At 64.9% G+C, this 108,620-nt stretch carries 114 protein-coding genes and 5 pseudogenes (2 of these 119 cut by a window edge); 48 read left to right on the top strand and 71 right to left on the bottom strand.

Going from position 1 to position 108,620, the window contains the following annotated elements; translation table 11 throughout:
- Positions 1-648, top strand: the 3' portion of a protein-coding gene (locus FJ443_RS10245) for a class I SAM-dependent methyltransferase (RefSeq protein ID WP_140663778.1). Its footprint begins 180 nt before the window's first position; 648 of the gene's 828 nt are visible here — the last part of the coding sequence; its start codon lies off the left edge, out of view; its stop codon occupies positions 646-648.
- Between the two features lie 508 nt (positions 649-1,156).
- Positions 1,157-2,044, top strand: a complete 888-nt coding sequence (locus FJ443_RS10240) for a hypothetical protein (protein ID WP_181175088.1) — start codon at positions 1,157-1,159, stop codon at positions 2,042-2,044.
- A 176-nt stretch (positions 2,045-2,220) separates the two neighbouring features.
- Here the strand turns inward: FJ443_RS10240 and FJ443_RS10235 are convergent, their stop codons facing one another.
- A complete protein-coding gene (locus tag FJ443_RS10235) occupies positions 2,221-4,629 on the bottom strand; it encodes a hypothetical protein (protein ID WP_140663774.1) in 2,409 nt (802 codons plus the stop codon).
- A gap of 333 nt (positions 4,630-4,962) precedes the next feature.
- Between FJ443_RS10235 and FJ443_RS10230 the strand changes: the two genes are divergently transcribed.
- A complete protein-coding gene (locus FJ443_RS10230) occupies positions 4,963-5,151 on the top strand; it encodes a hypothetical protein (protein WP_140521537.1) in 189 nt (62 codons plus the stop codon).
- Positions 5,152-5,794: 643 nt separating this feature from the next.
- Here FJ443_RS10230 and FJ443_RS10225 read toward each other — a convergent pair.
- The 9 genes from FJ443_RS10225 to FJ443_RS10185 form a co-directional block, all read right to left on the bottom strand.
- Positions 5,795-5,980: a hypothetical protein gene (locus FJ443_RS10225; protein ID WP_140663772.1), complete on the bottom strand. Its 186-nt coding sequence runs from the start codon at positions 5,978-5,980 to the stop codon at positions 5,795-5,797.
- Positions 5,981-6,008: 28 nt separating this feature from the next.
- Positions 6,009-6,482: a hypothetical protein gene (locus FJ443_RS10220; RefSeq protein ID WP_246681213.1), complete on the bottom strand. Its 474-nt coding sequence runs from the start codon at positions 6,480-6,482 to the stop codon at positions 6,009-6,011.
- The gene (locus FJ443_RS31640) at positions 6,479-9,118 is read right to left on the bottom strand and encodes a hypothetical protein (protein WP_246681212.1); all 2,640 of its coding nucleotides are present in this window, start codon (positions 9,116-9,118) and stop codon (positions 6,479-6,481) included. Before FJ443_RS31640 ends, FJ443_RS10220 begins: the two co-directional genes overlap by 4 nt.
- Positions 9,118-9,621, bottom strand: a complete 504-nt coding sequence (locus FJ443_RS10210) for a hypothetical protein (RefSeq protein WP_140663768.1) — start codon at positions 9,619-9,621, stop codon at positions 9,118-9,120. Before FJ443_RS10210 ends, FJ443_RS31640 begins: the two co-directional genes overlap by 1 nt.
- Before the next feature lie 2 nt (positions 9,622-9,623).
- On the bottom strand, positions 9,624-10,277 hold the full coding sequence (locus FJ443_RS10205) for a hypothetical protein (RefSeq protein WP_140663766.1): 654 nt from the start codon (positions 10,275-10,277) through the stop codon (positions 9,624-9,626).
- Between the two features lie 291 nt (positions 10,278-10,568).
- Positions 10,569-13,025 (bottom strand): hypothetical protein, encoded by a 2,457-nt coding sequence (locus FJ443_RS10200; protein WP_140582329.1) that lies wholly within the window; start codon positions 13,023-13,025, stop codon positions 10,569-10,571.
- A complete protein-coding gene (locus FJ443_RS10195) occupies positions 13,025-13,636 on the bottom strand; it encodes a hypothetical protein (protein WP_140499954.1) in 612 nt (203 codons plus the stop codon). The genes FJ443_RS10200 and FJ443_RS10195 overlap by 1 nt, the downstream gene beginning before the upstream one ends.
- Before the next feature lie 177 nt (positions 13,637-13,813).
- Positions 13,814-14,803, bottom strand: a complete 990-nt coding sequence (locus FJ443_RS10190; RefSeq protein WP_140567611.1) for a Coat protein — start codon at positions 14,801-14,803, stop codon at positions 13,814-13,816.
- Positions 14,804-14,848: 45 nt separating this feature from the next.
- A complete protein-coding gene (locus FJ443_RS10185; protein ID WP_140663764.1) occupies positions 14,849-15,760 on the bottom strand; it encodes a hypothetical protein in 912 nt (303 codons plus the stop codon).
- Between the two features lie 131 nt (positions 15,761-15,891).
- On the opposite strand from FJ443_RS10185, the gene FJ443_RS10180 reads away from it, so the two are divergent.
- From FJ443_RS10180 to FJ443_RS10170, 3 genes are all read left to right on the top strand, one after another.
- Positions 15,892-16,059, top strand: coding sequence for a type II toxin-antitoxin system HicA family toxin (locus tag FJ443_RS10180; RefSeq protein ID WP_140500170.1), 168 nt, complete (start codon positions 15,892-15,894; stop codon positions 16,057-16,059).
- 4 nt (positions 16,060-16,063) lie between these two features.
- On the top strand, positions 16,064-16,423 hold the full coding sequence (locus FJ443_RS10175) for a type II toxin-antitoxin system HicB family antitoxin (RefSeq protein ID WP_140663762.1): 360 nt from the start codon (positions 16,064-16,066) through the stop codon (positions 16,421-16,423).
- A 222-nt stretch (positions 16,424-16,645) separates the two neighbouring features.
- Positions 16,646-16,960, top strand: coding sequence for a YMGG-like glycine zipper-containing protein (locus tag FJ443_RS10170; protein ID WP_140663760.1), 315 nt, complete (start codon positions 16,646-16,648; stop codon positions 16,958-16,960).
- A 259-nt stretch (positions 16,961-17,219) separates the two neighbouring features.
- Here FJ443_RS10170 and FJ443_RS10165 read toward each other — a convergent pair whose 3' ends face one another.
- The gene (locus FJ443_RS10165; protein WP_140623028.1) at positions 17,220-17,543 is read right to left on the bottom strand and encodes a hypothetical protein; all 324 of its coding nucleotides are present in this window, start codon (positions 17,541-17,543) and stop codon (positions 17,220-17,222) included.
- Complete coding sequence (locus FJ443_RS10160; protein ID WP_140663757.1) at positions 17,540-19,318, bottom strand: portal protein; 1,779 nt, start codon at positions 19,316-19,318, stop codon at positions 17,540-17,542. The genes FJ443_RS10165 and FJ443_RS10160 overlap by 4 nt, the downstream gene beginning before the upstream one ends.
- A 259-nt stretch (positions 19,319-19,577) precedes the next feature.
- Between FJ443_RS10160 and FJ443_RS10155 the strand changes: the two genes are divergently transcribed.
- Positions 19,578-20,192, top strand: a complete 615-nt coding sequence (locus FJ443_RS10155) for a methyltransferase domain-containing protein (protein WP_224519113.1) — start codon at positions 19,578-19,580, stop codon at positions 20,190-20,192.
- A gap of 143 nt (positions 20,193-20,335) precedes the next feature.
- Here FJ443_RS10155 and FJ443_RS31955 read toward each other — a convergent pair whose 3' ends face one another.
- Complete coding sequence (locus FJ443_RS31955; protein WP_263486360.1) at positions 20,336-20,461, bottom strand: hypothetical protein; 126 nt, start codon at positions 20,459-20,461, stop codon at positions 20,336-20,338.
- A 4-nt stretch (positions 20,462-20,465) separates the two neighbouring features.
- Positions 20,466-20,999 carry a hypothetical protein gene (locus FJ443_RS10150; RefSeq protein WP_140663755.1) on the bottom strand — a complete coding sequence of 178 codons (534 nt, stop codon included), beginning with the start codon at positions 20,997-20,999 and terminating at the stop codon, positions 20,466-20,468.
- A 150-nt stretch (positions 21,000-21,149) separates the two neighbouring features.
- Between FJ443_RS10150 and FJ443_RS10145 the strand changes: the two genes are divergently transcribed.
- Positions 21,150-21,521, top strand: a complete 372-nt coding sequence (locus FJ443_RS10145; protein WP_140521521.1) for a nuclear transport factor 2 family protein — start codon at positions 21,150-21,152, stop codon at positions 21,519-21,521.
- A 104-nt stretch (positions 21,522-21,625) separates the two neighbouring features.
- On the opposite strand, the gene FJ443_RS10140 is transcribed toward FJ443_RS10145, so the two are convergent.
- From FJ443_RS10140 to FJ443_RS31635, 4 genes and pseudogenes are all read right to left on the bottom strand, one after another.
- Positions 21,626-22,381 (bottom strand): terminase family protein, encoded by a 756-nt coding sequence (locus FJ443_RS10140; protein ID WP_140630708.1) that lies wholly within the window; start codon positions 22,379-22,381, stop codon positions 21,626-21,628.
- Between the two features lie 347 nt (positions 22,382-22,728).
- Positions 22,729-23,388: pseudogene (locus FJ443_RS10135) on the bottom strand (terminase family protein); the annotation flags it as partial.
- Entirely contained in the window at positions 23,345-23,740 is a 396-nt protein-coding gene (locus FJ443_RS10130) for a hypothetical protein (RefSeq protein WP_140499976.1), read from the bottom strand. The gene FJ443_RS10130 and the pseudogene FJ443_RS10135, both read right to left, overlap by 44 nt.
- The gene (locus tag FJ443_RS31635) at positions 23,733-24,119 is read right to left on the bottom strand and encodes a hypothetical protein (RefSeq protein ID WP_224647124.1); all 387 of its coding nucleotides are present in this window, start codon (positions 24,117-24,119) and stop codon (positions 23,733-23,735) included. The genes FJ443_RS10130 and FJ443_RS31635 overlap by 8 nt, the downstream gene beginning before the upstream one ends.
- Before the next feature lie 580 nt (positions 24,120-24,699).
- Here FJ443_RS31635 and FJ443_RS10115 point away from each other — a divergent pair.
- On the top strand, positions 24,700-25,602 hold the full coding sequence (locus FJ443_RS10115; RefSeq protein ID WP_140663751.1) for a hypothetical protein: 903 nt from the start codon (positions 24,700-24,702) through the stop codon (positions 25,600-25,602).
- A gap of 113 nt (positions 25,603-25,715) precedes the next feature.
- On the opposite strand, the pseudogene FJ443_RS10110 reads toward FJ443_RS10115, so the two are convergent.
- Positions 25,716-26,346 (bottom strand): annotated as a pseudogene (locus tag FJ443_RS10110) (IS1595 family transposase); the annotation flags it as partial.
- A 351-nt stretch (positions 26,347-26,697) separates the two neighbouring features.
- Positions 26,698-27,345 (bottom strand): glutathione S-transferase family protein, encoded by a 648-nt coding sequence (locus tag FJ443_RS10105; RefSeq protein WP_140663747.1) that lies wholly within the window; start codon positions 27,343-27,345, stop codon positions 26,698-26,700.
- A gap of 253 nt (positions 27,346-27,598) precedes the next feature.
- On the opposite strand from FJ443_RS10105, the gene FJ443_RS10100 reads away from it, so the two are divergent.
- The gene (locus FJ443_RS10100; RefSeq protein WP_140499979.1) at positions 27,599-27,904 is read left to right on the top strand and encodes a hypothetical protein; all 306 of its coding nucleotides are present in this window, start codon (positions 27,599-27,601) and stop codon (positions 27,902-27,904) included.
- Here FJ443_RS10100 and FJ443_RS10095 read toward each other — a convergent pair whose 3' ends face one another.
- Positions 27,905-28,333 carry a DoxX family protein gene (locus FJ443_RS10095; protein WP_140515969.1) on the bottom strand — a complete coding sequence of 143 codons (429 nt, stop codon included), beginning with the start codon at positions 28,331-28,333 and terminating at the stop codon, positions 27,905-27,907.
- A gap of 403 nt (positions 28,334-28,736) precedes the next feature.
- On the opposite strand from FJ443_RS10095, the gene FJ443_RS10090 reads away from it, so the two are divergent.
- The 3 genes from FJ443_RS10090 (at position 28,737) to FJ443_RS10080 (ending at position 29,781) form a co-directional block, all read left to right on the top strand.
- Entirely contained in the window at positions 28,737-28,916 is a 180-nt protein-coding gene (locus FJ443_RS10090; protein ID WP_115144153.1) for a DUF3606 domain-containing protein, read from the top strand.
- 82 nt (positions 28,917-28,998) lie between these two features.
- A complete protein-coding gene (locus FJ443_RS10085; RefSeq protein WP_140582355.1) occupies positions 28,999-29,442 on the top strand; it encodes a GFA family protein in 444 nt (147 codons plus the stop codon).
- 87 nt (positions 29,443-29,529) lie between these two features.
- Positions 29,530-29,781 (top strand): DUF982 domain-containing protein, encoded by a 252-nt coding sequence (locus tag FJ443_RS10080; protein WP_140499984.1) that lies wholly within the window; start codon positions 29,530-29,532, stop codon positions 29,779-29,781.
- 60 nt (positions 29,782-29,841) lie between these two features.
- Here FJ443_RS10080 and FJ443_RS10075 read toward each other — a convergent pair whose 3' ends face one another.
- The gene (locus FJ443_RS10075; RefSeq protein WP_140499986.1) at positions 29,842-30,138 is read right to left on the bottom strand and encodes a hypothetical protein; all 297 of its coding nucleotides are present in this window, start codon (positions 30,136-30,138) and stop codon (positions 29,842-29,844) included.
- Between the two features lie 74 nt (positions 30,139-30,212).
- Complete coding sequence (locus FJ443_RS10070) at positions 30,213-31,190, bottom strand: SDR family oxidoreductase (protein ID WP_140663745.1); 978 nt, start codon at positions 31,188-31,190, stop codon at positions 30,213-30,215.
- A gap of 192 nt (positions 31,191-31,382) precedes the next feature.
- Between FJ443_RS10070 and FJ443_RS10065 the strand changes: the two genes are divergently transcribed.
- Complete coding sequence (locus tag FJ443_RS10065) at positions 31,383-32,312, top strand: alpha/beta hydrolase (protein WP_140663743.1); 930 nt, start codon at positions 31,383-31,385, stop codon at positions 32,310-32,312.
- Between the two features lie 154 nt (positions 32,313-32,466).
- Complete coding sequence (locus FJ443_RS10060) at positions 32,467-32,781, top strand: plasmid stabilization protein (RefSeq protein WP_140515975.1); 315 nt, start codon at positions 32,467-32,469, stop codon at positions 32,779-32,781.
- Between the two features lie 27 nt (positions 32,782-32,808).
- Here FJ443_RS10060 and FJ443_RS31125 read toward each other — a convergent pair whose 3' ends face one another.
- Positions 32,809-32,961 carry a hypothetical protein gene (locus FJ443_RS31125; protein WP_181167215.1) on the bottom strand — a complete coding sequence of 51 codons (153 nt, stop codon included), beginning with the start codon at positions 32,959-32,961 and terminating at the stop codon, positions 32,809-32,811.
- Between the two features lie 227 nt (positions 32,962-33,188).
- Between FJ443_RS31125 and FJ443_RS10055 the strand changes: the two genes are divergently transcribed.
- Positions 33,189-33,479, top strand: a complete 291-nt coding sequence (locus tag FJ443_RS10055; protein ID WP_140521515.1) for a hypothetical protein — start codon at positions 33,189-33,191, stop codon at positions 33,477-33,479.
- Between the two features lie 108 nt (positions 33,480-33,587).
- Positions 33,588-33,794, top strand: a complete 207-nt coding sequence (locus FJ443_RS10050) for a hypothetical protein (RefSeq protein WP_140663741.1) — start codon at positions 33,588-33,590, stop codon at positions 33,792-33,794.
- A gap of 28 nt (positions 33,795-33,822) precedes the next feature.
- On the opposite strand, the gene FJ443_RS10045 is transcribed toward FJ443_RS10050, so the two are convergent.
- Both FJ443_RS10045 and FJ443_RS10040 read right to left on the bottom strand, forming a co-directional pair.
- Positions 33,823-34,887 carry a PAS domain S-box protein gene (locus tag FJ443_RS10045; protein WP_140663739.1) on the bottom strand — a complete coding sequence of 355 codons (1,065 nt, stop codon included), beginning with the start codon at positions 34,885-34,887 and terminating at the stop codon, positions 33,823-33,825.
- A 282-nt stretch (positions 34,888-35,169) separates the two neighbouring features.
- A complete protein-coding gene (locus tag FJ443_RS10040) occupies positions 35,170-35,415 on the bottom strand; it encodes a hypothetical protein (RefSeq protein WP_140499998.1) in 246 nt (81 codons plus the stop codon).
- A 257-nt stretch (positions 35,416-35,672) separates the two neighbouring features.
- On the opposite strand from FJ443_RS10040, the gene FJ443_RS10035 reads away from it, so the two are divergent.
- Positions 35,673-35,963, top strand: coding sequence for a hypothetical protein (locus tag FJ443_RS10035; protein ID WP_224519116.1), 291 nt, complete (start codon positions 35,673-35,675; stop codon positions 35,961-35,963).
- Positions 35,964-36,110: 147 nt separating this feature from the next.
- Positions 36,111-37,118 carry an aldo/keto reductase gene (locus FJ443_RS10030; protein WP_140663737.1) on the top strand — a complete coding sequence of 336 codons (1,008 nt, stop codon included), beginning with the start codon at positions 36,111-36,113 and terminating at the stop codon, positions 37,116-37,118.
- A gap of 26 nt (positions 37,119-37,144) precedes the next feature.
- Here the strand turns inward: FJ443_RS10030 and FJ443_RS10025 are convergent, their stop codons facing one another.
- The 8 genes and pseudogenes from FJ443_RS10025 to FJ443_RS09990 all read right to left on the bottom strand — a co-directional run bounded on the left by FJ443_RS10025 (position 37,145) and on the right by FJ443_RS09990 (position 44,735).
- Positions 37,145-38,296, bottom strand: a complete 1,152-nt coding sequence (locus FJ443_RS10025; RefSeq protein ID WP_140568015.1) for a GNAT family N-acetyltransferase — start codon at positions 38,294-38,296, stop codon at positions 37,145-37,147.
- Positions 38,293-39,297, bottom strand: a complete 1,005-nt coding sequence (locus FJ443_RS10020; RefSeq protein WP_246681210.1) for a sterol desaturase family protein — start codon at positions 39,295-39,297, stop codon at positions 38,293-38,295. The genes FJ443_RS10025 and FJ443_RS10020 overlap by 4 nt, the downstream gene beginning before the upstream one ends.
- 313 nt (positions 39,298-39,610) lie before the next feature.
- Positions 39,611-40,373 (bottom strand): annotated as a pseudogene (locus FJ443_RS10015) (slipin family protein).
- Positions 40,370-41,743, bottom strand: a complete 1,374-nt coding sequence (locus tag FJ443_RS10010) for a nodulation protein NfeD (protein WP_140663732.1) — start codon at positions 41,741-41,743, stop codon at positions 40,370-40,372. The pseudogene FJ443_RS10015 and the gene FJ443_RS10010 overlap by 4 nt, the downstream one beginning before the upstream one ends.
- Positions 41,744-41,933: 190 nt before the next feature.
- Positions 41,934-42,293: an SPW repeat protein gene (locus FJ443_RS10005; protein ID WP_140500009.1), complete on the bottom strand. Its 360-nt coding sequence runs from the start codon at positions 42,291-42,293 to the stop codon at positions 41,934-41,936.
- A 207-nt stretch (positions 42,294-42,500) separates the two neighbouring features.
- Entirely contained in the window at positions 42,501-42,923 is a 423-nt protein-coding gene (locus FJ443_RS10000; RefSeq protein WP_140500011.1) for a VOC family protein, read from the bottom strand.
- A 73-nt stretch (positions 42,924-42,996) separates the two neighbouring features.
- Positions 42,997-44,082: a D-alanine--D-alanine ligase family protein gene (locus tag FJ443_RS09995; protein ID WP_140663730.1), complete on the bottom strand. Its 1,086-nt coding sequence runs from the start codon at positions 44,080-44,082 to the stop codon at positions 42,997-42,999.
- A 35-nt stretch (positions 44,083-44,117) separates the two neighbouring features.
- A complete protein-coding gene (locus FJ443_RS09990) occupies positions 44,118-44,735 on the bottom strand; it encodes a C39 family peptidase (RefSeq protein WP_140663874.1) in 618 nt (205 codons plus the stop codon).
- A gap of 210 nt (positions 44,736-44,945) precedes the next feature.
- On the opposite strand from FJ443_RS09990, the gene FJ443_RS09985 reads away from it, so the two are divergent.
- A complete protein-coding gene (locus FJ443_RS09985) occupies positions 44,946-45,416 on the top strand; it encodes a nucleoside deaminase (protein WP_140515996.1) in 471 nt (156 codons plus the stop codon).
- 133 nt (positions 45,417-45,549) lie between these two features.
- Here the strand turns inward: FJ443_RS09985 and FJ443_RS09980 are convergent, their stop codons facing one another.
- The 6 genes and pseudogenes from FJ443_RS09980 to FJ443_RS09955 all read right to left on the bottom strand — a co-directional run bounded on the left by FJ443_RS09980 (position 45,550) and on the right by FJ443_RS09955 (position 49,612).
- A complete protein-coding gene (locus FJ443_RS09980; RefSeq protein WP_140500017.1) occupies positions 45,550-46,098 on the bottom strand; it encodes a YbhB/YbcL family Raf kinase inhibitor-like protein in 549 nt (182 codons plus the stop codon).
- Between the two features lie 133 nt (positions 46,099-46,231).
- The gene (locus FJ443_RS09975; RefSeq protein WP_140663728.1) at positions 46,232-47,029 is read right to left on the bottom strand and encodes a hypothetical protein; all 798 of its coding nucleotides are present in this window, start codon (positions 47,027-47,029) and stop codon (positions 46,232-46,234) included.
- Between the two features lie 115 nt (positions 47,030-47,144).
- Positions 47,145-47,309 (bottom strand): annotated as a pseudogene (locus tag FJ443_RS09970) (PLP-dependent aminotransferase family protein); the annotation flags it as partial.
- An 11-nt stretch (positions 47,310-47,320) separates the two neighbouring features.
- On the bottom strand, positions 47,321-47,701 hold the full coding sequence (locus FJ443_RS09965) for an ester cyclase (protein WP_140500021.1): 381 nt from the start codon (positions 47,699-47,701) through the stop codon (positions 47,321-47,323).
- 110 nt (positions 47,702-47,811) lie between these two features.
- Entirely contained in the window at positions 47,812-49,011 is a 1,200-nt protein-coding gene (locus FJ443_RS09960) for a PLP-dependent aminotransferase family protein (RefSeq protein ID WP_181175093.1), read from the bottom strand.
- A 148-nt stretch (positions 49,012-49,159) separates the two neighbouring features.
- Positions 49,160-49,612 carry a GNAT family N-acetyltransferase gene (locus FJ443_RS09955; RefSeq protein ID WP_140500024.1) on the bottom strand — a complete coding sequence of 151 codons (453 nt, stop codon included), beginning with the start codon at positions 49,610-49,612 and terminating at the stop codon, positions 49,160-49,162.
- A gap of 236 nt (positions 49,613-49,848) precedes the next feature.
- Between FJ443_RS09955 and FJ443_RS09950 the strand changes: the two genes are divergently transcribed.
- Positions 49,849-50,496 (top strand): DUF922 domain-containing protein, encoded by a 648-nt coding sequence (locus tag FJ443_RS09950; RefSeq protein ID WP_140663723.1) that lies wholly within the window; start codon positions 49,849-49,851, stop codon positions 50,494-50,496.
- Positions 50,497-50,512: 16 nt separating this feature from the next.
- Here the strand turns inward: FJ443_RS09950 and FJ443_RS09945 are convergent, their stop codons facing one another.
- The 3 genes from FJ443_RS09945 to FJ443_RS09935 all read right to left on the bottom strand — a co-directional run bounded on the left by FJ443_RS09945 (position 50,513) and on the right by FJ443_RS09935 (position 52,960).
- The gene (locus tag FJ443_RS09945) at positions 50,513-51,571 is read right to left on the bottom strand and encodes a Gfo/Idh/MocA family oxidoreductase (protein ID WP_140663720.1); all 1,059 of its coding nucleotides are present in this window, start codon (positions 51,569-51,571) and stop codon (positions 50,513-50,515) included.
- 94 nt (positions 51,572-51,665) lie between these two features.
- Positions 51,666-52,370, bottom strand: coding sequence for an SDR family oxidoreductase (locus FJ443_RS09940; protein ID WP_140630682.1), 705 nt, complete (start codon positions 52,368-52,370; stop codon positions 51,666-51,668).
- A gap of 122 nt (positions 52,371-52,492) precedes the next feature.
- Complete coding sequence (locus tag FJ443_RS09935; protein WP_140516010.1) at positions 52,493-52,960, bottom strand: Lrp/AsnC ligand binding domain-containing protein; 468 nt, start codon at positions 52,958-52,960, stop codon at positions 52,493-52,495.
- A gap of 131 nt (positions 52,961-53,091) precedes the next feature.
- Between FJ443_RS09935 and FJ443_RS09930 the strand changes: the two genes are divergently transcribed.
- Entirely contained in the window at positions 53,092-54,087 is a 996-nt protein-coding gene (locus tag FJ443_RS09930) for an ornithine cyclodeaminase family protein (protein WP_140516012.1), read from the top strand.
- A gap of 44 nt (positions 54,088-54,131) precedes the next feature.
- Here the strand turns inward: FJ443_RS09930 and FJ443_RS09925 are convergent, their stop codons facing one another.
- On the bottom strand, positions 54,132-54,749 hold the full coding sequence (locus FJ443_RS09925; RefSeq protein ID WP_140516014.1) for an XRE family transcriptional regulator: 618 nt from the start codon (positions 54,747-54,749) through the stop codon (positions 54,132-54,134).
- A gap of 131 nt (positions 54,750-54,880) precedes the next feature.
- Between FJ443_RS09925 and FJ443_RS09920 the strand changes: the two genes are divergently transcribed.
- The 3 genes from FJ443_RS09920 to FJ443_RS09910 all read left to right on the top strand — a co-directional run bounded on the left by FJ443_RS09920 (position 54,881) and on the right by FJ443_RS09910 (position 58,975).
- Positions 54,881-56,014, top strand: coding sequence for an FAD-binding oxidoreductase (locus tag FJ443_RS09920; protein WP_140663717.1), 1,134 nt, complete (start codon positions 54,881-54,883; stop codon positions 56,012-56,014).
- A gap of 50 nt (positions 56,015-56,064) precedes the next feature.
- Positions 56,065-57,669: an ABC transporter substrate-binding protein gene (locus FJ443_RS09915; protein WP_140663715.1), complete on the top strand. Its 1,605-nt coding sequence runs from the start codon at positions 56,065-56,067 to the stop codon at positions 57,667-57,669.
- Positions 57,670-57,853: 184 nt separating this feature from the next.
- The gene (locus FJ443_RS09910; RefSeq protein ID WP_140516020.1) at positions 57,854-58,975 is read left to right on the top strand and encodes a serine hydrolase domain-containing protein; all 1,122 of its coding nucleotides are present in this window, start codon (positions 57,854-57,856) and stop codon (positions 58,973-58,975) included.
- Here FJ443_RS09910 and FJ443_RS09905 read toward each other — a convergent pair.
- Entirely contained in the window at positions 58,938-59,492 is a 555-nt protein-coding gene (locus tag FJ443_RS09905; RefSeq protein WP_140500038.1) for a cytochrome b, read from the bottom strand. The genes FJ443_RS09910 and FJ443_RS09905 overlap by 38 nt on opposite strands.
- Before the next feature lie 148 nt (positions 59,493-59,640).
- Positions 59,641-60,360 carry a 3-keto-5-aminohexanoate cleavage protein gene (locus tag FJ443_RS09900; protein ID WP_140521498.1) on the bottom strand — a complete coding sequence of 240 codons (720 nt, stop codon included), beginning with the start codon at positions 60,358-60,360 and terminating at the stop codon, positions 59,641-59,643.
- 252 nt (positions 60,361-60,612) lie between these two features.
- Here FJ443_RS09900 and FJ443_RS09895 point away from each other — a divergent pair, with 252 nt between their 5' ends.
- Positions 60,613-60,810, top strand: coding sequence for a hypothetical protein (locus FJ443_RS09895; RefSeq protein ID WP_181165267.1), 198 nt, complete (start codon positions 60,613-60,615; stop codon positions 60,808-60,810).
- A 122-nt stretch (positions 60,811-60,932) separates the two neighbouring features.
- Here the strand turns inward: FJ443_RS09895 and FJ443_RS09890 are convergent, their stop codons facing one another.
- A complete protein-coding gene (locus FJ443_RS09890; protein WP_140521497.1) occupies positions 60,933-63,029 on the bottom strand; it encodes an EAL domain-containing protein in 2,097 nt (698 codons plus the stop codon).
- A 216-nt stretch (positions 63,030-63,245) separates the two neighbouring features.
- On the opposite strand from FJ443_RS09890, the gene FJ443_RS09885 reads away from it, so the two are divergent.
- Both FJ443_RS09885 and FJ443_RS09880 read left to right on the top strand, forming a co-directional pair.
- Positions 63,246-63,695 carry an ester cyclase gene (locus FJ443_RS09885; RefSeq protein ID WP_140500045.1) on the top strand — a complete coding sequence of 150 codons (450 nt, stop codon included), beginning with the start codon at positions 63,246-63,248 and terminating at the stop codon, positions 63,693-63,695.
- Positions 63,696-63,938: 243 nt separating this feature from the next.
- A complete protein-coding gene (locus FJ443_RS09880; protein WP_140500047.1) occupies positions 63,939-65,030 on the top strand; it encodes a phosphatase PAP2 family protein in 1,092 nt (363 codons plus the stop codon).
- A gap of 54 nt (positions 65,031-65,084) precedes the next feature.
- On the opposite strand, the gene FJ443_RS09875 is transcribed toward FJ443_RS09880, so the two are convergent.
- Entirely contained in the window at positions 65,085-65,621 is a 537-nt protein-coding gene (locus FJ443_RS09875; protein WP_181175087.1) for a hypothetical protein, read from the bottom strand.
- A 121-nt stretch (positions 65,622-65,742) separates the two neighbouring features.
- Positions 65,743-66,069 (bottom strand): DUF1330 domain-containing protein, encoded by a 327-nt coding sequence (locus tag FJ443_RS09870; RefSeq protein WP_140500048.1) that lies wholly within the window; start codon positions 66,067-66,069, stop codon positions 65,743-65,745.
- Between the two features lie 176 nt (positions 66,070-66,245).
- On the opposite strand from FJ443_RS09870, the gene FJ443_RS09865 reads away from it, so the two are divergent.
- Positions 66,246-66,938 (top strand): helix-turn-helix domain-containing protein, encoded by a 693-nt coding sequence (locus FJ443_RS09865; protein ID WP_140500050.1) that lies wholly within the window; start codon positions 66,246-66,248, stop codon positions 66,936-66,938.
- Positions 66,939-67,025: 87 nt separating this feature from the next.
- Here FJ443_RS09865 and FJ443_RS09860 read toward each other — a convergent pair whose 3' ends face one another.
- Positions 67,026-67,211, bottom strand: coding sequence for a transcriptional regulator (locus FJ443_RS09860; protein ID WP_140500052.1), 186 nt, complete (start codon positions 67,209-67,211; stop codon positions 67,026-67,028).
- A gap of 123 nt (positions 67,212-67,334) precedes the next feature.
- Here FJ443_RS09860 and ada point away from each other — a divergent pair, with 123 nt between their 5' ends.
- The 4 genes from ada (at position 67,335) to FJ443_RS09835 (ending at position 70,228) form a co-directional block, all read left to right on the top strand.
- On the top strand, positions 67,335-68,414 hold the full coding sequence (ada, locus tag FJ443_RS09855; protein WP_181175086.1) for a bifunctional DNA-binding transcriptional regulator/O6-methylguanine-DNA methyltransferase Ada: 1,080 nt from the start codon (positions 67,335-67,337) through the stop codon (positions 68,412-68,414).
- Positions 68,415-68,426: 12 nt separating this feature from the next.
- Positions 68,427-68,657 (top strand): hypothetical protein, encoded by a 231-nt coding sequence (locus FJ443_RS09850; protein WP_140500055.1) that lies wholly within the window; start codon positions 68,427-68,429, stop codon positions 68,655-68,657.
- A gap of 285 nt (positions 68,658-68,942) precedes the next feature.
- A complete protein-coding gene (locus tag FJ443_RS09840) occupies positions 68,943-69,488 on the top strand; it encodes a methylated-DNA--[protein]-cysteine S-methyltransferase (RefSeq protein ID WP_140663711.1) in 546 nt (181 codons plus the stop codon).
- Positions 69,485-70,228 carry a 2OG-Fe(II) oxygenase gene (locus FJ443_RS09835; protein WP_140663709.1) on the top strand — a complete coding sequence of 248 codons (744 nt, stop codon included), beginning with the start codon at positions 69,485-69,487 and terminating at the stop codon, positions 70,226-70,228. Before FJ443_RS09840 ends, FJ443_RS09835 begins: the two co-directional genes overlap by 4 nt.
- Before the next feature lie 153 nt (positions 70,229-70,381).
- Here the strand turns inward: FJ443_RS09835 and FJ443_RS09830 are convergent, their stop codons facing one another.
- The gene (locus tag FJ443_RS09830) at positions 70,382-70,969 is read right to left on the bottom strand and encodes a dihydrofolate reductase family protein (RefSeq protein WP_140663707.1); all 588 of its coding nucleotides are present in this window, start codon (positions 70,967-70,969) and stop codon (positions 70,382-70,384) included.
- 140 nt (positions 70,970-71,109) lie between these two features.
- Here FJ443_RS09830 and FJ443_RS09825 point away from each other — a divergent pair, with 140 nt between their 5' ends.
- Positions 71,110-71,526: a helix-turn-helix domain-containing protein gene (locus tag FJ443_RS09825; protein ID WP_140500061.1), complete on the top strand. Its 417-nt coding sequence runs from the start codon at positions 71,110-71,112 to the stop codon at positions 71,524-71,526.
- A 144-nt stretch (positions 71,527-71,670) separates the two neighbouring features.
- Here the strand turns inward: FJ443_RS09825 and FJ443_RS09820 are convergent, their stop codons facing one another.
- Positions 71,671-71,907, bottom strand: coding sequence for a hypothetical protein (locus FJ443_RS09820; RefSeq protein WP_140500063.1), 237 nt, complete (start codon positions 71,905-71,907; stop codon positions 71,671-71,673).
- Between the two features lie 141 nt (positions 71,908-72,048).
- Here FJ443_RS09820 and dinB point away from each other — a divergent pair, with 141 nt between their 5' ends.
- Positions 72,049-73,290, top strand: coding sequence for a DNA polymerase IV (gene dinB, locus FJ443_RS09815; RefSeq protein ID WP_140663705.1), 1,242 nt, complete (start codon positions 72,049-72,051; stop codon positions 73,288-73,290).
- Positions 73,291-73,337: 47 nt separating this feature from the next.
- Here dinB and FJ443_RS09810 read toward each other — a convergent pair whose 3' ends face one another.
- Both FJ443_RS09810 and FJ443_RS09805 read right to left on the bottom strand, forming a co-directional pair.
- Positions 73,338-73,871: a sterol desaturase family protein gene (locus tag FJ443_RS09810; RefSeq protein WP_140500066.1), complete on the bottom strand. Its 534-nt coding sequence runs from the start codon at positions 73,869-73,871 to the stop codon at positions 73,338-73,340.
- Between the two features lie 280 nt (positions 73,872-74,151).
- Entirely contained in the window at positions 74,152-75,336 is a 1,185-nt protein-coding gene (locus FJ443_RS09805) for a Gfo/Idh/MocA family oxidoreductase (RefSeq protein ID WP_140657687.1), read from the bottom strand.
- A 331-nt stretch (positions 75,337-75,667) separates the two neighbouring features.
- On the opposite strand from FJ443_RS09805, the gene FJ443_RS09800 reads away from it, so the two are divergent.
- The 8 genes from FJ443_RS09800 to FJ443_RS09760 all read left to right on the top strand — a co-directional run bounded on the left by FJ443_RS09800 (position 75,668) and on the right by FJ443_RS09760 (position 85,039).
- Entirely contained in the window at positions 75,668-76,561 is an 894-nt protein-coding gene (locus tag FJ443_RS09800; protein WP_140500070.1) for a MurR/RpiR family transcriptional regulator, read from the top strand.
- Between the two features lie 70 nt (positions 76,562-76,631).
- Positions 76,632-77,414: an SDR family oxidoreductase gene (locus FJ443_RS09795; RefSeq protein WP_140500072.1), complete on the top strand. Its 783-nt coding sequence runs from the start codon at positions 76,632-76,634 to the stop codon at positions 77,412-77,414.
- Complete coding sequence (locus FJ443_RS09790) at positions 77,411-78,946, top strand: mannitol dehydrogenase family protein (RefSeq protein WP_140663702.1); 1,536 nt, start codon at positions 77,411-77,413, stop codon at positions 78,944-78,946. Before FJ443_RS09795 ends, FJ443_RS09790 begins: the two co-directional genes overlap by 4 nt.
- A gap of 38 nt (positions 78,947-78,984) precedes the next feature.
- The gene (locus FJ443_RS09785) at positions 78,985-79,899 is read left to right on the top strand and encodes a sugar phosphate isomerase/epimerase (RefSeq protein ID WP_140663700.1); all 915 of its coding nucleotides are present in this window, start codon (positions 78,985-78,987) and stop codon (positions 79,897-79,899) included.
- Between the two features lie 101 nt (positions 79,900-80,000).
- Entirely contained in the window at positions 80,001-81,035 is a 1,035-nt protein-coding gene (locus tag FJ443_RS09780) for an ABC transporter substrate-binding protein (protein WP_140582418.1), read from the top strand.
- 275 nt (positions 81,036-81,310) lie between these two features.
- On the top strand, positions 81,311-82,861 hold the full coding sequence (locus tag FJ443_RS09775; protein WP_140663698.1) for a sugar ABC transporter ATP-binding protein: 1,551 nt from the start codon (positions 81,311-81,313) through the stop codon (positions 82,859-82,861).
- Complete coding sequence (locus FJ443_RS09770) at positions 82,858-83,829, top strand: ABC transporter permease (protein WP_140663696.1); 972 nt, start codon at positions 82,858-82,860, stop codon at positions 83,827-83,829. The genes FJ443_RS09775 and FJ443_RS09770 overlap by 4 nt, the downstream gene beginning before the upstream one ends.
- 229 nt (positions 83,830-84,058) lie before the next feature.
- Positions 84,059-85,039 (top strand): ABC transporter permease, encoded by a 981-nt coding sequence (locus tag FJ443_RS09760; protein ID WP_140663694.1) that lies wholly within the window; start codon positions 84,059-84,061, stop codon positions 85,037-85,039.
- A 48-nt stretch (positions 85,040-85,087) separates the two neighbouring features.
- On the opposite strand, the gene FJ443_RS09755 is transcribed toward FJ443_RS09760, so the two are convergent.
- Positions 85,088-85,528, bottom strand: a complete 441-nt coding sequence (locus FJ443_RS09755; RefSeq protein WP_140500175.1) for a hypothetical protein — start codon at positions 85,526-85,528, stop codon at positions 85,088-85,090.
- Positions 85,529-85,824: 296 nt separating this feature from the next.
- Between FJ443_RS09755 and FJ443_RS09750 the strand changes: the two genes are divergently transcribed.
- On the top strand, positions 85,825-87,810 hold the full coding sequence (locus FJ443_RS09750) for an ABC transporter ATP-binding protein/permease (RefSeq protein ID WP_140663692.1): 1,986 nt from the start codon (positions 85,825-85,827) through the stop codon (positions 87,808-87,810).
- An 18-nt stretch (positions 87,811-87,828) separates the two neighbouring features.
- Here FJ443_RS09750 and FJ443_RS09745 read toward each other — a convergent pair whose 3' ends face one another.
- The 12 genes from FJ443_RS09745 to FJ443_RS09690 all read right to left on the bottom strand — a co-directional run bounded on the left by FJ443_RS09745 (position 87,829) and on the right by FJ443_RS09690 (position 102,737).
- Positions 87,829-88,452, bottom strand: a complete 624-nt coding sequence (locus FJ443_RS09745; RefSeq protein WP_224706057.1) for an invasion associated locus B family protein — start codon at positions 88,450-88,452, stop codon at positions 87,829-87,831.
- 58 nt (positions 88,453-88,510) lie between these two features.
- On the bottom strand, positions 88,511-88,978 hold the full coding sequence (locus FJ443_RS09740; RefSeq protein ID WP_140663690.1) for a DUF4189 domain-containing protein: 468 nt from the start codon (positions 88,976-88,978) through the stop codon (positions 88,511-88,513).
- A 50-nt stretch (positions 88,979-89,028) separates the two neighbouring features.
- Complete coding sequence (locus tag FJ443_RS09735; RefSeq protein WP_181174394.1) at positions 89,029-89,715, bottom strand: hypothetical protein; 687 nt, start codon at positions 89,713-89,715, stop codon at positions 89,029-89,031.
- A 13-nt stretch (positions 89,716-89,728) separates the two neighbouring features.
- A complete protein-coding gene (locus FJ443_RS09730; RefSeq protein ID WP_140500091.1) occupies positions 89,729-90,316 on the bottom strand; it encodes an invasion associated locus B family protein in 588 nt (195 codons plus the stop codon).
- 7 nt (positions 90,317-90,323) lie between these two features.
- On the bottom strand, positions 90,324-94,727 hold the full coding sequence (locus FJ443_RS09725; RefSeq protein ID WP_140663688.1) for a YadA-like family protein: 4,404 nt from the start codon (positions 94,725-94,727) through the stop codon (positions 90,324-90,326).
- A 196-nt stretch (positions 94,728-94,923) separates the two neighbouring features.
- Positions 94,924-95,442, bottom strand: coding sequence for an AraC family transcriptional regulator (locus FJ443_RS09720; protein ID WP_140663686.1), 519 nt, complete (start codon positions 95,440-95,442; stop codon positions 94,924-94,926).
- Between the two features lie 174 nt (positions 95,443-95,616).
- Positions 95,617-96,807 carry an AraC family transcriptional regulator gene (locus tag FJ443_RS09715; protein WP_246675675.1) on the bottom strand — a complete coding sequence of 397 codons (1,191 nt, stop codon included), beginning with the start codon at positions 96,805-96,807 and terminating at the stop codon, positions 95,617-95,619.
- Between the two features lie 107 nt (positions 96,808-96,914).
- Positions 96,915-97,115, bottom strand: a complete 201-nt coding sequence (locus FJ443_RS09710; RefSeq protein WP_140500096.1) for a hypothetical protein — start codon at positions 97,113-97,115, stop codon at positions 96,915-96,917.
- Between the two features lie 187 nt (positions 97,116-97,302).
- Positions 97,303-98,394, bottom strand: coding sequence for a BsuBI/PstI family type II restriction endonuclease (locus tag FJ443_RS09705; RefSeq protein ID WP_140500097.1), 1,092 nt, complete (start codon positions 98,392-98,394; stop codon positions 97,303-97,305).
- Positions 98,391-100,163, bottom strand: a complete 1,773-nt coding sequence (locus tag FJ443_RS09700; RefSeq protein ID WP_246675676.1) for an N-6 DNA methylase — start codon at positions 100,161-100,163, stop codon at positions 98,391-98,393. Before FJ443_RS09700 ends, FJ443_RS09705 begins: the two co-directional genes overlap by 4 nt.
- A gap of 131 nt (positions 100,164-100,294) precedes the next feature.
- Entirely contained in the window at positions 100,295-101,839 is a 1,545-nt protein-coding gene (locus FJ443_RS09695; RefSeq protein WP_140500100.1) for an ATP-binding protein, read from the bottom strand.
- A 256-nt stretch (positions 101,840-102,095) separates the two neighbouring features.
- Positions 102,096-102,737, bottom strand: a complete 642-nt coding sequence (locus tag FJ443_RS09690; RefSeq protein ID WP_140663855.1) for a glutathione S-transferase family protein — start codon at positions 102,735-102,737, stop codon at positions 102,096-102,098.
- A 221-nt stretch (positions 102,738-102,958) separates the two neighbouring features.
- Here FJ443_RS09690 and FJ443_RS09685 point away from each other — a divergent pair, with 221 nt between their 5' ends.
- Together FJ443_RS09685 and FJ443_RS09680 are read left to right on the top strand one after the other, a co-directional pair.
- Positions 102,959-103,264 carry a hypothetical protein gene (locus tag FJ443_RS09685; protein WP_140500102.1) on the top strand — a complete coding sequence of 102 codons (306 nt, stop codon included), beginning with the start codon at positions 102,959-102,961 and terminating at the stop codon, positions 103,262-103,264.
- A gap of 247 nt (positions 103,265-103,511) precedes the next feature.
- Positions 103,512-103,883 (top strand): endonuclease domain-containing protein, encoded by a 372-nt coding sequence (locus tag FJ443_RS09680; RefSeq protein WP_140521473.1) that lies wholly within the window; start codon positions 103,512-103,514, stop codon positions 103,881-103,883.
- A 200-nt stretch (positions 103,884-104,083) separates the two neighbouring features.
- Here the strand turns inward: FJ443_RS09680 and FJ443_RS09670 are convergent, their stop codons facing one another.
- The 3 genes from FJ443_RS09670 to FJ443_RS09660 form a co-directional block, all read right to left on the bottom strand.
- Positions 104,084-104,914, bottom strand: coding sequence for an aldo/keto reductase (locus FJ443_RS09670; RefSeq protein ID WP_140657670.1), 831 nt, complete (start codon positions 104,912-104,914; stop codon positions 104,084-104,086).
- Positions 104,915-105,074: 160 nt separating this feature from the next.
- Positions 105,075-105,707 carry a glutamine cyclotransferase gene (locus tag FJ443_RS09665; protein ID WP_140521471.1) on the bottom strand — a complete coding sequence of 211 codons (633 nt, stop codon included), beginning with the start codon at positions 105,705-105,707 and terminating at the stop codon, positions 105,075-105,077.
- A gap of 36 nt (positions 105,708-105,743) precedes the next feature.
- On the bottom strand, positions 105,744-106,964 hold the full coding sequence (locus FJ443_RS09660) for a helix-turn-helix domain-containing protein (protein WP_140663681.1): 1,221 nt from the start codon (positions 106,962-106,964) through the stop codon (positions 105,744-105,746).
- Positions 106,965-107,074: 110 nt separating this feature from the next.
- Here FJ443_RS09660 and FJ443_RS09655 point away from each other — a divergent pair, with 110 nt between their 5' ends.
- Both FJ443_RS09655 and FJ443_RS09650 read left to right on the top strand, forming a co-directional pair.
- Positions 107,075-107,827 carry a DUF899 domain-containing protein gene (locus FJ443_RS09655; protein ID WP_140663679.1) on the top strand — a complete coding sequence of 251 codons (753 nt, stop codon included), beginning with the start codon at positions 107,075-107,077 and terminating at the stop codon, positions 107,825-107,827.
- A 120-nt stretch (positions 107,828-107,947) separates the two neighbouring features.
- Positions 107,948-108,202, top strand: a pseudogene (locus FJ443_RS09650) (hypothetical protein); the annotation flags it as partial.
- A 312-nt stretch (positions 108,203-108,514) separates the two neighbouring features.
- Here the strand turns inward: FJ443_RS09650 and FJ443_RS09645 are convergent.
- Positions 108,515-108,620, bottom strand: the 3' end of a protein-coding gene (locus FJ443_RS09645; RefSeq protein ID WP_140516077.1) for a bestrophin family ion channel. It continues 893 nt past the right edge of the window; the window shows 106 of its 999 coding nt (coding positions 894-999); its start codon lies beyond the right edge, outside the window; its stop codon occupies positions 108,515-108,517.

Here is a 108,620-nt window from a genome sequence, read left to right as displayed (position 1 = left end):
GAAACCGGCTTTGCCGTCGATCGCGACTGGCTCGACGAACTGGCCCTCCACACCCAGATCACCATCAAGACCAGCGCGCTCGCCTACCCGCACGGGCGGGTGCTCTACAGTCTTCTTCGCCGCCAGCTGGCCGACAGCCCAAGGCCGTTCACCACCGTCGTCGAGACCGGCACCGCGCGTGGTTTCTCCGCGATCTGCATGGCCAAGGCACTCGCCGATGCCGGCGCCTGCGGGCATGTCGTCACGCTCGACGTCCTGCCGCACCATCATCGCTTCTACTGGAATTGCATCGACGACCATGACGGCAGGAAGTCGCGCGCCGAACTGCTTCGGCCGTGGCAGCCGCTGGCCGACCGGATCATTTTCCTGCAAGGCGATTCACTCCTTCAATTGCCCAGGGTCGGCGTGAACCGGATCCACTTCGCCTTCATCGACGCGCAGCACACCAGGAAGAACGTGCTGGCCGAGCATCGCTGCGTTTCGGGCGTTCAGCGCGAGGGCGACATGGTCGTATTCGACGACGTCACGCCAGGGTCCTTCGATGGCGTGGTCGAAGCGGTCGCCGAGATCGAGCGGCAGGGCCGGTACGAGGTGCGCCGTCTGAACGCGTCCAAGCAAAGAACCTATGCCTGGGGCATCAGGCGGTGACGAGACGACAGCCCGGATAAACCATCGGAGGCGAGACCTTGCTCAGAAATATCGCCCGCAGGCTTTATCTCGGCATGCGCCGGAACATCGACACCCCGCCCCATGGCGGCCGATGACTACCTGAAGGTGCAGTACTTCCCGATGGCGACGAAGCATTGCTGATCCTGCGCAAGAAACCGACCTAGCGCGCCACCCAGCGATTGAGCCTGACCGCGCGGCCATGGGTTTCAATCGCCGGCTCGGCTTGGTTTAGGTTGGAAAGCTACCGCTCTGTCCACCAGCGATACTTGTCGATGTGTGTCAAACTTAAGATCGCCTTGCGCGCCTGACCGCACATGGTTAGAAAATTGCAACTCAAGACGAACACTTTGAGAGAAGGCTATGCTGGCGCGTCGGGCATGAAATGTGGGTGAACCAATCGTATGCCTCCCAGACTCGTCAGACTATGGGGAAGCTACAAAGACTGACAAAGCCCACGATCGGCGTAGCGGTTGCCCTGTGCATATGGATGGTGAACTGGGTGATGGTCAGAGGAACGCCATTTCCCGATCTGCAGAACTACGTCCAGAATTTCGACAAAAGGGCATACTATGTTTCTCCTGATACCGCTTCACTGATCGATTGGTATGCCCAAGAATACCTTTGGCGGAAGGGTATCTACGCTCTCAAAGAGAGCTTCGAACTAGCCAGCATCTTTTCTACCCTGACCTTAATCTCCTTGGTAGTCATCAGCGTCTACGTGGCAGTCAAAGCCTCGTCCCCGGCCTACATCCTTTTGCTAATCCACCCTCAGTTAATCGATCTCGTATTCTCTCAAGTACGGTCGGCTGTCGCCATGGCCGCAATCTATCTGGCCCTCCTATTGCCATGGCGCCTGGTCAAATATGCATTGGTGGGAATTGCACCCTTTATTCATTCTGCGGTTCTGGTCTTTGCCGGCGCGTTCGCAGTGGGCCAAATTATCACGGGCTCCGATATTTGCGGGCGCCGACATGTGCTAATTTCGACATGCTATATAGCGGCCATAGTTGTCGCCGTGACCATCCTCAAAAGCTACCTTCTGGGCTCGATCGGCGACAGGCGAGCGACGATAGAAATTACTACGAGCGGATTCCTGCTGACGATGATGGTAACGGCGTATGCTGTCCCTTTCCTCTTCTTTGATCACCTGTTCAGCAGGAAGTTTGCCGCGTTTGTTGTAGTTCTCGCTTCATCACTCTGCTTCGGGATGTACCTCTACAATCAGAATGGCATCCGGTTCGTCGCTCTTGCGATTCCAGCGCTTGCGGTTGCAATCTCCAGCATTCCCGATCTTCACTGGCGCCGCCTTACACTAATTGCGGCTCTCGCGTCACAGGTTGTTTTCTTCGGCTATTGGGCCAAAGGTATTCTCTAATGAAAACCTTGCGATGGATGGCCCACCAGTATCTTGCCGAAGGAGATCGTTGGCGGATTGCATGTGTCGAGGTGTTCGGCTTAGTCTGGAGGAACGCGTTTTTCCAAGCCTTCTTCTGGTTGATGGTCGCCGGCAACCTCCTGGCTATGTTCTTTGGTGATTCGTTGATCCGTTGATTAGCCTCCGAACTGCCATTTGCGGACCACAACAGTCATCACGCCGCTGCCAGGGTCCTTCGTTACCCCTGTATCGTTTGCAATGATTATGTCGACAATGTCAGCGGTGACGACCCCGGCGTACTTAATCGTGCAGCCCAGCAGGTCGGCGCTAAATCCAATGCCCGTTACCAAGTCACCACGAACGGCACCTGGTACGGCAACCTGCACAGTCAGACTTGTCCCCGTCGGGATGCCTGGCGTCGGATTGAGGAATACCTGTCCAATGGTGCGGAGTTCGCTTTCAGATATGCCGTTGAAGGGCGTGGTGATCGTGCCCAGGCTAAGGTTCATCGCATTGCCCGCGAGCCAGTTCTTGCCGCCATCGGTGACGTTGGCAAAGCGGATGCCGTTGGTGAACGTCACTCCGTTTGTGGCATCGAAGACGTTGTTACCAATACGACACCCGATAAGCTTGGCATTCTCCACAAGAATGCCGTTGTCGACGGTGAGGCCGGAGCTCGGTGGGAGGAAGCCGCCAAAGACGTTCCCCTCCACAATCAAGCCGCTGAACAGGCGATTGCCTGAAGGTGCCCCGATGCGAATGAAGGACGAGATACCCATGCCTGGAGAGAACGTAAACTGGTTGCCGCGCACCGATCCGCTCACCGGGTCGTTGGCCTGATCGTTGGTGATCTGAATGCCCTGGTTTTTCTGACTAGCCACATAGGTAGACTGAGACATCGCGAACGTATTGTTGTCGCAAGAGAAGCCAGTCGTCCTATGGATGATGATGCCGTTGTGCGGCACATCGTTGAGCATGTAGACTTGGAGCCAGTTTTTATCGACCTTGATGCCAGCCCCGTGGACGACATAAATCTGGCAGTTGCCACCGGCCCCCTTCGTCTTCACCCCTTCGATGATCGTCCCATTGCCAAAGAAGGAGATAATGTTGGCGCAGGGCATCGCCTCTGGAACGGTCAGATTTGTGCCGTCGCCACAGCAGTCCTGCACGTCGCCGTTCTGAATACGAAGTGATGCCGCACGGTAATCGAGAATGCCGAAACGGTCGATCTGGGAGAAGAGCGGGCTGTCGATGAGGCAATTTTGGGTGTAGCCCATGTACATGCCGCCGCCACACCGAAGTATCTCGATGTCACGGAACGTGCAGCCGAGGCCGCCCTTGTTGTTGACACCACAAGCCGCGATGGTGCCCAAGCTGTCGAGCGGCCCCCCCTCTGGCCCAGTGCCACGGAAGCCGTCGATGCAGATGCGCTCCATGACGACGCCCTGCGGCAGTGCAGAGCCGCTTTGAAAACCATCCGTATCCCATAGCGCGAAGGCATGGCCGTTGCCGGCGGCCCCGGTCAATTGATTGCCAAGCGCTTTAAAATCGCGAAATCCGAGCCGCAATGTGTGGCCGACCAGACGGAACAGCGGCGCGCCATTGATCATTGCGCTTGTGATGGTCGAAACGTCGCGGCCGAAGCCTTCAACATCGAATAGTCCGAGAGCGATGTCGATCGTTTGGTTGATCGTGATATTCGTTGGTGGCAGGCGGATTGTGCCGCGATCCTTGCCGTCGACGATCTGGACCGCCGCAATCAGCGCCGCGGTGTCGGCCGCTGCGTTGCCGAACCCACTGCCCAGTTGACGTAAGTCAACGACGCTTTCATTCAACACCCAAAACCCGCCATTGACCGCATCGGTCGTCCCGTCCGGCATGAAGCGGTCGGCGGAGCGGAAATAGGCCAGCGCCGGGTAGCCGCCGGCGGTGATCGCCGCGCGCGACATGCGGGCATAGTTGGCGCCGCCCACCAGGGTTGCCGGGGTCGTGAAGACCGGGGCGTAGAATTGGGTCCTGATGCTCTTGACGCCGGCAGCGATCGTCGAGCCCGATGCTGTCGCCACGGATGCGTAGATCGGCACGTTGACGCCCGAAACCTGCGCGGCGTCGGCGGCATATTGCTGGGCCAGGTCGCGCGCGAGTTCCGCGATGTGGATGACTGCCGCCAGCGCTCCGCCGATATCCCCGAGCGGATCATCCGACAGATAGTAGGAGATTACGATGTCGCTCGTGCCGATCACCGGGTTGAGGGTCTGGAAAGCGTAGACCAAGCCACCCGAAACAACCCCCTCCTGCACGTGAACGGTCGTTCCCTTCTGCATCGTGCGCGCGGTGCGGGCGTCGGCCGCGCGGTACCAGTAGCCCTCGCTCGCCGTATAGATGCCGTTCAGCCGGGCGTCCGACTGGTTCTTGACCAATACCCGGTCGCCGACGGCGGTCAAAACCCCGTCGATCGTCTTCAGGCCGAGGATCCAGGCAACGCCGTCGACGATGACCGTCTCCAGATTTGCCGTCGTCGCCAGGCGCACGGGTTCGCGCTCGCCCGTCAGAAGACGAACGGCGGCAGTTGCGGGTCGGGCCATGAGGCTTGCTCCATAAAAAAGCCCCGCGAAAGCGAGGCTTGGAATTCGGGTTGGTTTGCGGCGTGGCGACGGGTTCGGAGGGGATAAGCGCTGGCCCGTGCGGCCACGGCGCCACGGTCGTTCAGGTTCTTCCTTGAGAAATTTGGTCACGGCCGCTCAGCTAGGCGAGAGACAATTCAGCGGTCGGTTTTCTGTCCTTGGGCACGCACTTCCTGAATAAGCAGCAATGCCGGCTTGCTCCCGGACTGGCTGCCGTGTTAACACCCGCGCACTGCGGTGGCTTGTGCTATGGGAGCGTCAATGTCGCAGCGCTTCCACAAGGTGTGATTTCCGATGAAAAAATCCGCGATTGTCGTCGCTGCAAACGACAACCGCACGGCAGAAGAAAGGCCGTTCGCTTCCCGGTACAAATCCGTTGGAGCGGTGACGGCGCCGGCGGATTCACAGGCAGGAGGCGAAGAGCCGACCGAGGCCCGCGCCCTGACGGCTTTGCAGATGTTCTGTCGCGTAGCGGGCGTCTAGATCGCCTTTGAGGCTTCATCCAGACGGCAAGGACAGGCTCTAAAGTCCCGACCCGCTGTATCTGGTGGCCTCCTTCCACAAGGCGAGCGCAAGGGCGGGTGTCCGCCCCTTCACCGCATATTCGCGGTCCCGGTAGCTTCCCGCCGCGATCCACACCGTTTTCGAGCGTTGATAGATCGTAATGCCCCGCGCGCTCGCCCGCGCGAACAGTTCTGTGTCATTTCGATACATCGGTTCCAACCCCTGTGGCCCCCTCAAGGGGTAAGGTGCAACGAACATGCCAAAGTTTACGCCTAGCAAATATTATACATTGCAGAGCTGCCAGCTGCGCCATCGAAGTGCACTGGCAGCCCTAATGCCAAGGTGTTCCGTGGGTGTTTCCGCTGTATTGCACCTGAACTGCCCCCAGGTAACAGAATAGACCAATCCGGAAACATTTGCTTAAAATTGTATTCTTCGGCCATCGGGCGCCGACTGGCCAGAAATTCACCCCACCAGGAATTTGGATGACGGAACTAGCTCTCCTTCAGTTCCGGAAATTCGTCGGGCATTTTGCTCCGCCTCCATGGTGAGGTCTTTGTATCGCGCCGAGCATGCCAACCCACTGGCAAATCTGCCAATTGTGCAACCGTATTATCAAGCTCTACCACTTCGGCCAAACCCACCAAATTAGGTCGCCTTGATCAACTTCAGCTTCATCTCCGTAGAATTGCCACGACTCATCATCGGCATCATGTGAGGCGTAGGCAACCCAGCCGCCACCACCAAATATTTTTCGGGTCGATATGACGGCCAAATTTTCTGGACCTTCGAACTTCCATTTATCCATATCTTAGGCTCTTCTGCCTGCCGAGACATCATTCTTGAAGCAGCGGCAGAATCTTTTCGTCGAGGAATTTAAGCCGTCCACTCAACATCTCGGCGTTGGCGGGATTCGCCGGGACATTAACGGGAATGAGCTTCGCCACGGACTTCCCTTGCCGCGCAGCTTCAACCCACTCATCCATTGCACCGATATATCCGTCCAGCGCCTCGTACGGGGTCTCCAAATCGTCGCCGGGCATGTATGCTGGGGGTACATCACCGACGAGCACCCATATCCATCGTGGCACATCTGGTTTCCCGGGTGAAATCTCGAAGAGAAAAATGTATATTATCCCTTCGGCACCATACCCGAAATACTCACCTTCTATTCTCCTTACCCAGTCGTGTGATTTGATATATTCACGAGCCTTCAGAAGAGCGTTGTCAAGGTCACCATCTGCATCTGGGTCGTCTGCTGGTAGAGGAAGGCGGCTTACTTTACTCAGATCCGGGGTAATTTTGTTCACAATTTCTCTCCACTACTTATCTTAGCCCGCAGCCATCGTCTCCTAGCCCAACGCTGAAAATCGCCGGCTTCCATGTGGACCCTTATGTGCTCTTCCCTGGTACGAGCCTTAATATTTGATACGTGATCTAGCCCACCGTCGGCCAGAGCTTTCTCATGGGAAACATCCATATTTCGACCTGTCTTGGGATCTTTGGGCCAGGGTTTGCCGTGCAGTAGTTCCCATTCCTTACGAAGAGCTCTGTTCGTGGTCGTGCGCTTGGTCGCAACAAGCTTTAGATCGTCCTCGTCAGAGATTTTTGCAGCCGGATTCCCTGTGGTAGGAAAGCGTTCCAACGGCTCGACTTCCGTCGCCGTCGGAACGCCTTCATTTCGCAGTGCGTCGGTTGCCTCTTCAGCGGGTCTGCTGTCCACAAATTCAGATGCTGTCGAGCCTTCCAGCGAGCCGGTGAGCCTCGCCGTCACCTGCCTACCGATCTCGCTGAGCCCCTCGGCAAGGACATTGCCGCCGGCCCCCCAAAGGGCCCCAGCGGCTGCACCGCGCAGCATGTCCTCATCCAGGCCGTGCGCATATGTGGCGCCATATATTGCACCCTCGCCGCCGGCGAGGGCGGTTCGTGCGGCCAGGCCGGTCAGGCCCTCCAAGGCTGCGGTGCCCAACCTGCCTGTGAGAGTGATGCCCGAACTCGCCAGACCATGTCCGGCGATGACACCACCAAGGAGTTCCGCCGGCAGGGCTGCCGACCCTGCCCGGTCTTCGGCATCTTCCGTCGCGGCTCGTTCGGCAGCGAGCAACTCCTCGTAGCTTTTGTCGGAAAAAAGCGAACTGAGGCTGGCCGCGGCTTTATCCGCGTGGCCGAGAGTCATCCCTTTGGCCATCAGCCGGGCCACGTCATCGGCGGCTTGGACAGGTTGCAGCCAAAACGACTCAGCATTGTATTGTGATCGAGCCGGATGCAATGCGACGGCCAACAGGGCGGCCGCCAAGGCATCTTCTCGTGCCTGGATATCTGCTGGTGTCAGCTTCGGATCGGTTGCCGCGTTCTGTCGCAGCCGAGGCAAGCCGGAGGCAAACAATTGCTCGGCCATCCCGAAGCGCAGGCGTGGATCGCGGACCGCCAGAAAAATCGTGCTCAGATCGGTCATGCGCTGCCGCCACGGCACGCTTGGATCGATGAATTTCGCAGCAAGGCTTTCCGCGGCAGTCCACGGCAACGGCAATATCTTGTCGAAACCCATCTCCCCCTGGGCTGCAACGACCCAGGTGATGGCGGCTTTATAGCCCTCGGGAGTGGTGATCTTGTCCCAGTCGGGAGCCCGGCCCGGGAGCATTTGGCTGACATAGGCGACAGGGTCGGCCCGCCTGGCGCTCAGAACGAATTCCGCGCCGCCAATCCTTGCTTCGTATCGCGCCCACTCTTCCTGCGAGCCATTGGGACCGGGCTCAAAGTCTCGGAGCTGAGCGTGTATCGCCTGGTTCGGCGCGCGGCGCATATCGAAGACCGCAGCGGCAACATTGGATGTCGTGTCGAAGGCCTGGAAGTGCTCGGCGCCCTCCTTGAGGCCATAGATATTGACGAAATCCTGTGCGGTAGGTCTCTCCTCGGGATATTCGCCGGTACTGGCGATGACAGCCGGAGCGTTCTGCTCCGCCAGCTGCACCTTGGCGCGGGCATCGACCAATTGTGCAGCGGTGGCCGTGTTGGCCTGATCCCTTAGTGCTGCAAGATCGCCGGGCTTCAAGTAGGTAATGGCATCCAGGGGGATGGCCGACTTGTCATCCGGGGTCGACGAGATGCTTCGGTCGAACGCCTGCGCACTACTGTTAACCGGCGTCAGCTTGCCAGCACCATCTGCTATAGCTGCATTAGAGATGCCCGAGGCATTAGAGCCATCAACGGCCTCCGCCGTATCATACTTGAGCCGGCTTCCAGCTTGCGCCCCGCCCAACATCTCGGCGGCCCGCTTCGGATCCTGGGCGATCATCGCCTGAACCAGTGCCTTGGCCGTGTTGCTGCGCCAGGCCACTTCCGCCGCTTGCCTGATAACCGGGTTTCCGATCTTGGCGATCAGATCGGACCCGTTCTGCCGGATCGCCTCGAAAGCTCCGATGTCGTTCGGGTCGCCTTTTGCGATGGAGCTGGTGGACATGGTGTCGACCTTCGCCCACTCGGCCAGCTCATACTCATCGCGCTGCGCCTGCTGCCGCTGCGCCATGCGCGGCGAGCCGGCCGCGCGCATCGGCTCCTTCTGCCTGGCGAAATCGGCGCGCTGGCTCTCCGGTATGTCAGGCAGAGCCTCGTCGAACAGCGTGTCGAACAGGCCGGGCTTCACCACCTGCCCGCTGCGCGGGTCGACCTCGCCATACATCGCGTCATGCAGGCCGCTGCCGTCGGCCGGCGCATTCGCCGCCACCTCGTCTTCCGCCTGCGCGATGCGCTCGGCGAACCGGCGGCGCGCCAGCTCCGCGTCGAACGCTTCCTGCCGCTCCTTCATCTGCCGGTAGCGCTCGGCGACGGCCGAGAGCTCGTCGCCAAGATCCTGCATCGCCCTGCCGGCCGGCGACCCCTCGGGATAGGAAACGCCATTGCCGGCCTCGAGCCGGCGCTGGGCAAGCTGGAGAGGAATCGTCGCCATCAGTAGAGGCCCCCCTTGAAGGCGCCGCCCGGCGCCGGTGGGAAGGCGCCCTTGCCGAAGGTCACGGCCCTAGTCGGGTCGTAGAGGCGGGAGAGACCGGACACGAGGCTGCTGCCCGCCCTGAAGATCGACGCCGCCGCGGCCTGCCTGCCGGAGAAGCGCGAGAGCGCCGCCTGGCTGTCGAGAGTGTTCCGGCGCAGCGCCGAGCCGTACTGGATCGCCTTCAGGTCGAGCTGGCCCTGCCTGGCATTGGCCGCCAGCACCTCGGCCGGCGAGCCCGATAGGCCGACGCCGGAGGCGCCCGCCCGGGCCCGCGCCTGCGAAAGCAGCAGATCCTGCCTGTGGCGCTCCTGGCTCTGTTCGAAGGCGGCACTTTGCGCATCGGCCTGCGCCTGCTGCCCGTAGGCCTTGGCCTGGTAACCGGCCGCCTGGTTTTGCTGCCGGCCTTCGATCAATGCGCCACCCACCGAGATGGCCGTGCCGAGAAGGGCTAATGTGCACATGGTCAGCCTCGCTGGGATGCGGCAATGGGGGTTTTCCTGGCCGGGCGCGCACCGAGCGCCGGTCGCGGGTCGAGCGCGCCGCCGGGGTTGGTGAACGACAGAAGCAGCCTGTCGGCCTGGATTGCCGGGCGGCTGAGGCGCGCCGGCGCCGCCGCGCGCGGCCCGGCCATGGCGGCGCGGCGGGCAACGGCCAGGTTCACCTTCAGGTCAGGCATGCCGGCGGCGTCGAAGAGGCCGTTGGCGGTGGCGAGCGCGCGGGCGAGCGCATCGGCCTCGAACAGGTCCTGGCGCAACAGCTCGACCAGGCGGCGCACGGCGCGCCAGCGCTCGGTCAGCACCTCCGCCTTGGCTTTCGCTTGCCCGCCCAGCGCCTCGACGGCGGCGCGCGCCTCTGCCGCGGCGGCCGCGGCACGGCATTTGTCCGCTGCCGCGATGATCTTCTCCAGCAGCGCGACGACGTCGTTGCAGTCGTCCAGCGCGATGCGCGCGGCGGAGAGATCGCCGTCGCCGAAAACGGCGCGGTCCTCGGCCTGTTCGCAGCCGCGCCGGCGGGCGATCGCATCGTTGAGGTCGGCATCGAGCAAGGCGATGACGGCAGCATATTCGGCAGCCGTCCGCGCCCTGCCGAGCTGTTCGGCATGGGGGGATGTGGTCACGGGATGGGTTCCTTGTGGTGGGCTGGAGGCGGTGGAGCGCCGATCTCCCCCCTTGTGGAGGAGATTGGCAGGGCAGAGGGAGGCGCGAAGGATCGCGGCGTTGATTCAGCCTGGGTTCTTCGCCCCACTCAGTGGGGAGAGGTGGCTCGGCGAAGCCGAGACGGAGAGGGACGGCGCCGACCTGTGCCGGACTCTCCGGCAGAAGCGCCTGCGCCTTACGAAGGCCCCCTCTCCGACCGCTTCGCGGCCACCTCTCCCCCGCCTCGCGGGGGCGAGGAACGCCAGCTCGCCCTACGGCTCGGCGTCGAACACTGGCGTAAATGCCCTTATCGTGCAGGGCGTCGGGTTGACGTGGCGGATCCGCACCCGGCCCTGCCCTTCCCAGCTGTCGTCGATGGGCACCTCGACATTGCCGGTGAACAGGCTTGCCTTGCCGTCGGGCGCGACGAGGGAGGGCATGCGCACGCTTTCCCAGCGGCCGCGGATCAGCGACTGCACCTGAAGCCCTGTCGTGTCGGTCTCGAGCAGCGACAGGATGACACCCGCCACCTTCTTGCGCCGCCCGAGGATCGAGCCGTCCCGGCCGGCGACGTCGAGCTCCAGCGTGTCGGCCTGCGACTGGAACGCAAGCCCGGCCTGCCATCTGGCCGCGACGGCGCCGCCGGGCAGCGTCACCTGGCCGGAGGCGACCGGCAGCCCGCGATAGACCTTGCCGCCGGCCAGCACGTCGACCTTTTCGCCGTTGAGATGGGCAAGCCCGGACACGGTGTTGACGGCGGCGCCCGAATAGGTCAGGCCGCAATCGACCTGGAAGGCGTCCTCCAGCGCCCCATATTCGAACGGCGCCGTCATGATCTCGATATAGCGCCTGGTCACGCCGCCGATGGTGCGCCTGACGATCAGCCAGATGTCGTCGACGCCATCCTGGCCGGGCGTCACCACAGCGCTTTCGACGGCCGCCCAGCCGGAACCGGCGACGGTACCGCCGAGGCGGTGGCGGTGCATGCCGCGCACCTCCTGCGAGGGCTGGTGGGTGTAGCCGCCGAGCTCGCCATTATCGAGCGGAAACCAGAGCATCGGGTCGGGGTCGGTCTGGAACGCCAGCTCGACCACGCCACGCTTTGCGATATGCTCGGAGATCTGGCCGATATCGTCGGAGGTGAAGCGGCCGGTCGAAGCTTGCGTCAGCTCGGCGATCGAGCGGCGCGAGCGTGTGACATAGAGGAACGACTGGCCTGCATCGACGGGGCGGATGCGGGCGCAGCCCGATGTGCGCGAGCGCCGGTTCTTGAACGAGGACGGCGTCAATGCCTCGTCGATGCCGGAGCCGGAGAGCGCGCGGATGCCGCCGAGCGTCCCGATCAGCAGCGCGCCGTCCGATTCCGCGATCCACGTGATGTCGTTCGCCTGGCCGCCGCCGGCCTGGAGGAATTCCAGCGCGTCGTCATCCTTCTCGCCCAATGCGAAATTGTTGAAATCCCCCGTCGCCGAGGCGTAGACCGAAAACTTGCGGCTGAAGGCCAGGCGCTCCTCGTAGAGCGATCCGCTTTCGACATATTTCCCCGGCACAAGCGTGCCCAGGCGCCAGCGGGATATCGGGCTGAGGTCCGGCAGGGCAAATCCATGCAGTTGGACCTTCACCGCCGTGGCGCTGGTGCGGCTGGTGATCTTGGCCCAGCGCCAGCGGCCGTCGGACGCAAGCAGGCGAATGGCCCGGCCGACGTCCGAAGCCTGGAAGCCGGCACCGCCATTGATGCCGGCGGTCGATGACGCCGTGAGGTCGAACGGCGTCTGGCTGGCCGCCGCCCGGTTGAGGTTCAGTTCGGAAAACGCGCTGTCCGAGGCGCCGTTGATCGCCTTCCAAGTAAAGCGGTGATATTCGAACGCCAGCTTGTTCAGAAATTCGTAGTAGCGGGTTTCGCCGCCCGACCAGCCGGTCTCGCCGGTGCGGCTGTCGAGCGTCACCCATGTCGCGCCGTCATTCGATCCTTCAAGCACCCAGATAGTCGGCGTGCGGTCGACCGTTCCGCCGGTGCGTGCGGTCAGATAGTAGTTTTCGACGATGGCCTGCGCGCCACCGGCAAGCTGGTAGGTGACCGAGCCGTTGGTGGCACCGGCGATGCCGCTGTCCGTCTCTGTCGCCTTGTCGAAAAGCTGGAAGGCGTCCCCTGCCCCGCCCATGCCTGAGACCGTGCCGGAAGGCGCGGTGTTCGACGTCATCTTCGGCGTCAGCGCCCCATAGTCCGCGGGCGTCAGCGTGGTCGGCGTATCGTTGATGTCGTCATAGGGCCCGTCGTCGATCGCGTAGTCGTCGAGCGCCCATGCCGTATGGGCGGTGCGCGTCAGCACCTTGAGCGGATAGTCCCTGTGGGAAATCCACATCTGGTCCGCGGACTGCACATAGTCGAGATCGAACAGGTCGGCTTCAAGATAGGGCGAGGCCACCTCGACCGTGCCGACACGCGCGCCATAGGCGTAGACGCGGATGTAAAGATTGCCGAACTCCAGCATGTAGGCCTGGTCGGCCGAGAAGATGAACGGGATCGCCCGCGTCGCCTTGGCGGACGTCTTGACTTCGCCGACGAAACAGGTGCCGCCGCGCTTGCGGATGCCGCCATGCGGCAGGGTGACGAAGTTTTCGCATTTCGACAGCGCCGCGCGGTAGAGATCAAGCGAGGCGCGCGCGTGCAGGCGTGGCGAGATCTCGCCGCGGGTGAAGACGTCCTGGACCGGATAGAGCGTCGCCATCAGCGCATGGCCCCCGCATAAAACCGGCTGTCGCCGCGCTGCCGCGCCCAACTCGATGTCGAAAGCCGTCCGCCGCGCTGGATGGCCTGCGCGGTGAAGGCGGCGTCCAGCGCGCGGTCGTAGGCCGAACGGGCAATGTCGATCATGCCGGCCTTGTGCGTCAGCGGATGCGCGATCTTGATGGCGAGTGCCGCCACCAGCACTTCGGTGAACGGCGCGTCCCAGTCGTTGGGGTCGGTGAGGTTCGCGACATAGCGGATGGTGAGCGGTCCCGCCCGGTCGCTGTAGACCAGCCCCGCCTCCTGCCGCCACGAGATCGCGATGCCGTCCGGCTCGCCATTGTGGGTCAGCGGCAGCGGGCGAAGGCAGTCGACGGGGAGTTCATAGACCCAGTTCAGCGTGCAATCGCCGGAACCGGTATCGCTGCCGGCCAGGGATGCCGAAAGGATGGCGAACACCCAGGCGTATTTCGTCAACTCGGCCTCGCGGGTCAGGTCGAAATGCATGTTGAGCAAGCGCGCGGCCTTGATGTCCTCGTCAAGGCTGTCGATCGGCGCCTCGTCGAGGACGGCCAGCGCCATATTGGCGATGTCGGTCGGGGTTATGGCCATGGGTAAGGCCTCCGTGGGTTGTGATTGGGGGAAGTGCGTCTTTCTCCCCGTTCACGGGGAGAAATGCCCGGCAGGGCAATGAGGGGCAGCGCCGGCATCGACGGTTGGCGTCAATGTTCAAGCGCCGGCGCTCGCAGGAAGGAGGTGGGCCTGGCCCACCTCCCGGGAGACGAAACCCTATGCCTCGGTCGTCTTCAGAGCGATGAACGTCATGGTCTTGACGCTCGACGCGGTGCGGTCCCAGTTCGCCGCCAGCGCCAGCTCCGCGTCGGTGGCGAATTCGCCGGCGGTGGAGGCGTCGAGGAAGCGGGTGCCCGGCACATGCGGCACGAAATGCCGGCGGCCGACCATTTCCGTCACCCCGCCGCCATGGCCCTGGCGCGGCTTGCGGTCGAACTCGAGCGGCCCGCCTTCGGTGTTCACGGGCAGCTCGTTCCACAGGATCGCCTTGTCCTTGAACATGAACGCGGTGTAGACGCCCGCCGCCTGCGGGATGTCGTCGTCGACCACGCAGCGCAGCCCCATGTAATAGGGGATGAGCGGCCCGCCCTGCTGCGAGGACGGCACATAGTCGATGAGGTCGGCGAGCTTCAGCGCTTTCATCTGCTTGGAATGAATCCAGAGGGTGCGGAACTTGTCGGCACGGTCGCCCATCAGGTAGGCCGCCTCGATGATGTCGGTGTCGACGATGGAGGTGCCGGTGGCGCGCACCAGGTCGCCGCCGTCATTGGCCAGATTGTCGGCGACGACACCTTTGAGCATGCCGATCAAGGTCAGCTTGTTGGCGCGCTGCCAGTACTCGGTCTGCCGCTTGACGATCAGCTTCTGCGGATCGTCGCCCGCCAGGATGGAGGTCAGGTCGGGAACGCCCCACGCCTGGGCGCGGACATTGCGGGCGGCGACCTCGCGGCGCGAGCCGATCTTCTTCATCTCGATGGAATCGGCCGGGTCGTCATTGACCGGCTCGGACGGATCGTTGCCGAGGTCCTTCCAGCCGGGCATGTCGACGGAACGGCCGCCCATCGACAGTTTCGAGGAGATGGCCGGATCGGAAAACAGGATGCCGGCCTGGTAGATTTCGAGCGACTGGACGTGCTCCTCGAAAGCGTATTGGGCATAAACGGACGGAACGATCGCGTCCGCGATACGGGTATAGGCGTCTGCCATTTTGTCTTTCCTTTGAGAGATTGATCGGCGGCTGATGCGTCGGGATCAGAGCGGGTTGTTCGGCATCCAGAGATCCGGGTTTTCGCCCGCTTCCCTGGCCAGCCGCCGGGCGCGTTGAGGGTCGCTTTTGACAAGGGCTGAAATGGCCGAAACGTTGCGCTCGCCGGCGGCGTTGCGCCGGAAGGGGTTTTGCCCCCGCGGCGCCGCGTCGGCGTCGATCGTGTCTTCGCGGAACATCGCCTCGCCGATCGCCTGGAAGGCCCTGGCGATCTGCGGATCGGTCAGGGCGCCGTCGGGCAGAAGGATGCCCTTCTGCTTGTAGGCATCGACCAGGCCGAGCTTCTTCATCGCCCGGTTGGCCACCTCCAGCTTCTGGCGAAAGCCATCGCTGTCGGCCGGGCCCCAATCCTTGACGAGGTCGTCATGGGTGGCTTCGACCGAGCGGGCGAGCGCTGCCTGCTGGGCCGCCGCCTGCTCGGCCATGTAGCCGACGAACCTGTCATGATAGGCCTGGGCGATCTTCGGCGTGGCGCCGGCTTCGACCGCCCAGGCCTTGGACGCCTGGGCGAGTTCGTCCGAATAGGCGAAGGTTTCCGGCAGGCCGTCGGGCCGCCGGTATTCGACCTTTTCGGGCGATGTCAGCGGACGCATCGCCTCGGGCAGCCGGGCATGGAATTTGTCCCAGTCTTCCTTCGGCGCGTCCCTGGCTGGAACGCGCAGGCTTTCGCCCTGCCGCCGCTCCAGCTCCGCATAGGATGTGAAAACCCGATCGAGGCTTTCAGGCTTGGTCCAGCCCTTGGCTTCAGCAAGCTTGCGGTTGCCTTCGGAAAGACCGTCAAACCAACTTTTGCCGGCAAGCCCGGCGGACCCGTTATCCGCGCCTGCCGGTGGCCGTTCCGGGTTGCCCGCCGGCTGCGACGAGGCAGCCACGGACCCGGCATCTGCCAGATCTGTCATGTGATGTTCCTTTTGAGGGTTAGGTTGGAAGTGAGCTGGTGGCAGGCCGGCGGGCCAGAGGGCAGGCGGGCCAGAGGGCAGGCGGGACAGCGCCCGATCGGCAGCGCGATCTCTATGGACAGGCACTTGAGCTGCGTGTTCCATGCACAACACGAAGAGCGCGACGTCGAAAAGGCAGCCATGCTCAGTTCAAGCACACGACCAAGCCGGGTCGGGTTACGGTTACGCATCCCAAGCGGGACATCCCGATCGGCACGCTGAAGAGCATCGAAAAGCAATCCGGTCTCAAGTTGAGGTAGACAGATGCGCCAGTATATCGGACTGATCCACAAGGAAGCAGGCAGCGATTTCGGCGTCTCCTTCCCCGATTTTCCCGGCGTGGTGACTGCCGGTACGACACTGGACGATGCCCGTGCCATGGCGCAGGAAGCGCTCGCTTTTCATGTCGATGGTCTGGTCGAGGATGGCGAGGCCATTCCCGACCCCTCGTCGCTCGAGCAAGTGATGGCGGACAAGGATAATCTTACCGGTGTGGCCGTTCTGATCCCCCTGAAGATCGAGACAACGAGGGTGGTACGGGTCAATGTCACCATCCCCGAAGATATCCTCGGCGAGATCGACGACTATGCAAAACGACACGGCTATAGCCGTTCGGATTTCTGATCGCCGCCGCCAGGAAGATCATCGAGGCGGCCTAGGCCGGCTGAATCATTTTGACAGGCACCGGCGCTAGCGCCTTGTTCGAAAGAGGTGTTTTCGCGCCGTCGGTTCATCAACGTCCGAGAAACCATGTCTTATATCGTGACAGCCTGTGCCGCCGTTCCGCCGCAATGCGGCCGCACGGGACGATCGATAGGGATTTCGGATATTTAAGGGAGACGTCACATGAACCTTCATAAAGTCATTGCCGCCGTTTTGATGGCCGCCGCGCTGGCGGGCTGCGCGCAGACGGAAGGCCAGCAGCGGGCCGGAACCGGTGCGCTGATCGGCGGCGCCGGCGGCGCCCTCGTCGGCCAGGCCATCGGCGGCAACACCAAGAGCACGGTCATCGGCGCGGCCAGCGGCGCGCTGCTCGGCGCCGTCGTCGGCTCAGCCACCACCCCGCAGCGCCGCGGCGACCAGCTCTGCCGCTACCAGGACCGCTACGGCCGCATCTACACCGCGCCTTGCGACGACCGCTATTACAACGGCGATTATTGAGGCGCCGAACAGCGACACAGCCGATCTCCCCCCTTGTGGGGGAGATGTCCGGCAGGACAGAGGGGGGCGCCGTAGAGCGCCGACCTCGGTCGCCGCCGAACTTTGAACATGGCCATATGTTTGTCGTCTAGGGCCCGGCTTGAGCGACCGCTCGTGATTTGATCGCCGTGCGATGAACACGGCAAGGCCGGCGGGACAGCGCCCCCCTCTGCCCTGCCGGGCATCCCCCCGCAAGGGGGGAGATCGGCGCTTCAGCGCCTCACCTCTCCTCCTCCCGTGCCGCCTTTTCCAGCGCCACGAGCTGCGCCTCGTCCAGCGTCAGGAACCCCATAATGTGCTGCACCACTTCGGCGCGCGCGTTGCTGAGCGCGCTGTGCAGCTCGAAGCCATTGGGGGTTCTGGTCCGCGCCATCCACTCGCCGTATGACGGGCGCCTGAAATAGCCGACCGTCGCCGCGAGATCGGCCAGCACCATTTCGCCGTCCTCGCCGGAAAACACGCGCATATACGCCTTGGCCAGCGCCTCGCGCGCTTTGGCGGGGCCGCCGCTTTGCGACGCGTGGGCGAAGCGTTTGCGGCTCATGCGCGCTGTCCGGCCGGCATCGCGCCCTGGGCGCCGGCATCAGGTGCCGGCCCATCGGCGGTGCCGCCCTGCAGCATGCCTTGCAGGCCTTCGAGCAGGCCGCTGTCGCGCGCCTGCACGGCCGCCGGCACCGCGTCCTTGGCCACCTTGCCGGCGGTGGCGATCGCCGCCATGCCGGCCTGCGCCTGGCTGGCCTTGGCCCTCGCGTCGCGCAGGCCCGCCACCTCATCCTTGCGGCGGAAGATGCGCTGCGGGCTGCGGCCGGCGCTCTGCACGATCTTGAGCGCCTCGTCGCTGTCGATATTGTCCATCACATCAGGGTCGAACTGCGCCATCTGCATGGCCGTGGTCACCAGCTGGATGGTGTCGCGCGCTTCCGCCGAGCGGCGCAAGACATCGAGCGGACCGGTGAAGGTCGGCCGCACCGCCTTGCCCGCCAGGCTCGCCGGCGGCAGGAACCGGCTGTCCTCGTCATAGAGGCCCTTGTCCTCCAATATGCCGAGCTCGCGGTCGAGATTGGTGGCAAAGCCCGCCTGGATGATCGAGCCCGACGGCCCGAGCAGCGCGCCCTTCTCCTCCTGGCGGATCAGCGCCTCGGTGGCGGTCATCTGCGGGTTCTGCACCAGGGTCTGGAACAGGTTGACGAACATCATGTCGCGGATCTCCTCCGCCCGGCTCGCCGCATAGTCGAAGGCGTAGCTCGGGTTCTGCCCGGTGGTGATCGGCGCGATCAGCGGCCTGCCATTGTCGTCGATGAGGCCCGGATAATTCTCGCCCGGATCGAGCACCGGCACATAGTCGAGCCTGGCCTTCGACGCCGTCGGCGGATCGGTGATCTGTTGCAGCGCGCGCAGGCCCGAGCGGCGGACCGCGTTTTCCTCGCGCACGGTCGTCAAGGCTTCGATGGTCGGCGAGATGCCATAGGCGTCGCCCTCGTAGCGGCGCCAGTTGAAGGCCGACACCGGGAAGGTGCGAAAACCGCTCTCGCGCACGATCTCCTCCTCGTCCTCGATGACGTGGTAGGAGGCAAAGGCGGCGTCGAGATAGCGGTAGCTTCCGCCCGAGCGGTACATGCGGCGCTCGTCACGCGGCTGGATGCACTGGATGAGCGCGATCTTCTCCTCGCATTTGGCGGGATCGTCGACCAGCGTCCTGATGCGCGCCGGCAGTTTTTCGTAGCCGAGCAGCTGCGCCGCCTGGCGCGCGGTGCGTTCGTAGCGGCGGTGGAAGATGTCGACCTGGCCCCAGCGGTTGCGCGAGAGATAGCCTTCCACCACCGGGATCGAGGCGTAGCGGATCAGCGTCGAACCGAAACCTTCCTCGGCATAGAGATAGGCCGGACCGTAGCGCACGACATTGCGCAGGCAGGCTTGCGTCGCCGGCACGAAATTGGAATTGGCGGAGTAGCGCAGCGAAAACAGGAAGTCGCGCAGGTTTTCCGCCCATTCCTTTTCCTCGTCGGTCTCCTCGTCGTCCATCTCGGCGGTGGTCAGCCCGTGCCATTTCTCCGACTGCGGGATGATCAGGCTTTCCAGCCCGGCGGCCAGCCGGTTGGCGGCCGAGTTGATGGTGTTGGCGTAGACACGGGCGCCGCGCCGCTCCTGCCGCTCGGCCTGGCTGTCGCCGCGGCGGGCACCGCGCCCGGAGCGGATATCGGGCGCATCGGGATCGCAGAACTCCGCCACCGCCTCCCATACGGGCTCGTAGGCGGCGCGCTCGCTCACGAGCTCGGACTGGCGGGAAAGAATATCGCGGGCGCGGGAATCGCTGGTCATGGGGGCCTCGTTAAAACTGGGGGATCTCCCCCCTTGAGGGGGAGATGGCCGCAAAGCGGCCAGAGGGGGTCGGATCGACCGGGTTCGGCCTTCTGCAACAGAAGGAGGTTAGCGCTTCATGCGAGGCGACCCCCTCTGTCGCCTCCGGCGACATCTCCCCCTCAAGGGGGGAGATCGGCAGCTTCAGCCGACGATGTCATTCTTTTGCGCGGTTCTTGGTCTAGGAACGTCTCGCGGCGGGGTTTTGCAGGAGGTCGATGTGACGACGACAAGCCTTGCCGCCCTGAAGAACCAGAGCAAACGTACCGTTAAACGGCTCATCGGCTATGATTCCCGCAACTGGCTGCGCATCCGCCAGATCGAAGCCTTCACCACTTTCCTGACGGCCGCCAACCGCAAATCGCGCGACGTGATCGAGATCTCGCCCGGCTGGAACCGCTACTGGAAGGCGATGTGCCCCAACTATCGCTCGGTCGACTTCCCCGATTTCGACATCTGCAAGGATCGCACCGACGAGCAATATTCCATCGTCATCGCCGACCAGGTGCTGGAACATGTGCAGCGGCCGCAGGCGGCGGCGCGGAACATCCACGCCATGACCCGCGAGGGCGGCTGGGCGATGGTGGCGACGCCCTTCCTGTTTCGCGTACACGCCAGGCCGCACGACTACAACAGGTGGACGCCGGCCGGCCTGAAGCAGCTGATGGTCGATGGCGGCTTCGCCGAGGACAACGTCCAGGCGTTCGGCTGGGGCAACAAGGCCTGCGCCCGCGCCCACATAGGCGGCCCGGTCCGCGCCTACGGCCTGTGGCGGGACCTCAGCAACGACGAGGAATACCCGATGATGGTCTGGGCGTTCGCGAAGAAGGGATGAGCGGTGGAAGCTGCCAATCTCCCCCCTCGTGGGGGAGATTGGCAGCGTTCACCCGCCACGCCGCTTCACCAACCTTGCATGCCGTCTCCAATACCACCAGTCCAGCACGCGCCGGCGAAAACTGCGCTTCATCGCGGTCATGGTTACACCCCCAAAAGCACGCGGCGCTGGCCGGCGAGGCTGCCGGGCGCCAGATCGGTCTTTATGGTGCTGGCCGTGCCCTGGCGTTGTTCGAGCTCAGCCCGAAGTGCTGCTTCGCGCGCCTGCACGTCCTTATCCCCGGCCGTCGGCACTGCCGGCAGCGGCTTCAGTTCCGGTGGTTTTTGAAACAGACACATGGTTCCAGCCTTCTCTTGTCCAGTCGTAGAGGAAAAAATCTTCGCCGTTCCGGCCATATCCGGGCAGCAGGCAACGTTGCGTGGCGCCCAGCCGCGCAAGCCAGCGCAGCGCCAGTTCATTGCCGGCCAGCGCCCGCGCCTCGACCCGCCAGGCACCGCGGGCGGAAACTTGCGGACCGAGCACCGCGTGAAAGAACTCCGTAATCCCGGGCACGCAGCGCCTCATGCGGCGCGTGCCCCAGCTCCAGGCGATCCAAAGCCCGCTCCGCTGTTCGGCCGCGCCGAAGCCGGCCTCCGGATTGCCGCCGAGCTCGGCCACATAGGCAAACCCTTGCAGCGCGGTGAGCGCCAGCAGCGCCGGCGACCAGTAGTCGAGCTGGCAATCGATCTCGGCGCGATCCTCGGGCCGCAAATTGGCGGCGATATAGGAGAGATCGCGCAGGGTCGCGGGGATGATGCGGAGGGTCATGCGGATGCCAGAGCCCGGGGGATAAGGTTCATCTGTGTGAGTGCCGCGTGAAAAATTCACGCCCTTGACCGGTCTCCTCTCCGGTGACCTACTTCGACCATAGAATGCGGGAGCAAAACATCGGTCATCCAATTGAAGGGAGACGGGCGAATGGACATTCGATCGGCGCTGACGCAGATATCTGAGGCCTTCAACGCGCACGATCTCGATCGGATCATGGCGTTCTTTTCCGACGACTGCATCCTGGAGATGCCGAGGGGAGGCAATCCTTGGGGCTCTCGTTTCGAGGGCAAGGAAAACGTACGGCAAGCACTGGCGACACGCTTTGAAGGCTTGCCCGATGTCCACTACGGCAACGCCGAGCATTTTGTGGATTCGACCGCCAATACCGGCATCTCGAAATGGATCCTCACAGGTACCACCCGCGAGGGGGAGAAAAAGGAGGTCAGGGGTTGCGACTTCTACACGTTTCGCGACGGCAAGGTGATCCGCAAGGATTCATATTGGAAAATCGTGGAGTAGGCCCCGCAGGGACATCGCAGCGCGGGCTATCGGGCCGGCGCCGGAGCGCCCGTTTCCTCCAGCGGGAATTGCGCTGCCGCGACGCTCCGAAGAGCCCTCCGCCCTCACCTGAACGCCCCCAGCGGATCGCTCTGCCCCTTCGCCCGTCTCGCAGTCCTGAACTCCGCCGGATCGACCACCGCTTCCCTGAGCATCATCACGCCATAACGCGTCGCCGCCATCAAATCGTCGCGAAGTTTGACCACCTGGCCGTCCTTGCGATGATAGAGCCGGAACTCCTCGAACCAGGGGACAAGCGTCGAAAACACCTTGAACCGGCCGGACTGCATGCGGTCGAGCATCTCCATCAGCCCGGCCTCGACCGAGACCGAACCGTCGGGGAATTGCGCGTGGCGCGACAGCATGTTCAGCCCGTGCGCGGCATATTGCTTGGCGAGCGCGGTGCCCGCCCCTTCCAGCGTTTCGCGGCGGCCGTCGCGCGGCCACGCCCAGGGCAGCCATTCGCCCCAAGGCTTCAGGGTCAGCGCCTGCATGGCGGGAGTCTGCTGCGAGGCGCGCGCGGCCTTGGCGACATAGACGACGTCGGCCTCCGTATCCCAGGCGAGCTCGACCGCGGCGGAAGGGTGGTCCCAGCCGAAATCGAGCGCCCCGATGCGCGGCCAGTAGCGCGGCAGCCGGAACGGCGCGCAGGCAATCAGCTCCTCCGCCACCGGAAAGATGCGGCCGGACCCCAGCACCGGAATGCCCCGGGCGCGGGCCTCGCGCTCATGCGCGGGATAGGCGGCAACGATCGCCGCGCGCTCCTCGGGCGAATAATGCTCGGCGTCGTCGATGGTCATGAAGGTGACGTGACGGGACATGGGGGATCCTGAATCACTTTCGAGATAATCGATGTAGCGTCTTGTGAAGGCTACGTTTTTCGGACCAACGTCGCGCCGCCCCTCACCTGCCTGCTGGCATCCTCTCCCCGTATAGTGACGGGGAGAGGGGTGCTGTTGTCGACGATTTCGCCAATCGCGAACGTTCAAGAATCGGCGCCGAGATTGCGGCCAGCTCCCTTCTCCCCGTCATTACGGGGAGAAGGTGGCGGCAGCCGGATGAGGGGCAGCGCCGACGAAGGGGAGCAAGCGCCAAGTGCGATGCCGCTCGTCCCCAATCAGTTTCTTCTCCATCACCCCTTCCCCATCCCCTCCACCTTCGCCGCCGACAAAAACAGCAGCACCACATCGGACATGCCGAGCAGCGGCGTGAAGGTGACGACGGTGATGCCGCCGGTGGCGTTGGTGCGGGTGAGGCCCTCGGAATAAATGTCGAGCGGCGGTTCCTCGTCGAACCAGACGCCGTGCAGCGTTTCGCCCTGCCATTTCTCGCGGCCCTTCTCGAAACTCTTGAACGACAGCACGCTCTCGCCGGCCTGCACGTCGCCGCCGCCGCCATGGCGCACCACGATGCTGTCGAGCGCGCCCGGCGCGCCGCGGCCCATCATGGTGTCGACGATGGCATCGGCCGGGATCATGCCGGTGCCCCATTGCGCCTGCTGCTGCGGCGGGCCGACCAGCACGCGCTGCGGATTGTCGCGCGTGCCCTCGCCGGTCACGCCGGCGGCCCACAGCCGCACGGGCGCATCGAAAACCTTGCCTTGCCACCACGCGGGATAGCGGCCGGTCAGGTGCATGGCCCATTCGGCGCCGCCGGCGCGGGTCTTGCCGAGCTGGTTGCCGGCCATGAACAGCCGCTCGCGGTTGGCGGCGCCTGCCGCGTGAAACGCCGCCTGCCTGGCATAGGGCCGGTAGGCGGCAAGCTGGTTGGTACGACGCCTGCGGTCAAGCTCCGCCAGCAGCGCCAGATATTCCGTCCTCGCCGCCACCGGCGATGTCTTCGAGGAACGGTTTGACCGCGGCTTCGAGCGCGCGGATGCGGCTGCGGATCTCTTCATCGCTCAGGGCATCCAGATGGTTGACGGCGACATCGAAATCCTTGGGCAGCACCGAAAGCACGATCTTCAGATACTGGTCAGGCTTGTCGGCCCGCACTTCGGCGATGACGCCGGCGCCATGGGCGCGGAAATCGGCGCGCACGGCGGCGAGAAAGTCGTCGCCCAGCGTTTTCTTCGGGCGTTTGCGGCGGGTCTCCGGCGCGGTTTCCGGGCTTGCGCTCCGGCTGGCGGCCGGCTTGCGCCCCTTGCCGCGCGCCGGCACTGCGGCGGTTTCGTCAGCCATGGCCCGTCACCGTCTCGGCGTCGCCGGCGCGGGCCTTGGCCTTCGACGGCGCGGACTTGACCGACCGGACCCGCTTCTTCTTCGAGCGGGCGGATTTCTTCCTGGCATTCGTGCCGCCCTTCGGCCGCCCGGCAAGCTTTGCGGCGCCCGGCAGGCCCTTCAGGCCCGCCATCACGAGGCCGACGGCGCCGCTATGAATCGCTGGCTGCGGGAAAGCGAAGCCGCCGGCCGCGTCTCGAACCATGCCGATCAGCACGCCGATTGCGACCTGCTCGATCCGGCCGAGCCGCGTCTGCGGCGCCGCACCCTCGAATTCGCCAATGGCGCTGACGACCTCAAGGCCGTCATCCCCGGTGATGATGGTGGCATAGCGTGGCATGGCGGGTTCTCTGGTAAGCAGCGTGGCCGCAAGGAGAGTGCATGTGATGTCGCGTCCCTTCGCGCCCCCCTCTGTCCTGCCGGACATCTCCCCCACGAGGGGGGAGATTTCAGCTTCGGCGCCTCGCTTTTTCTCCAACGTTGGCGATTGGCGAAAGCCGGGACAACAGCCGATCTCCCCACCCGTGGGGGAGATGGCCGGCAGGCCAGAGGGGGGCGCCGTAGAGCGCCATCGTTCGAAGAGGAAAGCAAAACCAGAAACACAAAACCCGCCTCGGCGGCGGGTCATCGGCGCAACTCAGCACCATAGATAAAAACATAGCATAGTTGCCTTCACCCCGTCAACAGCTTTTAGGAAAAAATTCCTAATTATATACGTGACAAAGTCACGGTCAGGAATTTGTCCTATGTCGCGTGACAGGCTGGAAAATCTGATCCTCTTTGGGAATCGTCTTCATCGTGATAGTTCGAGAACGCTGTATGAGCGGAGGCGCGTTCCCGTGACTGTCTGTGTTGCTGCCCTATTTAGCTACAACTACGCACTGCCGGGGAGTCCTCCGCAATGGGGAAGCGCGGCAATCATGGCATCTGACGAAATGATAACTGTTGGCGACATCCAATACGAATCGTCGCAGCAGAAAGTGGCAGTTCTTGCGTCAAAAAGTTTGCTTATGATTGCTGGCGACTACGCAATTCATTCTGAAGCAATACAAGGAACGGTAAGCCAATTGAAAGGCAAAGCTGAACCTCATCCCCAAAAGATCGCGCTAATTTATGGACAAGAGATCCAAAAAGTTAAGAGAAGGCACGCCGAAGACGTTATTTTGGCTCCGCTCGGTATGAATACCGATACGTTTCTTGCTCAAATGAAGGATATGACGGACTCCTTCGCCAACGAAATTAAAGAACAACTCCAACGATTTTCCGGGCATAGTGTAGAGGCTATCATAGTTGGATCGGACGGGGACGCCGTACACATGTACGAGGTCGATTCGCGCGGTTCTGTAAGCTGCATGGATGACGTGCAATTTCATGCAATAGGTGCGGGCGCGTGGCATGCCAAGTCACACCTAATGCAGGCCGGATACGCGAGGACTTTCACCAATTTGGCGACCGCGATGGCACAGACGTACACCGCCAAGCGCCGCGCCGAACTCGCTCCTGGTGTTGGGAAACCCACCGACATGCACTTGGTGTTAAAGGACCAGTGGTATCCTATATCCAGAGCTGACATTGCCAAGCTGGATGAATTATATGCCGAGTACACCAACCAGCAATCCGCGCTGGCGCTTGAAACTGTCGCTAAGTTACAGGAACATCTCAATGCCATCGGACCAAAAAACGCAGCAATCGGAATTGCGGGAGACAGTGAGGCTGATGGGGAAGCTGGCGAACTCGCATCCCCAACCGCACAAGGAAATGAAGCGACAGAAGAAGCGGCCGCCCGCCCCCATATCCTCGGTCAAGAAAAAGGGGCTGCCTGACGTTTAAGGCGCGCTCGCAAAGCCACTAGGCGTTTTGCTAACTGCCTTCGTGTTCTAGTCCTGATTAGGCTACCGGTAGGTGAGGCGCTTGCCTTCGATACCCTCATCAATTAGTCAACGCGCATCTGGTCAGAGAAACCAAGCTTAGCGCGGCGATTATGCCTGAAATCGAACTCGGCAAGGTAGCGGTGCAAGTGCGCTTTGCCGCAATACTGATAGACGCCAACCATGCCGCGCTTGAAGGCCGAGAACTCGTTTTCGATTGTGTTGGTGGACGATGCGGTCGGCTTCGTAGCGAACATATTCGCCGCCAGCGTGTTTCACGGTGGCATGGTCCGCGAACTCTTCGCCGGTGAACATGTAGGAGTTGGACTCGTCGGTCATGAGCGTTGATTTGCGGTCGGCATTGCGGACCAGCACGTCGCGCACGGACCCCTTCGTAGCGCGCTCGACATGGAAGGAACGAACCGAGCCGCCGCGCTCGACCAGCGCCACGATAGAGTGCTTGGACGAGTTAGACGGCTTGCCGCGAATGGTGCGCTTCTTGATCGTGTCCTTGGGTCCAAAATAGGTCTCGTCGGCCTCAATGATCTTGCCTTCGCCGCCAAGCGGGCCTGAAGACTACACGTCTTCCTTCATGGCTTCACGGATGCGATGAGCCATGAACGATGCGGTCTTGTAGGTGACGCCAAGCATGCGGTGCAGCTGGTGCGCGCTCATGCCTTTCTTCGAAGCGCCAAGCAGATGCATTGCAAGCCACCAGGCATCCCCCGCAGCGAATGCACGCCTTCACGGCATGGGCAAACAGGATCAGCCCAACTAATGAACCGGGGCTTCGTCACAATCTCGCTGTGAAGGTCGCTAAGCGCGTTGAATGAAGATCCGCTCGAATATCGCGCCAATACCCAGCACGACCGGCGCTCTTGTTTCGGCGGCGCCAGAATCAAAAACCCGCCTCGGGGGCGGGTCATCGGCGCAACTCAGCACCATAGATAAAAACATAGCATAGTTGCCTTCACCCCGTCAACAGTCTTTAAGAAAAAAATCCTATCTTGCCCGTCCCAGCGTGATCCTCCCCCGGGCCTGCCGGCCTTATCAGTTGGGTGCTGGAGCATTGACCGCGAATTGCGCGGCGAACGCCCTGGCATAGGCGGGCCGGGCTTCGCCGCGGGCCACATAGGCAGCCAGGTTTTGATATTCGTCCAGAATGCCCGACATTCTGAGCCGCAGCAGCACAGATACCATCAACAGATCGCCCGCGCTGAACGCGCCGTCGAGCCAGTCGGCGCCGCCCAGATGGGCCGAGAGCCTGTCCAGCCGGGCGCGAACGCGGTCCTTCACCAATGGCAGGCGCTCCTCGCTCCAGGGCTTGTCGGCCTCGAATATTTTTGCCGTCGTCAGTTCGAGGATCGGCAGCTCGACGGTGTTGAGCGCGGCAAACATCCAGGTGATGGCGCGGGCGCGGGCATCGCGATCCTCCGGCAGCAGCCCCGGATACCGCTCGGCAAGGTGGAAGACGATCGAGCCGGTCTCGAACAGGCAGAGCGAACCGTCCTCGTAGGTGGGGATCTGGCCGAAGGGCTGAATGGCCAGATGGTCGGGCGCCTTCATCTCGGCATGGGAAACAAGACGAACCTCGTAGGGCTGGCCCACTTCCTCGAGCGCCCAGCGAACGCGCGTGTCGCGCGCCAGTCCCTTGCCGCCGTCGGGCGACCGTTCAAATGCCGTAATGGTGATTGTCATCGCATCCGCTTCCTTGCCTGTTTCCTGGGCTTCCTGGCGATGACGAACAAGCCTGCGCGGCAGCCCGACATCGGTCTTGAACTATTTTCCTTGCCGGGCGCGGATCGCGAATGGATGTCCGCGCGTTCTGAACGCCTATGCACGCCGCCTCAAAGTGACCTCGGTTTTGGGCGACATGCGTAGGCCGATACCTGCAAGTGCGTCGCACGGGCCCTGTTCAGCGTGACGCGCCTCACCGATGGGAGCAACCGCCATGAACGTCGCCAACCTGCAACTCGAGGGCCTGCTGATGGCCGTCGCATCGATCAACCACGTCCTGGTCAGGAAGGGCGTGCTGACATCAGAGGAGATCGACATCGCCCTGCGCAAGGCCGAAGCCGGCGAAACCAGCGAGGAGCGGTCCGAGGGCATGTCGGCGTCGAGCCGCGACGCCGTCAATTTCCCGATCCGGCTGCTGGAGCTCGCCAACCAGTGCCAGCCCGAAGCTGACATGCCGTCCTTTTCGAAACTGGCGCGCATGGTCGGCCAGATGAAGGAACCCTACAACGACCAGATGTAGCTACGCCCTGCCCGGCCATCCCGGATTGAGCGAAAGCACGCGGCCCGGCCCGTGCACGGCGGCGAACAGCAGCCCGGCCAGGAAGGAAAAATGGTCGACGAAGAAGCCGAATTCCGCCTGGTTGCCGGCCCAGTGGCTCGGTCCGTGGAAGGCGAAGCCGAGGAACAGCACGTAAACCGCCGCGACCAGTGCGGCCGGCGTGAAGAAGGCGCCGGTGAGGAAAGCGATCACCAGCAGCACCTCCAGTATCGCCGCGCACCAGGCCAGGAACAGCGGAAACGGAAAGCCGGCGGCCGCGATATAGCCGGCGGTGGCGCCCATGCCCATGAACTTGAACGTCACCGCCATCAGGAAGACGGCCGCGAAGATCAGGCGGGCGATGAGCAAGGCGGCGGTCTGCCACGGCGATTGGACGGTTGGCGACGGCATGGTTGTTCTCCCGTTTCGTTTGCTTGTCTTACCCAATTCCGGATGGAAACCGAACCTTCCTGGAATTGCTCCTAGGACGCGCCACGCACCGCGCATCCGACATGTCCGCCGAAGTTTTTTCCGGATGTCGTGATCGGCGCCACATGATCGGGCCGCTGCCGCAAAAACCGGAGTCCGCTTTGCCGGCTCCTTGATCCTTGATAAAGCGGGCCGCATCGGCCCTGATGTATCTCGCCGCCATGCGCCTGGAGCCGGCCTGAGGCGGCGGAGCCGATATCCGGTCCGGGTGATCGCCAAAGCGCGCAAAAGCCGCTATGGAACCAGCGGCGTCAAATGCTGTTATGTATGACCGCAGGGTCGCGCCGCGACGGCGGCGCGCCGGGGGTGGAAAGTGAGGCTCGGCATGGCGGACGACAAATCGAAGATCAAGCAGGATCGCAAGCTGGTTTCGAGCGAGGAAACCTATGAGGTTGCCGCTTTCGCCCGCAAATACGGCATCCCGCAGAGCGAGGCCCAGACCATCATCAAGCGCTACGGGCCCTCGAGGAAGAAGCTCGACAACCACATGGCCGCGCGCGGATAGCTCGGCGCGACCGGCGTTGGAAGCGTTGCCCGGGGCAGGACCCCGGGCGCATTGCGGCACCGAATGGTTGGAGGCCACGACCATGCCCGACACCGCGCGCAGAACCGGCAGCTGCCTTTGCGGCGGCGTGCAGTTCACCGTCAGCGGTCCGCCCCTGCGGGTGGGTCTCTGCCATTGCAAGGATTGCCGCAAGACCAGCGGCTCCGCCTTTGCCGCCTTTGCCATCTGGCCGCGCCAGGCGTTCGAGACATCGGGCATTCTCGGCACCTATGCCGGCCGCGGCTTCTGCCCGACCTGCGGCAGCCGTGTCGCCTCGCTCAGCGACGACGAAGCCGAGGTGATGATCGGCAGCCTGGACGTGGCGCCGACCGATCTCATGCCGGAGTACGAATTGTGGATCGGCCGGCGCGAATCCTGGCTGCATGCCTTGCCCGATACGCGGCAGTTCGAGCACGACCGGCCCGCCGCGCAGGCTCCCGGCCCGCCGCCGCCGAGGCCGCTGTCGGACGCAGCTCCCGGCGGCTGAAAATTAGTCGAAAAGTTTAGCGGCTGCGACGGAACCCCGGAACGGCGGCCGGCGTTATCGGGCGCCTCAGTTTCAATGGAGATCGCCGTGAACGACAAGTTCTTTCCCCGTCCGGTCAGGCTGAAGGTCGGACCGGCCCGCGAGCGCGTGGTGCGCAGCGCCTGGGAAGGCCTGGAATGCCTGCGCGACTGGCCCGGCAAGCACGGCCGGCGCTACCGCGCCGCATGGCGCAGCTGCCGCGATGCCCTCGATGGCTGGACCCCGGCCGAGAAGGCGATGCGGGCCATGATCGATGCCGGGCGCGAGGCGGAATTTCTGCCCGGCAACGGCAAATCCTGAAAGCCTGCCGCCTCAAGGGGCGGTTCGGAACCCGATAGCTGCATCGCGGCAAGCCGCCGGCTACTGTTTCGGCGGCTGCGGCGGCACTTCACCCGGTTTGATCACCGGCGTCTTGCCTTCGTTGGGCGCCGGCGCGGCCATGCCCTGGTCGCCTGTGGGCGGCGGCTTCAGCACGCCGCCGCAATCGTTCAGCGTCTCGGTCAGCGTGTTGTCGGTCGGCTGCTGGTTGCCGTCGGGCTTGGCCCGGCATTTTTCGCTGGGCGCCTGCTTGTCGGGGTTCTGCTGCTCGGCCTGTGCCAGCGCCGCGGCGGGCGCGGCGAGCATCAGGCTGACGGACATGATGGCGAGAAGTCTCATCTCGGCCTCCTTTCCGGGTTGGGCCGCCCTCACCGGCCGCCCAATGGTCGATGGCTTGCCTTCGATGGCTTGCCTCAATAACCGCCGACGATCGGCAGGATTTCGCCGGTGATGTAGCTGGAGCATTGCGGCGAGGCCAGGAACACATAGGCGGGCGCGATTTCCTCCGGCTGGGCGGGCCGCTTCATCGGCGTCTTGGCGCCGAACTGCGATACGTCCTGCGCCTCCTTCTCCGACGGATTGAGCGGCGTCCACACCGGCCCCGGCGCCACAGCGTTGACGCGGATGCCCTTGCCGACGAGGTTGCCCGACAGCGCCCGGGTGAAGGCATGGATGCCGCCCTTGGTCATGGAGTAGTCGACCAGGTCCTTCGATCCCTCGATGCCGGTGACCGAACCGGTATTGATGATGGCCGAACCCGGCTTCATATGCGCCACCGCCTCCTGCGCCATATGGAAGTAGCCGTAGAGGTTGGTCTTCAGCGTGGTATCGAAATGCTCCTCGGTCAGGTCCGCGAAATCGGTGGAATGGATCTGGAAGGCGGCGTTGTTGACCAGCACGTCGAGCCGCCCCAGTTCCTTCACGATCCTTGCCACGGCCTTGGCGCAGAAGGCGCGATTGCCGACATCGCCGCGCAAGGCGAGGCAGCGGCGGCCCTCCGCCTCGACCGCTTGCTTGGTCGCCTCCGCGTCGCGGTCCTCGCTGAGGTAGACGATGGCGATGTCGGCGCCCTCACGCGCGAACAGCACCGCCACCGCCCGGCCGATCCCGGAATCGCCGCCGGTGATCAACGCCGCCTTGCCCTCCAGCTTTCCCGAACCGCGCCAGAACGGCGCGTCATAGAGCGGCGCCGGCTCGATGGCCCATTCCTCGCCGGGCTTGGGATGATGCTGGGCGGGAAAAGGCGGCGCGGGATATTTTCGCGCGCCGGCCTGCATGGCGCCGTCGCCCTTGGGCTTGGCCTTGGCGCGGTCCTTGGCGTCGACCTTGCGCTGGATGCTGCGCTGCTTGCTGGTTGCTTTCGAACTGTCGCTCTGGGTGCTGGTCGGCATGGTCATCTCCTCTGTGTTTGGACCGGAGACATCCCGAACCTCCTCGCGCAACGCGCGGAACTGTTCGCGATGTCTTCGGTCCAAAGCCCTGCTGGCAAGGACAACGCATGTCGGCGGAAAAAGTTGGCGGCTTTCGCAGGCACGCATTGCAACCCTCGCATCCTGCCGCCGTTTCGCCTGCCGGAGGCAATCATGTTCGAAGGTTTTCAGACCCTCGAGGTCGACTGCGGGGATGCCCGCATCTTCGCCCGGCGCGCCGGCGACGGGCCCGCCGTCCTTCTGCTGCACGGCTTTCCGCAGACGCATCTGATGTGGCGCGACGTGGCGCCACGCCTGGCGGACCGGTTCACCGTCATATGCGCCGACCTGCGCGGCTATGGCGCCAGCTCATGCCCGGCGTCGAGCGCCGATCACGCCCCTTACGCCAAGCGCGCCATGGCCCGCGACATGGTGGCGCTGATGGCCGAGCTCGGCTTTTCCAGCTTCATGGTCGCCGGCCATGATCGCGGCGGGCGTGTCGCCTACCGCCTCGCGCTCGACCATCCCGACCGCGTCGAAAGGCTTGCCGTGCTCGACATCGTGCCCACCGCCGACGCCTGGGACCGGGCCGACGCCAGGCTGGCGCTCGGCTATTGGCCGTGGTCGTTGCTGGCGCAGCCGGAGCCGCTGCCGGAAAAGCTCCTGGCGGGCGCGGCCGACGCGATCGTCGATGACGCCCTGGGCGGCTGGGGCTCGGCGCCAGAGACGTTTTCCGCCGGCGTGCGCCAGGCCTATGTCGAGGCGCTGCGCGATCCCGCCCATGCCCATGCGATCTGCGAGGAGTACCGGGCGGCCGCGAGGCTCGACCGCGAGCACGACCATGCCGACCGCGCCGCCGGCCGACGCATCGCCTGCGCGGTGCTGGCGCTGTGGAGCGGGCAAGGCGCGCTCGCCGAATGGTATGCCGGCAAATGCGGACCGCTGGCCTTGTGGCGCGGCTGGGCCGGCGATCTGCGCGGCCATGCGGTCCAGGGCGGGCATTTCTTTCCCGAAGAAGCACCCGCGCAAACGGCCGCCGAATTGAGCGATTTCTTCGCCGGTCCCGAAACTGCCCGTCAGGGCAACGCCAGAAAAAGTGCCTAGCGGTTTCCCACGTACCACTTTCCCTGGGGAATCGCGTCGAAACGTCTGGAGCGGTTCAGCGGGAACCTTCCCAACCGGCCGCGACCAGGGGAATTGGAACCACATCATTGGCTGCGCAGTTGCAGGGGCATCGAATGAACCCGGGAGCAGATCCATGCCACGCGGAGAAAAATCGAAATACACCGACAAGCAGGAGCGCAAGGCAGACCACATCGCCGAAGGCTACGAGCATCGCGGCGTGTCCGAGAAGGAAGCCGAGCGCCGAGCCTGGGCCACCGTCAACAAGGATGATGGCGGCGGCAAGAAGGAGGGCGGCTCCGGCCGCGGCAAGCACACCGGCCATCCCGCCGCGCACAAGGGCGGCGAAAAGGGCGGCAAGGCTTCCGCCTCGCGTTCGGCCGCGAGCCGGTCGGCATCGGCCAGGAAGGCAGCCGCGACCCGCAAGCGCAACGAAGCGCACGCCCATTGATGCGCGGGCGACCGGGCCGCGAAATTCCTATGCGCCTTGCCTGCCCTCGCCCGGGCCGCTCTTGATCAGATCGTCGCCCGGCGGATCATCGAAGTTGGGCTCGGCCGGATTGTCGGACGGCGGCCTTTGCGGACAGTCCTCGTAGCCGTGGTCGCGGCCGCCGCAGAACGAACAGCACATGGCTTCGCGCTCCCTGTTCCCGGGCGGCCATCGCGGGGTTTGGTAAGGCTTCCTGCCGAGCATGCCCAGCAATGCGCGAGGCGCGATTTGGTTGCGCGCCCGCGCCGTCCCTCGCAAGAGAAGACGCCGGCTGTTGCGCAACCGCCGGACAAAGTGCGAATCTCCCCGGCATGCCGCAACCAAGCTTAATCGCCCGGCGTTGCGGATCATGCCTTGGAGAGACCGCCATGTCCGTTCGAATCCTGTTGCCGACCGTGGCTGCCATGCTTGCCGCCACCGGCCTGGCCGAAGCCCGGCCCGACAGCCGCGCCATGAGCTGCGCGCAGATCCGCGCCATGATCCAGAGCCACCGCGCCGTCGTGCTGACCACCGGCCCCAATACCTATGACCGCTATGTCAGGCAGTTCGGCAATGAATGCGATTGGCCCGAAGTGCCGATGTCGGCCTATATCCCGGCGCGCGACGGGCACTGTCCGGTCTACCGCTGCGAGGAGCCGGTCAACAATTTCCCGAATTGACCGGTCGGCCAGGCGCCGCATCGACGTTCGGGGATTGCCGCATCCCTGCCTGAAACCATTCCGAGGGGCCGGCGTTGACGCGTGGGGTGGCCGCCACAGGAGATGCCCATGACCGTCAACTGCCGCGTATCCATCGACAACCGGCCTCAATCGATCGAGGCCGTTTTCCAGGCCGTGCCCCGGATCGGCGAGAGCGTTTCGCTGTCCGTCGACGGTAACGCCCAGGACCTGCGCGTTTCGCGTGTCGTGCATGTGCCCGACGGTTCGCTCGAAGGGGCTGCGATCATCATCGAGGTGACGCCCAACATCCTGTAGTCGCCTGAATCCGCCAAGGCGGCAGCTTTCAGATGCCTAAGCCGATCGTCTGGCCGGCGTCTTCCATAGGGTGCTGCGGCACGATGATCGACGCCAGCGGCGCGTTCAGCACCCATCTGAAATAGCCGGGCGAGCGCTCGATCACGGCGGACCCGCCGAGCGACTGCGGCGCCACCCTTTGCAGGACAACGGTGCCGAACCCCTTGCGCGTGGTGTCGTCGCGCTCGTCTCCGCCGCTATAGGGGGGCGACCGCTCCTCCCAGACAAGTTGGAATTCGCGTTCGGCCAGAGCGTCGTCGCTCATGCTCCAGGTCACCTCGACCCGGCCGGAATCGCTGGCGAGCGCTCCATACTTGGACGAATTGGTGCCGAGCTCGTGGAAAGCCATGCCGAGATTCTGCACCGCATTCGACTGCAAGGTCAGCAGCGGTCCCGAAAGCAGTATCTGCTCCTCGCGGCCGAACGGTTTGAGATGTTCCTGGACCAGGTCGAACAGGCTGGCTCCCGCCCAGTTCGAGGTGACCAGCAGATCGTGCGAGCGTGACAGCGCCATGATGCGGGCGCGGATCATCTCCTCGAACTCGCGCGGGTCCTGCGAGCGCTTGCTGGTTTCCCTGACCATCGACAGGATCACCGCAAACTGGTTCTTGACGCGATGGTTGACCTCGCGCATCAGCATCTTGATCCGGCGCTCGTTCTCCCTGCTGGCGCTGATGTCGCGGGCGATCTTCGAGGCGCCGACGATCTCGCCGCTGGCGTTCCTGATCGGCGACACCGTCAGCGAAACGGCAATGAAGGTGCCGTCCTTGCGCTTTCGCGTCGTCTCGTAGCTCGCGAGGCGTTCGCCGCGGCGGACCTTGGCGATGATCTCGGTTTCCTCGTTCTTGAGGTGGTCGGGGATGAGCATCAGGATCGACTGCCCCAACGCTTCCTCCGCGCTGTAGCCGAACATGCGTTCGGCCGCCTGGTTCCAGCTTTTGATGATGCTGTTCAGGTCCTTGCTGATGATGGCGTCGAAGGAGGAATCGACGATCGCCGCCAGCTGCGCATCGGCCGTTGCGTCCTGTTTTTCACCGCTTGCTATGTCAGCCATTGCCCCGCCAGGTGTCAGCCTATAGCCACTAGATAACGCGTGCGCCGGACAAGGCAATCACCTTGAAGCGGCCTGCTGCTTCAACTTCATCGAAATCGCCTCGCCGGCTGGAGTGATCGAGGGGAAGGTCGTTCCGCAGATCAGGGCGGCCGGCATCGGAGACGCCAGCGACCATACAAAATGGTTTTCGAGCACCAGGACAGAGCGGACATTCAAGTCCATGGGCACCGGAAGCGCGGAACCCGTCCTTGCGGACCGGCATCACCTGAATGTCACCGCGCCTCAGTCAGAATGGCCGTCGCCCACATTGCCGTTGCCGCCCGGGGTGGACAGCAGTCCGAAGTCCTGGGACTTGACGCCCTGCTCCGCCGCCAGGAATCCGTCCGAGGCGAGGCCACGCCGCAAGAGCTCCCTGACCGCGGCCGAGCGGCTCGGCATGCGCTTGTCGAAGCGCCAGTTCTCCAATGCCGCCAGTTCATCGGCGGTCAGCATGACCTGCAAGCGTTCAGGACGTTCCAGTTCAGTCACGGCACTTCCTCGCAAAACCCAATACGCGAATGAGTATCTGTCTCATTCCACTAATAATTAGGATAGCAATCCTAACACGTCAAGGTCGGCAAATACGCGACCTCCCCATCCTGCTCATGATGACTATAAAGCGTCGGGCGCGCCTTTGCGTAACCATGCTAACTAACTGATATATATCGACTATTTTCATATTTTCGCTTGCCAGACGCCGATGCGAGGCGCATGCTACAAAGGCAAAACCAGTCCAGGAGGTTTCGATGCGGTATGACTACTCGACGCGGTTGCGCGATGACGTTCAATCCGCGGTCACGACGGCTTTCAGGACGTACGGCATCGTCAACATCACCGCGGTGGCCGAACGGATCAGGCTCAGGAACCTCGACGAAAACGTTGCTCTCGAGGACGTCGAGCACCTGGTCCTGGCGGCCGCCCAACTGCTTGGAGCCGCCATCGAATTCGAGGGCCTGACCATGATCGACCGCTTGCCGGACGCTCATGTCAACGGCCGCCCCGGCGGACCGGCCCCTGCCCTGAAGCGCCTCGTCTGAACAGATTTGAGGCGACGCGCTAAGTCATTTCGGGCGACCTGCATCAGGGCTCCGGTGGCCGGGCGAGCCCGCTGGACGCCGCCTACCTGTGGAAATTGAGCGCGCGCGCTGTATGGTGTTTGAATTCCCCCCTCTGGAGAACACGCCATGACGCTCGACACACGCAAGCTCGGCAGCCAGGGGCTGCGGGTCTCGGCCATCGGCCTCGGCTGCATGGGCATGAGCCAGTCCTACGGCCCGGCCGACGAAGCCGAATCCATCGCCACGCTGCACCGCGCCATCGAACTCGGCTGCACCTTCCTCGACACCGCCGAGGTGTATGGCCCTTACGCCAATGAGGCGCTGCTCGGCCGCGCCTTGAAGGGCAAGCGCGACCAGGTGACCATCGCCACCAAATTCGGCTTTCGCATCGAAAATGGCCGGCAGGTCGGCACCGAACGCGACAGCAGGCCGCAAACCATCAGGGCGGCGGTTGAAGGGTCGTTGAAGCGGCTCGCCACCGACCATATCGACCTTCTCTACCAGCACCGTGTCGATCCAGCCGTGCCGGCCGAGGATGTCGCCGGCACGGTCGGCGAGCTGGTCAAACAGGGCAAGGTCCGCTTCTTCGGCCTGTCGGAGGCGGGAGCCGCGAACATCCAGCGGGCGCACGCCGTGTTTCCGGTCTCGGCGCTGCAGAGCGAGTACTCGCTGTGGGAGCGCAATCTCGAGCCGGAAATCATTCCCCTGCTGCGGCAAACCGGCATCGGCCTGGTGCCGTTCTCACCGCTCGGCCGCGGCTTCCTGACCGGCGGCGCCAAGCGCGCCGAGGACTATCCGGAAGGCGATTACCGCCGCGGCGACCCGCGCTACCAGGGCGCGAACTACGACGCCAATGTCGAGGCCGCCGCGAAGGTCCGCGACATCGCCGCCGTGAAAGGCGTCAAGCCAGGGCAGATCGCGCTGGCCTGGCTCCTGGAGAAGGGCAATGTCTTCGGTGTCGACATCGTGCCGATCCCCGGCACCAAGCGGACCAAATATCTGGAAGAAAATGTCGCCGCGGCGTCGCTGAAACTGGAGGCCGCCGAGATGGCGGCGCTCGACGACGCGCTGGCCCCGGGGAAGGTCTCCGGCCCGCGCTACGGCGACCGCACCATGGTGATGATCGACCGATAGGTTCGCACGTCGCCGGTGAATCGGGCCTATTCCACCGGTGCCGGCTTTTGCCGAGGATCAGGCCGCAACCGCTGGTGCAGTTCCCTGCCGGCATGCAGGGTCCGGTCCGCCAGCGCGGCGAGTGTTCCGCGCAACGTCCTTGTTCCCAGCACCGAATCCAGCGTCACCGACTGGGTCGCGAAGCGCCGCTTGAAATCCTCGCCGCCGCACAGGAAGTCGACCATCGTCAGTCCCCTGTCGATCGACCACTGGATGTAGTCCATCATCAGCACCATGCCGGGAGACGCCCGTTCGACATCCGGATCGTAGGTCGTGACGAAGGCCATCATCGTGTTGCGCTGGACGAAATTGATCGAGACCGCCACCACCATCCCGGCGCATTCCAGCACGAAGACATGCAGGAGCCCTTCCCTGGCCAGCACCGCGACCAGCGCGGCCAGGGCCGGCGACCCCTCATCGAACAGGTTGGATTCGTGTCCGCGCGCGGCGAGCCATTTGCGCTTGAACTCGGCGAGCCTGTCGAGGACGGGCTGCATCGGCTCGTCCGGCGACATGAGGCGGAATCGCACTTCGCCGCCCTCCTCGAGGAATTTGCGGCCACGGCGATAATTCTGGCGCATCTTCTTCGTTTGTTCCCCGAACCAGTCCGCGCCCGTCCGCCATGGCCCCGCGACCCGGAAGCTGGTTTCGCTGCGGCGGTTCGGGCGGAGCGCCATCTTGGGCGCCGAAGCGGGAGCAAGCAGCGTGCGCATCGCGGCGTCCGGCAGCAGGCGGTTCAGATAGACGAGATCGAAGCCGCCCGCGGCCGAAATTTCCTGCCATAGCGCCGCGACCGCCGCCGGATCGCAGTCCGGCGCGACCAGCACGTCGCCATAGTCGCTGTGGTCCTTGGCAGCCCATTCCAGGACGTTGACGCCCTTGCGCCGCACCGTCGCCAGCGGGATGACGGCGTCGATCCGGTCACCGTTCCAGACGAGGCCGATCCTGAGACCACGCAGCTCCCGGTCCGGGGCCGTCTGCCACCACGCCGTGACCCAGGCGTGGCTTTGAAAGATCAGCCCCTCCGCCCGGCGCCACAGCTCCGCCCAGGCCGGCCCGACCGACGCGAGGCGCTCCTCGGAGGTGACGATCTCCAAAGCGCCGGCCTTCGGGCCCGCGATCGCGGCGTGAGCGTTCATGGCTGCGGGCTCCGTGTCGGCTCGGACGAAGCGCGGCGGCGGAACCGCCGGGCGATGTGCCCCCACATCTTCTTGAGCGGCAGCACGTAAAGCCCCGACAGGGATTGATAGTCGCGCGCGCCGCGTTCCATCAATCCGAACCTGAAATCCTCATCGGGCTTGGGCACGCACAATGTTCCGAACAGCCGGTCCCAGAACGAGAACAGCAAGCCGAAATTCTTGTCGTAGTGCCTTGGATCGACGCTGTGGTGCAGTTGGTGCCAATGCGGGCACAGCACGATGTTGTTGAGCGGCCCGAACGATATCTTGAAATGGGTGTGCCTGACGAAATCCATCATCAGGATATTGCGCATGACGTAGACGTTGACGCCGAAGATCGTCACTTCGACGAGGTTAAGCGACAAAAGGGTCCAGATGCCGAAGCAGATCCCGGGTATGACGCCGTCCCAGGCGCGGTTCATGAGCTCGTCGAGCGGATGAACCCTGTCCTTGGTGATCCCGACCATCACCTCCGCCGAGTGATGCACCTTGTGCAGCTCCCAGAGGAACGGGAAGCGGTGCTGGGCCACATGGTAGAGGTAATAGGATATGTCGTAGGCGATCAGCATCGTCACCGTGAAGATGACGATCGTCACCGCTCCCGGCGGTCCCGGCAGCAGCGGCGGCTCGATCTGGAGGAGTGCCGCCAGCGTCCGATTCGTCGCGTAGCCGACGGCGACGACGAAGGTCACGCCCGCGGGCAGCATTAGGAAGGGCATAATCGCCTTGCGGGTGATCCAGAAAAGCAGGTCCGCCCGCGCCGAGGGGTGCGTGACGATCTCGTTGGGAAAGACGAAATCGAAGAATTCCCTGAAGCTCTTGCGCTCCGCCGTCCGCCAATAGGCGATCAGGGCGCTGCCCAGCGCGGTCAGCAGCAAAAGGCCGGCCGAAAGCAGGCTGGAGCCGGACAACTTGTCCAGGATCCTTTCGATGATGCCGGCAATCGACATGGGCCCACTCATTTATGCAACCGAAGCTTGACTTGTAGAAAGCGATTTACCTGACAGGCAGGGCAAGCCGCCACGCCGTCAGGGCTCTCGATCATTTCGCCGTCACCCTAGTCGAGAATCCATATCGAAAGCTTAAGCTAATTAAAAACAATGAATCCGCTAAAAAGCCCGCTATATATTGCCGAATTCTGAATAAAACTCCTAAAATTGACAGCAAAGGACCGGCAGCGCTTGGCGTGGAGATCGCAACTTCGGGGAATCGCCGGGTGATCATGCCGGTCCCGAGCTCGCCGGCCCGCGGCCGGGCTGCCAAACCCCTCCCAACTTATTTCCCGGCGCCCGGCTGCTTGTTGAAGATCGCTAGCAGGTCCATCGGCAGCGGAAACACCACCGTCGACGAGCGCTCGCCGGCGATGTCGTGCAGCCTCGAAATAGCGCAGTTGCATGGCCTGCGGCTCCTGCGCCAGCATCTTGCCGGCCTCGACCAGCTTTGCCGCCGCCTGCTGCTCGCCATCGGCGTTGATCACCTTCGCGCGCCGCAGCCTTTCAGCCTCGGCCTGCTTGGCGATGGCGCGGACCATGTTCTCGTTGAGGTCGACATGCTTGATCTCGACATTGGACACCTTGATGCCCCATGCGTCGGTCCGCTGGTCCAGGATCTCCTGGATGTCGCTGTTCAACTTGTCGCGCTCGGCCAGCATCTCGTCGAGCTCGTGCTTGCCGAGAACCGAGCGCAACGTGGTCTGCGCGAGCTGGTTTGTCGCGGCCATGAAGTCCTCGACCTGGATAACGGCCCGCTCGGCGTCGACGATGCGGAAATACAGCACCGCGTTCACCTTCACCGAGACATTGTCGCGCGAGATCACGTCCTGCGGCGGCACGTCCTGGACCACCACGCGCAGGTCGACCCGCACCATCTGCTGGACGAAGGGGACGAGGAGGATGAGGCCGGGGCCCTTCACCCCGGTGAAGCGGCCGAGCGTGAAGACCACGCCGCGCTCATATTCCCGCAGGATGCGAATGGCGGCGGACAGGAAGATCAGCACGATGAGGGCGAGCACCAGATAGGCGACGTAACCGATGATCATTGCCTTGCTCCATTGTTCCTGCGCCGGACCGTCAGCACGAGATCCCTGACGTCGGCCACCTCGACGCTGTCGCCGGGGGCGAGCGGTTCATCGGCTTTCGCCCGCCAGCGCTCGCCCTGCGCGAGCACATGGCCCTCGCTGCCCGACCAGTCGAGGATCCTGGCCGGCAGCCCGTGCATGGCCTGCGCGCCGACACGCGGCAGGCTCTTGCGCGCCCTCCACAGATAGCTGCCGGCCAGCAGCGCCAGGCCAAGCGTCAGCGCCGCGGCGGTGCCGATGAGCGCCCACGACATCTCGAAGCCCGGGCCCTCGACCTTGAGCAGCATGGCGGCGCCGAGCAGGAAGGCGGCCACGCCTCCAAGCCCGAGCACCACGGTCGGGTTGAAGGCCTCAATGACGAGGAAGGCGATGCCAAGCAGCATCAGGGCGAGGCCGGTATAGCTGATCGGCAGCAGATTGAGGGCATAGAGCCCGAGCAGCAGGCAGATGGTCCCGATCACGCCGGGCGCCACTGCGCCTGGGCTGGTGAACTCGAAGACGAGGCCGTAGACGCCGGCAAGCATCAGGACGACGGCGATGTTGGGATCGGTGATGACGGCGAGAAGCCGGATCAGCCAGCCGGGATCGAGCGTCTCGACCGCCACGCCCTTGGTCGCCAGCACCTGTTGCTTGCCGGCCACCTCGACCGTGCGGCCGTCGGCAAGCTGGAGCAGCTCGGCCGTGTCGCGGGCGACGAGGTCGACTACATGTGCCTGAAGTGCCGCATTGGCGGAAAGGCTGGCTGCCTCGCGCACCGCCTTTTCGCCCCAGTCGGCATTGCGGCCGCGCAGTTCGGCGAGCGAACGGATCAAGGCGACCGCGTCGTTCGTCACCTTTGTCATCATCGGGTCGCCGGCCGGAGGCCCGGTGGCATTCTTCTGGTCGCCCTTGTCCTTTTGGTCGCCACCGGGAAGTGGCGGCAACCCGCCAAGCTCGACCGGCGTGGCGGCGCCCAGATTGGTGCCGGGCGCCATCGCCGCGACATGGGTGGCATAAAGGATATAGGTTCCGGCACTTGCCGCATGCGCGCCGGCCGGCGCGACATAGCCGATGACGGGAACCGGCGAGGCAAGGATATCGGCGATCATTTCGCGCATCGAGGTGACCAGCCCGCCCGGTGTGTCGATCTCGAGGACAACGGCTTCGGCGTGCCGCTCGGCGGCTTTGGCCAGCGCTTCGTTGAGCTGCCTGGCGCTCGCCGGGCCGATGGCGCCGTCGATCACGACGCGCAACGCGACCTTCTCCGTAGCCTCCGCGGTCACGGAAGAGTGACTGGCGGCCGCGGCGGCCATGAAAGCCACTGCAAAAACCGCCATCCGCGCGAGGGTCACGCTCAAAACTCCCTGGATTACGCGGGATATGATGTGCAGGATATGGCGTTCGGTCCGTCGAAATCCATGGCCTGGCCTCAGATTGCAAGCCGGCGACCCTGCCCTTCGCAGCCGGCGGCAAACGCAATGGGCAGACGTTCAAAGCCGGAAGGGGCCCCGCTCGCGCGCCGGCCCCGTCCTTGGTCAGCGGTCACGCATGTGCGTGCGGGTGACGGACGTCCCAGACGGCCCAACCCGATACGGCAACCACCAGCACGCCGAGAATGACGTGGGTGGCCATCGCATTCGTGTTCGCCATGAATTTGAGCAGCCAGGGCGACACGATCAGCCAGAGCCCGAGAACGACACCTACCCATTCCTCCCACTCGGCGAAGGCGGCAAGCGCCGCCACGGCCACCGCGCCCAGCACGACGCCGACAATCCAGGCGTTCCATGCGGGAGCGGTTTCAGCAGCGAAGCCGATTATCCAGGGTGAGATGAACAGGCAGACGGCAAGGACCAGATTGAGCCAGTCCTGGCCTTTCTTTCCTTCCATGAGTGTATTTGCCATGACAACCTCCATAGATGAAGCTTGGCCAAAGCGTTGTATTCGCGTGCAAACGCACGCTTAATGGTTGATGTAACTATGCCTCACATGGCCTTCAAGGCCTGCCCCACGGACGGGTCGCCTCCGCGTGGATCGAGCTCCCTCCACCCGATCGGGATCAACGAGACCGGCCACATCAAAGCAAAACCACCCGCCTCTTGTCGGCGCATTCTAGAACGTGATCTTCACCGAGGCGGCACTGCGGTTGGCCGCCCCGTGATGCACCGCTTCGATGTTGTTGCCGTCCGGGTCGAGAAGGAAAGCGGCGTAGTAGCCGGGGTGGTACCGGCGTTCACCCGGCCCGCCATTGTCCCTGCCGCCGCCGTCCAGCCCGGCCTTATAGAACGCATCGACCATGGCGCGGTCTTTCGCCTGGAATGCCAGGTGATGGCGACCGGTCAACTCTCCCCGAGCCGCGCGGCTGTCGGCGGTTGAAATGAAAAGCTCGTCGGCCCAGAAATAATCGGCGGCGCTGCCGCCGATCGGAATATCGAGCACTCGAAATACTGCTTCGTAAAAGCGGCGGCTGGCGGCGATGTCCCTGACCACTAGCTGGATATGATCGATGAGCCGGCCGCGATGCAGTTCTTCCATGCAAGCTCTCCTCTCGCCAAGGGCTCGAATCTAACTAGCTTCGCGTGATCCGCCGTCAATGCCGCGCCGAACGTCAGGACTTTCGCGCGGCATGCCGCGCCAGTGCGTGCTCGATCAGCACGTCGATGACCTGGCTGTAGCCGATGCCGATCGCCGCCAGCGCCTTGGCATACATCGAGATGTCGGTGAAGCCGGGCAGCGTGTTGACCTCGTTGACCAGCAGCGAGCCGTCAGCCCGCAGGAAGAAGTCGACGCGGGCCATCGCCTCGCAGCCGAGCGCCTGGAAAGCCCGCGCGGCCATCTCCCTTGCCTTGTCGGCGACGGCGGCCGGGACATCGGCGGGCACGTTCACCACGGCGCCGTCGGAGTCGAGATATTTGGCTTCATAGGTGTAGAAGCCGTGCTTGCCGGCCGGGATGATCTCGCCGGGCAGCGATACGGTCAGCGTTCCGTCGGCCCGCTCCAGCACCGAGCATTCGATCTCGCGGCCGTCGACGAACTCTTCGATCAGGACCTTGCCGTCGTAGCGGAAAGCCGTCTCGACGGCCCGTTCGAAGCCGTCCCGGTCGTTCACCTTGCTGACGCCGAACGACGAGCCCTGGCGCGCCGGCTTGGCGAAGAAAGGCAGGCCGAGCGCGCCGGCGATCTCCTGGAACGGCCCGACATCGTTTCGATGCACGGTGACGGAACGGGCAACCGGCAGCCCGGCCTCGCGCAGCAGCCGCTTGGCGACATCCTTGTCCATGGCGGCGGCCGAGGCGAGAATGCCGCAGCCGACATAGGCGACGTCGGCGACCTCGGCATAGCCCTGCACCGAGCCGTCCTCGCCGAAAGGACCGTGCAGCACGGGAAAGACGACGTCGACTGGCGGCAGGTCGGGCTGTGCTCCGCCGCCTGGTGCGGCCACCAACCTGCCTCTGCCACCGGGCAACAGTGCGACCTCCACGCCGTCCTCAGACATCGGCGCCCCTGCTCCGTCGTCGCCGGCTTCGGATGAAGATTGCAGCAGCCATCGACCATCCCTGGAAATGGCGATCGGGACCACCTCGTAGCGCGTCCGGTCGATGGCCTTCAGCACATTGGCGGCCGAAAGGCGCGACACGTCATGCTCGGCCGAACGTCCGCCATAGAGGACGGCGACCCTAATCTTGTTCTTCATTGAAAAGCCTTGTCCTTCATTGAAATGCCTCGAGATCAAATGCTGACGGCAATGCCGCGATTGGCAAAGAAGCGGTCGAAATCGGCCAGGGCCAACACTGCGTTCGCCTGTGTGGCGCCGGTATGGCCGGACGGATTGTGAAAGCGAAGACCCTCATCCGATGCCGACATGACCAGCACCAGATGGCCGCCCTTGGACGGCGGCTCGCGCTCGGGCCAGCGGATCGAGCTGCTGACCGAGGCGATGAAGAAGCGCGACCGCCCGAGGATCGCCTCAATGTCGGCTGTCGCGACATTGGTCATCACCTCTGCCTCCAGGCCGAATTCCGCCTTCACGAAGCTGACGAACGGGGCGTAGATCAGGCCCTTGATCGATCCCTCGGTGACGACATAGCCGCCATAGCCAGTGCAGCGCCTGGCCAGTTCGATCGTCGGCACGATCTGGCCGCGCGCCGCCAGGATCATCTTGAGGCACGCCATGCCGCAGACATTGGCGGCCCACAGCGCGTATTCGTCGAGTGTGCGCGCGCCCGAGTTCTCCCACAGCGGATCGTGCCGCAGCGCCACCTCGGCGCCATCGGCAAGGACGGCCGAAGTCATATCGGGCGTCTCCCACTGGCTGAAAAACGGCACGGTCCCAGGCGGTGGGCTCATCAATTCCTCAAAACAGATCATTTCAATTTCGTATACAGGGATACGAGAGCGGAGAACAGTGCTTCAAACCTGATCAGGCGATGGTCCGCGCTCGGGTTTTGCCCGCCGGGCGAAGCTTGCCAATGCCCGCCGATCGGCGCACTCTCAGCCCTACGAAGCCGGTCGCCGGGTGTCGGTTCCTCCCCTCGCCCATCGTGTTAGGATTGCGCAATGACCCGCGACCAGATGCTCGCCCACCTCCGCGCCGCCGACGCCGTCGCTCGCGAGGCGGCCGTGCACGGCCATCATCCGTTCGGCTGCGTGCTGGTCGGGCCGGACGATCGCGTGCTTATGCGCCAGGGAAATCTCGACACGGTGCGCCATGCCGAGACGGAGCTCGCCCGGCGCGCCGCGGCTGCCTACGAGCCGGATTTCCTCTGGTCCTGCACGCTGGTCTCGACCGGCGAACCCTGTGCGATGTGCGCCGGAACGCTCTACTGGGCCAATATCGGCCGCCTGGTCTACGGCTTCGAGGAGACGAAGCTCCTGGCGCTCACCGGCGATCACGCCGAGAATCCGACGATGAGCCTGCCCTCGCGCACAGTCCTCGCCTCGGGCCAGAAGAAGATCGAGGTCTTTGGCCCCTTCCCCGAGATCGAGGACGAGCTGATCGCGCCGCATCGCGATTTCTGGACGCGCTGACGCGCCGGCCGAGGCCGCGCGCAAAGCCGCCAGATGGCCACCGGAACGGAATTCAAACGATCTCTTGGAACGTGTTTGCCAACAGCGTCGTCAATGCGCTGGTGGCCCGGGCGACTGCCTGAACCGGTCATGCTTACCGCCCATAGGTGTACGTCACGCTGGTCTCGCCGAGCGCCTGGCTCTTCGCGGCCACTGCCACCATTTCCGGAGAGGGATTCTCCGGCGCGCGCAGCTTCGGCGCGCCGAGCGCATAGAGCGTGAAGACATAGTGATGCGTGCCGCTGCCGGGCGGCGGGCATGGCCCGAAATAGCCTGCGCGGCCGATGCCACCCTTGCCGAGCACCGTACCCTTGGGCAAGCCCTTGCCGCGCTTCGAGCCCGCCCCTTCGGCCAAGCCCTTCGCGCTTGCCGGGATGTTCCAGGCCAGCCAGTGCCAGAAACCCTTGCCGCCGCCGGCGTCGGGGTCGAACATGGTGAGCGCGTAGCTCTTGGTGCCTGCCGGCGGGTCCTTCCATCTCAAGGCGATCGATACGCTTTGCCCGCTGCAGCCGCCGGCCTTGTCGCCGAGATATTTTTCGGCCCATTTGCCGTTGGAAACCGACGGGCTTGAAATCTCGAAAGCCGCCGCCTGATTGGCGAGGCCGAACAGCACCAGCACGGCGAAACCGAGGCGCAAGCTCATGGCTTCCTCCACTTCCAGCCAAGATGCCGACAAGTTTAGCCGAAAAGCGGCCCGAAATTAGGCAATTTGGCGCGAAACTGCTGGTGGGAGCCGCGGGAACCGTCGATCCTCCCGACATGGGCTGCCGACGGCGCTATTCCGCCGCGCTGCATTCTTCGGTCGGCTCAGCCGCAGGCGGACCGATCGCCGAGATCCAGAGCCGGTCGATGTCGGCTAGCTGCGCGCGGTCGATTTCGTCGAGATGGTTCCAGTACATGCCATCCTCGTAGAAATAGCCGAGCTCGCGCTCGATTTGCTCGGCCGCCTCGACCCTATGCTGATGGATGCCCGCACGCGCATCCATCTTCATGCCGGCGAGGCGCTCGGGGGACAGTACCCGCAATTCCTCGAAGGACAGCCTTGGGAAGACCAGGCGGCTTTGCGGCAGGTCCGACAGGTTGATGCAGAGCGTGCCGCGTCGCAGCGCATGAATGAGCAGGCGGGCGGATTTGGCCTCGAGGCTCTGCAGCGTGACATCGTCGCGCAGCGGGTCGGCGCGGCCGATGCCGTAGAAATGGGTGTCGCCGGCCGTGTCGTAGATCATGTCGCAGCCGAGGAAGGCGAGCACGTCCGGCCTCTGGCTGTGGACGGCCCAATAGGCTGCTGTCAGCGACATGGTGGCGCCGGCATAGACGAAGCCGCCGAAAGTATTCTGGGCCGGCACGTAATGCGCGGCGCTGAAGATCTCGGCCTGCCGCAGCGGTTCCAGAGGCGGCATCCGGTTGGACGGGAAATCGCCGGCATGCACCAGCACGTCCCAGTCGGGGCGCACGCGCCAGGCATTGTTGATGGCGACGATGCTGGCGAAGGTCTCCTTCGGCCAGGCGGCGCAGCGCACGACGTCGGGCGCGCTGCCGAGAAGCAGCGTCACTCTGGGCGTTGCGGAGACCATGACATCCTCATTCGACCGGCAAAGGCACGCCCGCATTTACCGCACGCCTTGCCATGCGCACAAGGGCCGCCGACAAGCCGGCCTGACGCCCCGGGGCCAGGAATCCGGTCGGTTGCTAGTTCCTCAGCAGCTTGGCCAATCTGGGAATGCCCTCGGTCACAGCGCGGCGGTCGGCCAAGGTGAAGGACAGCCGCAGCGTGTTGCGCCCGGTGCCATCGGCGAAGAAGGCGCTGCCGGGCACGAAGGCGACACGCGCTTCCTTCACCGAGCACGCCAGGAGAGGTTCGTGGTTCAAAGCTGGGCTTCGATGGCGGCCTTGTCGATGATGGACCACACGAGCCGGATCTTCGCGCCGCGAAATTCATAGAAGACGTTCTCGGCGAAGGACACTTTCCGGCCGTCTACGGCAAGCCCGAGGAAATTTCCCCTGGGCGTGCAGTCGAACATCAGGCGGCTCGCGACATGAGGCGGATCGCAGACCAGCAGCCGGATATCGAAACGAAGATCCGGAATGTCGTCGAAATCCTTCTCCAGCATCGCGCGGTAGCCGGAGAGACCGATCCGCCTGCCATTGTGGGACACGTCGTCGTCGACGAACTGCCCGAGGTTCGGCCAGTCCTGCCGGTTGAGGCAGGCAATGTAGTCGCGGTAGATACCGGAAAGGTCGGTCATGGCGCATGAACCCGCGTTCGTGGACACAAGGCTATTTTGCACCCGCAACAAGTCAGGGCAACCCGGGTTTGTTCGCCGCTGGAGCGATGCGCCGTCGTTTGGCCGGCGCCTTAAGCCTTGAGCAGCGCCGCCAGCCGCGGAATGCCCTCGCTCACCGCGCGCCGGTCAGCGAGCGTGAAGGACAGCCGCAGCGTGTTGCGCCCGGTGCCATCGGCGAAGAAGGCGCTGCCGGGCACGAAGGCGACACGCGCCTCCTTCACCGAGCGCGCCAGGAGCGTGGTGGCGTCAGCGCCTTCCGGCAGCGTCACCCAGACGAACATGCCGCCTTCCGGGCGGCTCCAGGTCACGCCTTCCGGCATGTTGGCCGCGAGCGCGCCGAGCAGGCCGTCGCGGCGTTCGCGATAGGCGCCGATCAGCTTTTCGACCTGGGCCTCGAACACCGCTTCGGCCGCCCGGTGCATCACCATCTGGTTGATCGACGGGCTGTGCAGGTCGGAAGCCTGCTTCATCAGCACCAGCTTTTCCACGACATGGCGCGGCGCGCAGACCCAGCCGACGCGCATGCCCGGCGACAGGATTTTCGAGAACGAGCCGCAATAGAGCGTGCGCGCCTTGTCGATGCCGCCGGAGCGCGCGCAGTCGAGCGCCAGGATCGGCGGCACGCCCTCGCCATCATAGCGCAGCGCCCGGTAGGCGGCGTCCTCGACGATTGCGATGTCGAGCTCGCCGGCAAGGTCGAGCACCGCCTCGCGCTGCTGCCTGTCCAGCGTGTTGCCGGTCGGGTTGGCGAAATCCGGCACCAGATAGGCGAACTTGACCCGGCCGCCATTCGCCGCCGCCGCCGCGCGATAGGCATCCGGCGTCATGTTACCGCCTTCCGGCCGCAGCCGGTCGTAGCGCGGTTCATAGGCGTTGAAGGCTTGCAGCGCGCCGAGATAGGTCGGCCACGTCACCAGTGCGGTGTCGCCGGGCGACAACAGCAGCTTGCCGATATAATCGAGCGCCTGCTGCGAGCCCGAAGTGATGAAGATGTTGGCTTCCTCGCAGGCGACGCCGAGCTTGCCCATCTGCCCGGCGATCCATCGCCGCAGCGGCAGATAGCCCTCGCTCACCTGGTACTGAAGCGCGGCCCCCGCCTCGCCGCCGCCGAGCACGTCGGCATAGGCGTCGCGGATCGCCTCGGCCGGAAACAGCGCCGGATCGGGAATGCCGCCTGCGAAGGAGATGATGTCCGGCTGGTCGAGCAGCTTCAGCAGCTCGCGGATTTCCGAGGCCTTCATGCGCGACGAGCGCGACGCCAACAGGTTCATAAGGGTCAAGCACGCCTCCCCGGACGCATCGAATATAGGTCAACTTAGCTGACCTATATCTGGTCTCGCCGCAAATTGAATAGGGCCTGCTAGCCTTCCCGCATGCGCCAGCCGCCCGCCTTAGCGGAAAGCGACGGCCCCGCCTGCGCTACAAGGTCTTCTTGTAGCCGAGATGGGTGCCGGTGAAGCCGAGGCTTTCATAGAAGCGGTGCGCGTCCGCTCTGGTCTTGTCGGTGGTGAGCTGGACGAGGCCGCAACCGCGCGCCCGGCATTGATCAACAGCCCATTCGATCATCAGCCTGCCTATGCCTTCGGAACGGCGGTGCCCGGCGACCCGCACCGCCTCGATCTGACCGCGCCAGGCGCCCTTCCGCGACAGCCCGGCAAGGAAGCTGATCTGCAAGGTGCCGACCACGTCGGCGCCATCGACCGCCACCGCCAGCAACTGGTTGGGGTCGGCATCGATGGCGTTGAAGGCATCGACATAGCCCTGCGCCAGCGGCAGCGAGGCATCCTCTCTGGCCGCGCCAAGCGGATCGTCCGCCAGCATGGCCACGAGGGCAGGCAGGTCGGAGGCCAGGGCCTTGCGGAAGGTGATCATGAGCACGACTTACGGCGACGCGCCGGCGCCGGCAAGGCCGTTGATTTGGAAGCCTCACCCTATCTTCGTCATCCTAGGGTCTGCGCCGCGTCGCTTCGCTCCTTGCTCCGCCCTAGGATGACGAACCGAGGGAACTTCTTCAACCCCATACCCATCCTGGTCTTGCCGCACGGCGCCAGCGCCTCCCTCCAACACATTTGCAGCACCCGCCGGCAGCATATAGGAAAAGCCACAAGATGGCATTGGCGTCGGCGCCGGTCCTGGTTTCGCGGAGAGCGGTGTTGAGAGCGTGTGTTCGTCTGTGCCTGTCGCTGGTCGCGGTGCTCGCCTTGCCGCTTGCCGCCCATGCACAATGGAAGCCGGTCGAGACGATCGAGCCCTACGCCATTTCAGGCCGGACCGGACAGGAGCTCTACCGGTCGATCGGCGAGAACGGACCGCTGATCCGCGGCGCCAAAACGCGCACCATCGCCTACACCAATTTCAAGCTGACCTGGACCAGGGACTACCAGAACAAGGGCGGCGATTGCGTCCTGGCATCGGCCAGGCCGAAGCTGATCATCACCTATGCCTTGCCGAAGCCGTCAGGCTCCCTGCCGCCGGCCGTGCAGAAGAGCTGGGACAGCTTCATCGCCGGCGTCGCCGCCCATGAGAAAGTGCATGGCGCCGATATCATCGCCATGGTGCGCAAGATCGAGGCGGCGACCGTCGGCCTCAGCGTTGCCGACGATCCCAAATGCGCCAAGATCCGGACCGAGATGACCAGGCGCCTCTCCGAATTGTCGCAGGCGCAGCGGCGGGCAAGCCGCGATTTCGACCGCGTCGAATTCGGCAATGGCGGCAATTTGCAAAAACTGGTTTTTGGCCTCGTGACCGGTCCCTGAGAGGAAGGCGCCACCCTCACCGCGTCTGCGCGCTCGCCGCGAGCTCCGCCCGCTTCTCGTCCGACACCACGGCCAGATCCAGCACCTTCTGCAGTTCGGCGGCGTGGCGGAAGGACGGTTCGGCCTGCACGCCGGTCCGCACCGCGTCGGCGAAACGCCGGTAGTTGGTCGCCACCGTGCCGGCGTCGAGCTCTTCCCATATCCCGTCGTCGACATTTTCGCCGAGGCAAGCCTTGAGCGACGAGCCGTCGAGATTGTGCACCACTTCGAGACCGCCTCGATCGCCATAGATGCGCAGGCGCAATTCGTTGAGATGGCCGGTCGCCCAGCGGCTGGCATGCACCACGCCGAAGGCGCCGTTGGAGAAATCCACCGTCATGGCGAAACTGTCATTGGCGTCGAGCCCGTAGTCGCCGATGCGGTTGCCCGGCGCCTTGTCGAAGGAACGCAGCCGGCAGAACACATGATCGATGCCGAGGGCCGCGCCATAGCTGGCGAAATCGAGGATGTGGATGCCGACATCGCCAAGCACGCCGTTGGAGCCGTGGCCGCGCGACAGCCGCCAGAGCCATTTCGGGTCGCTGCGCCAGTCGCCCCAGAATTTCGACACCAGCCAGCTCTGCAGATAGGACGCCTCGACATGCCGGACCGTGCCGATCTCGCCGGCCTGCACCATCCGGCGGGCTTTCTGCAGCGCAGCGACATTGCGGTAGGTGAGGTTCACCATGTTGACGATGCCGGCTTTCTCGGCGGCCTCGGCCATCTCGATCGCCTTGCCGAAATTCTCGGCCAGCGGCTTCTCGCACAGCACCGGCTTGCCGGCCGCGATCAGCTGCATGGTGGTCGGGTGGTGGATGCGGTCCGGCGTGACATTGGCCACGGCGTCGAAAGCGCCCCATTTGAGCGCCTCGTCCAGCGCGGTGAAGCGGTTGGGGATGTTGAAGCCGTCGGCGAATTCGCCGACGCGCGCCGGATCGAGGTCGACGGCCCCGACAATGTCGACGCCATCGATGGCGCTGAATTGCCGTGCATGTTCCTGCGCCATCCAGCCGGTGCCAAGTATCAGAAGCCGCATTTTTCCTCCTTGGTGCGAGATGTCGTCGCGCCAGGCGGGATGCCGGACCCCCTCCGCGGCGCGCGTCGGACAGGCCTCCCCTCCCGGACCCGCCTCAAATAGCGCGAATGATCCCGCCGTCGACGCGGATGTTCTGGCCGGTGATGTAGCCGGCGCCGTCCGAAGCCAGGAAGGCGATGGTCGCGGCGATCTCTTCCGACGTGCCGTAGCGCTGCATCGGCACGGAGTCGCGGCGTTCTTCCGTCGCCGGCAGGCTGTCGATCCAGCCGGGCAGCACATTGTTCATGCGCACATTGTCCGCTGCATAAGTATTGGCGAAGATCTTGGTGTAGGCGGCAAGGCCGGCGCGGAACACGGCCGAGGTCGGGAACATCGGGCTCGGCTCCACCACCCAGGCGGTCGAGATGTTGATGATGGCGCCGGCCTTCTGCTTGACCATCTGCGGCGCCACGATGCGCACCGGCCGGATGACGTTGAGCAGGTAGACGTCCATGCCGGCGTGCCACTGTTCGTCCGTGATCTCCAGGATCGGCGCGCGCGGCCCGTGGCCGCCGCTGTTGACCAGCACGTCGACGCGGCCATAGCGCTCCAGCGTCAAGTCCGCGAGGCGCTGCAAGTCCTCGTTTGACTGGTTGGAGCCGGTGACGCCGATGCCGCCCAGTTCCTTGGCCAGCGCCTCGCCCTTGCCGGACGAAGACAGGATGGCGACCTTGAACCCGTCCGCCGCCAGCCGCTTGGCCGCTGCCGCCCCCATGCCGCTGCCGCCGGCCACGATGACAGCCACTTTTTCTGAACTCATTGGGTTTTCCTTCTCGGGTTGGCGGGAATTTCGTCTCAGCGGTCATATAGCCGGTTTCGTCGGCCGCTTCGAACCAGAAAGGCTGAACCGACCTGCAGAAAATGCGAACATGTCACTCGACTTCAAGGAGCGACGGGCAGCAAAGCATCCGGCTTCACATTGGCGATCGAGGCGTAGGTGTGCGTTTCCCGAACGCCGGGCAGCGGCAGGATGACACGCTGCAGAAAATCCTGGAACATCGCCATGTCGGCGATCCGTGCCTTGACCAGATAGTCGAAGCCACCAACCACCATGTGGCACTCGATGATCTCGGGCGCCCGCAGCACCGCTTCGGCGAAGCGGTCGAAGACATGCGGCGCCGTGTGGTCGAGCCGCACCTCGATGAAGACGAGCTGTGCCTGCCCGATCCTGGCCGGATCGAGAACGGCTCGCACCGCGCGGATGAAACCTTCGGCGAACAGCCGCTTGACGCGCTGCGCAGCTCCCGTCGGCGACAGGCCGACGCGGCGGGCCAGATCGAGCGTCGTGCGGCGGCCATCCTCCTGCAACAAGCGCAGCAGCGAGCGGTCGATGCGGTCGAGATCGTCCATTTCAGGATTCACACTTTCGAACGGGAGCAAACGCGATAATCACGCCGAAATAGCCAAAACAGCATATTTCATCACGCCCATGGATCGCAATACCGTTGCCGTGCACTCCAGCCACCAACGAAAGCGTATCCATGACGACAGCCCTATCGATCTCCCGCAGCGCCCAGGCCAAGGGCGACACACCGGTGCTCGTCCTGAGCGAGGCCGAGGTGAAGACATGCGTCGATCTTCGCCAGCTTCTCAACGCGCTGGCCAGCGGCTTCAAGGCGCTGTCCGGCGGCAAAGTCGTCAATCCGGCCCGGCCGCAGCTCGACATTCCGCAGGCCGGCTATTCGCTGGCGATGCCCGCCTGGATGGCGGGCATGCACCTGACGGTGAAGATCGTCAACGTGTTCGAGGGCAATATCGCCGACGGCATCCCAAGCCACCTTGCCACCATCCATCTGTTCGACCCTGCGACGGGCATGCCGGTCTGTGTCATGGACGGCACCTACATCACCGCCGTGCGCACTTCCGGCTCAGCCGTGCTTTCGGTGCGCGAACTCGCCCGCCCCGACGCAAGGATCGCGACCGTGGTCGGCGCCGGTGTGCAGGCCGGCCAACATCTCAATCTCCTGCCGCTGGTGCGCGACTTCGCCGAGATCCGCGTGGTCTCGAAGGAATTCGCCGATGCGCAAGCGCTTGCCGCCCGGCATGTCGGCGTCGTCGCCGTCGACGATCTCGAGGCCGCGATACGCTCGTCGGATGTCGTCTGCCTGGCAACGCACTCCTACGAGCCGGTGATCTCGGCCGACTGGGTGCGGCCCGGCACCCATGTCTCGTCGGTCGGCGTCGCTCCGCCCGGCGGCGAACTGCCTGTTTCGCTTATCGGTAGGGGCAGTCTGTTCGTCGAGACGGCCGATGCCTTCGCCCCTACTCCGGTCGGCTCTTGCGAACTTGACGGCCTCGATCCGCAAACCGGAACCGAACTCGGCGAGATGCTGCTGGGGCTCAGGCCAGGGCGGGTCAGCGCCGAACAGATCACCATCTACAAGGCCATGGGTGTGGCCATGGAGGACATGGTGGCAGCCGACCTCGCCTATCGCGAGGCGGTGCGGCAGGGATTGGGGCAAACCGTTTCGTTATAGCGAGGAGTGAGAAGGTCGTGCAGCTTTGCCCCGGCCTTTCCGCCCTATCCTTCCACCGTCTCCAGCACGCTGAGCAGCGTGCCTTCCATGTCGGGCTCGTCGCCGGAGCAGACGCACAGCATTTCGGCGTCGCCGTCGCCCACAGAGAGGTAGGCGTGGCCCATGGTGGAATCGATATAGACGCTCTCGCCCTGTTTCAGCCGCACCGGCGCGTACTGGTCGGTGTGCAGCTCGATCTCGCCCTTGAGCACGATCAAAAATTCCTCGCCGGCATGTTTCGTCAGCGGCCCGAACTCCTCGGGCGTGCGGGCGCGCGCATAGGCGTGGATCGGCACCATGCGCTTGCGCACCAGGTCGGTGGCCAGGTACCGGTAGTCGTAATTGCGGGTCAGTTGGCGCAGTGTGTTGGACGGTGACGTCACGGAGCGGCGGGTGCGCGCCGCCGGCTGCTTGCGGTCGCCGCTGAGCAGTTCCGTTACATGGATGCCGAGCCCTTCGCAGATCTGCAGCAGCTTGTCGTAACTCAGCGACATCTGGTCGTTCTCGACCTTGGACAGCGTCGACACCGCGACCCCGGTGAGCCTGCTCACCTCCTGCAAGGTCCAGCCATGCGTCTTCCTCAAGCCGCGCAGGCAATCACCCAGCTTCGGTTGCTCCGACATATCAGCTCCATGCCGCGGGATCGCGCCGCTCCATCCTAGGTAGTTGAACTTCCCGCCGTCATCAACAACGCCAACAATTTTCTTATACGCTAAATATTGACTGGATAAGAAATTATTTTTAGGACTAATCAATGCAGTCGAATTCCCTCCCAAAAATCGTTGTCATCGGCGGCGGCATTGCCGGCCTCTCGCTTGCCGCCGAGGTGGCGGACTGGGCCGACGTCACCCTGATCGAGCGCGAGAGCCAGCCCGGCTATCATGCCAGCGGCCGCTCGGCTGCCCTGTTCACCGAGACTTATGGCAACCGCGTGGTGCGAGCGCTGACGCTGGCGAGCCGCCGTGCGATCTTCGACGGCGGCTTCGTCGCGCATCAACGTGGCGCGCTGCATGTCGGCCGCGCCGATGACGGCGCGGCCGTCGACCGGCTGGCCGGCGAATTGCAGGCCATGGTGCCGAGCGTACGCCGCCTCTCCGCCGCTGAGCTGCATGCGCTGGTTCCCGTCATCGATCCGCAAACCACATGCGGCGGTGTCCATGAACCGGGTGCGGTGGACGTCGATACCGGCAAGATGCTTGCGGCCTGCGCTTCGGCACTGAAGGCCAGGGGCGGCATCATGCGCACGGGCGAAGAGGTGCGCGAGATCGCGCCCGCCGGCAATGGCTTGCGCGTCGCCACCAGTGCCGGCGCCTATCCCGCCGACATCGTCGTCAACGCCGCCGGCGCCTGGGTCGATGTCGTGGCCGGCCTGACGGGGCTCACCGGCCTCGGCTTCCAGCCCAAGCGGCGCACCGCCTTCCTGTTCGACCCGCCCGCGGGCACCGACATTGCCGGCTGGCCGCTGGTGGTCGATCTGCACGAACAATTCTACTTCAAGCCAGACGCCGGCAGGCTGATCGGCTCGCTGGCCGACGAAACCGATTCCGAGCCTTGCGACGCCTGGCCGGAAGACATCGACGTCGCCATTGCCGTCGACCGCATCGAGCAGGCAACGTCCATGCGCATAGGCCGCCCGTCGACGCCCTGGGCCGGCCTGCGCACCTTCGCGCCCGACCGCACGCCGGTCGCCGGCTTCGACCCGCGCCTCCCCGGCTTCTTCTGGCTCGGCGGCCAGGGCGGCTATGGTTTCCAGGTATCGCTGACATTGGCGCGGCTCGGCTCGGCGCTGATGCGCGGCCAACCCTTGCCCGACGATGTCACCGCGCTTGGCGTCACCGCCGCGGGGCTGGCGCCCGACCGCTTCCTGGCCCCGGCGGCGACGCCATGAATTTCATGCCCTTCCCTCAACCAGAAAAAATGTCATCAGGAGCGTTTGCGATGAAATCCACCGTTCTGCGCACAGTGCTTGGCTCGACCCTTCTGGCCTCGTCCGTCCTTCTCGGCGGGCAGGCTCATGCCAAGACGCTCGTCTATTGCTCGGAGGCCAATCCCGAGACGTTCAACCCGGCGATCGGCATCGCCGACTCCACCATGGACGCCGCCGCCAAGACGATCTTCAACCGGCTGGTCGAGTTCAAGCCGGGCACGACCGAAGTCGGACCGGCGCTGGCCGAGAGCTGGGATGTCTCGCCGGACGGCAAGACCTACACATTCCACCTGCGCCATGGCGTGAAATTCCAGTCGAACGAGCATTTCACGCCGACGCGCGAGTTCAACGCGGACGACGTCCTTTACACGTTCAACCGCCAGCGCGACGCCAACAATCCCTACCACAAGCTCGGCGGCGGCTCTTACGAATACTTCAACGCGCTGGGCATGGGCACGCTGATCGACAAAATAGACAAGGTCGACGATTACACCGTGCGCTTCACGCTGACGGCCCCCAACGTCACCTTCCTGGCCGGGCTGGCGCTCGACTACCTCTCGATCTTGTCGCTGGAGCAGACCGAAAAGATGGTGGCCGCCGGCACGCCGGAACTGATCGACAGCCAGCCGGTCGGGACCGGCCCGTTCATGCTCGATGCCTATGTGCCCGACAGCCAGGTGCGCTACGCCGCCAACAAGGATTACTGGCGCGGCGCGCCGAAGATCGACACGCTGGTCTTTGCCGTCACGCCCGAGCCGACCACCCGCGTCGAGCGCCTCAAGGCCAATGAATGCCAGGTGGCGGCCCCGCCCCCGCCCAGTGCCGTCGCCGAATTGCGCGCCGATCCAGACATCACGGTCCTCGACCTCAAGGGCCAGAATATCGGCATCCTCGGCTTCAACGTCGAGCATCAGCCGCTGGGCGATGTCCGCGTGCGCACCGCGCTTGCCAAGGCCGTCGACCGCAAGGCAATCGTCGATGCCGTCTATGCCGGCGCCGGCACGGTTGCCGGCAGCGTCGTGCCGCCGGCGCAGCTCGGCGCCGTCACCGATGCCGGCATCGACTACGATCCCGACGGCGCGAAGAAACTGCTGAAGGAAGCAGGCCACGAAAGCGGCCTCAAGATCAGCCTATGGGCGATGCCGGTGTCGCGCCCCTACAACCCCAACGCCAAGCGCATGGCTGAGATGATCCAGGCCGACTGGGCGAAGGTCGGCGTGCAGTCCGAGATCGTCAGCTTCGAATGGGGCGAATATCTCAAGCGCACCGCCGCGGGCGAGCAGGACGCTTTCCTGCTCGGCGGCAGCAGTGACAATGGCGATCCCGACAACATGCTGAGCTATCTCCTGTCCTGCGACGGCGTGAAGGGTGGCTCGAACCGGTCGCGCTGGTGCGACAAGGATTTCGAGAAGCTGCTGGATGAAGGCCGCGTCGCCGCCGACCCGAAAGAACGCGCCGCGATCTACGGCAGGGCGCAGGCAATCCTGAAGGCCGAGGTGCCGGTGGCGCCGATCGCCCATTCGCTGGTGGCGATCCCGATCCGCAAGAGCGTGCTCAACTACATCCTCGACCCCTTCGGCCGGCAGAATTTCGCCGCGGTCGATGTGGCTGAGTGAGGGCAGGCGCTCCCTGTCCTTCCCCCCTTGTGGGGGAAGGTGGATCGGCGCGCAGCGCCGAGACGGATGAGGGGTGTTCCAGCGGAATGAGACGTTGGTGTTCCCTGGAGCACCCCTCATCCGACCTCGCTTCGCGAGGCCACCTTCTCCCACAGGGGGAGAAGGAAAAAAGAAAGCGATATCAATGCCGAAAGACCTGACCTCCCTCCTCAACAGCTACCTCGCCGACGGCGCGGTGGGTGCCTCGCTGGCCTATTCGACAGGCGCCGCGCCAATCGCCCTCACCGCGGGCCTAGCCGATCGCGCACATGGCACATCAGTCACACCGGACCAGTTGTTCAAGATCGGCAGCTGCACCAAGACCTTCGTCGCCGCCGCCCTGGTCAAGCTCGCCGAGACCGGCAAGCTCGAGCTCGGCGCGCCGATCTCCTCCTGGTTCCCGGATCTGCCGGGCGCCGGGAATATTTCGGTGCGCCAGCTGATCAACCATCGCAGCGGCCTGCCGGAATTCGAATATTACATACCGATGGATCCGGGCCGGCAATGGACGCCGCAGCAGCTGGTCGACATCGCCTTCGCCTCCGACAAACAGAAGGCACCGGGCGGACCCGCTGTCTACAACAACACCGGCTATGTGTTGGCCGGCATGGTGATCGAGGCCGTCACCGGCCAGTCGCTCGGCGCCTATGTCAGAAGCGCGGTCCTGCGGCCGCTCGCCCTGGAAAACACCTGGTCGCCAGCCACCGAAGCATTCCCGGAAAGGTCGATGGTGCGCGGCTACTACCACCGGCCGCCGCTGGCGCCGGGCGCACCGACAGACATCGCTTCCGGCGGCGAGATGTGGCGCATGGACGGCGTGCTGCCCTACTCCGACGAATTGCAGGATTCTTCCGATTCCTTCCCATTCGGCGCCGCCTATGGCTGCGGCGACATGGTGTCGACGCCGTCCGACATGGTGAGCTTCATGCGCAGCCTGTTCTCCGGCAAGCTCTTGTCGCCGCCTTTCTTCGCCGAGATGTTCGAACGCCGCGTGCCGGCGAGCTTCCCGGGCACCCGCATGCGCGAGACCGGCGCCGGCATGTTCCAGAGCGCCTATGCCGACCGCGCCTTCTACGGCCATCAGGGCAGCATTCCGGGCTATGTCGCGGTCATGCTGCATGATCCGGCGACCGGTCTTACCATCGCCATGACCAGCAATGTCGGCTCCGGCAACCGCCTGTCCTTCCAGGCCAGCGGCCTGCATCCCGTGGTGGATCAGGCGATCCGGATCATTCTGGAGCAGCCAAGCCGGGCAGCATCTGGCTGAGCACGCGATCTCGCAGAAGAACGTGGTGGAAGACGGCCGCCGCGGCGTGCAGGCCGGCCAGCCACATGAGGATGTCGCCAAGCGTGCCGTGGATTTCCGCCAGCGAAGCGCCGACGTCCCATGGGGCGAAAAGCGGACCGATCGGACCGAAGCCGTACACCGTGACCGGATGGCCGCCAAACCATGCGCCGAGCATGGCGGTCACCGGCACAGCGAACATCAATGCGTAGAGCGCCCAATGTACCGCCTTCGACCCGACATACATCCAGGCGGGCATGGACGGAGCATCGGGAATGCGATCGAACAGCCGCCAGGCCAGGCGGATCACCAGCAGCCAGAAAACCGCGAAGCCGAGCGATTCATGAAGCAGCAGCATCGAGGCCCTGGGCGCTGAATAAACGCGCGTAGGAGGGCCGCCTGCCGAGACCAGGAAGGCGATGAGCACGAGCAGTGCCGTCAACCAGTGGAATGCCTGGGCAAGGCTTCCGTAGCGAGTTGTGGTACCGGACAGTGACATGCAGGAACTCCGCGGCAGTTGCACAAGGCTCCCCGCGCCAGGCCGAATTTGCCTTTATTTAGCTGCGCCTCGAGTGAGAACGATTTATGGCGGAGCAGGTCGGGTCGGCTTGTCGCACCGGCTGCACAGCCAAGGCGCTTGAGACCCTTCAGGTTTTCGACCAAAACACCGCCGCCGCCCCCGCGACGATCTCCGCATTGTCCAGCGCCACCTTTCCATCGGGAAGCGTCCTGCCGTCTTCCAGTCCGACCCGCGTCGACCAGCGCCTTCGACGCGCGAGCTCCACGAACGGCCAGACCGTGGCATCGGCGCCGTGCAGCAGGATCGGCCGCCGCACCCCGGCGCGGTCCAGCGCGGCGGCGATGCCGTGCGCCTCGGCGAGTGCGGTGGGCAATTCCTGTATGTCGATCTCGATCAGGATGCGCAGCACCCGGTCGTGATCGGCAAGACTGACGAACCGCTCGGTATCTTCCGTTGTGGCAAGGCCGGCCTCGATGCCGACGCCGCGCTGGCGCAAAAGCTCCATCACGCCGGGCGCGTCGGCCTCCGAAAGATTGACCGAGGCATAGTCGGGCAGTTCGCGCCAGCCGGCGATCGCCGCGCGGGTGCGCTCGACGTCATTCTCGATCCAGGCGCCTGTCGACACGCCGATCAGCGTGCCGGGACAGGCCCGGCGCACCGCCAGCACGGTCGCGTCCACGGCGGCCAGGCTCTCGCGCCCGTCCGCGCCGCGCGGATGGATGTGCAGCTCGGCCGCGCCCGTGGCGACGCAGGCGGCCGCATCGCTCGCCATCGCCTGCGCCGTCAGCGGCAATTTCGGATGAAAATCGCGCGGTCGTGCGCCATTGATGCAGGCCTGGACGATCATGGCTGCCATCCTCGGACAAGGGAGCCAGCACTCTAGCTGCGTGGCAAGGCATGGCAAAGAGTTGGGCGTTGTCTCTCCTGACAGCGGCCGGTGAGACTGCCGATCTCCCCCTTGTGGAGGAGATCGGCAGTTCCACGGCCTCGCTCTTCCTTATCGGAATCCCGGCATTTGAATAAAATCCGCCTGTGGATATTTACCCTGTGTTCCGCCAGACCGGCCAAGATATATTAGGGCGAGGTAATGGAGGGATCATTGACCAGCGATTTTTCAGCCGCCCGGGTGCATCTCGAACGCGCCTATCACTATTTGCGCGGCGATGACGAGACAAGCCGCTCGGCATGCGAAGCCCTCGACCTGCTGATCGAAGCGGTCGCGGAGGCGCAGCACAGGCGATCGGAGGCAGAGGTGTTGGAGTTTCCGCGATCGGCACGGTTCGCCGACCGCCAGTGATCGTTCCGCCACGCCCGGCCGACCGCCCGGAGCCGTTCCAGAGGCCGTGCTTAACAGCTCTTCGGGATTGCCTAATGGAGTGTTGGAGTGGCTCGGCGATTCTGGCGGGCGGCTTGCCCGCTTCAGGCGCGCCGCCTGTCGGGCATTCCGGCCGTCGCGCGCGAAACGATCGCCTCCAGCGGCTCGGGACGATGCAGCAAGAAGCCCTGGCCATAGGCGACGCCCATGTCCTGGAGCATGGCCAGCGTATCGTGCCGTTCGATCTTCTCGCCCACCACGGCGAAGTCGAGGCTCCTCGCAATGCCGGTCATCGCCAGCACGATCTCGCGATCGAAGCGGCTGTCGGTGATATGTTCGATGAACGAGCCGTCGATCTTGATCGCATCGACGGGAAAGCGCCTGAGATACTCGAACGAGCTCATGCCGGCGCCGAAATCGTCGAGGCTGACCCGGCAGCGTCGCTCGCGCGCCTTGCGCACGAAGTCCTCGGCGGCGTCGAAATTGGTGACGGCCGCGGTTTCGGTGATCTCGAATCCGATGCCGGAATGCGGCGCACCGGTTTCCTCGATGGTGTTGTCGACGAAATCCCACAGCCCCGGATCGCTCAATGTCTGAGCCGACAGGTTGAAGCCCAGCGTCAGCGCCCCGGCAAGCAGCGCCGGTCCGTGCCGCAACAGCGCCGTGCGAATGATCCAGCGGTCGAGTTTCGAGGCGATGCCGAAACGCTCGGCCACCGGGATGAATTCGCCCGGCGGCACCAGCCGCCCGTTGCGCGCGGCGAGCCTCGCCAGCACTTCGACGTGCCGGCACTCTTGCCATGGCTTTCCCAGGAGATGGATTTCCTGGCCGAACAGTTTCAGCCGCCCGTCGTCCATGGCATCGACGGTGTCGGCTGCGATGCGCGCCGCATTGAGGCCGGCGGCCCCAGATCGCGCCGCGGCCGAAAACACCGCGAAGCGGTTGCGCCCCGCCGCCTTGGCCGCGTAGCAGGCGTCGTCGGCGCAAGCCAGCGCATCGGCCACGGTGGTCGTGGCGTCATCGATGAAGGCGATGCCGATCGAGGCCGCCAGTCGGCGCGATGACGCGGCCGGGCCGAGATCGGCCTCACGCACCGCCCCAAGCACGGCCCCGGCGATCCGCTCGGCCTGCACCGCGTCGCAATGCGGCACCAGCAGCGCGAACTCGTCACCGCCCAGGCGCGCCGCATGCGCCGACGGCGGCAGGCAGCCGCGTATGCCCCCCGCGACGCTCTTCAGCGCCAGGTCGCCGGCGGCATGCCCGGCGAAGTCGTTGAGCGCCTTGAAGTAATCAAGATCGACATAGAACACCGCCAGCGGCGCTCCCGCCGCGATATGCTCGCCAAGCAGCCTGTCGAAGGCGGCGCGGTTCCACAGGCCGGTCAGCGCGTCGTGGCGGGCGGCATAGGCCAGTTCCTGTTCGCGCAGCTTGTCTTCGGTGATGTCGCGCACCGTGCCGAGGATCTGGCCGGCGGCACCGGCGGCGGCGACGAAACGCACCAGCGATTCGACATGACGGATATCGCCGTCGCGCCTGATGATGCGATATTGCGCGGCAATGACGCCGTCGGTTTCCAGCGGCGCCCTGTGGGCGCGTTCGGCCGCCTGCTTGTCGTCGGGATGCAGGTAGCTGTGCCATAGGTCTGCCGTCACCTCGTCGGTAACGGCGACAAGGCCGAATATTTCCCTGGTGCGGGAATCCCAATAGCTTTTGTTGCTGGCAATGTCGTAGTGCCAGATGCCGGTGCCGCTGGCCGCGAGCGCCAGGCGGAAGCGGATGTTGACCTGTTCCAGCGCGGCCTCTGCCGCCTTCTGTTTCGAAATATCGGTCTGCACGCCCATCAGCCGGATCGGTTGGCCGTCGCGGTCGCGTTCGACGATGCCGCCGCGGTCGAGCACCCAGACCCAGTGGCCTTGCTTGTGCCGGAGCCTGAGCTCGGTCTCGATGGTGTCGGTCAGGCCGGCGATGTGACGGTCGCCGCTGGCCAGCGCCTGCTCGCGATCGTCGGGATGGGTAAGCCGCAGCCAGAGGTCGCTGCTGTTGGCAAGCTCGCTTTCGTCATAGCCCAGCATCCGCGCCCAGGTGGCGGAATAGAAACACTCGCCTGTCCGAAGGTCCCAGTCCCAGACGCCAAGTTGGGCGCGCTCCAGGGCCTTCTCCCAGAACGTTCCATTACGGCTTTTCTTGTCCTGACCCGCCATCTTCCGTTTCGTCCAACCCCGCCGGGGGCAATCTGCGGCAAAACCAGAGAAGAAAGCGTTACCACGCCGGTGGCTCCGCCGCGTTCCTCGCTTGCGGTCCCGACTTTCGATTGGCGGGCAAGAAGCGGAGTTTGCCCGCCCGCCGATCCTCCTAGTGTTTGCGCGGGGTCGCCGCCCGCCCTGGCGATCTCGTGCAAACACAAGAGGACTTTTCCCATGACCAAACAGGAAGACAACAAGGCCGTCGTCGCTAGATGGTTCACTGATTTCTGGGGTGAAACCTGCGATCTTTCCGTCGTCGACGCCATCGCCGCGTCCGACATGCTGCTCAAATATTCGCTGCATGAATCGCGCCGCGGCCGCGAGGACATCAAGGCCTTCATGACCGATTTCCGCGCTGCCTTCCCGGACCTCAACTTCTGGGCCACCGCCGACCTCATCGCCGAAGGCGACTATGTCGTCGGCCAGTGGGAAGGCGGCGGCACCCATGCCGGTCCGGCCTTCAGCGATTTCCTCGTCGGTTCGCTGCCCGCCGCCACCGGCCGCACCATGCGCTTCACCGGCACCACGGTGCTGAAGGTGATCGAGGGCAGGATCGTCGAGGAGATCGGCCTCGACGACGGCGTCGCGGCGTTGACCCAGCTCGGCCTGATCAAGGCGGCTTGAATGAGAGGGACCATCGCCGTCCAGGCAGTGGTCCCTCTCGATTGCACGTGCGTGACGAAAGGCCTCTTGGCAGCAACCCAACACAGGGCCAGCACCGCCATGGTCCTCAGCCCGTATTTGAATACAATACTACACTATTGAGTATTACATTGGAAACCAGACACCATTACGGGTGCAACAAGATATTAATACGTTGCCGCCAGAACATTCATAACAAGTTCGAAAGCTGGCGGGACCTCCCTGATGAGTGGGTACACCGGAACACAGGGCGGCGATCTCCGATCGGTTTCCACTGTTGATCTTGGCGTGGCGACAACCAGAAGCAGCTGGCTGCTGACGGGCCTGTGCCTGGTCTGCGTCGCGACGGCGCTTTGCCTGCGGCCTGAGCGATATCTTCTGCTGTCCATAAAGTACTTCGGGACATTCCTCGGCTTGCTGCCGGTGCTGCTGGTGGTTGGCCTCGGGTTAACGGCATTGGTGTATGGCGGGCCCAGGCCGACAAGATTCATGGTGCACATACTCAAGGAACGCGGGCCGGCGGCCGCGCGGGTCGTCTTGCTATTCTTTCTCGGCATCATCGCTTTCACAACATTCAGGATCACCATACCGGAGATCGTGCCTTACTATGCCGATCCCATGCTGGCCGACCTCGATCGTTGGCTGCACGGCGTCGATCCTTGGGTATGGACGCACGGCATCGTTTCAAAGCCCGCCTCCATGCTGGTTTTCAAGGCCTATATGTCCTGGTGGTTCATGCAATGGCTTGGCGTCGTGCTCTTCGTCGCCTTCTGGAACAGTCCCGCCCGGCGCATCCGCTATCTCTGGGCGTTCGCGCTCACCATGATGTTGTGTGGCACCGTTCTTCCAATCATGCTGTCATCCAGCGGGCCGATATTCTACGACCGGTTCTATGGCGGCAGCCGATTTGCCGGGGTGCTCGCAGCGCTGATGGCAGACCCGTATGCCTTGCCGGTGCGGTTCGCCGCCAGCTATCTGCTCGATGCACACGACAGCGGCCGCTCCGCGCTGGGCAGCGGCATCACGGCGATGCCCAGCATGCATGTCGCCATCGTCACGCTCAATGCCTTCTTCCTCACCGGCTTTGGTCGCCGCTGGGCCGTTGCAGGCTGGTCGTTCGCCGCACTCATCCTGTTCGGCTCGGTCTATACCGGCTGGCACTATGCCGTGGACGGCTACCTGTCGATCCTCGTGGTCTCTCTGCTCTGGTACCTGACCGGACGCTTCGTTCTACCGGCATCCGGGCAGCAGGCTTCCGACGTGGCCCAACAGACTTCCGATACGGGATTGGCGGCCCCTAATCCCGCGCCGCGATAACGGCCGGAGCGGACAGCGTCGAGCCAGGCGGCCTGCACCGCCTGGCTTCATTGCTTACTGGCTGGGTGCCGCCGCGTGTTCGCACGACACTTTCGTGTTCATGTCGGCGAAGGTGCCGGTCGGGTTGCCCTTCCAGGCCCAGACATGCAGCTCGTAGAATTCGCCCAGGCCGTAACGGTTGGGCGCACTGTTGAAGTTGAACAATTGGCCGTCCAGTGACGCCGGCCCCTTGGCGGTGATGTATTCGACCGCCACCAGCTTCAGTGTGCCGTCGGCCATCGGCTCGTACATCACGGCCTCGGGACGGGCGATGTCGATCTTGTCGTCCTTCAGGTATTGCCCGTTGACATAGTGAATGCCCATCGCGCCGCCGGTGATGCCGCTGGCGCAGGGAATGGGCGCATAGCCTTCGTCCGTGGCGACCTTGGCGTCGAGGAACCGGCTGTTCGCCGCCCGCACCTTGCCGGCCAGTGGATTCGCGCCGGATGCAGGCACGGCCTCTTGCTGATGGGCGTGGGCGAAGGTGGCGCAGGCGGCCAGCATGGCCCCCGCCATGAGAAGCCCGTTGCGGAATTTGCGTATCATGTTCATTCCATTCTTCTTGAAAAGGCCCAGCGCGCCGGCCGCCGGAAATACGGAGGCGCGGCAGGCAAGCGCCGTGATTGTCGTTGCTCGGAGAGCCCGAAAGCGATGCGACGGATGGAGGAAAGCTTCATCCCTTCGGCAGATACGGGATCGTCCCCGCCAGGTCGGTGTTGTCGATCATCTGGAAGCGGCTGTCGCTACCGTCCTGACGGGCCGAGACGAAGGGCGCGTAGGCCGGATCGTTGGCGAAGGCGCGCGCCGCCGCTTCCGACGGGAATGCCATCAGCGCGATCAGAGTGGTGTCGAGCGGCTTGCCTTCAAGCGTCTTCACATTGCCGCTGCGCGACAGATACTTGCCGCCATGCTTGTGGACGAGGTCGTGCACCGATGCGGCGTAGGCCGGCATCCACTGCGGGTTCTTCACCTTGATGTCTGCGATTACGTAGGTGGTCATGGTCTTCTCCCTGTACGGCGCACAGGGGAGATCCCCGCGGCCGGTCAAAGGGCTCGCATGGCAGGGCCGGCGCCGGCCAGTCCGCGATCTGTACCGGGCCGGTACAGTTTCCGTACTGGCCGCTTCCTTCATGAAGGCCTAATGTTCAGCCCAGTTTCGAGGGAGGACGTCGGATCATGGCCCAGCACGGATACAAGCAGTTCTGCCCGCTATCGATGGCCGCCGAGGTGCTGTGCACCCGCTGGACGATGGTGCTGATGCGCGAATTGGTGGCGGGTTCGACCCGTTTCAACGACCTGCGCCGCGGCGTTCCCAAAATGTCGCCCAGCCTTCTGTCGCAACGGCTGAAAGAGCTCGAGCTCGCCGGGATCGTCGAGCGCAAGGAGGTGCCGGGCGAGAAGGGCATCTCCGAATACCGGCTGACGGAGGCCGGCCGGGATTTGCGCCCCGTCGTCGAGGCGATGGGCTTTTGGGGACAGAAATGGGTCGAGTCCCGGCTGTCCCTCAAGAACCTCGATCCGTCGCTGCTGATGTGGGACATGCGGCGCAATCTGAACCCCTCGCCGCTGCCCGACGGGCGCACCGTGATACAATTCCTGTACCAGGAGCTGCCGGCGTCCAAACGGTCGTGGTGGCTGATCGTCGAAAAGCATGGCGAGGTCGATCTGTGCTGGTACGATCCGGGCTTCGATATCGACCTCTACGTCTCGACCGACCTGCACACGATGACGGCGATCTGGATGGGATTGATCACCGTCGAGAAGGCCGGCGCGAAGGTCGCCTTGACCGGAGATCAGCACATCGCAAGGAAGATGCAGACCTGGCTCGGCCTCAGCCCGTTCGCGGTCGAGCCCAAACGGGCGGCGTAGAAACGAGGGCTCGGGGAACAGCGATCGGGCACCGGGAGCGGCGGCTTTCGCCTTTCGCGACAGGTTGAATGTGTGAGTGAATAACCTTCAACGGGATGTGGGTGCTTCGATAGGGTAGTGCTTATCCTCATAAGCGTCGATCAAGGTCGCGAGAACATCAAACCGGTAATCGCCAAGAGAGCCGATTTCCGGCTCGTTCTCGAAATATTGGATGATTTCGGCAATCGCCCGATCGTAATCGGCCTCGGTCTTAAGGGGTCGAATGTTTTCCATCACACCTTCTCCGGATCAATCTTGTCATATCCTTTGTGTGTCCCGACGAATACGCTCGCGTCCACCTCTCAATTGGCAGGAAACGGGTGGCGACGCGGGTCGTCTGCGGCTTCAATGCCGGCCATGTTCATCACCCTTGCCAAGGATCTCAAACCCGCGCCGCTGCCGGCCGCCGACGATCCGCGCTGGACGCAAGTCGTGGCGCGCGACAAATCGGCCGATGGCAGCTTCTGGTATTCGGTGGCCACGACCGGCGTCTATTGCCGGCCCTCCTGCCCGTCGCGGCGCGCCAACCCGAAGAACGTGCAGCTCCACGACACGCTGGACGAGGCCAGGGCAACCGGCTTTCGCGCCTGCCGGCGCTGCAATCCCGACGGACCTTCGCTCGAGGCCGGCAACGCCGCGATGGTGGCCGAGGCCTGCCGCAGGATCGAACAGAGCGAGGAAGAACCGTCGCTCGGTGAACTGGCCGCCGCCGCCGGCCGCAGCGCCGGCTATTTCCACCGCACCTTCAAGGCCGTTACCGGCCTGACGCCGAAGGACTACGCGGCCGCCCGGCGCGCCGAAAGGGTGCGCCGGGGCCTGGAAGACGGCGCCAGCGTGACAGCGGCGATCTACGATGCCGGCTTCAATTCGAGCGGACGCTTCTATGAGAAGTCGGCCGGCATGCTCGGCATGACGCCGACGCGCTACCGCGCCGGCGGCGCCAGCGAGGAGATCCGCTTCGCCGTCGGCGAATGCTCGCTCGGCGCCATCCTTGTCGCATCGAGCAGGAAGGGCGTCGCCGCGATCCTGCTCGGCGACGACCCGGACGCGCTGGTGCGCGACCTGCAGGACCGTTTCCCCAAGGCGCGCCTGATCGGCGCCGACCGCGATTATGAGGCGCTCGTCGCCCGCGTCGTCGGTTTCGTCGAGGCTCCAAGGCTTGGTCTCGACCTGCCGCTCGACCTGCGCGGCACCGCGTTCCGGCAGCGCGTCTGGCAGGCCCTGCGGGACATCCCGGCCGGCCGCACCGTCTCCTATGCCGAGATAGCAGGGCGCATCGGCGCGCCGAAGGCGACCCGCGCCGTTGCCGGCGCCTGCGCCGCCAACGCGCTCGCGGTCGCCATTCCCTGCCACCGCGTGATCCGCAAGGACGGCGCCCTGTCCGGCTACGCCTGGGGCGCGGAGCGCAAGCGCGCGCTGCTCGGCCGCGAGACCTGAGGAGGAGCGGCAATGGGCGCGATGGCAAGGTCTTCCACCACCGATGCGGACATTGGGATCCCCCATCGCGGCGCCGTCAGACGCGCCAAAGATGCGCGGTCGCTGGTGATGGCTGCGCTCGGGGAGCTTGTCGAGAGCGGCAAGGCCGAGTGGAGCCGTGGCGCGACCGGCGAGATCGAACTGCGGCTGTTATCAGGCGAGGTTTTTTTGCTTGGCGAGGTTGCTGTCATTCGTATCGCATAAATCAGCGCTCTACGGCGCCCCCCTCTGTCCTGCCGGACATCTCCCCCACTTGGGGGGAGATTGGCTGTCACAACCGCCTTCGCCAATCTACGACGTTGCAGGAATGAGTGGGACGCCGAAATTGCCAATCTCCCCCCTCGTGGGGGAGATGTCCGGCAGGACAGAGGGGGGCGCCGTAGGGTACTTACCTCCGCACCGTTCCGGAAATTGAATTTGAAAGCAAGCATCGGAGTGAGGAACGGAAGGCACGCGGCTAGGGTTCAGGCACACAGAAGGAGTGAAGCAATGAACCTCATGCAAACCCACACGCCGGCGACAGCCTCCGGCGCCGACACCATCACCTACGCCATCGCCCAATCCGCGATCGGCAAAATCCTCGCCGCGCGCGGTTCCCTCGGCGTCTGCGCCATCCTGATCGGCGACGACGCAGAGGCGCTGGCGCAGGACCTCGCCAGCCGCTTTCCCGGCAAGATGCTGGTCGAGAACGAGACCGCCTTGCATGACGATCTCGCAGCGATAGCATGTTTCATCGAAACGCCCGCCGCCGGCCTGGACCTGCCGCTCGACATCAGCCGCGGCACGCCGTTCCAGCAAAAAGTTTGGGGCGAGCTTCGCAGCATCCGCCGCGGAGCAACCATCACCTACGCCGCCCTTGCCCAGCGTCTCGGCCGACCGAACGGCGCCCGCGCCGTGGCGACGGCCTGCGCCGCTAACGCGATCGCGCTCGGCATTCCCTGCCACCGCGTCGTCCGCGCCGACGGCACGCCCTCCGGCTACCGCTGGGGCACTGAGCGCAAGCACGCTTTGCTGGACAAAGAGGTCGCGATATGACCGCCCATGCCAGGGTTGCGGCATCGGTGGTGAAAGCCGCCGAGGAACGGGTTGCCGCTTACGACTGGCCAGCCCTAGGCGCCGAACTCGACGGCTTCGGCTGTGCCGTGATGGAAAAGCTGCTCACGCCGCAGGAGTGCCGGCAACTCGCCGGGCTCTATCCGCATGAAGAACATTTCCGCAGCCATATCCACATGGCCAGGCACGGCTTCGGCAAGGGCGAATACCGCTATTTCCGCTACCCTTTGCCGGACCTGATCGGCGGGCTGCGCACGGCGCTCTATCCCAGGCTGGCCGAGGTCGCCAACCGGTGGAACGAACGCATGGGCATCGCCACGCGCTATCCCGAAACGCATGCCGCCTTTCTCGAACAGTGCCACGCCGCCGGCCAGGTCAGGCCGACGCCACTTCTGCTGCAATATGTGCCCGGCGACTTCAACTGCCTGCACCAGGACCTCTATGGCGACCTCGCTTTTCCGCTGCAGGTGGCGGTTCTGCTTTCAGAACCCGGCGAGGATTTCACCGGCGGCGAGTTCGCCCTGACCGAACAGCGGCCGCGCATGCAGAGCCGGGTGGAAGTGGTGCCCTTGCGCCAGGGCGATGCCGTCTCCTTCGCCGTCCACAATCGGCCGGTGCAGGGCACCAAGGGCAATTACCGCGTCAATCTGCGCCACGGCGTCAGCCGCCTGCGCTCGGGCATGCGGCACACGGTGGGCATCATTTTTCACGATGCGAAGTGAATTGATGAGGTCAAGGTATTGACCAAGAGGTACATTGAGGCGCGTCTTGCCTTCTCCCCCTGGAGGCGAAGGCAGAACCGCGCTTGGTGCTGCATCGCCGACTGCCATGCCCAAGCTCAACGGCAGGCATGATATCAGTGCAATGCCTTTCGATTAGCCGGCCGGCGCGTAGCGGCTCACCACCATGCCGCTCGCATAGGATTTCGAGCCGAGCAGCCGCAGCCTGCCGAACCCGCCTTGGTCGAAGATGCGGCGGCCGGCACCCAGCACGGCCGGGTTGATGAACAGCTGGAACTCGTCGACCAGCCTGGCCGCGATCAGCGCCGAGGCGAAGCCGGCGCCGCCGAACACCGCGATGTCGCCGCCCTCACCCCTCTTCAGCAAGTCGATCTCCCGCGGCAGGTCGCCGCTGACCACTGTCGTGCCCTCCCATCGCGAGGCCTTGAGCCTGTCGCTCGGCACCACCTTCTTCGCCTCGACGATGCGCTGGGCGAAAGCGTAAAACGGGTCGCGCGGATATCTCTTCGCCGCATTGCCCCAATGGGCGAGGTAGCCTTCCTCGGCCATCTTACGGCTCAGGAGGATGGTATCGATGCCGGCGAAGACGGCGTTGAAGTCCCGCTTCAGCTCCTCGTCCCAGGCGCTGTCGTCGCCCCATTCCCAGAGCTGCCAGCGATGATCCGCGTCGGCGCCGACAAAACCGTCGACCGACATCTGCATCTGGAGGATCAGCTTTTTCATTATGGTTCTCCCAGTCAAGGGCCGAGCGGCTCGTTTTACCCGTCCGGCCGGCACGGTTGCCGATGGTTTACATTTGGAACTATTGACCTGAGATGAAAACGATGTCAATAGTAAAGCGATTTAAAAATGGAACCATACACATGTCGACACGGGACCGGTCTGGCTGCCCCATCAACCTGTCGCTCGAACTGCTCGGCGACCGCTGGACGCTGCTCATCATCCGCGACCTGGTCTTCGCCGGAAAAAAGCACTTTCGCGAATTCCTGCAATCCGATGAGGGCATTTCCTCGCGTACGCTGGCCGAGCGCCTCCAGACATTGCAGGACGAAGGCATCCTCACCCGCAGCGGTGATCCCACGCATGGCCTGAAGGCGATCTATCGCCTGACCGAGGCCGGCATCGACCTTGTGCCCGTGCTGGCCACGCTCGGCGCTTGGGGCAGCAAGCACCGCAAGGCCGACGATGATCTGGCAAGGATCGCCGATAAGCTCGCTGCCGACGGCGAGCCGGCGCTGGAGCGCCTCAAGCAGGCGCTGCGGGCGGAGCATCTCGGTTGATGGATGTCGCTAAGGCGGCCTCGGGGACAACGACCCGCACAGGCAACGCGCCTCAGAAAGCGCGTCACGGCCCTCTATTCGGAATAGCGCAAAAACAAGCGATTGGAGCGGTTGCGTGATGCATTGCAGCACGCCGGCGGCGAGCTATGGCGTGCGCAATATGTCGGCGCCCGCCTGCTCATCGAACAGCACGGCGCAGCCGCACTGCAGCGCGACTTCACTCAGCGCATTCGCGACCGTTTCGTCGGCCGAGACGAAATCGCCGGTCAGCACCCGCAATTCCTCCACGGCCTTGGCCATCGAAACCAGCCGCCCCGCGGCGCGGTCGGTCGAGCAGGCGTTGACGACGCAAACCAGATCGATCATTTCAAAGTTGCCCATGCCAGCCTCCGCACGCGGCGCCCTTCGGCCGTCAACGCGATTGTGAGCGACAATGTTCCGGCGGATCGCGACCTCGCTTGACAGCGAGCAATGTTTGTTCTCTTTATGTTCCATACTCTACAACGTCGCGAGGAACCGGGGATGGAGCCCACCATCCTGCATGCCGATCTCGACGCTTTCTACGCCTCGGTCGAGCAGCTTCTCGACCCGTCGCTGCGCGGCAAGCCGATCGCGGTCGGCGGCGGCGTCGTGCTCGCCGCCTCCTACGAAGCCCGCGCCTTCGGCGTGCGCGGCGGCATGCCGGGGCGCAAGGCGCGCGAGCTCTGCCCGCAGTTGATTTTCGTCGGCGGAAATTTCCGCGACTACCAGCGGCTCGGCGACGCCGCGATGAAGGTGCTCGACGATTTCACGCCGCTGGTCGAGCGCATCTCCATCGACGAGGCCTTCGCCGATGTCGCCGGTTGCACGCATCTGTTCGGCCAGCCGCGGGAGATCGCCTCGACCATTCGCAGCCGCGTGCGAAGCGAACTCGGCCTGCCGATCTCGATCGGCGTGGCGCGCACCAAGCACCTGGCCAAGATCGCCTCGCAGGTGGCCAAGCCCGATGGGCTGGTGGTGGTCGAGCCCGGCACGGAGATCGCCTTCCTGCATGACCTGCCGGTCTCCCTGATGTGGGGCGTCGGCCCGGCGACCAGCGCGCGGCTGGCCGAGATCGGCGTCCAGACAATCGGCGAACTGGCCAGGACGCACAGCGGCGCGCTGGCGCGGCTGCTCGGCCCTGCCGCCGGCGAAAAGCTTGCCGCCTTGTCGTGGAACCGCGATCCGCGCAAATTGGAAACACGTCGCCGCGCCCATTCGGCCGGTGCCCAGTCGGCGCTTGGCCGCAAGCCGGCACTGGAATGCGTCTACATCCCCGTCCTGCTGCATCTGGCCGACCGGGTCGCCAGCCGGCTGCGCGCCAAGGCGCGCCCCGGCCGCACGGTGACGGTGCGCGTGCGCTTCGCCGACCTCAGCGCCGTCACCCGCTCGATCACGCTCGACCAGCCGATCTCGGCGACGGTGATGCTGGCCGAGATCGCGACAGACCTGGTGCGGGGCGTGCTTGCCGATCATCCGCATGACAGGACGATTTCGCTGCTGGCGATCTCGGTCTCGCATCTCGAGGAAAGTGCCGAATTGCAGCTCGAACTGCCGCTCGGCCTCGCCGACGAAAAGCGCCGCCCCGGCACCAGGAAGGGCCTCGCACGCTTCGGCGCCGACCGCGCCATCGACAAGATCCGCGAGCGCTTCGGCAAACAGGCCGTCGGCTACGGCACCGTGGCGCTGGAGGCGGCCCGCTCCGTGCCCGACGAGTTCAGGGAATTGGCGCAGAAGGAATTGTAAGCGGGAATGGCTGTCTGCGCTCCTCGAATGGCGCACACCAGTTGGCTTCAGAGCCGCATCGTGCCGAAGACCCGATCCCAGAACAGCGACGTCACGCCGAAATTGACGTTTTCGTCGACATGATGATGCAGCGCGTGGCGGCGCTTCAGCGTGTAGAGATAGCTCGGATGAGTGGGATGCCAGTGATGGATCACATGGTGGATGCTGACGTACCATAGGTAGCCCAGCATCAGCCCGCAGCTCGCCGCGCTGGCGACCGCGAAATCCGAGACCATCCATACGGGAAAGAACGCGACAAGCGCATGCACGCCGAGGCTGAGCCAGGTCGGCGTGCCCACCGGACTGCGCTCCTCGACATGATGGCGGGCGTGCAGATCCCTGATCCAGGGAATGTGGTGAAGGACGAAGCGGTGCATGACGTATTCGATCAGCGTCCACAGACACAGGCACGCCAGCGCCGTCGCCAGCCAGCCTGGCGCGCTCTCTTCGCCGGCCTCGATAAGCCCGGCCACAGCCAGCAGGGCGATCGCCAGGGGGTAAACCACGAAGTCGCTGTAGTATCCAATGAGACCGAGTTCCATCGGAGCAAGCCTTCAACGCCGAAGAAGCGACAGATTGCCGAATGCGCGGGCGGGGAGCAACGCGGATGCGCCTGACATAGCGTCGCAATCACCTCGCGCAAGGTCGGCGGCAACGATTTGGAAGCCAGTCAACCGGCTGTTGCCTTCGAAACCAGCCTCGCAACGGGCTTGAAAAATGGCGGAACACAGCGCGGTCCCGAATGGACGGCCAACTCTTGATCGCCGTCAACCGCGCGGCACCGTCGGGCGTGGCCGCGATGTCACATTGGATGGCACACCCTCACCCGAACCTTGCCGCCGTCCACGCCCCGTCAGCCGCGTTCGACTCCACCGCCGCGGCGACGAACTTCACGCCGCGCGCGCCGTCGACCACATCGGGCACCTGCGCCGCCCGGGCCGCATCGACGGCGGCGCCCGAACGATGCGCGCGGATGATGTCGGCGGCGTCGCGGTAGAAATTGGCGAAGGCCTCGATATAGCCTTCGGGATGAGCGGCCGGCATGCGCGACACGCGCCGGCTTTCCTCGGTCGAGCCATGGCCGCCGCGCACGAGCGTGCGGCTTTCCTCGCCATATCTGGAGAAGCGCAGTTCCTCGGGCCGCGTGCCCGACCATTCAAGCCCCGCCTTGTCGCCATAGATGCGCACGGAGAGATCATTATAGTGGCCGGGCGACGTCTGGCTGGCCAGGATCGTGCCGCGTGCCCCGCCCGCCCAGCGCACCAGCACATGCGCGTTGTCATCGAGCCGCCGTCCCGGCACGGCGGTGAACAGGTCGGCCGACACCGTCTCGGCCTCGCGGCCGCTGATGAAACTCGCCAGGTTGAAGGCATGCACGCCGATATCGGCCAGCACCGCCGACTGGCCCGCGCGCGCCGGGTCGGTGCGCCATTCCGCCTGTTTCTGGCCGTCGGCATCGATCGGCCTGGTCAGCCAGTCCTGGATATAGGCGCCGTGCACGGAGACGATGCGGCCGAGTTCGCCCGCCGCCACCATCTCGCGCGCCTGGCGCACCATGGCGTAGCCGGTGTTGTTGAGGGTGACGACGAAGCGGCGATTTTTCTCCCGCGTCAGCGCCACCAGGGCTTGCGCCTCGCCCAGCGTCGTCGACAGCGGCTTGTCGCCGATCACATCGATGCCGGCTTCCAGAAAGGCTGTCGCGACCGGCGCGTGCAGGTGGTTGGGCGTGACGATGACGACCGCCTCGATGCCGTCCGGGCGCGCCGCCTCCGCCTTTGCCATCATGCGGTAATCGGCATAGCTGCGCTCCGGCGCGATGCCGATCTCGGCGGCCGAGGCGGCGGCGTTCCCGGGGTCGGACGACAGCGCTCCGGCCACCAGCGCGATCTGGTCGTCGAGCCGCATGGCGAGGCGATGCACCGCGCCGATGAAAGCGCCCTGCCCGCCTCCCACCATGCCGACGCGCAAACGCTTGCCCGCCGATCCGTCCGATGTCGCATAGACCATGTTTGTCCCCTCCGATTTAAGGATGTTAAGCTAGCACCCACCGTCGGGTTCTGTAGCGCCCCCCTCTGTCCTGCCGGACATCTCCCCCACAAGGGGGGAGATCGGATGTCACGCCGGCTTTCGCCAAATTGCCAGCGTTGCATGAAAGGCGTCGCGGTCGACGCCGCCAATCTCCCCACCTGTGGGGGAGATGTCCGGCAGGACAGAGGGGGGCGCCATAGGGTGCTATGTTGAATGCATCGAACTTCTTCGCTGCAGAACAGCTACCACCCTCGAACAGGATTTCCAATTTTCATATTGTAAAACGATCGTATCGCGCTAGCCTGAAATCATGAGCGGGGCGCGCAAATCATCCGGACGGTCCAGCGCCGACGAGGCGACGACCCGCAAGCGCGGGCGCTCGCTGGCGGCGCTCGGCTATATCAAGCCGCAGACTTACGAGGAGCTGCGCGCGGTGCTGTCGTCGGGCACGGTCCATTTTCCCAAGCGGCTGCGCCAGGTCGCGATCTTCCTGTGGCAGCATCCGAGCGACGTCGCGCTCGGCACCATCGCACAGGTCGCCGCGCAGGCAGGGGTGCAGCCTTCGACGCTGGTGCGCTTCGCCCAGATCTTCGGCTATGCCGGCTTTTCCGATTTCCAGGGCCTGTTCAAGGACCATGTCAAGGCGTCCTGGCCGGAAGGGCGCGGCCAGGAACGCACGCCGCGCGTATCCAATGCCGACCTGCATTTCCTGCGCGGCATGGTCGGCGCCTCGCAGGCCTCGCTCGGCCGCATCGAAACCGGCTTCGATATCGAGAGCTTCGAGAAAATGGTGGCGTTGCTTTCGGCCGCCGAGCTGATCTACGTCATCGGCTCCAAGCGCGCCTTTCCCGTCACCAGCTATCTCTCGCTGACCTTGTCGCAGCAAGGCGTGCGCAATGTGCTGGTCGACAATGTCGGCTCCACCGCGCTCGACCAGGTCGGCTGCATCGGCAGACGCGACGCGGTGCTGGCGGTCTCCTTCAGTCCCTACAATTCGATCACGCCCGACCTCGTCGCGGTCGCCCACGAGCGGCGCGCGCGGATCGTCACCATCACCGACAGCACTTTTTCTCCGCTGGTCAAGTTCTCGGACACCTGGCTGGAAGTTGTGGAACAGGACTTCGCAGGCTTCCGCTCGCTGGCGGCGTCGCTCGCCGTCGGCATGGCTTTGGTCCATGGTGTCGTGGCCCAACGGGCAGAATGATTGCGCGGTTGACTAACGGGAACTGACATTCCATATCTTCAGAAATAGAAACTTTGTTCCGGGAGGAGGAATGGAGCTTCAGCTCGACGGCAAGATGGTGCTGGTCACCGGCGCGACGCAAGGCATCGGCCGGGCAGTCGCCGAAACCTTGGCGCGTGCCGGCGCCGGCGGCCTGCTGGTCACTGGCCGCGACGGGACGCGCGGCGAGGCCGTTGCTGCGGAGCTCTCGCAAGCGGGCACGCCGGCACACTTCATCGCCGCCGAGCTTTCCGACCCGGCAGCCCCTGCCCTCCTGGCGCAAGCCTGCATCGACCGCTTCGGCCGTATCGACGGTCTCGTCAATGCCGCCGGCCTGACCGACCGGGCCTCCTTCCTCGATGCGACCCCCGACGACTGGGCCTCGCTGTTCGCCGTCAATGCCCGCGCCCCTTTCTTCCTCATGCAGGCGGCGATTGCCGACATGCGGAAGCGGGGCCAGGGCGGCGCGATCGTCAACATCCTGTCGATCAATGCCCATTGCGGTTCGCCCGAGCTCGCCGTCTATTCCGCCACCAAGGGCGCGCTGGCGACGCTGACCAGGAACGCCGCCAACGCCCACCGCTTCGACCGCATCCGCGTCAACGGCATCAATGTCGGCTGGACCGATACGCCCGCCGAGCGCGTCATGCAGGCCGAGACGCTCGGCCACGGCGCCGGCTGGCTCGATGCCGCCAACGCCGCGCAGCCCTTCGGCCGGCTGTTCTCGGCGGAGGACGTGGCCAGGCTCGCCGTCTTCCTTCTCTCCGACGCCGCGGGACCGATGACCGGCTCGCTGATCGACCAGGAACAGTGGGTGATCGGAGCCAACCGGTGAGCAGAGCCGCGCACGAGACGCTCGGTCCGGCCTTGCTCGGCCGCCTGCCGGCGACGGTGCAAAGGCCCGGCTATGACCGTGCCTTGCTCCAGGCAGGCATGGCGCATCTCGGCGTCGGCGCCTTCCACCGCTGCCACCAGGCCGAATACACCGACGACCTCCTGGCGCGGAGCTTCGGCCGCTGGGGCGTGGTCGGCATCAACATCCGTCCGCCGGCGCTCGCCGATACGCTCGGCCCTCAGGACGGGCTCTACACCAGGCTCATCCGCCAGGATTCCCATGTCGAGGCCCGCGTCATCGGCAGCATCGTGCGCATTGTCGATAGCCAGGCGAGCGCTATGCCCGCGCTCGAAGTGCTCTCCTCCCCGGACATCGAATTCGTGACGCTGACCGTTACCGAAAAGGGCTATTGTCATATTCCGGCCAGCGGCGCGCTCGACCTCGACCATCCCGACATCGTCCACGATCTCGCAAACCCGCTGACGCCGCGCAGCGTGCCCGGCATTCTGGCGCGGGCGCTGGAGCAACGCATGGCCACGCACGGCCGGCCGCTGACGCTGCTCTCCTGCGACAACATCCCGGCGAACGGCACCATCCTGGAAAATGTCGTGCGGACTTTTGCCGAACGGCGCGGCAACGGCCTTGCCGGCTGGATCGCCCCCAATGCCGCCTTCCCCAGCGCCATGGTCGACCGCATCGTGCCGGCGAGCACGCAGGCCGATCTCGACGGTGTGGAGCAGCTTTTCGGCTACCGCGATGGAGCCGTCGTTGCCGGCGAGCCGTTCCGGCAATGGGTGATCGAGCAGAAATTCGCCGGCCGCGTGCCGCGCTGGGACCTGGTGGGGGCAACCTTCGTCGACGACGTCACGCCGTTCGAGCATCTCAAGATGCGTGTGCTGAACGGCGCTCAGACGACGCTCAGCTATCTCGGCGTGCTGGCCGGCCTTGAACACACTTTCGATGCGATGGCGGACCCGCTGCTGTCGGCCTTCGTGCGCCGCATGCTCGTCGAGGAGACGCTGCCAACGTTGAAGCCGGTGCCCGGCATGGACCCATCAGCCTATGTCGAGCAGAGCCTTGGCCGTCTGCAGAATACCGCGATCCGCCACCGCAACCACCAGATCGCCACCGACGGCTCGCAAAAGATCGTGCAGCGCCTGCTCAACCCGATCCGCGATCGGCTGGGCGAGGAAAAAAGCATTGCGCTGCTGTCGGTATCCGTCGCCGGCTGGATGGCCTATCTGATCCAGGCTTCGCCCCGGTTCGGCCGGCGCTGGCCGGTGTCGGACCCCTATGCCGGCAAGGTCGCTGGCTTAGCGGAGGCAAGCGGACGCGACATCCCGGCGCTGGCCGCGGGCATCCTGGCGATTGACGCCATCTTCGATCCCGCCCTCGCCGCCAACGACATGTTCCGCAAGGCCGTCACATCGGCGCTCGACGGGCTGTTGTCGGACGATCCGATGGCAACCGTCAGGCATGCATGCGCGCAACCGGCAGATGAGCGGTTGAAGCAACCGGCACGATCTGCATAGTAGGAATCGGTCGTGAATTCACGACCGGGGGAGGCACTATGAGGCTTGGACTGCTCACCGCACCGTTCGCGGAGACGCCGCTCGACGCGGTCGCCGACTGGGCAAGCTCGGCCGGCTTCGAGGCGCTGGAAATCGCCTGCTGGCCGAAAGCCTCGGGCGCCAGCCGCCGCTATGCCGGTACCAGCCATATCGACACCGCCGCGACCTCGCCGGCGCAGGCCAGGGACATCGCGGCAAACCTTGCCGGCAAGGGGCTGACCATTTCCGGTCTCGGCTACTATCCCAACCCGCTGCATCCCGATGCCGCCCACCGCAAGACGGTGATCGACCACCTGAAGCAGGTGATCGTGCTGGCCGCGAATATGGGCGTGCCCCTGGTCAACACCTTCTGCGGCGGCGATGCCTCGAAGACCGTCGACGTCAACTGGCAGCACGCGCTCGAGGTCTGGCCCGACATCGTCGCCCATGCGCGCGACCACGGCGTCAAGCTCGCTTTCGAGAACTGCCCGATGATCTTCAGCTATGACGAATGGCCGGGCGGCCACAACATCGCCTATTCGCCGCTGGTCTGGCGCCGCATCCTCGAAACCTGGGGCGGCGATGTCGGGATGAATTTCGATCCTTCGCACCTGGTCTGGCAGATGATCGACCAGGCCCGCTTCATCAGGGAATTCGGCCCCTACATGCTGCATGTCCATGCCAAGGACCTGATGATTGATCATGATGGTTTGTACGAGCGCGGAATCCTTTCGTCTGGCATAGGCTGGCAGGTGCCGCGCATGCCGGGGCTGGGCGATGTCGGCTGGAACGGCTTCTTCTCCGGCCTCTATCGTGCCGGCTACGACGGCCCGATCATCATCGAGCACGAGGACCGGTGGTTCGAGGGCAGCGACGATAAGGTCAAGCGCGGTTTCCTGCTTGCCCGCGACGTGCTGCGTCCCTTCGTCAAATGAAGGCGCAAAAACAACATCGAGGCGCCGCCTGAATCTCTTTCTGCGCGGCCCGGTGTAACGACTTGGAATCGAAACGAAAATCAAAGTGGAGGAAATCTGAAATGAAGAAATACCTGACCATGGTGCCGCTCCTTGCCGGCGCTGCCTTGCTGGCCTCGATGGGCGCCTCGTCCGCCGAGGGCAAATACACGATCGGCATCTCCAACACCGTGCAGGGCAATGGCTGGCGCGAGGAGATGGTCTGCGCCATGAAGGCGCAGGCGCTGGCCTCCGGCGAAGTGACCAAGCTCAACATCGCCCACCGCAATACCGACGCCGCCGGGCAGCTCGAGGACATCCGCAACCTGATCAGCGCCAAGGTCGACGCCATCGTCGTCAATCCGGCTGATCCCGCCGGCATCAAGGCGGGGCTGGAGGAAGCCACCAAGGCCGGCATCGTTGTCGTCGCCGTCGACCAGGCGGTCACCGAACCCTCGGCCTACATCATCTCCAACAACCAGGAACAATATGCCTATCTCGGCGCCAAATGGCTGTTCCAGCAGATGGGCGGCAAGGGTGAGGTGTTTTACATGCGCGGCGCCGCCGGCGCCTCCGCCGACAGCGACCGCGACAAGGGCTTTAAGAAGGCGCTGGCCGAATTCCCCGACGTGAAGGTCGCACAGGAAGTGTTCACCGGCTGGCAGCAGGACCAGGCCAAGCAGCAGATGCTGTCCTTCCTCGCCACCGGCACGCCGTTCAACGGCGTGTGGACCTCGGGCATCGACAACGTCATCGTCGACGCGCTGGTGGAATCGCAGGCGCCGATGGTGCCGGTCGTCGGCGCCGACAATGCCGGTTTCGTCGGCCAGCTGAATTCGGTCAAGGACCTGGTCGGGGCCGCCGTGACCAATCCCGGCTCGATCGGCGGCGCCGGCGTGACGCTCGCGCTCCAGATCCTCGACGGCAAGAAGCCGGCGCAGCAGACCGTTCTGGTCGAGCCGCAGCTCTGGGAAAACGCCACCGAGGAAGGCAAGGCCAAGCTGAAAGCCGCCGCCGATCCGTCGCTCAGCCCGGAATGGCCGGTCTCGATCTCGATCCCGGACTGGACGACCTACACCAAGGACCAGATCGTCGCGTGCAAGGGGCCGGGGGAGTAAGGGCTATTTTGATTGGCTAGCGAGGATGGCGTTTGCCGTCCTCGCCAACCAAAGGTTTGATAGGTTAGCGCTCTACGGCGCCCCCCTCTGCCCTGCCGGACATCTCCCCCATTTGGGGGGAGATTGGCAGTTTCGGCGCCGGCTCTCGTCTTGCCACGTTGAAAATTGGCGAAAGCCGAAGTTACGGCCAATCCCCCCTTGTGGGGAGATGTCCGGCAGGACAGAGGGGGGCGCCGTAGAGCGCCAGCAATTGAGTTTCTGATACGGACAGCAATTTGACCACCAGTCCCCTCCTCGACGCCTCCGGCGTCGCCAAGAATTACGGTGCGGTTGCCGCGCTGCGCGACGCGTCGCTGTCCGTGCTGCCGGGTGAGGTGCATGCCCTGATGGGCGCCAATGGCGCCGGCAAGTCGACGCTGGTGAAGATCCTGACCGGCGCGGTTCCTGCCTCGGCCGGGCGCGTGCTGATCCGTGGCGAGGCGCGTGACATACGCTCGCCCGCCGCCGCGCGCCGCGCTGGCCTTCTGCCCGTCTACCAGGAACCGTCGCTGATCCCCGATCTCGACATACTGTCCAATCTGCGGCTCACCGGCACGCCCGTCGAGCCGTTCCGTGCCTGGGTGCACGAACTTGGTATTCCCGACCTCGACCTGCGCGACACCGCGCGCGACATTCCGCTGGCGGTGCTGCGCGTGCTCGATCTGGCGCGGGCGCTCGCCGTCGAGCCCGACGTGCTGCTGCTCGACGAGATGACCGCGGCGCTCCCCGCCAACCTCGCTGAAAAAGTGCTGGAAGTCGTGCGTCGCCAGGGCGACAGCGGCCGCGCCGTGATCTTCATCTCGCACCGCTTCGTCGAGATTTCGGCGCTCTGCGACCGCGCCACCGTGCTGCGCGACGGCGCGACCGTCGGCGTTCTCGACATCGAGCCCGGCGTGGAGGAAAAGATCGTCGAGCTGATGCTCGGCGCCCGCATCGAGAAGACCAAGATGGCAGCCCGCGCCGCCGGCCAGGCCGCCACGTCGGCCCCTGTCCGCCCGCGTCTCGCCGTGCGCAATCTGCGTGTCGGCACCAAGCTCAACGACGTCTCCTTCGATCTCGCCGACGGCGAGGTCGCCGGCGTCGTCGCGCTCGAAGGCCAGGGCCAGGATGAATTGTTCGCCGCCCTTGCCGGCTCGATCAAACCGTCCGGCGGCACGATCGAGGTCGACGCCCAGCCGGCGAAATTCACCCATCCGATCGACGCCATCCGCGCCGGCATCGCCTATGTGCCGGGCGACCGCTCCGAGGCCCTCGCCATGCAGCGCTCGGTGCGCGAGAACATCGCGCTGCCCTTCAGCGCCGCCTTGCGCAACTGGGGGCCGATCGCCATGCGCAAGGAGCGCGCCACGGTGGCGAGCGCCATCGCGCGCCTCCAGATCGACACCCGCGCGCAAGGCGAGGTGCAGCGCCTGTCCGGCGGCAACCAGCAGAAGGTGACCATCGCCCGCTGGATAGCGGCGGATGCCCGCACCATCCTGTGCTTCGACCCGACGCGCGGCATCGATGTCGGCACCAAGCAGGAGATCTATAAATTGCTGCGCGAGCTCGCCGGCCACGGCAAGTCGGTGCTGTTCTACACCTCGGAACTCGAAGAGGTGCAGCGCGTCTGCGATCGCGTCATCGTCATCTTCGGCGGCCGCGTCGTCGATATCTTCCCGGTCGAGGAGGCGGACGAGCCGGCACTGATGCGCGCCGCCTACGGCCTGCCGCGCGGCGCCAAGGCCGATGTCGGCATTTTGGCGGACCCCACAGCAAATACCCCGGATGCACCGGAGGCGACGCCATGAGCCATCTCCTGCGCCGCCAGGGCTGGGTCGCCGGCCTGTTCGCCCTCCTCGTCGTGCTGTTCGTCGTCACCAAGCTGATCCAGCCCGGCTATGGCAGCGGCGATTTCGGCTCGCTGGCGCGCGCCGTCTTGCCCTACGCCTTTGCCGTGGCCGCGCAGACCGTCGTCGTCATCGCCGGCGGCATCGACCTGTCGGTCGCCGCCATGATGGCGCTGACCAGCGTCACCGCCGCCTCGATGATGGCCAGCGCCTCGGAAGAATACGCGCTGTTCGTGGTGCCTTTCGTACTGGCCATGGGTTTTGTGCTCGGCGCGCTCAACGGCCTGCTCATTGTCGTCACCCGCGTCCCCGACATCGTGGTGACGCTCGCCATGCTGTTCGTGCTGCAAGGGGCAGCGCTTCTTGTGCTCGGCGCGCCGGGCGGCGCCGCCGCCGAATGGCTGAAGGCGATGATTTCAGGCACGGTCCCGATACCCGGCCTGCCGCAGAACATCGACGCCTGGCTGCCGAAGGCTCTGCTGGTGCTGATCATCTGCCTCTGCATCGTCTGGATACCGCTGAGGCGCTCGCGCCTCGGCCTGTCCATCTACGCCATCGGCTCGAGCGAGCTGGCGGCGTTCCGCAGCGGCGTGCCGGTCAAGCGCACCCGCATCATCGCCTATGCGTTGTCGGGCCTGTTCGCGGCCATGGGCGGCCTGGCGCTGACCATGAGCACCGGCATCGGCGCTCCTATTCCCGGCCCCTATCTGCTCGCCAGCGTCGCGGCCGTGGTGCTGGGCGGCGTGGCGCTGGGCGGCGGCAAGGGCGGCCTGCTCGGCCCCATCGTCGCCGTCTTCGTGCTGCGCCTGGTGCGCACCGATCTCACCCTGCTCGCCATTGATCCCAACGTCACCGCCATCATCGAGGGCCTGATCATGGTCGCCGTGGTGATGTTCGGGGCTTTCATTACGATGCGGGGGCGGCAATGATGAGTGGGCGTGAAATGTGGCGCAGCGCTCTACGAGGCCCCCCTCTGTCCTGCCGGACATCTCCCCCTCAAGGGGGGAGATTGGCAGCTTCGGCGTCTCGCTCGTTCTTGCAACGCCGACAATTTGCGAAAGCCGTCACCCCATCCGATCTCCCCCCTGGAGGGGGAGATGTCCGGCAGGACAGAGGGGGCCGCCGTAGGGCGCTACATTTGCAGACAAGAGCCACCCCATGAGCACGTCAGCGATCACACCCGTCCCCTTCGGCCGCCGCGTCAAACGCTTCATGGCCGACCGGCCGCTGATTCCGCTGGTCATCCTGCTGGTCATCCTGGTTGTGATTTTGCAGATCCTGCGCCCCGGCATCGTCAACGAGCGCTGGATCGCCAACACCATCAAATTCGCCATTCCCTTGGCGATCCTTGCCGGCTGCCAGACCATGACCATGCTGACCGGCGGCATCGATCTCTCTGTCGGCACGGTGGCGACGATGAGCGCCTTCATCATGGCTACGCAAGCCGTCAACCAGGACCCAGCCGTGGCCTTCCTCCTGGCGATGATGCCGGCGGTGCTGATCGGCCTCGTCAACGGCATCGGCGTCGGCGTCTTCCGCGTCCATCCGCTGATCATGACGCTGGGCACCAGCCTGATCGGCACCGGCTTCCTGCAGGTCTATCAACGCACGGTGATCGCCTCGGGCGCCAAGATCCCCGATTTCCTCGCCTGGCTCGGCACCGGCGTGACCGCAGGGTTTCCCAACGCGCTGCTTCTGTTCGTCCCCGTCGCGGTGCTGATCGTCTTCGGCTTGAACCGCACCGGTTTCGGCCGCCTGCTCTACGCCGTCGGCGACAATGAGCGCGCGACCCGCCTTTCCGGCGTGCGCTACTGGCAGGTCATCACCGCGCTCTACGTCCTCTCCAGCCTGCTCGCCGGCATCACCGGCCTGCTCTATATCGGCTTGATCAAGGCCCCTTCCCTGTCCCTCGCCGAACCGCTGGTGCTGCCCTCCGTGGCCGCCGCCGTCATCGGCGGCACCTCCATCTTCGGCGGCCGCGGCGGCTATACCGGCACCATCATCGGCGCCTTGATCCTGACCGTGCTGACGACGCTGCTGACGATTTTGCAGATGCCGGAGGGGGCAAGAAGGATCCTGTTCGGCCTGATCGTGCTGTTCGTGACGGCGGCCTATCTGCGGATCGTGGAGGAGCGGTAGGGAGGGGCCGCCGGCTCATCCCTGGAAACACCGACGCAGTGATCGCCCTCACTTCACCGTGATGCTCATGCCGCTGAGATCGGCGTTGACTTGCAGCCCTACCTGCCTGCCCGTGAGCTCGAGCTGGGCGCCCTTGTCGTTGGTCATGACGATCACCTGGGCGCCTTTGCCGAGCGCGCCGCCGCCGCCCGCCGCGCCGTACACACCCGTCACGTCCCGGGCGCGCTTGATATGGCGCACGGTGCCCCGGAAATAGGTCTTGGAGGCACCGAAGGCGAGGCCGCCCGAAATGCCGCCGACCGAGATCGGATACCGGCGGCCATGGAAGGTCAGCGTGCCCTCGCCTCCGGCGCCGCCGATGAAGAAGGCCGCCTTGTAGATGGAGAAGCGGATCGTTCCGGTGTCGGCGTGCGCGACACTGGCAAAGCCAACGCCCGCGGCAGTGATCACGGCGATGGCGACTGAACGAAATCTGGACGAAATCTTCATGACAAGGGGCTCCTCAAGGTCGCTGCTCACCCGACCGGGCCGGGACGTCGGCGTCGCATCGAAGTTCATGGCTAAACAGTCTCGCCCATCATTGGTTCCAAGCACACGGTCTCGTTCCGGCTGCGAGGAGACCGTCGCTAAACGGGCCCGCCGGCTGGCGAATTGTCCAGCGGCGGCTGGCGGCATCGCGGGTCGAGCAGGGGAGCACGGGGAGACCCATGGCGCCGTCTGGAGCGGGCCTGGTGAAACTTTTTGATTTTTAGGCCGTTGTCGCCGTTACATCCGAGGCTGAACTCATGCCGAAAACGGTCGACGGCGCCAGGCGGCGCAAGGCAGAGAAGTCGCACCAGGAGAAGGCCTCGACAGTCGAAGTTGCGTCCGAGGTCGTGGGCGAGGCTGCGCCACCGCCCGGGGCCATCGAACCCGGTCCGGAGCTGACGCCGCAGGAGGCCGAGCAGGCGCGCAAGCGATACCTGCTGAGGCGCTTCTGGATCAGCGCGCGCGGCTACTGGAGCACGCGCGGCGACAAGCTGGCCTGGCCGTTCACGCTCGGGCTGTTGATGCTGATATGCATCAATGTCGGCTTCCAGTATGGGATCAACATCTGGAACCGCTCGATCTTCGACGCCATCGAGCAGCGCAACGCCCACACCGTCTATGTGCTCAGCGCCGTGTTCCCGCCGCTGGTGGTTGGAAGCGCAAGCCTTGTCGTCGCGCAAGTCTACCTTCGCATGACGATCCAGCGCCGCTGGCGTTCCTGGTCGACCACCGCCATCATCGCGCGCTGGCTCGCAAGCGGCCGCTACTATCAGCTGAACCTCGTGGGCGGCGACCACACGAACCCCGAGGCACGCATCGCGGAGGATTTGCGGATCGCCACGGAATCGCCCGTCGATTTCATCTCCGGCGTGATCAACGCGTTTTTGTCGGCCTCCACTTTCATCGTGGTGCTGTGGACGATCGGCGGGGCGCTGACTTTGCCGATCGGAAGCTGGAGCGTCACCATTCCCGGCTTCCTGGTCGTGACCGCGGTGATCTACGCCGCCATCACCTCCACTTCGATGGTGGTCATCGGCCGCCATTTCGTGCGGCTCTCCGAGCAGAAGAACCAGGCGGAAGCCGATTTCCGCTACACGCTGACGCGCGTGCGCGAAAACGGCGAGAGCATCGCCTTGCTCGGCGGCGAGGAGGAGGAGCGCAGCGGCATCGACAAGACGTTCGGCACGGTGCTCCGGCAATGGGCGCTGCTGACAGGCCAGCACATGCGCACGGCGCTGGTGTCGCAGGGGTCGAGCCTGTTTGCACCGGTCGTGCCGATCTTGCTTTGCGCGCCAAAATTTCTCGAAGGCAGCATGACACTTGGACAGATCATGCAGGCTGCCTCAGCCTTCGCCATCGTGCAGGCCGCGTTCGGATGGCTGGTCGACAACTATCCCCGCCTCGCCGACTGGAACGCCTCGGCACGGCGTATTGCCTCGCTGATGATGTCGCTTGACGGGCTGGAGCGCGCCGAACGCAGCGACGCGCTGGGCCGCATCAGGCACGGCGAAACCGAAGACGGTGCGATGCTCAGCCTGGACAATCTCTCGGTATCGCTCGACGACGGCACCGGCGTGGTCAAGGAAACCGAGGTCGAGATCGAGCCTGGCGAGCGGGTGCTGGTGGCCGGCGAATCCGGTTCGGGCAAGAGCACGCTGGTGCGGGCCGTCGCGGGCCTTTGGCCGTGGGGTGGCGGCAGCGTCGACTTCCACCCCGGCAGGCGGCTGTTCATGCTGCCGCAACGTCCCTACATCCCCTCCGGGACGCTGCGCCGCGCGGTCGCCTATCCGGCCGCCGCCGAGAACTGGACGCTGGAGAAGATCAACGCCGCCCTCGACAAGGTGGGGCTCGATTATCTCAAGGACCGGATCGAGGAAGACGCGCCCTGGGACCAGACCCTGTCGGGTGGCGAAAAGCAGCGGCTCGCCTTCGCGCGCCTCCTGCTGCACCATCCCGATATCGTCGTTCTGGACGAAGCGACCTCGGCGCTCGATGAGAAGAGCCAGGACAAGATGATGGAGACGGTCATCCATGAATTGCCGAAGGTGACCATCATAAGTGTGGCGCATCGCGCCGAGCTGGAAGCCTTCCACAGCCGTAAGATCACATTGGAGCGGCGCGAGGGCGGCGCAAAGCTTGTCAGCGATATTAATCTTGTCCCGCGCAAGGGCGGACGGAACCTGCTCAGGCGCGCCTTGTGGGGCTCCGGCGCTGCGGCCCAAAGGCCGCGCGAGCTGGACTAAAGCCGACTTCGTCCCGCCTCAGCGCCCGCTCAGCGCCGCGACGCGGTCGAGGGCGGCGCCGAGGCCTTTCAGGGAGACGGGGAAGTTGAGCTTGGTCTCGGCGTCGGTGACGACGTTGAGCGTCAATACGCCGCCCGCCTTCAGCTTCTGCGCCAGCGCCCGGTCGATCGGAAACTGCGCCACGCATCCGTTCGGCAGGCAGGTGCGGAACCGCAACTGGCCGAGGGGCGGCTGGTCGTCGACCTGGATCGTCACGCCTGGGTCGAACAGGATGCCGAAAGGCAGAAGCAGGGTTCCGGTCAATCCACCCTTCGGCCCCGCGCGCAACTCCACGGCCAGCAGCCTCTGGCCGTTCTTCTGCGTCTGGTCCTGCGAAACCGAGCAGGCGCGTGCATTGTCCTGGATGGTGCAGGCCAGGCTCCAGTCCTGATAGGTCTCCTGGAGCGACGACGCGCCGTTTGGAAGCGTGGCCGCCTGCTGTTGTTGCGCACAGGCACTCGATGCAGCCAGGGCCACCGCGCAGATTGCGGCCGCCTTCAGAAGAACAAATCTGTCAAACAACGATGGCGACTTTCTCTTTCGGGGTTCACGCGCATGGCCCCGAAAACCGGATGGGATTTTCGGGGCCGCGGGCATGGTCATCTGCCTCACGCAGCGTGCAAAAGCAATTCCAAAGCGCGCCGTGTGAGCGCGGCGCGCTTCAGGTACAGACCCACTCGCGGACCTTGCATTCGGTTCCCGCCGCCTCGCAGGCATGCAGAGCGAGATCTTCCGCGTCTTTGCGGGTCTCGGCGGAGTTCGCGCCCCACGGCGTCAGCCGGTCGCTCTGCTTCTCCTTAGCCACGGCCAGGGCGCCGCAGTGCTTGTAGGGAAAGCCCGTCTCGTCGTCGTCTGTCCAATGGCGATGATTGCGGAACACCGTGACAACAGTGCAGCCCTTGCCGCCGGCGTTCTCGCAATATTTCATCGCGGCGTCCTTCGCCTCCTGGCGCTTGTCGGCGCCCCAGAAGAAGCCGTGCTTGGTATCGATGCTGGAATAGGCGATCGCCCCCCAGATGCCTTTTTCCTCCTTCGGCTCCGGCTCCGGCGGCGCCACAAGGTCGGCCGAGACAACCTGCCCGCTCCACAGCAGGGCCATGCACAAAGCTGCCAGACGTCGCGATTTCATGGTCTGCAATCCTTTCCAGGAGCCCTCGCCCATTCGCCTATCCCGTTGTCTCACTTCGACGCCGACGCGATGGAAATCACCACGCAGCTATTGCCGGTCGGCAGCAGAAGCGCTTCGCCCGAATTGCCGCCCAGCTCGTACACTTCGACCTGGCCGAGATGGTCGGTGATCTTGCTGCCTTGCGGAAGAACGGACGGGATCTCCGAACACGGGCTGGCGAACGGCGCCACCCGCACCATCGCGCCTTCGCAGCCGGAAGCGGTGGGCGATGCGAAAACCACGCCGGCGGCCGGTCCGCTGTATTTTTCCGTCGCATAATCCATGCCGACGAGGGCCTGCACGGCGTGCTTGTCGGCGGCCTGGTCGTTCCACAAGGATTTGACGCTGTATTTAGAACCCGTCGTCAGCACCTGTCCGAGCACAGGAAAGATCGTCGAGCAGGCCTGCACCCCGGCCTGTTTGACATGTTCGAGGAAGGGCGAGTCCGGCAATGCGGGCGGCGCGATCCCGGCCTGTGCGGCCGTCGGGGTGCCGACGAGACCGGCGATCGCGGCATAGTTGGCGGCAGCGAAGCCGATGCCGATCATGGCCAGCCCCAGCAGCGAGAAGCCCAGGACGCGCGGCCACCGCCGCTGCGGCTCGGCGCCCCTCTTGCGATCGGGCTCGACGATCCTCTTGCGGTCCGGCTCCACGCTCGGGCCGCGCGCTGGGGAGATGGACGGGTCTTGCTGGCTCACGGTGCTGCCTCGGTTATTTGATTGGCGCAAGGGCCTCGGACAGCCCCTTGAGCGTTGCGGTCACGGTAATCGTCTGGCCGTCGACGGTCGGGTAGGAGATGGCCGGCGTCGCTTTCTGCACTATCTGCTGGCGCATGACGGGCCCCACCGGCAGCATGCCGACGCAGACCACTTCGTTGCAGCCGTTCAAGTGGACGTCGATCGGGTCGCGCCCGTCGAACTTCAGCGACACCAGGCCGTCGCTTTTGGCGTTCGGCGCGGTGCGCAGGATCATGTAGGGCTTGCCGTCCTGCGTGGCCGCGAGCGACCAGCTGAAGGCCATCCTGCCGGCCCCGTCCTCGATCACCTGCGAGACATTGCAGACCTTCTTGCGCGCCTTGAGGTTCTCGTCGCAGATCAGCGTCCAGTTCTCGAAGGGCCGGATGGTGCGCTGGTATTGGCCCAGCTTCACATCCGGCGGCACCGCCACGTCGGACGGCTTGATCCTGTAGGGCGCGGTCGCTTGCGCGGCGGCTGGCCCGGCGGCCAAGGACAGGCCGCCGGCAAGCGCCAGGCAGGTCAGGAGGAAAAGCCGGGCATGACGGCTGGTTGCCCCGTTCATTCCCGCCTCAGTTCAACGTGAAGCTCAGGCCGGCGCCGACACCGACATTTCCGCCCGCCGCCGTGCCCGAGACATTGCCGCGGATGCGGCCGTCCTCGCTGGTGTAGCCCGCGCCGAAGGCAAAGGCGCTGGCATCCCGCCAGAAGCCGCCGCCCGCCGCGACGCTCAGCTTTCCGGGACGGTCGTCGTAGCGCAGCGAGGCGGCGGCGAGGCCGATTGCCGCCGCTTGCCGGGCTTCGTCGCGGATGCCGCTGATGTCCGAATTCAGCTGGCCGAGTTTCTGGTCGGTATAGTCGTTGGCCTGTTGCAGGGTCGTGGCCGCCACCTTGTCGGTATAGCTGTTGGATGTGCTGATGGCGGTGTCCAGGCCCTTGGTCAGCTGGTTGACATTGACCGCGTCGGTGCCGGCGACGCCGGGTCCGACATTGGAGATGACGACCGGCGCGTTGACGTCGCCGCCTTGCAGCGTGATGGTGTTCGTCTTGGCGCCGCCCTGCGTGTCATAGGTCACCGCATTCTGGTTGAGATTTCCGACGCCCGTTTGCAGGGCCTCGATCGCCTGGTTGGAGGCGAAGAGCTGCGAACCGTTGATCGCGTCGGTGCTGTCGGCGGCGATCCGTCCGGCAGCGACATTGGTGATCGTCCTCTCCGCGCCGGCATCGCCGACGCTGACTGTTCCGGTCGGCGTCGTGCCGGCAAAGGCATAGGTCTTGCCGTTGATGACGGTGCTGGAGGTGCCGACGGCGCTCTGCGTCACCGAGCCGGAGCCGAGCGCCACATCGTTGGCGTTGTTGGCCTGCGCGCCCTGGCCGAGCGCGACGGCGCCCGTCCCGGTAGCGGTAGAGCCATGGCCGGCGGCCAGGCTGTCGTTGCCGCTCGCCACGCTTTCGGGTCCGATCGCCACGGCGTCGGTGCCGCCGGCGATACTGTCGGCCAGCGACGAATTGGCGTGGAAGTACTTGATGCCGCCGCCATTGCTGATGGTGGTCAAGGCATTGTCGACCGCCGTGAGCCCGTCATAGACGGTCGTGTAGGTGTTGCCCTGGACGGTGTAGGTCGGCCCGGTGATCGAGCCGTCGGGGTTGAGCGTGGTGGTGCCGCCGAACAGGTTGGTCACGTTTTGCGACACGCCGCGCAGCTGCGAGACGTTGACGCCGTCGGTGTCGGCCGAGCCCGCCGCGACATTGGTGAGCTTGCGTTCAGCTCCGGCGTCGCCGATCGACACCTCGCCCACCGAGGTCTGCGGGGCGGTCAGGGCAAAGGCCGCGTAGCCGGCCTGCGCGCCGACCGAGGTGATGGACTGCGCGCCCAGCGCCACGCTGTTGATGAAGGTGCTTTGCGCGCCGGCGCCGAGCGCCACCGACTGGATGCCGGAGGCGAGCGAATTGGTGCCGAAGGCCAGGCCGTCCGCCAGCATCACATGGGCGTTCTGGCCGATGGCGGTTCCGCCGGGCGCCGTCTGGTCGACGATGGCGCCGTTACCGATGCCGATGCCGTTATCGCCGTTGACGACCGTGGTCGGACCGACCGCGACCGATTCCGCGCCGACCGCCAGCGAGTCGGCCGCCACCGAATTGGCATGGAAATACTTGGTCGAGGTGGCCGACACGGCGGCGATGGCGCCCGCGAGCTGGCGCACCGTCACCGCGTCCTGGTCCTGCGTGCCGTCGGCGACATTGGTGATCTGCCGGTAGGAGGTGGCGTTGCCGACCGAAACGGCGCCGAGCAGCGCCTTGTCGGTGGTGTTGTACTGGATGAAGTTGGATGGGCCGGCGGGCAGTTGCCCGGTAGCCGGAGCGATCGGACGATCGGAGAGCGAACCCGAGCCGAGCGCCACGCCGCCGTCGATGCTGGCATTGCTGTCGCGGCCGAGCGCCAGCGCGCTGACGCCGGTCGCGGTCGCATTGTAGCCGACCGCCGTGGAACCGACGCCTTGGGCGAAGGAATCGGTCTGCGCCAGCCCGAACTCGTTGGTGCGGGCATAGCGGATGCCTTCGCCATTGGCGTCGGTGAAGACGGTCGACGTGTCGCCGGTGATGTTGTTGATCGTGTTGCCGAGATTGGTCACGCCAGCGCCGATATTGGCAATGTCGGTCGTGTTCTGGGTCACCTGCTGGTTGGTGGCGAAGAGCTGCGAGCCGTTGACGGCATCGGTCGAACCGCCGTTCAACTGTCCGGCCGCGACGTTCTGGATCTGGCGCTCGGCGCCGGCCGAGCCGACCGAGAAGGCGCCCGCCGGCGTGCCGCCGGCGAAGGTATAGTTGACGCCGCCGATCGTCGTGCCGCCGACATTGGTCGTGGCGCCCGACGTCGAATTCAGGCCGATCGCGACATCGCCGGCATTGTTGGCGACCGCATTCGGGCCGACAGCGACGGAATCGGCTCCCAGCGCCTGCGAATCCGCCAGCGTCGAGTTGGCATGGAAATACTTGATGCCGCCGCCGACATTGATGTTGTTGACGACGGCGCCGATGGCATCGACCGCCTGGTTGGTGGCGAAGAGCTGCGAGCCGTTGATGGCGTCGGTCGAGAGCGCGCTGATCCGCCCAGCCGCCAGGTTGGTGATGGTGCGTTCCGCGCCGGCCGCGCCGATGCTGACCGTCGAGGTCGGGTTGGTGCCCTGGAAGGCGTAGGTGGTGCCGTTGACCACCCCGCTGGCCGTGCCGACCGCCGTGGTGGTCACCGAGCCCGAGCCGAGCGCCACGTCGCCGGAGCTTGCCGCCGCCGTCGCGCCATCGCCGAGCGCGACATTTCCGGCGAGGCCGGCCGCGCCCGCCGTCGAGCCGTTGCCCAGTGCGACCGAGCCCTGCCCGATCGCCTTGTTGCTGTTGCCGATCGCGACGGCGCCGTTGGCCATGTTGGCCGCGGTGGCGGTCGCCGTGCCGTCGCTGTTGGCGATGTTGTTGGCGCCGCCGGTGAAGGCGCCGGTGCCGCTGGCATAGCTCGGGTCGCCGATCGAGACCGCGCCGTCGCCAAAGGCGGTGTTGCCGGAGCCGATGGAGACGGCCTTGCCGCCGGTCGCTACCGCATTGGTGCCCATGGCGACCGCTTCGGCGGAATCCGCCTTGGCGCTGGCGCCCAAGGCGATGGTGTTAGCCGCCGTCGCGTTGGTCGAGGGGCCGATGGCGATGGAATTGGCTCCGCTGGCGGTACTGGTGGCGCCTACCACAATGGAGTAGGCGCCGGACGCAGTGGAGCCTGCGCTGCCCACCACGGTGGCGCCGGCGCCAGTGGCGTTGACGGAAACGCCAAGCGCCACGGCCTGCGTGGCTGTCGCGTTGGTAGAGGAGCCCATGGCGATGGCACCGTCCTCCGTGGCATTGGCCAGTGTGCCGAGCGCCATCGCGTTGTTCTTATTCGCAAGCGCGCTGGTGCCGATGGCGATGCTGTTGGGCACGGCCGTGTCGGCCTGCACGCCTGCCTGCGCGCCCACACCGAATGCAATGGACTGGTTGCCCCAGGCGCTGGCGTTCTTACCCATCGCCGTGGCGCCCGTTCCCGTTGCCTTGCTTTGGCGTCCGATTGCGGTGGTGTCGACCTGAGACGCCGTCACGTCCGTACCGATAGCAATGGCGCTCTGGGCCAAGGCTCCCGTCCCGGCAGCGGTGCGCGAGCCGAGATAGACGGCGTTTATCGCGGTTGCGGTCGACTGGAAGCCGACGGCGACGGCATTTTGGCTGTTCGCAACGGTGCTGGTGCCTTGTGCAACAGCATCCAGCCCGGACGCCCCTGCGAACTGCCCAATCGCAGTGCTGCGCAGCCCGCTGGCTACGGATCCGTAGCCAGCGGCGAACGCATAGTTGTTGCTGGCCGTGGCGCTGACACCGACTGCGGTGGAGTTCCCTCCCGAAGCTTGGGCGTTGGTGCCCAGCGCGCTGGCCCCGGCCCCAGTGGCACCCGCGGCGACGCCGATCGCTACCGTGTTGATATTGTTTGAAATCGTACCGGAGCCGATCGCCACTGCGCCGCCGGTGCCCGTGGCCGACGCGGTGCGACCAATGGCGACGCCGTATTGCGCCGTCGATTGGGCCTGGAAGCCGAGCGCTATGGCCCAGTTAAGGCTGGCGTTTGAGCCGTTTCCGACCGCGATGGCCTCGGGAGCGGTCGCCGAACCGCCGCCGGCCTGATATTGCGCCTGAGCCGGCGTCGCGGCCATGCCGATCGCGAAGGCGCCCAGCGTCACGGCTGTCCCGAGCGCCCCGCCGACGCCCAGCGTTCCCAGCCCCAAGCGCTTGCGCCCCATGCCCAGCGCACGATGCGCCATGCGCAGGACCGCCATCAAGCGGCGCCGGGCCGAACGGGACCGAGGATCGCCATTCGCGATCCAGTGACTGGCGAAATGCGCCGCACGGCGCTGAACAAGGAGCGAGCCGCCCGAAATATGGCCGCCCGAAATATGATTGTCGGTCATGGTTCCCTCTCCGCTGGCCGGCACGAAATGTCTGACACTTCCACTCCACAGCAGGAAGACATGATTCCCCTTCGCGGTATTTCACGAAATTGCTGTCTTGTGAGAAAAGATACGAGCATATACGCGGAGGTTAACGGCTCGTTACCTTAGCAACTGCTTTAAAATCAAGTAATCAAATAATGACGAGAGCGCGGCTTCATCTAATCTTTGCGTTAAACTTGCCCGCCCGCGCCTGCATCGGCGTCATCTGCCGGTATTTCTTCATCATGGTGGTGAAGTGGCTCTGGCTCGAAAACCCGCTGAGATGGGCGATGTCGGCGATGGTCATGCGGCTGTCGGCAAGAAGTCTTTCCGCGAAGTCCAGCCTGAGATCGAGAACATATTGATGCGGCGGCATGCCGAACGTCTTGGAGAAGGCGCGCACGAAGTGGTACGATGAAAATCCGCAGACGGCGGCCATTTCGGCAAGCGCCAGCTTGCGCGAGAAGTTCTCGTTCAGGAACTCCTGCACCTTGCGCGCACTGCGGACGGAAAGCCCGCCCTTCACGTTGAGCAGCGGCTGCCGGGCCGAATTGGCTCCGGAAACCGATCCGGGGGGACCATCAGCGCCCGGCATTTTTCGGCCTCCCGATATTTCCAAGATGAACTTCAACCCGAGGCCTCCCTCCCCGTTCCCCCGAAAAACAATTCGTGATTGATCGAAGCGGGCCCGCATCGCCAGCCCCGCTCATGTGATCGATCCGGCCGGATGGCAAGCAATGCGCGAACCGAATGGCATTCCAAATGACTCCAGCAAAGCTTGGGGCACAGGTGGTGACGGACGTATTTTGAAAAACTCCGGAAGCCTTGTAGGAAATTCCGGTCTTGGCTCGCTGGCCGGCAGCTGTTGCTACTTTGCCATGGTCGGGCTTTCAATTCCTGCGGAAAGCGTCACCAGTCTGCCTGGCGTTCTTCCCCTGTATCTCTTCATGGTCGCGGCCAGGTGGCTCTGATCCGAAAATCCGGCAAGGTAGGCGACTTCGGCAATCGGCAACTCTCCGCCGGCCAGCAGCTTTTCCGCGAGGTCGAGACGCAAGTTGATCAGATACCGATGCGGCGGCATGCCGAATGTCCCGGCGAACCTTGCGATGAAATGATTTGGTGACACCCCCGCGACCGACGCGAGCTCGGCGACCATGACTTTCCGCACGAAGTTCTGGTCGAGATACTCTCGCACGCGTCGGGCGCCAACGGCGGAGAGCCCGCCTTTGGGCGACGCGGCCTGCCTCTTGCGACCCGTATAACCGCGCAGCAGATGCACCCCGAACACCGTCAGCAGCGAGTCCAGATAGAGCTCGTTCGGCGGCAGCCTGTCGGTCAGTTCGGCAGTGATCATCTGGGCTATGTTGAGCGCCCTCAGGTCAACCGTGCCGAACGCGGGCGGCTCGAGCTTGACGTCCGGGAGATCGAACTCATGGGCCGCCAGCTCGGACAGCGCTTCGGGAGAGATCGAAACGACGGCGTTCTCCCTGGTCTGCGACCAGGCCAGCGTGCTGTCGACGCCCGCCGGGTTGACGACGAGACAGCCGACCGGCGCATCGTACTGCGTGATCCTGTCACTGCCGAGCGAGGCTCTCAGCTTGCGTGCCGGCCTCAGCACAATCCCCGTGGAATGCTCCCTGGCCAGGAATTTCTGCGATCCCGGACTGCGGACGGAATAGATGACGCTTCCGCGGGCGGTGGCTCTTCTGGGACCAGCACTTTCCGGAATGATATCCAGGACGTATCGAGCTGTCCGCTCTTGATCGACGCCCTGGGAATCGGCGCTTTCCCGAGCCCCGCCCGCATGTTTCATACGTGTTGCCTCAGCCGGCTCACCGCCGCTTGGTATCCCCTTCCCCTGACCCGGAATCAACGTAACGCACACGCCTCGAATTGAAAAGAACTTCCACGCGCAAAGAAAATTCTTTATTCGAGATAAGAAAGAAGAACTGACCGTCGAAGGAAGTTCAGCAGCATTTCTGTCAATAGCGAAGAGCCTTGACGGATCTTCGCTTCCGGATTCGTCGGCCCGGGCGTAAGCCGGCAACGCATCGGTCACGAAGGAGGAGTTCACATGCGAGGCTGTGTCGGCCCCATGGTTCGACAGCGTTGTTCGGCATCAGTGGCACGCAACGGCGCGGCGCGGAGCCAGCCGTTCACGGCCGTCTATTGCGGGTCCCCGCGACCTTTTTCGTAAAGATCCCACGCGAGTTCCACAAAAGCCAGAAGCACATCATCCTTGTCCCAGCCGGCCGCGACAGCCGCCTCGACGATTTCGCCCACGAGAGGCAACAATTGGCGCTGGCAGGCGAGCGGGATGTCAGCCTCGGATTCATCCACTGGAGGTCCATCGAAGTTGAACTTCATCGTTTGGCGCTCCCCTCGCCATCAAACGAAATGCTACTCGTTCCCAACAAACGAAGTGCTATTCGCCAGACCTTATTCCTATACAATAACTCCAACATTAAACATAGCAGGCTAGGCCGCCAACGGAGCGCAACACCGGATAATCCGTGTATCGACCGGCTGTCCTAGTGACGCTGGGGAAGCGTTATTACATCACTGTCCAAGGCAAGCTGCCGAATGGACGCCCGTCGGCCGCGCCGTCATGAAGCACGAGGAGTTGGCCGGGTTCGGAGACGAACCAGGCGAACGAGCCCCAGGCAAGCTGCGCGACGGTCTTCTTGAAGCCGGCGGACTGGCGATCCTGATAGGCGGTCAGGAACGCGATCTGTTTTCGGTCGAAACCGGCCGCGTCCGTGACAGCATGGAGGGCATCGCGCCGGCGATCCGTGATCGCGCCATCGGTCGCCACCACTTCCACGAACAGGATCAACGGCTCCTTGCGGCCGAGATCGGCGAGGATGATGTCGGGCAAGTTCCTGTCGGCCTCGATCTTGAGGCCGATCGCACTGGCGATGGCGTCGTCGCGCAGGACCACCTTGTTGCCGCTCTCGCTCAGCCACAACATGGCAGGGGCGGCGAGAAACCGTTTGGCGAACACCTCGATGACGGCTTGCGCGATGACCGAACTCGGTCCCGGCGCCAAAAGCCTGGTGTCGCCGTTCGGAAACGTGACGCGGATGCCGGCGGTGTTGGCGACGGCGCCGGCGCGCATGATGGTCACGCGGGCCAGCGCGCCCTTGCTGAGATGCGTTTCCTGGAAGTCCGCGATGGCGGTTTCCAGCGCCTCGCCTTCCAGCGCCGGGTCGAACAGGGCTGCAAATGCCGCCCTCAGCGCGTAGCGGGGCTGGCCTGAAGTCGTCGGCAGATCCTCGCGACGCAGCACCGCGCCGATCGCCACCAGCCCGTCCCGCAGCGTCTCGTCGCGGATGGGCTCGCGCGTATTGTCCGCGTACCAGCGTGATCCCGCGACGGCGCCGTTCTTGCGCAGGACGGTTGCGGCGTAGGCATCCCGATCTGCATCGTCCGCCAGCGCCGCCTGCTCGCGGGTCATGCGATAAACATGGACAGGGCCCAGGAATCGCCCCGAACCCTCGACGGCGCCGATGTAGAGAGCGGCGAACACGGTGCTGGCGGCAAGTTCGCGGATGCAATAGATGCGGTTCGGCGTGCCCTCCGGAAAGATCAGCGGCAGGCGCCCGGCGACAAGATCGCGCGTCGCATAGGGCGGCCGTGCCGTCATGCAGGCTCACCGTAGAGGCGGCTGCATTCCGCCTCGATCCTGTCGCGCGGTGCACCGGCCATGACCAGCCTTTCCAATGCCTGGATGCTCCTGGGCGACGGCAGTGGCAGCGCTTCGAGCTCGAAGGCGGAAACGGCGACGCTGCCGCTGATGCAGCGGAAAAGATCGTCGACGACACGGCTGTTCAAAAGCGCCGCCACGACCGCCGCCGGCACCTTCGTGCTGCCGGTCGCGCGGACCATGTTGAGATGGTTTTCGACGACGACGCCGCCATGCGCATCGATGAATTCCTGGCGAAGTTCGGCGGCAATCAGGCGCCGGGCCTGTTCCTTGGCGGTGGTGCGCTGGACGAGGATGCAGGGCGCCTCGACAAGCAGCCAGCCGTCGCCGGCCTCCAGCTTGAAGTAGGGAGCGTGGTTCTTCTTGCGCGCGCGATAGGCGAACTGGCCGTCGGCGGTCACGGCTTCGGCCCAGATCAACGGATGCACCCCCTTGCCGCCGGCGCGATCGCGCAATTGACCCTTGAAGCGGTTCCAGACCAGCGGGCCGGTCGAGACCCCATAGCCCCAGTCGGCAAGGCGATGCGTCATCGTCTCGGCCTGGGCGATGAGCCGGCTGTGCTCCGGCGTGCGCGGCGCAAGCCAGGGCATGGCGCGGTCGGATGGCAAGCCAATCGTGCCGTTGCGGGCAATCCCGGCCTCGGTCTCGGAGGCGACGGTCAGGTAGTGGATCTGCGCGCGCCGCGGCTCGGCGCCGTTGACGTAGACGGCAAGCAGCGTCTCTTGCAACACATCCTCGAAAACGCCGCGGCGCGCATGCACGAAGTCGATCGCGACGGGCGGCGCCTCCTTGGCCAGAAGGCTGCGCAGCGCCGAGTAGTATTGGCCGCCGAGAAAGCTTGTCGGCGTCAGGAAGGCGATAAGGCCGCCAGGCTTGGTCCAGCGCAACGCGGCATCGGTGAAAACGCCGTAGAGATTGGCGTGCCCGTAGAGGCCGCGCGCATAGCGCTCGCGCAATTGCGACGGCAGCGAGACCCGCCCATAGGGCGGATTGCCGACGACGAGATCGAAGACGGGTTCCGGATCGGCTTCAAGCGTGTCGCAGGCCGTCACCATGGCCGGGGCGGCGCGCCCGGCCCTGGTCGCAATATCGGCGAGCGCGATCTCCAGGGCGCCTTGCGCCAGCCGCGCCGCGAGAGGATCGAGCTCGAAACCGGCAAGCCTGGTGCCGACATGGCTGAGCGCGAAGGCGGGCTCGCAATCGCCGAGCGCGGCGATCATGCGGTGCGCGGCATGAAACAGAAACGTCCCACCGCCGGCGGCGGGATCGAGAACCCGCGCGCTGCGCCAGTCCAGGCCCTCTTCCTCGGCCTGGTCGAGCAGGCGGTTGACCAGCGCCGGCGGCGTGTAGAAGGCACCGCGCTCACCGCGCTCCCTGGTCGGCAGCAGGACCGGATAGAGGCTGGTGACGAGATGCAGCGCTTCGAGGATCGGCAGCCGCGCGGCGGTCTCTCCGATGCTGTGCGCAAGCGCGGAGGCCGGCTCGTCCAGCGCTTCCGTTTCGAAGGCGAGCGAGGGGCAGATCGCCGGAGAAATGCCGAGGGCCGCCGACAAGGCCTCCAGCGCGCGCCGGGTCAGCGAAACCGCATAAGTTTCGCGGTCGCATTCGTCGATCGTCTCGCACCATGCGCGTGCCAGAAGGCGAGCCTTCGACAGCTCCGCGCGCGCCGCTCGCAATGCATCAGCCGCCGAGCGCAAGACGGCAGGCAATTTCGACCCACGAATCTGTGAAATTTTTCCCATCGCCCTCGACCGTACCGCGCAAGACTCACCGATGCGATAGAGTATCACATGTTCTCGTTATGTTCCAGTGGACAACCGCAACCGTCCCGCCCACGCCATCACAGCGCCAGGCTGCCCTGCTCCGCCTCCTCGGCATTGGGATCGCCCGGCGCCGCGTTGCGGTCGCCCGGCGCCGCATTGGGGTCGCCCGGCGCCGTCGCCCAGGCGAGTTCCACCAGCGTCACGGTGCGCCGGCCGGTGCCGTCGAGCTGGCACACGATCAGGCCCTGCTCCTCGATGTAGGTGAGCAGGCGCCGGGCGCGGCGCATGGAGTGCGAGCCATAGGCGCGGGCGATCGCGGCGTCGCTCGGGCAGGGCCAGCCTTCCTTTGCCGCGCGGGCGATCATCATGAACACGCCCTGCATGTCCTCGGGCAGCAGCGAGGCGCGCACGGAGACGTCGCGCCACGCATCGTCCTCGGCCATATCGGAACCCACGCCGGCGCGGGCGCGCGTCAGCATGCGGCGGAACTCCTGCAGATCGGGCACGACCGACGCCAGCCCCTCGATGCGGCAGCGCACCACGAACTCCTGGTAGAGCACGCCGATGACGCGGAAGCCCGCGTCGGGCTCCGCCAATATGGCGCGCAGGATGCGGTCCATCCGCTCGCGCCGCTCCGCCAGGTCCTCGGCGCTGGGCGCCGGCTCGGCCGGTTCGGGGCGGATCTCCAGCGCCGCGGACTTCGCCGCCATCAGCTGGTCGAGCAGGTCCGGCGATGTCACCCGCCGCTGCGGCCGCACGGCCTCCGGCGGCGGTGCCGCCAGGATGATCGCGCGGGCGTCCTCCAATGCCGCTTCCGGCAGCGGCATCAGCCGCGGCGTACCGTTGCGCGGGCTCGTATCCGTCGGCCCGATGCGCAGGCCGAGCGGACGGCGCGACAGCGCCGGGCCCAGCGCCATGAAGTGTCCGCGTTCCAGGTCGCGAAAGGCCTCCGCCTGCCGCCGCTCCATGCCAAGCAGATCGGCCGCGCGCGCCATGTCGATGTCGAGGAAGGTGCGGCCCATGAGGAAATTGGAGGCCTCGGCCGCGACGTTCTTGGCGAGCTTGGCCAGCCGCTGCGTGGCGATGATGCCGGCAAGCCCGCGCTTGCGCCCGCGGCACATCAGATTGGTCATGGCGCCGAGCGAAAGCTTTCTCGCTTCGTCGGAAACCTCGCCGGCCACCGCCGGCGCGAAAAGCTGCGCCTCGTCCACCACCACCAGCATGGGATACCAATGGTCGCGCGCCACCTCGAACAGCCCGCCGAGGAAGGCGGCGGCGCGCCGCATCTGGTTCTCGGCATCGAGCCCTTCGAGATTGAGCACCGTGGAGACGCGGTGGATGCGCGCCCGCTCGCCGGCGCTTTGCAACCCGCGCTCGGTATGTTCCTCGGCATCGATCACCAGATGGCCGAAGCGTTCGCCCAGCGACACGAAGTCGCCTTCGGGGTCGATGATGGTCTGCTGCACCCAGGGCGCGCTCTGCTCCAGCAGCCGGCGCAACAAATGGGATTTGCCGGAGCCCGAATTGCCCTGCACCAAAAGCCGCGTCGCCAGCAGTTCCTCAAGATCCAGCGCCGCCGGCGCGCCGGCGGTCGTCTGTCCCATCTCGATCGCAACGGTCATATCAGACTCAGCCGCTCCTTCGCAGAGGGACTTATCAACCCGATTGCAAAGCGTCGAGCGCCGATGGCCGCCAGTTGGGCGTTGCGCACAGTTGTGCGAAATGCTGCCTGCCTGATGCGAACATCCGGCGGGCTGAACGATCGCATGACAAGCGCGCAATCGTTTTCGGATGGACGTGAAAACAAGCAGTTGAAGCGGAATCGCGATTCAAGCCCTGAAGCCTGGTCGACCGCTCCCGCGTCATCTCACGCGGGCATCACCGTCCGGGGACCGGTGCCAATGCGGGCGCGTCCAGCCCCTGGAACGGATCGCGCCAGGCCTCGATCTCTTCGAGCCGGCGATACCAGCGCTCGATTTGGGGATAGTCGCCGAGCGGCAAGCGGGCGGCGTCGTTGAAGGGTAGGAACGTCGCCATGCGGAAATCGGCATAGGAGACCGAAGTCCCGGCCAGCCATGGCCGCCGGCCAAGTGCCGCCTCGAGGATTGGCGCCGTCCTGTGGAACTGTTCCAGTCCCTCCGCGACCTTTTCCGCGTCGATCGGCCCAATGCCATAGCGCTGCTTGGTGCCGCGCTCGAAATGCACGATGTCGCAGGCCCTGACGAACTCTTCCTTGCCCCAGCTCAGCCAACGGATCATCTCGGGTTCGTCGTCGCCCGCGCGCCAGAAATCCGAACCCATGTCGTGCGAAAGCCGGCAGGCTATGGCGTCCGCTTCCCAGAGGCTCCCTCCAGGCCAGGCCAGCAAGGGCAGGGAAAGATTGGGATTGAGCGGACGGAACCGCGCCGCCTGCCCCGGCGCCATGGGCGAAGCGAATTCGAACGCGACCTTCGCCCCGAGGTGACGGGCCACCGCGACTCCCAGGCGCGGATTGGGGTTGCGGCTGAAGAACAGTTTCATCTCCGCGTCCGCCCCGTGCGGTTTCGGCCCGACCTTGTCACTCGCCATCGCCTCGCTCCTTGTTGCGGCATGCACGACAAGGACGGATAGCGCCGATCGAATCCGACAATGAGGTCGCGACCGCAAGGACCGGTTTTGCGAAAAGTCCGGGTTGACCGCTTCCGGACGCGAGGCGACTATCCCTCTCGAAGCATGGCAATGGATCCCGAGGAGGATGAGCGATGGATGAGCCCGACCGCTGGCGCCACATGTCAAGCGCGCCCAAGGACGGCAGCCGGATCCTCGTCACGGTCCGGCCGTCCGAGCAGGGGCCGGCGGAAGTCGACCTCGCCTATTGGTCGGATGGCGACCAGTTCGGCGAAGAAGGCTGGCGCGCGTCGGACTCCTCGCCCGGCCGCATCGTCGAATATGCCGAGCCCGAGCTGAAATGCTGGATGCCGATGCCCTCGGCCAACCTCGCCCGCGCCTCCATGCCCTCGCCCTGGGAAGGCGACGACGCCCAGCAGCTCGACGGCTCGGGGATTTGAGGCACTGAAGCTGCTGATCTCCTGAGACGCCGGCGGGACAGCCCCCCTCTGCCCTGCCGGGCATCTCCCCCACAAGGGGGGAGATCGGCTGTCGCGAATGCTTTCGCCAATCTTCAACGTTGAAGAATGTAGCGCCGGAGCCAAAGCTGCCAATCTCCCCCTTGTGGGGAGATGTCCGGCAGGACAGAGGGGGGCGCCGTAGAGTAAAAACGTTGGTGACCAACTTCAGCATCAAGCCTCTCACACCATGCCACACACACCCTTGCCCCCAAGACACCGCGCTAACGCGAAATCGATGCGCAGGATCATGACCGATGCCGAACTAAAGCTCTGGAACGAGCTGCGTGCGCATAGGCTGATGGGCCTGGGCTTTCGCAGGCAATTCCCCATCGCCGGCTACATCGTAGACTTCGCCTGCCCGGAGAAAAAGCTGATTGCAGAGGTCGACGGTTCACAACATGGCGACCCGGGTCTTGCCAATGCTGACGAGGCCAGAACCAAACGCTTGGAACAGGATGGCTGGATCGTCTTGCGCTTCTGGAATGACGATGTCATCCGCGACATAGACAATGTCTGCCAGCATATCGTTATCGCGGCTGGTTTGGCAGACGCGCCCTGACAGGCTGGCGGGACAGCGCCCCCCTCTGCCCTGCCGGGCATCTCCCCCACAAGGGGGGAGATTGGCAGCTTTGGCTCCAGCGCCACATTTTTCAAAGTTGAAAATTGGCGAAAGCATTCACGACAGCCGATCTCCCCCCTCGTGGGGGAGATGTCCGGCAGGACAGAGGGGGGCGCCGTAGAGTAAAAACGTTGGTGGCCTCAAAACAAGAACGCCGCCGTCGCAGGGTTCGGCCCGACGCGGCCATCGGCTGAATCCATGCCGCGGATGGCCTTCAGGTCCTGCGCGTCCAGTTCGAAATCGAAGACGTCGAAATTGGCCGATATGCGGTCCTGGTGGACCGATTTCGGGATGACGATCAGCCCTTCCTGGAGGTGCCAGCGGATCATCGTCTGCGCCGCGGACTTGCCGTGCTTTGCGGCGATGCCTGCTATGGTCGCGTCGCCGAGCAGCCTGCCGCTGCCGAGCGGGCTCCAGCTTTCGGTGTGGATGTTGTGCCGGGCATGGAACTCCCTGATCTCGCGCTGCTGGAAACGCGGATGCAGCTCGATCTGGTTGACGGCTGGCGTGACGCCGGTTTCGCCGATGATGCGCTCCAGGTGATCCCGGTTGAAATTCGACACGCCGACCGATTTGATCCGGCCGGCTTTCTGCAGCTCGACCAATGTCTGCCAGGCCTCGACATATTTGTCCTGGCTGGGCACCGGCCAGTGGATGAGGAACAGGTCGATCTGTTCGATACCGAGCTTGTCCATCGTATCCTCGAAGGCGCGCAATGCGGCATCGCGCTGGTGCGCGCCGTTGCGCAGCTTCGAGGTGATGAACAGCTCGCCCCTCGGCACGCCCGCGCCCCGGATCGCCTCCCCGACGCCCTTCTCGTTCTGGTAGCCTTCGGCGGTGTCGATCAGCCTGTAGCCGGCCTTGATCCCCCAACCCACCACCTTGGCGGTGATAGCGGGATCGACTTGCCACACGCCAAGGCCGAGCCGGGGAATGGTCGAGCCGTCGTTCAACGAAATCTGTTCAGGCATGGTCTGGTCCTCTGCGAAGATGGTCCAGCCTATCTAGGCCCGGCATCGGGCAACGGCCAGCCGGCGGCGGACAAATTGCCGAATCTGTGATCGACACAGACGATGCTCCTGTCGCTTGTCCGCAGGCGTCGGCACGTGAGCTCACCGCAAAGATCAGCCCTCATTTCGGTCGGCGCACGGTCCTCACCACGCCGCCCGGGCCGCCGCCGCAGAAGAAGCGGTCGCCGCCGTCGGATTCGAGCCCCGACACGCCCTTGCCGGGCGGCATGTCGAGCCGTTCCAGCACGTCTCCGTTCTCCGGGTCGACGCGCCGCACATCGCTCTGATCGCCTTCCCAGGTGCCGTGCCACAGCTCGCCATCGACCCAGGTCACGCCGGTGACGAAGCGGTTGGATTCGATGACGCGCAGGATCGCCCCGGTCTCGGGGTCGATCTGGTGGATCTTGCGCTGGCGGTTCTGCCCCACCCACAACGTGCCCTCGGCCCAGGTGAGGCCGGAATCGCCGCCGCCGCCGGGCGCCGGAATGGTGGACAGCACCGCGCCGGTGCCGGGATCGATCTTCTGGATCCGGTCCTTGGCGAGTTGGTAGAGGTACTGGCCATCATAGGCCGTCCCGGCATGGGCGGCGACATCGATCGAGCGCACCGCCTGCCCGCTCTCCGGGTCGAAGGCGGTGAGCCCCTTGCCCGAGGCAAACCAGACGTTCTGCCCATCGAAGCTCACCCCATGCACGCTGTCCACGCCCGCAAAGGGGCCGTATTCACGCAGGATTTCGGCCGCCGCATGTTTCATGTCTTCATCCTCACCTTTTGATCGTGTGATCCATTCCTAGCCGCTCGGCAACGGCGCCGGGAGTAACAAGGTGGTCGTGAAACCCGCCACCGGCGGCGTCATCCAGCGGCGCGCGCGGCCGTGGCCGAACCATTGCACCTTGCCGGTCTCGGCAAGCTGCTCAAGCGCGCGCTGCACGCTGCGCTGGCTGGATGCGAGCGCCAGCGCCAGTGCCGAGCTCGACCAGGCTTCGCCGTCGGCGAGGAAGGCGAGCACTGCCGCATGCCGCTCCTCGAGAGGCCGCGCCAGCACCACCACTTCGCCGCCCCGTTTCGGCGCCAGCGAAAAACCGCGCTTCGTCGCCTGGATGTCGGCCAGCCCGCGCAGCTCGGCGCGCAGCCGGCCGATCTCGACCCGCAGCCGGGCGCGATGCGATTCATCGGCGTGCCTGCCGCCGAAGGCCCTGGCGATGAGCGCCGCACGCGGCATGTCGCCGGGCCAGGCCTCGGCCAACGCGCGCGCCAGCGCAAACAGCACCGGGCGCGTCGCCAGCGAGGCCAGCGCGTCCTGCCCGCGCACGACATGACGAAGAGCGTCGACCACCAGCGCTTCCGATGCCTGCAAGGCCTCGACCTCCTCGAGCAGCAGCGGACGCTCCTGACCGTTCGCGATCAGCCGCGCCGCCGGCGTTGCCAGCGCCCGGAACGCGCTGTCGACCTCGGCCATCAACCCGGGAATGCCGGACCGCCATGCGGCGTGCCGTGCCCGCTCGAGTGCCGCGCGCGCGGTCTTCGTCCTGAGGCGCCGCATGGCGATGCCGGCGACGACCAGCTCGTGCGCGGACCGCGAAGCCGGCGGAAACGGCGTCGCATCGAGCCCGGCCAGCACCTGCTCGGCCTCGTCGAGACGGCCGATCAGCAACAGGAATCGCACTTCCAGGTGCCGCGCATGCGCGGCGTTCAGCCGGTCGCCTTGCTTTTCCAGCGTCGCCCGCGCCGCATCGAGCGCCTTGGCCGGCCAGCCGAGGTCGCGCGAAACCAGCGCGATCTCGGCTTCGGCGATGACGCATCTGGCGCGCGCCACCGCTTCCCTCGGCCCGAAGGTGCGCCCCGCCCGCCGCAGCAGAGCCCTGGCCCGGTCGCGATCGCCGAGCTGCGCCATGGCGATGCCGCGCAGCGCCAGCGCCGGCGCGTCCTCGCGCAACGCCACGCGGTCGAGCGCGCCGAGCGGGTCACCCGCCGCCAGCAACAGCCCCGCGGCCGTGATCAGCGAATCCATCAAAAAAATCCCGCCACGGCGAATCCCGCCACACTTGTAACTCTCACCATCCCGCTGTCCGGCGCTATGTCAGTCGCGTCACATCAAACCGGAACAGCGAGGCAAAAGCCATGACCAAGCAAATGCACACACCGCCGATCGTTTCCCAGCAAGCATGGGAGGCGGCGCGCCAGCAGTTGCTCGTAAAGGAGAAGGCGACGCTCCGCGCCAAGGATGCGTTGGCCGCCGAGCGCCGCCGCATGCCCTGGATGGCCGTCAAGAAGGATTACACGTTCGAAGGACCCAACGGAAAGGCGAGCCTGCTCGACCTGTTCGAGGGCCGCCGCCAGCTGATCGTCTACCGCGCCTTCTTCGAGCCGGGTGTGTATGGTTGGCCCGATCACGCCTGCCGCGGCTGCTCGCTGGGCGCCGACCAGGTCTCCAACCTCGCTCATCTCAACGCCCGTGACACCACGCTGGCCTACGCCTCGCGTGCGCCGCAGGCCGACATTGCGCGGCTGAAGAAGCGGATGGGCTGGGCAATGCCCTGGTACACCATCACCGACAGCTTCGACAAAGACTTCGGCGTCGACGAATGGCACGGCCACAACGTCTTCATCCGCGACGGGGACCGCATCTTCCGCACTTATCTGATCAACAACCGCGGCGACGAGGCGATGGGCACCGTCTGGAGCTACCTCGACGCCACGCCGCTCGGCCGCCAGGAGGTCTGGGAGGACTCGCCCGAAGGCTATCCGCAGACCCCGACCTACAAATGGTGGAACTGGAGCGACAACTACGACGCCGACACCGCGCCGGACAGGAAATGGGACGAAGTGTCTGCTGCCGGCGAGGCGGCGTTCCGCAACAAGGACGCCCAGTAGAGCCTGGCTAGAGCGCCGGCTCCACGCAAGCGCGGCCGGACGCTCTTCGCAAGGCGGCAGCTTTCCCAGAACCGCTGCAGCTTTCCGGGGTGGCGCCAATGCGCAACCGAGGAGAAAGACATGAGCGACCTCCATACAGGCGCCCGCCCCGGTCCCGATCAGGACGCGGCCCGCCTCGGCATCGCCGACTGGCTGGGCCTCGCCGCCGCGCCGACCTTCGCCCTGATGGCGCTGCTGGCCGGCATCTTCGGCGGCGATGCGGCGATGCTGTGCATGGGCACCTCTTCGCCGCTCACCGGCATGCCGGCCATGTACCTGCTGATGAGCGCCTTCCATCTGGCGCCTTGGCTGCGCGTGATTTCCAACAGGCAGGCGGGCCGGGAGAAAGCAAAGCGCTTGGAGAAAACTCTGCAAAAACAGAGCATTGCGCAAACCAGTTTGAATCGCCGATGCAACCCATCAAGGAGAAGAACCATGACACGGACGAGTGAGACGCACGGTCCCGACACACGGGAGCCGATCGAGGCGGAGCCGACACGGCGCGGCGACGAGCCGTCGCAACCCGCCAAGGGCTGCCCCTGGTGCACGCCCGAAAAGACCTGACGCTTCGACGGCGGAGCGGCGCGCCGCCCAGGCGCAATGAAGCCGGCCGTTCGCCCTGCTCATCGCCGCCAAGCGCGCTGGCGTTTACGTCGCGATGTCGTTGACAGGCAGCAATGGCGCGGGAAGGTCGACCTCGCCGAGCCCGGTCCGCATCTCGATCTCGATGTCGCGGCAGATCTGCGAAATCGGC

The sequence above is a fragment of the Mesorhizobium sp. B2-6-1 genome, from assembly GCF_006440475.1.
GTDB lineage: Bacteria > Pseudomonadota > Alphaproteobacteria > Rhizobiales > Rhizobiaceae > Mesorhizobium.
This window is presented reverse-complemented; position numbering and strand designations above follow the sequence as displayed.

Bases quoted from the DNA above. Each gene is read 5' to 3' on its own strand.
- FJ443_RS10240 (WP_181175088.1), top strand. From the start codon at position 1,157: ATGGTGAACTGGGTGATGGTCAGAGGAACGCCATTTCCCGATCTGCAG.
- FJ443_RS10235 (WP_140663774.1), bottom strand. From the start codon at position 4,629: ATGGCCCGACCCGCAACTGCCGCCGTTCGTCTTCTGACGGGCGAGCGC.
- FJ443_RS10230 (WP_140521537.1), top strand. From the start codon at position 4,963: ATGAAAAAATCCGCGATTGTCGTCGCTGCAAACGACAACCGCACGGCA.
- FJ443_RS10225 (WP_140663772.1), bottom strand. From the start codon at position 5,980: ATGGATAAATGGAAGTTCGAAGGTCCAGAAAATTTGGCCGTCATATCG.
- FJ443_RS31640 (WP_246681212.1), bottom strand. From the start codon at position 9,118: ATGGCGACGATTCCTCTCCAGCTTGCCCAGCGCCGGCTCGAGGCCGGC.
- FJ443_RS10210 (WP_140663768.1), bottom strand. From the start codon at position 9,621: ATGTGCACATTAGCCCTTCTCGGCACGGCCATCTCGGTGGGTGGCGCA.
- FJ443_RS10200 (WP_140582329.1), bottom strand. From the start codon at position 13,025: ATGGCGACGCTCTATCCGGTCCAGGACGTCTTCACCCGCGGCGAGATC.
- FJ443_RS10195 (WP_140499954.1), bottom strand. From the start codon at position 13,636: ATGGCCATAACCCCGACCGACATCGCCAATATGGCGCTGGCCGTCCTC.
- FJ443_RS10190 (WP_140567611.1), bottom strand. From the start codon at position 14,803: ATGGCAGACGCCTATACCCGTATCGCGGACGCGATCGTTCCGTCCGTT.
- FJ443_RS10185 (WP_140663764.1), bottom strand. From the start codon at position 15,760: ATGACAGATCTGGCAGATGCCGGGTCCGTGGCTGCCTCGTCGCAGCCG.
- FJ443_RS10175 (WP_140663762.1), top strand. From the start codon at position 16,064: ATGCGCCAGTATATCGGACTGATCCACAAGGAAGCAGGCAGCGATTTC.
- FJ443_RS10170 (WP_140663760.1), top strand. From the start codon at position 16,646: ATGAACCTTCATAAAGTCATTGCCGCCGTTTTGATGGCCGCCGCGCTG.
- FJ443_RS10165 (WP_140623028.1), bottom strand. From the start codon at position 17,543: ATGAGCCGCAAACGCTTCGCCCACGCGTCGCAAAGCGGCGGCCCCGCC.
- FJ443_RS10160 (WP_140663757.1), bottom strand. From the start codon at position 19,318: ATGACCAGCGATTCCCGCGCCCGCGATATTCTTTCCCGCCAGTCCGAG.
- FJ443_RS10150 (WP_140663755.1), bottom strand. From the start codon at position 20,999: ATGACCCTCCGCATCATCCCCGCGACCCTGCGCGATCTCTCCTATATC.
- FJ443_RS10145 (WP_140521521.1), top strand. From the start codon at position 21,150: ATGGACATTCGATCGGCGCTGACGCAGATATCTGAGGCCTTCAACGCG.
- FJ443_RS10140 (WP_140630708.1), bottom strand. From the start codon at position 22,381: ATGTCCCGTCACGTCACCTTCATGACCATCGACGACGCCGAGCATTAT.
- FJ443_RS10130 (WP_140499976.1), bottom strand. From the start codon at position 23,740: ATGGCTGACGAAACCGCCGCAGTGCCGGCGCGCGGCAAGGGGCGCAAG.
- FJ443_RS31635 (WP_224647124.1), bottom strand. From the start codon at position 24,119: ATGCCACGCTATGCCACCATCATCACCGGGGATGACGGCCTTGAGGTC.
- FJ443_RS10115 (WP_140663751.1), top strand. From the start codon at position 24,700: ATGGCATCTGACGAAATGATAACTGTTGGCGACATCCAATACGAATCG.
- FJ443_RS10105 (WP_140663747.1), bottom strand. From the start codon at position 27,345: ATGACAATCACCATTACGGCATTTGAACGGTCGCCCGACGGCGGCAAG.
- FJ443_RS10100 (WP_140499979.1), top strand. From the start codon at position 27,599: ATGAACGTCGCCAACCTGCAACTCGAGGGCCTGCTGATGGCCGTCGCA.
- FJ443_RS10095 (WP_140515969.1), bottom strand. From the start codon at position 28,333: ATGCCGTCGCCAACCGTCCAATCGCCGTGGCAGACCGCCGCCTTGCTC.
- FJ443_RS10090 (WP_115144153.1), top strand. From the start codon at position 28,737: ATGGCGGACGACAAATCGAAGATCAAGCAGGATCGCAAGCTGGTTTCG.
- FJ443_RS10085 (WP_140582355.1), top strand. From the start codon at position 28,999: ATGCCCGACACCGCGCGCAGAACCGGCAGCTGCCTTTGCGGCGGCGTG.
- FJ443_RS10075 (WP_140499986.1), bottom strand. From the start codon at position 30,138: ATGAGACTTCTCGCCATCATGTCCGTCAGCCTGATGCTCGCCGCGCCC.
- FJ443_RS10070 (WP_140663745.1), bottom strand. From the start codon at position 31,190: ATGCCGACCAGCACCCAGAGCGACAGTTCGAAAGCAACCAGCAAGCAG.
- FJ443_RS10065 (WP_140663743.1), top strand. From the start codon at position 31,383: ATGTTCGAAGGTTTTCAGACCCTCGAGGTCGACTGCGGGGATGCCCGC.
- FJ443_RS10060 (WP_140515975.1), top strand. From the start codon at position 32,467: ATGCCACGCGGAGAAAAATCGAAATACACCGACAAGCAGGAGCGCAAG.
- FJ443_RS31125 (WP_181167215.1), bottom strand. From the start codon at position 32,961: ATGTGCTGTTCGTTCTGCGGCGGCCGCGACCACGGCTACGAGGACTGT.
- FJ443_RS10055 (WP_140521515.1), top strand. From the start codon at position 33,189: ATGTCCGTTCGAATCCTGTTGCCGACCGTGGCTGCCATGCTTGCCGCC.
- FJ443_RS10050 (WP_140663741.1), top strand. From the start codon at position 33,588: ATGACCGTCAACTGCCGCGTATCCATCGACAACCGGCCTCAATCGATC.
- FJ443_RS10045 (WP_140663739.1), bottom strand. From the start codon at position 34,887: ATGGCTGACATAGCAAGCGGTGAAAAACAGGACGCAACGGCCGATGCG.
- FJ443_RS10035 (WP_224519116.1), top strand. From the start codon at position 35,673: ATGCGGTATGACTACTCGACGCGGTTGCGCGATGACGTTCAATCCGCG.
- FJ443_RS10030 (WP_140663737.1), top strand. From the start codon at position 36,111: ATGACGCTCGACACACGCAAGCTCGGCAGCCAGGGGCTGCGGGTCTCG.
- FJ443_RS10025 (WP_140568015.1), bottom strand. From the start codon at position 38,296: ATGAACGCTCACGCCGCGATCGCGGGCCCGAAGGCCGGCGCTTTGGAG.
- FJ443_RS10020 (WP_246681210.1), bottom strand. From the start codon at position 39,297: ATGAGTGGGCCCATGTCGATTGCCGGCATCATCGAAAGGATCCTGGAC.
- FJ443_RS10005 (WP_140500009.1), bottom strand. From the start codon at position 42,293: ATGGCAAATACACTCATGGAAGGAAAGAAAGGCCAGGACTGGCTCAAT.
- FJ443_RS10000 (WP_140500011.1), bottom strand. From the start codon at position 42,923: ATGGAAGAACTGCATCGCGGCCGGCTCATCGATCATATCCAGCTAGTG.
- FJ443_RS09995 (WP_140663730.1), bottom strand. From the start codon at position 44,082: ATGAAGAACAAGATTAGGGTCGCCGTCCTCTATGGCGGACGTTCGGCC.
- FJ443_RS09990 (WP_140663874.1), bottom strand. From the start codon at position 44,735: ATGAGCCCACCGCCTGGGACCGTGCCGTTTTTCAGCCAGTGGGAGACG.
- FJ443_RS09985 (WP_140515996.1), top strand. From the start codon at position 44,946: ATGACCCGCGACCAGATGCTCGCCCACCTCCGCGCCGCCGACGCCGTC.
- FJ443_RS09980 (WP_140500017.1), bottom strand. From the start codon at position 46,098: ATGAGCTTGCGCCTCGGTTTCGCCGTGCTGGTGCTGTTCGGCCTCGCC.
- FJ443_RS09975 (WP_140663728.1), bottom strand. From the start codon at position 47,029: ATGGTCTCCGCAACGCCCAGAGTGACGCTGCTTCTCGGCAGCGCGCCC.
- FJ443_RS09965 (WP_140500021.1), bottom strand. From the start codon at position 47,701: ATGACCGACCTTTCCGGTATCTACCGCGACTACATTGCCTGCCTCAAC.
- FJ443_RS09960 (WP_181175093.1), bottom strand. From the start codon at position 49,011: ATGAACCTGTTGGCGTCGCGCTCGTCGCGCATGAAGGCCTCGGAAATC.
- FJ443_RS09955 (WP_140500024.1), bottom strand. From the start codon at position 49,612: ATGATCACCTTCCGCAAGGCCCTGGCCTCCGACCTGCCTGCCCTCGTG.
- FJ443_RS09950 (WP_140663723.1), top strand. From the start codon at position 49,849: ATGGCATTGGCGTCGGCGCCGGTCCTGGTTTCGCGGAGAGCGGTGTTG.
- FJ443_RS09945 (WP_140663720.1), bottom strand. From the start codon at position 51,571: ATGCGGCTTCTGATACTTGGCACCGGCTGGATGGCGCAGGAACATGCA.
- FJ443_RS09940 (WP_140630682.1), bottom strand. From the start codon at position 52,370: ATGAGTTCAGAAAAAGTGGCTGTCATCGTGGCCGGCGGCAGCGGCATG.
- FJ443_RS09935 (WP_140516010.1), bottom strand. From the start codon at position 52,960: ATGGACGATCTCGACCGCATCGACCGCTCGCTGCTGCGCTTGTTGCAG.
- FJ443_RS09930 (WP_140516012.1), top strand. From the start codon at position 53,092: ATGACGACAGCCCTATCGATCTCCCGCAGCGCCCAGGCCAAGGGCGAC.
- FJ443_RS09925 (WP_140516014.1), bottom strand. From the start codon at position 54,749: ATGTCGGAGCAACCGAAGCTGGGTGATTGCCTGCGCGGCTTGAGGAAG.
- FJ443_RS09920 (WP_140663717.1), top strand. From the start codon at position 54,881: ATGCAGTCGAATTCCCTCCCAAAAATCGTTGTCATCGGCGGCGGCATT.
- FJ443_RS09915 (WP_140663715.1), top strand. From the start codon at position 56,065: ATGAAATCCACCGTTCTGCGCACAGTGCTTGGCTCGACCCTTCTGGCC.
- FJ443_RS09910 (WP_140516020.1), top strand. From the start codon at position 57,854: ATGCCGAAAGACCTGACCTCCCTCCTCAACAGCTACCTCGCCGACGGC.
- FJ443_RS09905 (WP_140500038.1), bottom strand. From the start codon at position 59,492: ATGTCACTGTCCGGTACCACAACTCGCTACGGAAGCCTTGCCCAGGCA.
- FJ443_RS09900 (WP_140521498.1), bottom strand. From the start codon at position 60,360: ATGATCGTCCAGGCCTGCATCAATGGCGCACGACCGCGCGATTTTCAT.
- FJ443_RS09890 (WP_140521497.1), bottom strand. From the start codon at position 63,029: ATGGCGGGTCAGGACAAGAAAAGCCGTAATGGAACGTTCTGGGAGAAG.
- FJ443_RS09885 (WP_140500045.1), top strand. From the start codon at position 63,246: ATGACCAAACAGGAAGACAACAAGGCCGTCGTCGCTAGATGGTTCACT.
- FJ443_RS09880 (WP_140500047.1), top strand. From the start codon at position 63,939: ATGAGTGGGTACACCGGAACACAGGGCGGCGATCTCCGATCGGTTTCC.
- FJ443_RS09875 (WP_181175087.1), bottom strand. From the start codon at position 65,621: ATGAACATGATACGCAAATTCCGCAACGGGCTTCTCATGGCGGGGGCC.
- FJ443_RS09870 (WP_140500048.1), bottom strand. From the start codon at position 66,069: ATGACCACCTACGTAATCGCAGACATCAAGGTGAAGAACCCGCAGTGG.
- FJ443_RS09865 (WP_140500050.1), top strand. From the start codon at position 66,246: ATGGCCCAGCACGGATACAAGCAGTTCTGCCCGCTATCGATGGCCGCC.
- FJ443_RS09860 (WP_140500052.1), bottom strand. From the start codon at position 67,211: ATGGAAAACATTCGACCCCTTAAGACCGAGGCCGATTACGATCGGGCG.
- ada (WP_181175086.1), top strand. From the start codon at position 67,335: ATGTTCATCACCCTTGCCAAGGATCTCAAACCCGCGCCGCTGCCGGCC.
- FJ443_RS09850 (WP_140500055.1), top strand. From the start codon at position 68,427: ATGGGCGCGATGGCAAGGTCTTCCACCACCGATGCGGACATTGGGATC.
- FJ443_RS09840 (WP_140663711.1), top strand. From the start codon at position 68,943: ATGAACCTCATGCAAACCCACACGCCGGCGACAGCCTCCGGCGCCGAC.
- FJ443_RS09835 (WP_140663709.1), top strand. From the start codon at position 69,485: ATGACCGCCCATGCCAGGGTTGCGGCATCGGTGGTGAAAGCCGCCGAG.
- FJ443_RS09830 (WP_140663707.1), bottom strand. From the start codon at position 70,969: ATGAAAAAGCTGATCCTCCAGATGCAGATGTCGGTCGACGGTTTTGTC.
- FJ443_RS09825 (WP_140500061.1), top strand. From the start codon at position 71,110: ATGTCGACACGGGACCGGTCTGGCTGCCCCATCAACCTGTCGCTCGAA.
- FJ443_RS09820 (WP_140500063.1), bottom strand. From the start codon at position 71,907: ATGGGCAACTTTGAAATGATCGATCTGGTTTGCGTCGTCAACGCCTGC.
- dinB (WP_140663705.1), top strand. From the start codon at position 72,049: ATGGAGCCCACCATCCTGCATGCCGATCTCGACGCTTTCTACGCCTCG.
- FJ443_RS09810 (WP_140500066.1), bottom strand. From the start codon at position 73,871: ATGGAACTCGGTCTCATTGGATACTACAGCGACTTCGTGGTTTACCCC.
- FJ443_RS09805 (WP_140657687.1), bottom strand. From the start codon at position 75,336: ATGGTCTATGCGACATCGGACGGATCGGCGGGCAAGCGTTTGCGCGTC.
- FJ443_RS09800 (WP_140500070.1), top strand. From the start codon at position 75,668: ATGAGCGGGGCGCGCAAATCATCCGGACGGTCCAGCGCCGACGAGGCG.
- FJ443_RS09795 (WP_140500072.1), top strand. From the start codon at position 76,632: ATGGAGCTTCAGCTCGACGGCAAGATGGTGCTGGTCACCGGCGCGACG.
- FJ443_RS09785 (WP_140663700.1), top strand. From the start codon at position 78,985: ATGAGGCTTGGACTGCTCACCGCACCGTTCGCGGAGACGCCGCTCGAC.
- FJ443_RS09780 (WP_140582418.1), top strand. From the start codon at position 80,001: ATGAAGAAATACCTGACCATGGTGCCGCTCCTTGCCGGCGCTGCCTTG.
- FJ443_RS09770 (WP_140663696.1), top strand. From the start codon at position 82,858: ATGAGCCATCTCCTGCGCCGCCAGGGCTGGGTCGCCGGCCTGTTCGCC.
- FJ443_RS09760 (WP_140663694.1), top strand. From the start codon at position 84,059: ATGAGCACGTCAGCGATCACACCCGTCCCCTTCGGCCGCCGCGTCAAA.
- FJ443_RS09755 (WP_140500175.1), bottom strand. From the start codon at position 85,528: ATGAAGATTTCGTCCAGATTTCGTTCAGTCGCCATCGCCGTGATCACT.
- FJ443_RS09750 (WP_140663692.1), top strand. From the start codon at position 85,825: ATGCCGAAAACGGTCGACGGCGCCAGGCGGCGCAAGGCAGAGAAGTCG.
- FJ443_RS09745 (WP_224706057.1), bottom strand. From the start codon at position 88,452: ATGACCATGCCCGCGGCCCCGAAAATCCCATCCGGTTTTCGGGGCCAT.
- FJ443_RS09740 (WP_140663690.1), bottom strand. From the start codon at position 88,978: ATGAAATCGCGACGTCTGGCAGCTTTGTGCATGGCCCTGCTGTGGAGC.
- FJ443_RS09730 (WP_140500091.1), bottom strand. From the start codon at position 90,316: ATGAACGGGGCAACCAGCCGTCATGCCCGGCTTTTCCTCCTGACCTGC.
- FJ443_RS09725 (WP_140663688.1), bottom strand. From the start codon at position 94,727: ATGACCGACAATCATATTTCGGGCGGCCATATTTCGGGCGGCTCGCTC.
- FJ443_RS09720 (WP_140663686.1), bottom strand. From the start codon at position 95,442: ATGCGGGCCCGCTTCGATCAATCACGAATTGTTTTTCGGGGGAACGGG.
- FJ443_RS09710 (WP_140500096.1), bottom strand. From the start codon at position 97,115: ATGAAGTTCAACTTCGATGGACCTCCAGTGGATGAATCCGAGGCTGAC.
- FJ443_RS09705 (WP_140500097.1), bottom strand. From the start codon at position 98,394: ATGACGGCACGGCCGCCCTATGCGACGCGCGATCTTGTCGCCGGGCGC.
- FJ443_RS09695 (WP_140500100.1), bottom strand. From the start codon at position 101,839: ATGACCGTTGCGATCGAGATGGGACAGACGACCGCCGGCGCGCCGGCG.
- FJ443_RS09690 (WP_140663855.1), bottom strand. From the start codon at position 102,737: ATGAAACTGTTCTTCAGCCGCAACCCCAATCCGCGCCTGGGAGTCGCG.
- FJ443_RS09685 (WP_140500102.1), top strand. From the start codon at position 102,959: ATGGATGAGCCCGACCGCTGGCGCCACATGTCAAGCGCGCCCAAGGAC.
- FJ443_RS09680 (WP_140521473.1), top strand. From the start codon at position 103,512: ATGCCACACACACCCTTGCCCCCAAGACACCGCGCTAACGCGAAATCG.
- FJ443_RS09670 (WP_140657670.1), bottom strand. From the start codon at position 104,914: ATGCCTGAACAGATTTCGTTGAACGACGGCTCGACCATTCCCCGGCTC.
- FJ443_RS09665 (WP_140521471.1), bottom strand. From the start codon at position 105,707: ATGAAACATGCGGCGGCCGAAATCCTGCGTGAATACGGCCCCTTTGCG.
- FJ443_RS09660 (WP_140663681.1), bottom strand. From the start codon at position 106,964: ATGGATTCGCTGATCACGGCCGCGGGGCTGTTGCTGGCGGCGGGTGAC.
- FJ443_RS09655 (WP_140663679.1), top strand. From the start codon at position 107,075: ATGACCAAGCAAATGCACACACCGCCGATCGTTTCCCAGCAAGCATGG.